Below are 114618 nucleotides of genomic sequence, written 5' to 3'. Positions count from 1 at the left end.
TCCACATGGCCGGCCAGCAGGCGGGTTTCCGGCTGGTCAAAGCTCGAGGTGTCGCAGAGGTCCGATTCTTCGAGCCTCGACCCATCGGCAGCCACATAGCTAAGCAAACCGGTTTCGCTATTCTCGATGATTGTTTCAACGGTCAATCCGGCGCCCTCGCGCGCTTTAATCGCATCGCCCACCGTGAAACGTACGCGTTTGAGTGGCGCATTTTTGATGGCATAGTGCCGCATTTCGTTGGCGGCTTGATAGAATATCTGCACGGTTCGGGTCGTCACATCAACGACCAATCCCAGCCCGAGCTCGGGTTCCGTTTCGCTGATCCAGCGCTGTCCAGTAAAGTAATTTTGCATATGTGGCGGAACCTACCGCATTCCCGCAAAAGTGGAAATGATAGAAAGGCGCGAATGCGGTGCAGCCGCTCTGGAGCAACTGAGCCGCCGTCTCAGTTTTTGCTGATGAAGAGCCTTTGAGGATGTTGTAGAGAACGCGTCACCCCGCTTCGCGGGGTGAAACGATACTACACCTTTCAATCATTGGGGCCATGTCCCTCTGTGAGGGGCGTTGCCCCAGCGGGGCGCGCGGCCCGTTAGGACGAGTGGTGCAGCGGTCGGTTTGATGAATTACATTGAAACGTCTGTTCGCCCTGTCGGTGGTCCTAAAACCGGGGTAAAGCGCAAAAAGCGTTCTGCCCGCCTTCCCGTTTATCCATTGGAGAGGGCCTATGCGCTCGGGAGAGATAGGTAGAACACGGAACCTTGTCCCGGTTCACTCGTAACCCATGCCTTGCCTGAAAGCTGTTCTACTATTCTTTTAACAATGGTCAGCCCGATGCCATTGCCTTTGATAATTCTTTTTCGGGCATCGTTGCCATCGTTAAAAACAAGCTCAAGGTCTTCCGCTGCAATGCCGGGGCCGTTGTCCTTAATCCAGAAAACAACCGTATCGTTCTCTTTCCTGCTCCCAATCTCAATAATTGGAGGAGTTCCCCCATACTTCAAGGCGTTGCTGAGGTAATTGAACCAGACTTCCTCGAGCCAGGGGCCGTAACCCATGACGGTATGGCCGGATTCATCTATGCTGATCGAGGCGGAGCGATCCGCGATCTCCCGCTTCAGTCGTTCCTGTACAGGGGCTATCAATGATGTCATTTTCAGCCGACTGAATACGCAGTCGCCTTTCTCCATTCGGGCAAAAAGGAGCAGTTCACGGATGATCTCGCTGAGTTTGCGCCCTCCGTTAGCGATTTCCTGAAGGTATTCCCGTGTTTCTTCAGCAGAGAAGTCATCCTCTGCGTCGATCAGCATTTCACTGAGCCCTACGATTGCGCTGACATCGCTATTGAGGTCGTGCGCAACAATCGAGGCAAACTCATCCAGCTGCTTGTTTTTTTTCTTCAGTTTGGTTTCGGCGGCTTTTCTGGCCGAGATATCGGTGATAAAAGCCAGCCCGATCCTTCCGGAATCCACTTCCAGATTGCTAAGGCTGACCTCAACAGGGATTTCTTTCCCGTCCTTTCTTTGTCCGGTCAGGTCCAGCCCGATGCCCATCGGCCGTATTCTGGGATGAGAAAAATAGGATGAAATATGTTTATCGTGGATCGCTCTCAGCCGTTCGGGGATAAATAGTGAGATGCTTTCTCCCTGCACCTCTATTTTGGAATATCCTAACAGCTCCTCCATCCGTTGGTTGATCAATATGATTCGCCCATCGATATTGATGACAACCACGCCTTCCGCAAGGGATTCCATGAAGGTTCTGATGGTGATGTCTCCCTGAAGAAGTCCTGCCGTGAAGGCAATCCTTTTCTGGGCTTCCTGTTCGGCCTGCAACTTATTAATTTCATGATCCATGCGCGCAGCATATATGTAACTAGGGTTCTCTTGAAATAGTATTGTGCTGTTATTATCCGGCGACTGTTCCGCAGAGTCGCCTAGAGGCCCTAATGCAGGATAATTCGTGAGGTAGGGGCTCGCTGTCCCAGCGCGCCGTCCGTCCGCAAACCCCGAACCATCTTCTTTACTTCAACCTGAATCCGGATAGGCTGTGCGGGTGTTTGCGGTGTGCTTGTGTCGCAGCATGAAGGGCCTTACCGAGGAGATGAGCGATGGCTAAAGGGTATGACGAAAATCAGCTGCGTAAAAATGAACTCAATTTTCTGGCAAAGGATCTCGTACGTCGATCCCGCTCCAAATGTGAATTGTGCGAAGCCGACGGGGTTAAACTGACGGTTTTTGAAGTGCCGCCGGAATCCGATCACGTGTCGGCCGACCAGTGTCTGTTCATCTGCGAAACCTGCCGTGAGCAGATCGAGAAGCCCAAGCGCATGGATGCCGATCACTGGCGCTGCCTCAACAATTCCATCTGGTCCGAAATTCCCGCCGTTCAAGTGATCTCGGCCCGGATGCTCAAGCGTTTGTCCAACGAACATTGGGCGGCGGAGCTGCTTGAACAGGCCTACTTCGACGAAGAGGTTGAAGCCAGAATTGCAACGGCAGAATAGGCATGAACAAGGAATGACCGGACTATGAGGCAAGCTGAAGACAGGGTGTGGGCCGCCATCACGGAGAGTGCCAAACGCAAGTTCGACTACGACGGGTTTAAGAACCGGTTGAGCGAGTCGGGCGATGAGCGGGTTGCGGATTTCATCCTGTTTCAAATCATCGAGGGACTTGCCGAGAACCTTTCCCATGAAGAGCTGTTGCTTAAGGTCCGCGGGGATTTGGAGCTGTTCGGGTATCCGGTTCCGGAGGATGAAGTGAATGGTTTTCTGGCGGATAAAAAAGAGATCCTGAGCGCCGAGGTTCATGCGGCGCGCGAGGTGCTGTCCGGATTTGCTCAGGGCAGGAGTGCATCGGAACTGTTGACTCAGGTTCGCAAACTTCTCTACTCTCGGCCGCATGAAATTTATACCCGCGATACTTCCGGATAATGCACCTGCCGCACCCGCCCTGACCTTTCTTTTCTGCGAGGGGAAAATTGTCCTCAATCAGGAGGAAGCCATTCCTTGCTTTGGCCAGGAGCGCGCTCTCGTAAATCAGGGCATTTATCTGGGCACCTACGAAGGGCAGCCTTGTTATGTCGCCCGAATAGACGCTGAGCCGGATGTGCCTGAGGACTGCATGCTGAGCGAAATACGCCCGCTTCACGCAACATTTGCGGACGAGTTGTATGCACTGATCGGTTATGCATCGCAGATTCTGACGTGGCGCGAGAATCATCAGTTCTGCTCCAAATGCGGCGCCGGGGCCGTCCCATCAACCACAGAGCGGGCCATGGTCTGCAACGCCTGCGGTTTTATGAGCTATCCGCGGATTTCTCCCAGCATCATTGTGGCCGTCACGAAAGGGCCGGAACTGTTGATGGCCAGAGGTCCGCATTTTCCCGCCGGCCTGTACAGCGTGGTTGCCGGCTTTCTGGAACCGGGGGAAACGCTGGAGCAATGTGTGGCCCGCGAAGTCCGGGAGGAGACCGGCATAGAGGTAAGCAATATTTGCTACTTTGCCAGTCAGCCTTGGGCGTTTCCCCATTCAGTCATGATTGGGTTCACTGCAGATTATGCCGGGGGTGAGCTTAAAATTGATCCGTCCGAGATTGAAGATGCCGGGTGGTTTATGCCGGATGCCCTCCCGGAGATTCCTTCCGAGTCAACCATCGCCCGATGGCTGATTGATGACTATCTGAAGCCCGTGAAATAGAAGGAAAGGGGCGATCGCCGAGCGCGCCGAACGGTGAATCGGGGTTCGCTGACCGCATTAGCGCTTTTGCGGATGCAGCGTCTTTGCGGACGAAAAACGGTATAATAAGAGCAGTAACTCTGTATACTGCGTTGCGGTTCATTGGGGCAGGGTTGAATCTATGCCTGCTTGCATGAAGCCGGTTGTTGAGAGAGGAATTTCTATGTCTAATGAAGAACTACAAAATAATCCGCTGCAGGGTGTAAGTGCAGAGACCATGGTGACCGAACTCGTGGAGTTTTACGGCTGGGAGATTTTATATGCCGCGATGGGACTTAAATGTTTTCTGATTAAACCGACGATTCCCAGCTGCCTGACGTTCTTGGAGAAGTCTGAATGGGCCAGAGAAAAGGTCGAGAATTTTTATCTGTACCGTTTTAAGCGCATGCCGAAAGACCGTGAGGATCTGTTCGATTTAAAACCCCGCGACCGCGGCTTCGCGGATGGTATTGTTTCTCGCGATCCGATGCCGTTGACCGTTGAGAAGATTAACCAGATGAAGGCTCAAGCCGAAGAGGGCCATAAAGCCCGGTCGAGCTCCCGGCGTTCGCGCTACTAAAACAGCCAATAGGATGGGTTTTGATCGCGAAGGCACGAAGACGCAAAGGGAAGGGCTTTAGACGGGATCACAGGATGAACAGGATTTTAATTGGGTAGGGCGTGTTCGCCGAATGCGCCGAACGCTCGCAAAGCCCTTTGCCGGAGCACGCCGTGCATCCGGTCGCCGAGGCCGCCGACCCTCCAGATATGCAGGACGCGTTCCCGACCGGCCGGGCAACGTTTCCTTCCCGCTGGTCAGGTAAACGTTCTCTACACCATTTGATGCACCGCCCGAAGGGTGGACAGCGGTGCCTCCGCCCTAGAGTGCTCGCCGTCTCTGCTTTCGCATAGGAACGGCCTTCGTGGACGGAAAGCCGCACTCCAAAGCGCTGCGCGCAGCTCCCAACCCCTAACTTCAAACCCCAAACCTCGCCAGCCCGACAGGGTGGCGGAATGCAGCAGGAACTACTCCGAAGAAGACGAGTCGTTGCCGGCTGCATCATGCTCGCGGGCGGCGGCGCGGGCCTTGTCTTTTTTGCTGGGCCGTTTCCCCTTTTTCGGCGGCGGCCCCTTTTTCTTTTCTGGGGCTTCGCCGGTGCGCTCGAACCCGGCAACCTGTTCTCGGTCAACACTGACCCGGGTCCGCTTTTCGATCACATTGAAATGCGCCTGATCGTTGTGATCCACAAAGCTGATGGCAACGCCTTTGGCGCCCGCGCGGCCGGTGCGGCCGATGCGGTGGATATAATCGACGGGCGAGCGCGGCAGGTCGTAGTTGACGACGGTGGAAAGCTCCTGAATATCGATCCCGCGCGCGGCGATATCGGTTGCAACAAGCACGTGCACGTTGTGGTTCTTGAACTCGCTGAGCACCCCGGTCCGCTCTTCCTGCGTCAGGTCGCCGTGGAAGGCGTCGGCCTGTATTCCGTTGCGGCGGAGTTTCGCGGCGAGGTTGTGGGCGGCGCGTTTGCTGCTGACAAAAATCAGCACGTGTTTCCACGCCTCTTCCTTAATGAGATGCTGCAGCAGCGGGCGGCGGTTGACGCGGTCGACCTCGATAACGCGCTGGGTGATGTTGCCAACGGTCGGCACGTCGCCGATCACATTGATGTAACTCGGATTCCGCATAACCTGCTCGGTGAGTTTTACGACCTTCTTTGGATAGGTTGCGGAAAAGAGCAGGCTCTGCCGCTCGGCGGGCAGCGCCTCAAAAACCTGTTCAAGCTCTTCGGCGAACCCCAGCGCGAGCAACCGGTCGGCTTCGTCGATCACCAGGCAGAGCAGCTCATAAAAAAAGAGGTCTTTTTCCCGAACGAGCTCCAGCAGGCGGCCGGGCGTGGCGACCACAATATCGACGCCCTCTTCCAGATCGCGCAGCTGTTCACTGATCTCCGCGCCGCCAATAACGGTGGCGACGCCGATGCGCCGCGGCATATGCTTCCCGAATTCGTTGAACGTTTCGGCCACCTGCTGGGCCAATTCGCGGGTCGGAGCCAGCACCAGCACGCGGGGCGCGCAAGGCGGCGGACTGGTTTCGATGGCATGCAGCCGTTGAAGAAGGGGCAGTGCGAACGCGGCGGTTTTCCCCGTGCCGGTCTGCGCCTGGGCAATCAGATCCATTCCTTCGAGAATAAGCGGAATCGTTTGTTGCTGGATCGGCGTGGGTTCGCGGTAATCCGCGGCCTCCACCACGCGCTGCATAACTTCAAGAAGCCCTAGTTTTGAGAATGGCATAGCTGTCCTTGGTTTGAATGCGTAAGAGAGTAGCTTTTCGCCTCAGGAAAACAATCTGGAACCGGACAAACACGAATTTGTTGGCCAAACAATTGAGCCGCAATTGCGCGCGCCACACGGTGGATTAGGATCGGCGGGATGGCTCGCCTGTTGCGCGCGGTCGCCGAGGCCGTCGACCCTCCAGATGTAGGCCATGTCCCCGATGGGGCGGGTGGTGCATTGGGTAGGGCGTGGTGTCCTCACTGCGCCGCTTAACCGGATCGGTATCTCTTGCCGCCCGGTTGACCGCGAACCAGGTTCGCTCCCCGCATTCGCGCGGTCTCTCCGCTTCGCTCGTCGCTGGAGGCACAGAGAGTCGAGGAGGTTTTTATTTCTCTGTGCCTCCGCGTCTCCGTGGTGAAAAACTGTGGCGTAGCCGGGTTAGGCTTTAATCGCGTCGCCAACCAATTTGAGCGTCGACTCGTGTGAGCCCGTTGCGCAGAGAAATAATCCCTGATGACAGAAGATGCCGTCGGGTACGCCCGCGGCTTCTGAAAACGCGTCATCGGTTAATCCAGCCCAGGCCTGGGGGAAATCCTTGCGGTTCGAAAACTCGCCCGGAGCGGAAGGAACCGCTTGCGCGAAACACTTTTTGCCCTTGGAAAAAATGGCGTACAGAATGGATTCATTCCCTTTGCTGTTAAACAGGTGCTCCGTCCATTTGCAATCTTCCGGGACGAGAATATACGCGCGTTCTTCAGCTAAAGCCTCGTTAAGGGCCGTCTCCAATCCGGCTCGACTGTGCATCCAATGCTTCGCCCGTGTAATGGCCGCTTGCAGCAACAAACGAGCCCGCGCCACTTCGCCCGCAAACGCTTCGTCGGCTTTAAAGGAATTCTGAGGATTCATCATGGAGATGGAAGTCGTTAAAGAGATTTCCCGCACATCGGGGAAATCTTCAAGCGGTGTTGATAGCTTCACCCCGTTGTCAATGGCGTCAAACTGACGGATCAAACGGTTGCACACCTGATCTGCAATCGTTGGGCTGCCGCAAATTTCGGCTCCATAGTGCGACCAGATCAAGCCTATGGATGACATCTTCAATCCATCCTCATACGTCGGGCCATCCTTGAAATGATGATCATAGACCTTTTCTGCATGGGTATAATGTCCTCCCACATCAACGAGGTAATCACACTGCGCCCAAACTTTCGGGTCGCGGGAGCGACGGATCTCATAGTCGGGGTGAAGCAGCGACAAGGCCGCAATGGCAAAAACGTCATCGGCATGAAAATTCCCGCTGTGTGTTCCAAATATTGTTTTCAAAATTAGTTTTCCATTTAGGGAGGCACCGGAGCGTGGTTGATTAGTTTGAGCATTGGTTCACTCAAAGCAGGGTTAAAAATGAAGTCCTACCACTTAAACACGAAAACAGGAAGGTTCGTTCTTCATAGAGTTGAATGGGGGGGGCGGGTTCGCCGCCGAGCGAAGCGCAGATAATTTTGTTTTGCTAAATAGTGCCGAAGGCACGCTTCAAGAGGCGCAGGAGGCATGAAGCCGTTTTGTATGTCCCGCCTGAAGACGGAATTACAAACCTCAATTGGGTAGGGCGTGGCGTCCTCACCGCGCCAAACGGCAGAACGGACGCACCAGACAGGGATAGGTGTCTCACACAAAGGCACAAAGATCTCAGAGAATAAACTGCTGCACCTTCGTGCTCTTTGTGGCTTTGTGTGAGTAATGTTTGGGTAAGGTTCGACCGCCGGGTGCGCCGCCCAAATCTAGATCGTCTCGAGTTTCTGTGTATTCAGTGTCTTCTGTGGTTAAACAATATGCCCTCTGTAACCCAGAGGAAATAATCCTGTTCATCCTGTAATCCCGTTTAAAACTCTCCGGAACGCTCCTTTTATGCACCGCTTTAGGTCGTGCAGCACCCTAAACCTCGCCAACCCGACCTTTTGGCAACCAGAAGAACCCTGCGTTACATCGCTTTAACCGGAACGCCGGTGAGCGTGTCTTTAGCGCAACCATATCTCGGGAAAAATACACAAGGTCAAATTGACCTTGATATAGCATCTGATGATCCCAGAATCTCAGCATTAAAAAATCTCCAACCAGCTCATTGACCCTACTTGGACAACGCCCGTTTTGAAGGCGAAGTTTATTTCCCAAGCGGGTCATGAGTAACGTTCGATATAGGAAAATATGAAAGCAGAACTCTACATAAAATATACAGGTTCTGATCCAAGAGATGATTCTAACATCCCTTTATCAGACCTCGGTAAATCCCTGATTTCATTTGAACGAATCATTACTGATTTGAGTGAAATATTTGGGATTGATGCAAAGGTAGAAGTTCTTGCGACAACCCACCGAGAAGGTTCGCACATTGTTGATCTGATACTTCAGATTTCAGATGCATTCGATTCACTTCCCTTCGATTCCCCAGAGCACTTTCTCGAATTTTTAAAATTTGCAAATGAAGAAGCGTGGAGACAGGCATCTGCATTCCTCACTGAACTAAAAGAAATTCATCGTACAGTTAATGATTATTGCGCAAAGAACCCAGCTGATTTAGCTCTCCTAGCTCTTTTGATCCCCGGATTGTTTGCGCTTGTTCGGAAACAAAGAAAAACACCTACAGCAGTCGACCCCAATATGTCTGATCGCATTGCAAAACAAGTTTACAAATTGATCGAGAAAAATAAATTTGGTCAATTTGTGAAGCCACCGCCACTGTTCCGACGAGCTCTGTTGTTGAGGCGCCGTTGAGTTTGAATAGGCGGCGTGTGGCGAGCGGGATCAGGACGGCACACGTTGCGCGCACGAAGGCCATGGACAGATCCAGGATCAGCAGCGGGCGGTGGGGCCGGTAGAATGCGCAGAAACGCTTGATCATTTAAGCAGCGTGGCGGGCGTGTCGACCTGCAGGAAGTTGGTGTGGGCCGAGTAGATGTGGCCGCCGCCGATGAAGACAATGAGGTCGTCTTCACCGAAATGATTAGCCTCGAGGAGACCCTTGACGCAGGTCTTCACCAGCTCGTCGGTTGTGTGCGGCACATCGATCTGCGAAGCATGCACGCCGTAGCTGAGCGAGAGTTCGCGCACCGTGCGCATGCTGGCGGAGAGGGCGAAGATGGGGGTCTTGCCGCGATAGGAGGCGCAGATCTGGGCGGTGTCGCCGGATTTGGTGCTGGTGATGATGGCCTTGGCCGGCAGCATGGCGGCCATGGCGACGGCCGACTTGGCCAGATGGTTGCGCGGCATCAGGTCTTCGGCCTGCTGGACTACGGGGATCTTATGGCTGAGCGTACCTTTCTGCGCTTCGACGTTGCGCGCGATTTCGGCCATGGTGAGGACGGCCTCGGCGGGATATTTTCCATAGGCGGTTTCGCCGGAAAGCATGACGGCGTCGGTGCCGTCGTAGATCGCGTTGGCGACGTCGGAAACTTCGGCGCGGGTGGGGCGCGGGTTGTCGATCATCGAGTGCAGCATCTGGGTGGCGGTGATGACGGGCTTGACGCGCTCGATGCAGGTTTTGATCATCTGCTTTTGGATGATCGGCACTTCTTCGGCGGGGATTTCGATGCCGAGGTCGCCGCGCGCCACCATGACGCTGTGGGCGACGTCGAGAATCGAGTCGAGATTGTCGACCCCTTCGCGGTTCTCGATTTTGGCGATGATTTTGATGGGGCTCTTTCGCATGTTGAGGATGCTTTGGATGGCCATCACGTCGTCGCGGCTGCGGACAAAGGAGTGGGCGATGAACTCAACGTCGGAGCGGGTGGCCCAGTCGATGAATTCGGCATCTTTTTCGGTGAGGGCCGGGAGGTCGAGTTCGACGTCGGGAACATTGATGCTTTTCTTGTTCTTAATGGCGCCGTCGTTTTCTGCGCGGCAGACGAGTTCCTTGCCGTCTTTTTCCTGGACGGTCAGGTGGATTTCTCCGTCGTCGATCAGGATGTCGCTGCCGACGGGAATTTCTTCCACAAAATTCTCATAGTTGACCTTGAAGCCGCCTTCGGGCGTCGTTTTGTCGCCGATGCGGACGGTGTCGCCGGTTTTGACTTCGATGGCCTCGGCCATTTCGCAGGTGCGGACTTCGGGGCCTTTGGTGTCGATCAACACGCCGATGCGGTCGGAGACCGCGCGGATGTTGGCGAGGATCATGTCGGCCTCTTCGATGGAGACATGCGCGGTATTCAGGCGGGCCACGTTCATGCCGGCGTCGTAGAGGCTTTGGATAAATTCAACTTCGCAGCGGTTGTGCGCAATGGTTGCAATGATTTTGGTTTGCTTGTTTCGCATGTCTCTTCCTTTTGTTCGACGGCGCGCGTTTTATCAGATTGGGCCAAAGGTGCTAGCCCATAATAAAGAAAAGATCAGTAGTGGGGTGGTTTTTCGTTCCCGCCGATTTCTTCTGTCTGACCGAGTTCGGTCAATTTATTTTCCAAGGTCTGGAGGCGCCGCCGAAGCTGGGCCATGTCCTGCTGCTGCCGGAAAATTTCCTGATTCAGGCTGGCGATGGTTTCGTCCTGCAGGGCGGCGAGTGTTTCGAGTTGGATAATTCGTTCTTCCATGCGCCCAATTTAGCAGATCGGCGGCGGAATAGGAGCCGTTTAATCGCCTTTTGCGTTGCGGCGTCTGCGGGCTTGGCCTAACAATACCGCGAACATGGGAGATAGATATGTCCGATAATCTGAATAGCACCGGCTTTCTGCTGAAGAACCTCATGGAAAACATGACGGACAACATCTATTTCAAGGATACCCAGTCCCGTTTTATCATGGTCAACAAAGCTTTTTGCGACTGGACCGGGCTGTCTCCGGACCACGTTATCGGCCAAACCGATTTCGATCTCTTTGCCTCCGCGCACGCTCAACAGGCCTTCGACGACGAGCAGCGCATCGTGGCGAGCGGCAAGCCGATGATCGGCATTGAGGAAAAGGAGACTTGGCCCGACGGTCGCGTCACTTGGGTGTCTACAACGAAGATGCCTCTAAAGAGTTCGGACGGTGAAACGATAGGCACGTTTGGCGTATCGCGCGATATTACCGACCACAAGGAAGCCGAGCTGCAGGCGGCGCGGTATGCCGAGCAGATCCGTTGCATCAAGGAGCGCATGGAAGAGGATGTGCGCATGGCCGCCGAACTGCAGAAAACTTTTTTTCCGCGGACCTATCCGGTTTTTCCCGAGGGGGCGCCGCCGGAAGAGAGCGTCGTGCACTTTCTCCACTACTACCATCCCAGCGGCATGGTCAGCGGCGACTTCTGCACTATCCGCCGCTTGTCGGCGACCGAGTCCGGCATCTTCCTCTGCGATGTGATGGGCCACGGCGTTCGCGCGGCGCTGGGCACGGCGCTGATCTGCGCAATGGTTGAAGAGGTTTCCTCGCAGGAAAAGGACCCCGGTGGTTTTCTGGGGCGGATGAACGAACTGCTGCTTCCGATTCTGCGCCAGGAGGATACGTTCCTTTATGCCACCGCCTGCTATATGGTTTTTGACGCAGCCACCGGACAATTGCGTCTCGCCAATGCCGGGCACCCCGTGCCGCTGCATTTCCAAGCCGCGGAAAAAACGGCCGACTGGCTGTTTGGCGACGACACGTTGCGCGGTCCGGCGCTGGCCATCGCTGAAGGGGCTGTTTTCGAAACGGCGGAGAAGACGCTGCTGCCCGGCGATGCGGTGGTGCTGTATACGGACGGGCTGTATGAAGCCGAGAACGATGCGGGCGAGGAGTTCGGCGAAGCGCGGCTGCTGGCCGCCGCGCAGCGCCTGGCCGGCGAGCGGCTGGAAGATGTTTTCCCCACCTTGGCCGATGAAACCGCACGGTTTGCCGCGCTCAACGACGATATTTGCCTAGTGGGCCTGCGCTACAAGCGCCCGATGGCGTAGCGGGAGGGGCGCGGGCTTCCGGCCCGCCCGGAATGGACGGGAAATAAGGGATGGCTATGGATAACGACAATTCAGACTATGGGTTCCTGCTCGAGAACCTGATGGACAACACTTCGGATGCGATCTATTTCAAAGATATAGAATCGCGCTTCATTATGGTCAACGAGGCTTGCGCTGAAAAGCATGGGTGGGAATCTCTGGATTCGAACATTGGCAAAACAGATTTCGACATTTTCGCCAAAGAACATGCGGAACAGGCCTATGCTGATGAGCAGCATATCATCAAAACGGGGACTCCATTGTTCGGGATAGAGGAGAAGGAGACTTGGCCCGACGGCCAAGTCACTTGGGTTTCCACCACAAAAATGCCGATGCGCAACGAAGCCGGCGAGGTCATCGGCACGTTCGGCATTTCGCGCGATATCACCCAAAAAAAGGCCGCCGAGGATCGGGCGCGCCGCTATGCCGACCAAATGCGCGCCATCAAAGAGGAGATGGAGGAGGAGGTTCGCATGGCGGGCGAGCTGCAGAAAAGTTTTTTCCGCGCCACCTATCCGGCGTTTCCGGCCGCCGCCGCGCCGGACGAGCGATGCGTCGACTTCCTGCACCGCTACAACCTGAACCAGCAGGTCAGCGGCGACTATTGCGCGATTATGCGCCTGTCCGGCACTGAGGCGGGCATCTTTCTCTGCGATGTGAGCGGGCTGGGCGTGCGCGCGGCGCTGGGCACCGCGCTGGTGCGGGGCATCATGCAGGAGATTGCGGCGCTCGGGCTCGATCCCGGCGCTTATCTGCAAAAAATGAACGAGCGGCTCTTTCCCTTGCTGAATCAAGAGGGCTCTCAGCTCAGCGCCAGCGCCTGCTATCTCGTGCTCGACGCAACCACGGGCAAGATCCGTCTTGCCAGTGCCGGGCACCCGCTGCCCATCCGGTTCTGCAAAAAAGGCGCCGCCCAATGGCTGTTCGAAGATCTTGCCCTGCGCGGGCCCGCTCTGGCCGTGCAGGCCGATGCCGCCTACGCCTCCATCGACTGCGAAATCGATCCCGGCGACGCGGTGCTGCTGTTTACCGATGGGCTGTTTTCCGTCTGCAATGCAACGGGAGACCGCTTTGGCAAAAAGCGCCTGCTGGATTCCGCCCACAGCTTTACCGGCGAGCCGCTTGAGGATATTTTCGACGGGTTGGAAAGCGATGCGCTCGCTTTTTCCTCGGAAGGCCGCTTTTCCGACGATGTTTGCATGGTCGGCTTCGAGCTGCGCCAATTGCTGCCGCAGTAGCCGCTTCGGGGTGTTATTCGATCGGTTCCGCCGGGCGGGTCAGAACCAGATGCAGGTTGTTGGTGAAGCGCGTTTGAAATCCGGCTTCGCAGTAGCATAGGTAGTAGATCCATTTCCGCTGGAAAAGGCCGTCGTAGCCCATGCTCACAAGCTGCTCGCGGCGGCTTTCGAAAGCCTTTCGCCAGCGGCGCAGCGTTTCCGCATAGTGGCTGCCGATGTTGTCGAGGCTTTCGATGGTAAAGGCGGAGTGGCTGGCCATGGCCTTCGAGAGTTCGGTGAGCGAGGGCAGCATGCCGCCGGGGAAAATATATTTTTGGATCCAGTCGGGGTTGCGCCGATAGGCGTCGTAGCGTTGGTCGGGGATGGCGATGACCTGCAGTGCAACGCGTCCGCCGGGCTTGAGCAACCGGTCGCACGCGGCAAAAAAGGTGCCGTAGTAGGCGTGGCCGACCGCTTCAAGCATCTCGATCGATACGATCCGGTCGAACGAGCCTTGTATGTTGCGGTAGTCGATGAGCTGAATGGTGATTTGTTCTTCGAGCCCTTCCTCGGCCACGCGCTGCCGGGCGAACTTGAACTGTTCTTCGGAGATCGTGATTCCGGTGATGCGGCACCCCGTCTGTTTAGCGGTCTCGATGGCGAAGCCGCCCCAGCCGCAGCCGATTTCGAGCACATGGTGCTCCGGCTTGATGTCGGCAAGCCCGATGAGGCGCTGGATTTTCCGGAGTTGGGCGAGGGGAAGCGACTCCTCCGGCGAGTCAAAAACCGCGGAGGAATACATCATGGTTTCGGGGTCGAGGAAGAGTTGGTAGAAATCGTTCCCGAGGTCGTAGTGCCCATGGATGTTTTTTTTGCTTCCGGCGAGGGTGTTGCGGTTGAGGGCATGCTGCAGAAAGTGCTGCACCCGTTTGGCAAGCCCGGCGGTAAGTCCATTGGTTTTCAACTCCGCCATATTGGCAATGAAGAGCTGCAGCACGCCGGTCAGGTTGTCGGAATCCCAGTCCTTATCCATCCATGCTTCGCCTAAACCCATGTTTCCGGCCGTGGCCAGCCTCGTGAAAAAGCGGTGCCGGTTGACTTTGATTCTCAACGGCTCCGAGGAGTCGCCGTAGTGTCTTTCGGCCCCGTTCGGCAGTTTAATCAACAGGTGGCCGTAGGTGATGTTTTGCAGCTTTTTGTCGATCAAGTTCAAGCACTGCTGTTCAATCCATGTTGGTTTCATGTTTATCCCTTGAACGTCATAGAGTTGGAGGGTTGGGGTTTCTTGAAAACCGGCAGTCTTTTTTTATAAAACAGTACGGTGGCTTGCAAGAAAATACGGGGCTTGGTTAGGCTTGCGGTGAAGGGATGGCGCAGAACGGTTTTCCAAAGGTTGGAAGTCGTCAACGCTGCACCCTTGCCCCACATAGCGGCATCCATGACCGTTTCGCCGTTGCGGATCAGTTTAATGTCGATGCTCATGTCGTCGCCCGGTTTGGAAAAGGTGAATTCATAGTGCCCGTCCATGTCGTTGAACGGCGAAACGTGGAACTGTTTGGCGTGCCGGCATTCGAGCGGGAAAGACTCGCCGCCGTCCATAACGTAGAGGTGGCGCTCGCCGAAGGTGTTGTTGACCTCGGCCACGATGCAGGCGGGGGAGCCGTCTTTGCGCAGGCCGTAGTAAAAGCTGACCGGCTTGAAGACCTTCGCCATAAAGCGTGCCACAGTTACCAGCACAATGCGGTCGATCTCGGAGGTGTCGATAAACTCGCCGAGCCGCTCCCGGAAGCTTCCGCTGCCGCGCAGGTAGTCTTCGTCGCGGATCGAGACGGGGCTCCAATGATTGTAGCCGAAACCGCGCACGGTCCGGTTAAGCTGTTCGAGTTCGTCGAGATCAATGGCATAAAAGTAAAACGGAAACACCCAATTGTGCTCCACTGGGCTTTGCCGCGCATGCATGACTTTTCCGCTGTAGATCCGGCTGTTCACAGTTCGATTCCAAAATCTTTCGCGACTTCGACGCCGGAGCGAACGGCGTCTTCGTGGAAGCCGTTGCCGAAATAGCTTCCGGCAAACCAGGTGTTCCGCTTCCCGTTCAGCTGTTTCAAATGCATACGTTGGACGAGGGCTTCGCGGGTGAACATTGGATGCTCGTAGTTGAATTCGCGGATTATGCCTTTAGGCTCCATGGGCAGGTTGAGCGACACAAAATATTGCTTCTCGGTTTCCAGCCCCTGCAACCGGTTCATGTGGTAGGTCAGGCTGGTGCGCGCGCCTTCCAATCGCTGGAAATTCCACGAGCTCCAAACCTTGCGCAACGGCGGCATAACGGATTCGTCGGTGTGCAGGATGGTCCGGCTTTTGGAATAGCTCCAGCAGCTGAGCGCTTTGGTTTCCTCGTCGGAAGAGTCGAGGAGGAGCCGCCTTGCCTGATCTGCATGGGTGGCGATAATGACGCGGTCAAAGCTGCGGAAGCTGCCGCCGGCGAAGTCGAGATGCACCTGGGTTGAGTCCCGCCGTATTCCGGCAAGCCGCGCTTCGGTGCAGATTTCGACGTTGTTCCAGTGCCGTTTCATTTTTTTAATGTAGGTTGAGCTTCCGCCAGCCACGGTGCGCCATTGGGGCCGGTCGTTCACCGAGAGCAGTCCGTGGTTCTGGAAAAACTGAATGAAGCTTTGCGCGGGAAAGAGCATCATCTCTTCGCAGGGCGTCGACCAGATGGCCGCTCCCATCGGGATAAGATGATGCTCGATAAACTCACGGCCAAACTGATGGCGGTCCAGATACTCGCCGAGCGTTTCATCGGCAAGGTTGTGTTCGGCCAAATCTTGCTGGGCGGTTTTGAAGAAGCGCATCACCTCTTTAACCATGCGGAGGAACGAGGGGCGGACCAGATTGGTGCGCTGTGCAAAAAGGCCGTCCAACCCGTTGCCGCAATATTGCAGACCGGACGGGAGATCGTGGTAGCCGAACGACATGTTGCTGTCGCGCAGTTCCACATCGAGCTGCTCGAAGAGTTTTGTGAGCAGGGGATAGTTGCGGTGGTTCATTACGATGAACCCGGTGTCGACTGCTGTGCCGGCATCGGGCCCGTCGGGAATAATAACTGTGTTGGTGTGGCCTCCGAGGCGGCCGTTCTTTTCAAACAGCGTTACCTGGTGTTTGCGTTGCAGCATATGGGCCGCCGTAAGCCCGGCAACGCCAGAACCGACTACAGCAATCTTTAATGGTTGTTCAGTCATTTCTTGTTTTTGGACTGATCAATGATCAGCAGCTTCTCTGTGTTGTAGCCGAGGTTCTGGGCCTTGGAAACCAGATCATCCAGCTTGGCCTGCGGAAGGACCGGCTCGCGCGAGAGAATCCAGAGATAGCCGCGGGTTGGTCCTCCAATAATGGCTTCCCGGTAATCGCTGCTCAGATAAAGGATTTTATACGAGGCATAGAAGGGTTTGAAAAAACTGACCTTCAGCCAGCCGATGTTTTTTTCGCCTTTGAATTTGGCCACGCCTTCGACCGATTTCCATTCGTCCTTTTTTTCGTGGAACCCCCGGTTGAGCACTTTGATGGTGCCGTTGTCGTTGAACGAATAATCAGCGGTCACCGAACTAAGGTCTTTCTCAAACCCATGCGGGTAGCGAGCCACTTCGTACCATCGTCCGAGATAGCGGTCGACCTCGAAGTTGTCCACCACTTTAAGGTTTGCCGTGGAGCGGCACCCGCTGAGGGCGACGAGAAGGAATAGGGCTAAGAGCGTTTTCATTTTGCGAGCTCAGTCTTGATGGCTTCAACCAGTTTTTTGTCGTTCGGCTTGGTGCGGCTGCCGAAGCGGCCGACCACTTTTCCCTCGCGGTTGATGAGGAACTTGTTGAAGTTCCAGCTGATCTTCCCGCCGAAGCCGGGGTTGGCTTCCTCCGAGGTCAGATAGCGGTAGAGCGGATGCTGGTCTTTGCCTTTAACCACGACCTTTTGAAACAAGGGAAAGGTTACGCCATAATTGAGTTTGCAGAACGACGCAATCTCTTCGTTGGAGCCGGGCTCCTGCTTCAGGAAGTCGTTCGAGGGAAAACCCAGCACCACGAAGCCTTTGCCTTCGTAGGCCTCGTAGAGTTTTTGCAGGCCGTCATACTGGCTGGTAAAGCCGCACTTGCTCGCTGTGTTGACGATCAGCAGCACCTTGTCTTTATACGCTTCGAGTTTGATGGTTTTTCCGCCGATGGTCTGCGCTTCAATGTTATAAATTCCAGTCATTGGAACCTCCTTTTTCTGTTCCGCCACGCAGCCCGATAAAAGGGCGAGGGTGGTTATTGCCATAGTTGCTTTCAGTTTCATTTTTCGAGTCCTTTTTCAATACGCCCTTTCACCAGCCGCGTCCAGAACCCTACCACGGGAATGCGGTCGAGCATCACGGAGGTATCCCAGTAGTCTTGCTGGAAAACAATTTTTCCTTCGGCATTATACCGCACATGCGACATCCCGATGGCGCGGATCGGTTCGCCTTTGACGGCTTTGGATTTGAGCACCATCGTCCAGCGCGAAAAATAGTCGCTGCCGCTGCGCTGCATGGAGTCGACGGTAAAGGTGCACTCTTCCACCGGCTCGGCCATAACCAAAAAATAATGCTCGATGTCGTCGATGCCTTCCACCACATGAAAGGGGTCGCCGAACCAGGCGTCTTCTGCATACACCTCGCGAACGCCGGCTTTGATGGCGGCCACGCTGTATTCGGCATAGAATTCGTTGAACCGTTTGAGCGCCGCCTGTTCGGTTTCGCCACCGGGTTCCATTGATGGAATTCCTTCGGCGCGTTTGAGCGCGGTCTTATGTTCTGAAGGATCGGGCGTCATAATTTTAGACTTTGATGTGCAGCCGGTCATGCCGATCATGAATGCAAAAGCGATCAGCGCTGTTTTAAGAGATAGTGTGCGACGTACCATTCCTCTCCCTCCCGGCATCCAAACAATTCTTCGCAGGCCATAAAGAAAATGCGCCATCGCCCGAACTGGAGCCGCGCCTCTTCTTTTCCGTGTTGCGGCTCCAGTATGGCGATGGCGGCTTTTTCATTCTGATCGATGCGGTTGAGCCAGGCGCGGAGGGTCTTGGCATAGTGCCTCCCGTTTACGTGCCAGTGGCGTTCCACCTCGAGATGGCCGTTGCACATCGGAAGCAGTTCCTCCGCCGGCATCATGCCTTCCTTGAAAAAGTTTTCGGCCATCCAGTTGTTCTGGCCGATCTCGTTGAAGAGGTAGGCGAGCTCGCGGTGCACGAAAATATGGATGAAGAGCCGTCCGTCGTCTTTCAGCCATCCTGAGATGCGGCGCAGCAGCTCTGGCCAGTTGCGCATGTGCTCGAACATTTCGACGGACACCACTCGATCGAACTTCCGGTCGGTGGCAAATTCGTTCATATCGGCGGTGATTACGTTGAGGTTTTTGAATCCGCGCGCATGGATGAATTTGCGCTGGGAGTTTGAGTTCGAGACGGCGGTGATCTTTGAGTTGGGATACTGCTGCGCCATCCAGAGCGAGAGCGAGCCCCAGCCGCAGCCAAGTTCAAGGATGTCCATGCCATCCTCCAGCCCGGCGCGTTTGCAGGTGAGCTCAAGCATCGCGGCTTCGGATGCTTCGAGCGTGGTTGCGTCCGACGGCCAGTAGCCGCTGCTGTATTTGAGGTGCGGCCCCATAAAGGTTTGGAACAGCTCGGAGGGGACTTCGTAGTGCTGTTCGTTGGCGGTGTCTGTGGCGACGGCAACGGGCCCCGATTTCATCATGTCGATAAAGCCGTACAGCGCTTCGAGCTGGCCGGAGTGGTTTTTCGCTTTTTCAAGCTTTAGGCGGTCGCGCAGCAGCTTCCGTATTCCGGCGCGGATGGCGATGTCGGGCATTTTTCTTTTTTCGGCAAGTTCCATGAGATCAATCATAATTCATTCTCCTATGCCTATTGTTCGGTCGCGGCCGCGATTGCTTACAAAACGTTTCGTTTTTTTGGCCAAGGGACGAGGATGGAGGTGGTTTGCTGGTATTCCCGGTAGGCGTCGCCGCGCTTGGCCAGAGACTCGCGCTCGACGTGCGGGATGCCGGTCAGTTTCATCAAGAAGAGATACATCGCCGCCGGCCCGATCAACGCAAGCCAGAAGCTGGATGCGCCGACGGCGAGCAGCACATAGGCGAACCAGTGCAGCCATTCGAAGAAATAGTTGGGGTGGCGCGACCAGTTCCATAGGCCGTTCTGGCACACCTTGCCTTTGTTTGCAGGGTTGTTGCGGAACTGCGCGAGCTGGAGATCGGCCAGCCATTCGCCGGCCATCGAAACCATCCATACCGCGGCGGCCAGCAGGTCGAACACCGAAAGGCCGCCAGTCTTGCTGGCGCCCGGAAGAAAGGGCAGGGCGAAGAGCACGACGAGCAACGACTGCGACGTGAAGAAAATGAAGAACCACGCGTTGGCTTTGCTTCCCCAACGGGCGCGCAGGCGCTGGTAGCGCGAATCTTCCTTTTCGCACAGGATGCGGTCCTTGAGGATGTAAAGCACGAGCCGCAGCGCCCAGATCCCGCCCATCGCTCCGAGCAGAACCCGGCGCGGCAACCAGCCTTCGCCGACGAAGGCGGCATAGATGGCCATCAGCCCGACGCCGGCCGTCCAGCCGATGTCCACCACGCCGGCATCCTTTCGAATCACCTGTATGATCCAAAGGAGGGTAAATAGGATGAAGGCGCCAATGAAGCCATGCAGCAGTATGATCATGACGCCCGTCCTTCGTTCAATACGGCTCGCGGCGGCTCGCGGATGTCCCAGACGATGTGCAGCCACTGGAGCACGCGCAGCAAGAGGTAGCTCAGGTCGATTTCCCACCAACGGAAACCCTGGCGCGCACATACGGCATAGCGGTGGTGGTTGTTGTGCCAGCCCTCGCCCATGGCCAGCAGGCCGAGCAGCCAGTTGTTGCGACTGTCGTCATCGACCTCGAAGCGTCGCTTGCCGTAAAGGTGGGCCACCGAGTTGATGCAAAAGGTGACGTGGTAGACGGCCACGGTGCTCAGAAAGAAGCCATAGAAGAGAAATTGCGGGCCGGTGACGCCCCAATCGGGGCGAAGAGCGTTGAGCAGTGCGCCGGAGGCCGCCAGCAGGCTGGCCGCGATGACAACCGGGACGAACGGGTGGCGGTTGAGCCAGAGCAACTCGGGGAACTTGGCAAAGTCGCGGACCTTGTCGAAGCGCGTTTCTGAAAGCCGGCGGTTCATGACCCAGCCCATGTGCGCCCACCAAAAGCCGTGCCGTTTGGGCGAATGGATGTCTTCTTCAGTGTCGGCATTCTGGTGGTGCATGCGGTGGTGGCTGGCCCACCAGAGCGGATCGCGCTGGGCGGCGGTGGTGCCGAGCAGGGCCAGCACAAACTGAAAGGCGCGGCTGGTCTTGAAGGACTTGTGCGAAAAGTAGCGGTGGTAGCCCGCAGTCAGCGCAAACACATGCAGCAGGTACATGGCTATGAAAATGCCGAAGGCCGGCCAGCCGCCTTTGGTGAAAAAAACGCCAGCGCAGCAGACATGCATGAACAGCAGGGGAGTGCTGAAGGATGAACCTTTGCCTGTTGAGCTGGTTGAAGCGGAATTCATTATTTCTGTTCCATGGCCTCGGCAATGCGCGCTTTGGCTTCGTCGGACAGATGTACATGCGTTTCGATGTCGCCGGCGTCTTCGTGTTCGAGATAGTCGTGTACGCCCCGCTGGACATCGACGATTTGCTGGTGGTACTTCCCGCACATGACGCAGAGGCGGATATGGATGAACATGGGGATCCGCCGGTACCACGGCAGTTCGTAATAGCGGTGGTTCGCCAGGGCTTTAGCAACTTGTCTGCATGCGATCATTTCAAATTCTCCGTCAGTTTCTCGTCCAGTTTTCTTCCAGGCACGATTTTAACTGTGTTCGGGCCCGATGAAGCACGACCCACACATTGTTCGGCTTCATGTTGAGTTCCTTACAAATATCTTTCGTGGAGATTCCCTCCAGCTCGCGAAGGGTGAAGGCCAGCCCGGTGGCTTTCGGCAGTTTGGACATGCAGCTGTAGAACACCTCCCAGAATTCCTTCTGCTCATAGGCGTGGCCGGGGTTGAACTTCCAGTCGGGCGGATGCTGCTCGGCTATCCCGAATGCCTTGAACTTAAAGCTGTCGAGAATCTCGCCGCTTTCGGTGTCGTCCACGGCAATCTCGCGGGACGCTTTGCGGATGTAGTCCACCACCTTGTGGCGCAGGATGCCGCGCAGCCAGTAGCGAATCGGGGTCTTGCCGTCGTAGCGGTCGAGCGCCTTGATGCCGGCCAGGAAGGTTTCCTGCACGGCGTCCTCCGCTGCGGCGCGGTTGTGCAGCCGCACGAAGGCGAACTGGAACAGATAGTCGCCGTGCTCCGACAACCATTCCTCGGGGTTGGGTAACTCTTTATCATTCATGCCATTATTTTAAGTGCGAAATGTCGAATGACAACTCTATCCCGCACAAAAGAGCGAGAGGCGACTCAATCTGCCAGCAACGATTGGAACCGCTCTTCCCGGTAGGCGAAGATGCGTTCGAGCGTTTTACTGATGAAAAGCGCATGGGCGATTTTTCCGAAAATCCAGAAGGGCACTTCGTAGGTGACGCGGTCGATGAACTTGACGCCGCCGTCCACTGCTTCAATGCCGTGGTAGTGGTACCACAGTTTGTAGGGGCCAATCTTTTGTTCGTCCACAAACGAGCGCCCCGGCATAATGTGTTTGAGTTCGCTGAGCCAGGCTTGGGTTCCCATGCCGGGAATCTTCACCCGGTACTGCACCAGCATGCCTTCGTACATGTTTTCCGGCATATCGGAAACGATCTCAAACGCCATGTCGTCCGGAGTGATCTTGTTGAGGTTGGCGGGGTTGCGGATGAAATCCCACGCCTTTTCGAGGGATGTGTCGACCAGCGTTTCTTTATAAATTGTATACATTCGGGGATCCTTTTCTATAGGGGTGACTAAATAGGCGGTTCATTTTCAGGCGGTGATCATAGCGGCGGCGGCGTCGTACTCCTGGCGGATGCCTTCGCGCAGGATGGCCTTGTGCATGCCGTGAAAAACCAGAGCGTGGATGGGGTAGGTAAGGTGCCAATAGACCAAGCCCATGAAGCCCTTGGGTTCGTAGATGACCGCATGGTGGAACATATTTCCTTCCGGCGAGTGCTCTACTTTGAATTCAAGCCACGCTTCACCTGGCAGCTTCATTTGGGTTTTCAGGCGAATGCGACGATCCTGCTCGACGATCTCGACCTGGAAAAAATCGAGTTTTTCGCCGACCGTCAACGGGAGTTCGCTGCCGCGCCGGCGGCGCAGATTCCGGCCGCCGAGGCAGCGGTCGGCCCATTCACGAACCCTCCACAGCCCATTGCATGAAAACATGCCGTTGTCTCCGCCGATGGAGGAAACCACGTGAAAAAGGGTTAATGGGGATGTAGATGCAGTGGAGCAGCGGTAGTCGATCAGCCGGTTCTTATCGTGGAAGACGCGGTGTCCGGTTCCCTGCATGCGTGCAGCGATTGAGTCGAGCCATGACGGTTCCTTGAATTCCAGGGCTTCCTCGGCCAGCGCCTGCGAAATGGCTTCTGTCATGCCGCATGGGGTTATGTTGAAGAAATCCGCGCTTTCGGGATGCTCCACCACGGTCGAATTGCGGATGCTGGCAATGAGTTTGCGGCCAACCGCGGCATAGAGCGGCGTAACGAGGCCAAGCCAGTGACTGCTCAACCACGGAGTCAATAGGGGGATGGGAATCATCATTCGCCGGAGGCCGCGCTGCCGGGCATATTCGACCATCAGATCGCGGTAGGAAACCTGGTCGGCTCCACCAATCTCGACCACCCGGCTTGCAGGAAGCTCCACCTCTAAGGCACGAACAAGATAGTCGAGCAGGTCGCGTATGCCGATGGGCTGGGCCTGCACGGAAACCCACTTGGGCGTGACCATGAAGGGCAGGTGTTCGGTCAGGGCCCGGATCATTTCAAACGAAAGGCTGCCGGCTCCAAGGACGATCGAGGCACGCAGTTCGAGGGTGGGAACGCCTGAATTGCGCAGTACACGCCCGACATCCTGGCGGCTTCGCAAATGGGGCGACAACCCATCGCTTTCATTGCCGAGCCCCCCGAGATAGATGATCCGCCGCACGCCGGCCCCGCGGGCCATGGATGCAAAGTTTGCCGCCGCCTCCATTTCATGGGCTTCAAAGTCATTCTTATCCCCCAGCGAATGGACGAGGTAGTAGGCGGTATCCACGCCCTGGAATGCCGCCCACATGGAGGAACGCTCGAGCACATCGCCTTGGAAAACGAACGTTTTCGACGCCTTCGATTGAATTTTGGAGGGATCTCGAGCCAGGCAGTTAATTTTTTGCCCCGTCTGTTCAAGCTTCCTGAGCAGTTTCCCGCCCACGTACCCGGTGGCTCCAGTCAATAAAATCCTTCGATCTTCGCGCATACCCTGTCTCCTTTGTCTTGGTTCGGACAAGGCTAGGAAACCTTACATAAAAATATATTTTCCAGCCCTTGGAAAGCGGGGCGGGGAGACCTATACTGTTTGCCATGAAAAACATTGGAGTCATTGTAAACACCAAGCGGCCGCGTGCGGGCAATGTGCTGGGCGAGCTGCGCAGTCTGGCGGAAGGCCATGGCTTCAAGCTCTATGCCGAGGATGCCGGCATGGCCAAAACGCTGGGCGCGGAGCATATTCCCGTTGAAGATTTCGGCAGGAAGGTCGATATGACACTGGCCATGGGCGGCGACGGCACTGTGCTCTACACCGCCCGCGCCCTCCACGGCTTCGATGTGCCGATCATGGGCATCAATCTCGGCAGCCTTGGTTTTCTTACCAGCGTGGGCGACACGGAAATGCGCCAGGCCTTGGAGGCCATCGCGACAAAAAACTATAAGGTTTCTACGCGCGAGGTGGCCGAGTGCCGCATTTTCCAGAACGGCGATCCCGTTGGCGAAGAGCGCGCACTCAACGACATTGTGCTGGGGTGGGGCGCGTCTTCGCGGATCGTTACGCTGAAGCTTTCCATCGACGGCGAGTTGGTGGGTTCGTTTATGTGCGACGGCATGATGGTTTCGACCCCCACTGGCAGCACCGGCCATTCGCTCTCTGCCGGTGGCCCGATCCTGCATCCGGGCGTCGGCGGTTTCGGCATCAACGTCATTTGCCCGCACACGCTCAGCTCGCGCCCCTTGGTGATCCCCAACTCCAGCCTGATCGAGATCGAAGTCGCCAACGCCGCCAAATCGCTGATCCTTTCGATTGATGGACAGGACGAATACAAGGTGAAGCAGGGCGGGCGGATCAAGATCCGCAAAAGTCCGCACGAGGTCAAGTTCTTGCAGCTGGCCGGCCACAGCTATTTTTCCGTCCTCGCTAAAAAGCTCCATTGGCGCGGCTCTTCGCTATAAATCGATAAATTGGTATTGAATTACCATTTTAACCGCGGTATCCCTTTTTGTTCAATTCATGACACTAGTGTGCATGTTTTAAAAGTTCACGACAAACGGAGTAGAAACCATGGATGCCGTCTTGCTTGCGCGAATTCAGTTTGCGCTGACTATCATGTTCCACTACATCTTCCCGCCTCTGACGATCGGTCTCGGCTGGATGATCTTCATGTACAACACGCGCTACCAGGAAAACGGCAACACCGTCTTCCGGCAGCTGGCGCAGTTTTGGACGAAGGTCTTTGCGATCACCTTTGTGATCGGCGTTGCAACCGGCATCACGATGGAGTTTCAGTTCGGCACCAACTGGGCGGGCTACTCGCGCTTCGTCGGCGATATTTTCGGCGCGCCATTGGCCGCCGAGGGCATATTCGCTTTTTTCCTGGAGTCGAGCTTCCTCGGCATTCTGCTCTACGGCCGGAAAAAGGTTTCGCAGAAAATGTATTGGTTTTCCAGCCTGATGGTGGCTGTGGGGGCGACGATGTCCGCCTTCTGGATCGTGGTGGCCAACTCCTGGCAGCAAACCCCGGCCGGCTTTGAAATCGTTACCGAGATGGTCAACGGCGTCGAGGTGTCCAAGGCGCAGCTGACCAACTTTTGGGAAGCTGTGTTCAATCCCTCCACGCTGCCGCGCTATTCCCACGTCATTACCGGCGCGTTGACCGTTGGCGTCTTCTTTGTTCTCGGCACATCGGCCTGGCAGCTGCTCAAGGGCCGCAGCACGGAGTTTTTCCGGATGTCGATGCGCACGGCCATCGTGCCCTGCTTCGGCGTAATCATGCTCACCATGATTGTCGGCCATCACCACGGCCACCAGGTGGCCGAAACGCAGCCGGCCAAGCTGGCCGCCTTCGAGGGCATTTGGGAAACGCAGACCCATGCGCCGCTCATGCTCTTCGGCCTGCCGGACCAAGAGGGCGAAAAGAATCATTTCGCCATCCAGGTTCCGGGCATGGTGAGCCTGATGGTCGGCGGTAAATTCGATACGGAAATTCAGGGGCTGAAGGATTTCGCTCCGGAAGACCGCCCGCCGGTGGCGATGTCGTTCTGGTCGTTCCACCTCATGTTCTACATGGGCTTGTGGATGGCCCTTGTTGCGTTTCTGGGTGTCGTGTTCTGGCTCTCCAAGAAACTGCTCGACCACCGCATCTATCTCTGGGCGGCGGCGATCACCGTGCCGATTCCGTTTTTGGCGAACGAGGTGGGCTGGATGGCCGCCGAAGTCGGACGACAGCCGTGGGTCGTCTACAATCTGCTCCGCACCGAAAAAGCCGTTTCGCTTTCTGTTCCGGCCGGACAGATTCTCGCTTCGATCATTATGTTCTCCTGTATCTATGCGCTGCTGTTCGGCATCTGGATTTATTTGCTTAAACGGCAGTTTAAAAAAGGTCCTGACTCGATTGAATCCCTTGAAGCGGAGGTGAAGTAACATGGAAGCGCTGCAAATCATCTGGTTCCTGCTCATCGGCGTTTTGCTCATCGGCTACGCGATTCTCGACGGCTTCGACCTCGGCGTCGGCTTCTGGCACTTCTTCGCCAAGAAGAAGAACGAACGCACCGCGTTCATCCACTCCATTGAACCATTCTGGGACGGCAACGAAGTTTGGCTGCTCACGGGCGGCGGCGCGCTGTTTGCCGCCTTTCCGCCGGTCTACGCCACGGTTTTCAGCGGCCTTTATCTGGCGATGATGCTGGTGTTGCTTGGCCTCATCTTCCGCGCAACGGCGATTGAGTTCCGCAACAAGGTCGATCATCCCGGCTGGGTCAAGGCATGGGACTTTGCCTTTGCCATTGGCAGCGTGCTGCCCTCCATCCTCTATGGCGTGGCGATCGGCAACGTGCTGCAAGGCTTGGAGCTCAACGCCATCGGCGACTACACCGCCGGCTTCGTCGCGCTGCTCAATCCGTTTGCGCTGCTTTGCGGTTTGGTTGGCCTCGCAATGTTTGCGCTGCACGGCGCGCTCTATCTTTCGATGAAGCTCGACGCCGAGATTGCAAACGATGCGCGCAAGTGGGCGGCCAAGGCGTGGTATGTCTTTCTTGCGCTGTTCATGATCGCGGTTATCTTAGGCCTCAAAAACTGCATCTACGGCATCAAGGCTGTTCCTGTGGCGCTGATCATTCTGGCGCTGGTTTCCAATGTGCTGGTGTTCATGTTCAACAAAAAAGCGCAAAGCAAGGCCGCCTTCCTATCATCGTGCTTCACCATTGCCTTTGTGATGCTCGCCGTGGCCGGCGCGCTGTTCCCGAACATGGTGCCATGCTCCAACGATCCGGAATGGAGCCTGACCGTCTTTAATTCCTCGTCCTCGCAGCTGACGCTGATCTCGATGCTGGTCATCGCGCTCATCGGCATGCCGCTGGTGCTGGGCTATACTTGGTTCATCCACCGCGTCTTCAAGGACAAGGTGAAAGTCCACGAAGACTAATGCGGCTGCGCAGCAGAAGAATTGGACAGGATGATTAAATGACAGGATGATTTCCGGTGCGGACGGTTTGTTGCAGGACGATTAAGGGCAGGACGATTAAATGGCAACATGATTCATTCCAGCAGGCACAAAAAATTATCCTGTCATTTAATCATCCTGTCCTCAAATCACGTACGCAAAGGATGGTTCGCTAAGGAACGCAGAATGGTAGGAAGTTAAAACGGAAGTAACTAACGCTATAATGGGTGGCCGCAAAAAGGCACAAAGACCCTTTTGTTTTGGTCTTCGTGCTTTCTGAGCCTCTTGGCGGCCATCAACTGGCTTGATCCAGAAAAGATTCGGCATTTGTGCGGCGGGTGCTATCTTACCCCTCGAATGAACGACTGGATGCAAAAACTTAAAATGCGGCTGCCGGTGATGGTACTGCTGGCGGCTACATTTCTTTTCTGGGGTTCCTACGATCCCTGCAAACCCGATGGTCCCGTCCTGCTTGACTCGCCTGCGCTGGCCGATGCGGCCGTTGCCGAGGGCGACTGCTCCGAGGTCAATTCGGTGTTTACGCTACGGAGGCCGGCATCCGGCATTAAACCGGTTGTGCGTTTCGTTCTATCCGGCATCGCAGGCTGCGAAACAATCCGGCTAAGCGGTCGGATCCGTGCGGAAAACGTGGTGCGGGGAAGGTATCATTCCAGTTGCGCGCGGCTGGTGCTCGTCCAACGTGACATTGAGGGGAAGTGGGTGGCTGGAACCGAAAGCAGAATGTATGGCGCCGGTTCCTTCGGCTGGACTGAGTTCCTCAACGACTATCTCATCCTTCCCTCCACGGTCAGCGCCGAGGTGGTGCTGCTGCAGTCTGGCGAATCCGGTACGGCGCAGTTCGATTCCATCGCGGCCTATCCGGTTAAAGCGCGCGCCGCCGGCCCGTGGAAGATGGCTTTTGCCGCGGCATGGGGGATTATGGGTGTGGTCTATTTCCGCCGATGCCGTCTGCACACGCGCCGGCTTGGGCATTTGATTCTGCTCAACGCTCTAGTGATTTTGGTGGGAGTCCTCATGCCCAACACCTGGTTGCAGCAAGCCCCCGGAAGGATTCATAGCATCATGGATCAGTTTTCATGCGCCCATGGTTCAGAAGCGCCAGAGTTGCAAAAGCATCTGGTCACGGCGGGGTTGGATATTGATCTGGTCGACCATGTTGTAGGCACCGTGAACCGATCGGTCGGGCACTTCCTGCTTTTCGGCTCGCTCAGTTTTCTGGTGCTACTTTCCGTTGCGCTTGAACGGCTGCATCCTTTTCACTACCTGGCCGTGGCGTTTGACATGCTCCTGTTTGGAGGTGTGACCGAAGCGCTCCAATACCTCACGCCGGACCGCACGGTCGATGTGGTTGATTTGCTCTGCAATGCCTATGGCATGCTGGCGGCGATGGTCCTGTTTTCCGTGGTGCGGGTATGCTGGCGATGGTGTGCCCGCAACCGGGTGGCTTAGAACGAGAAAAGATTCGGCATTCGTGTGCCGGGTGCTATCTTTCCCGTCGCATGAACGACTGGATGAAAAAACTCAAAACGCGACTGCCGGCGATGATCCTGCTGGCTGTCACATTGCTGTTCTGGGGCTTCTATGACCGCTACGAACCAGCCGGTTCCGTCTTGCTGGCAAGCCCGTCCTTGGCCGACGCCGACCGTCTGGTTGGAGACTGCACCGAAACCAATGGGCTTTTTACGCTCAATGTTCCAGCTTCTGGAAAACGGGCCAGCGTCTATTTCCGCATGCCGGGTGCCAACAGCTGTGAGCTCATTCGCGCTCGTGCGCGCATCAAGGTCGAGGACGTCGTTGAGGGAAAATATGGATGGAACTGCGCTCGCGTGATGGTGCTGCAGTACGACGAAAACAATAAATGGATTCCCGGCACCCACGGCGTAGTGGCTGAAAAAGACACCAAGGGTTGGGAAGCGCACGAAGACGTTTTCGAAATGCTGCCCGAGGCGGCGCATACCGATTTTGTCATCCAACAGAGCGGCAAGTCCGGCACGGCCTGGTTCGATTCCATCGAGGCGCAGCCGGTCAGGCTGCGGGATTCATTTGCTTGGTGGCGGGCGTTGTTTGCCGGGCTTTGGCTCTGGATGGGCGCGCTCTACTTTATCCGCTGCCGGTTGCATTGCCGGAAGCTGCATGTTTTGATTCTGCTCAACGCGCTGGCCATTCTCGCCGGCGCCATGATGCCGGGCAAGTGGATCGAGGCGTCGTCCGAATTCGCCAAGGAACAGGTGGCTCAAGCGGTTGAAAAAAAACCGCCGTCGCCGACGATTCTGCCGGCGGCCAAGCCGGCCAAGCCGTCGCCTGACTTAAAGCACATGGATCAGTTTAACGAGCTCGTTGGCGACGCCCACCGCTCCGGTCACTTCCTGCTGTTTGCCTCGCTCTGCTTTTTGGTCTATTGGTCGGCCGCGCTCGAGCGGCAGCACCGGAGCTATTATTTTAAGGTCGCGTTCGATATCTTTATTTTTGCTTCCATCACCGAAGCGCTGCAGAACCTAACGCTCGACCGCGCCGCCGGAATCAGCGACCTGCGAACCGACATCTACGGCATGCTTTTGGCGGTGGTGCTCTTTGTGGTTGCGAAGGCGGCTTGCAGGACGGTATTAAAGCTGAAGACTTCAAGCAGTGAATGAACGGGAGATAGATCCATGGAAATTGACCTGCACAAGCTGTTCAACGAAAATATGGCACTCATGATTTTTACGGTTGTGAGTCTGGGGCTGCTCCTCGGCCGGGTAAAGATTGGAAAGATTGAGCTGGGTTCGACGACGGGCGTGCTGCTCGTCGGCCTGTTGTTCGGGCATCTCGGTTTTGTTGCAAGCCCCACGCTGGGCACCTTCGGGTTCACCATCTTTATCTTTGCGGTGGGGCTGCAGGCGGGGCCGACTTTTTTCAGCGTGTTCAGGACGGACGGTCTGAAATATTTTATTCTGTCGATCGTGGTTGCGGTATCCGGGGTGGGCATTGTGGTGCTGCTCGGCCTCGTACTGGATCTTGAGTTCGGCATGAATGCGGGGATTCTGGCCGGCGCGCTGACGAGTACGCCCACGCTGGTCGGCGCTCAGGATGCGATCGGATCCATGGCGTCGCTTCCGGACGGCCTTGCGACCGAGAAAGCGCTGCAGAATCTCAGCGTCGGCTACGCCATCACCTATATTTTCGGTACGGTGGGGCTGATTGCTTTTATTCGCTACATTCCCGTTCTGCTTAAGCTGGATCTTCCGGCCGAAGCCCGGAAACTGGCGGAAGAGCAGGGTTTTACCAGAAAGACGGAACTGTCCGGCGAGGCCAAACATCTTCCGCTGATTCGCGCCTATAAGATTCCCGCGAAGTTTTGCGGAAGAAGCGTTGCGGAGCTTCGGGCCGCTGGCGAAAACCTCGTGCCGCTGCGGATACGGCGCAATGGAAAAATCATCGAGGCGGCCAACGATGTGGTATTTGAAGAAGCGGATGTGTTGTCGTTGGTGACTAGTTTGAAGGTGCATGAAGACCGCGAGGCGGATATTGGCGAGGAAGTCCTCGATCCGGAACTGTTGAGCTATGACATCACCACCAAGGAGATCGTCGTCATCAAGAGCGAGTTTTCCGGCAAGTCTCTCAAGGAACTGGGGATTGCCCAGAACTACGGATGTTTTGTCCGGGCCCTCACGCGGGCGAACATTAACCTTTCGATCGAAGACCATGTAGTGGTCAATAAGGGCGACCGGGTCAGCGTTACCGGCGAAGCCGGGCATCTGGACAAGCTGGCCGAGCGGATGGGGCGGATAGAATCAGAGGAAACCGAAACAGATCTGTTCGTGTTTTCCGTTGGAATTCTGGGCGGCATCATGCTGGGGCTGGTGATGCTTAAACTCGGGTCGGTTTCCATCGGGCTGGGCAGCGCGGGCGGCCTTTTGCTGGTCGGCATTCTGTTTGGCTACTTCCGCTCCATGTATCCCGCCTTCGGCGGCGTTCCCAAAGCGGCGCGCAACATTCTGATGGAGTTCGGCCTGGTGCTGTTCATGGCGGGGGTGGGCCTGAAGGCCGGCTCCGGCATTGTTGAAGGTTTCATGAACGCCGGTCCGCAGCTGCTGCTGGCGGGAATCGTCATTACATTGGTTCCGGTGAGCATCGGCTATTTTTTCGGCAGCAAGGTGCTGAAGATGAATCCGGCCATTCTGCTGGGTTCGATTACGGGTGCAATGACCAGCACGCCTTCCTTGAACGTGGTAACCAGTGCGGCTAAGAGCGAAGTTCCAGCGCTTGGATATGCAGGGACCTACACCTTTGCCAACGTCCTGCTAACCTTTGCCGGCGCGTTGCTTGTTCGACTGCTGTAGTAGCCGTGGCGCCGGATTGCCATTTCATTGCTTTCGTTCCTCAAGCCTCGCTTCGCGTCCGATCCGGCGTTTCTGCTAGAAGCAAAAAAAGGCACCGGATCGGAATCCGGTGCCACGATTGCCGGTTGTTATTGGACCTTTATTTCGGCGACTTGATGTTAAAGATGACGGTGTACAACACCGGCATCACGACCAAGGTCAGTGCGGTCGCAAAGGTTAGACCGAACATAATGGTTACGGCCATCGATACGAAAAACGCGTCGGGCACGAGTGGAATCATGCCAAGGACGGTGGTTGTGGCCGCCATGGAAACCGGTCGGCAACGCGACAGGCCGGAGTCAACAACCGCATGGTAGGGATCTTTTCCTTCTGAGGCCTGCAGGCCGATCTCGTCCACCAGTACGATCGCATTCTTGATGAGCATGCCTACCAGACTCATGAAGCCGAGCAGGGCCATGAAGCCGAAGGGCTGGTTCATGGAGAGCAGGCCGACGGTCACCCCGATCACCGCCAGCGGAACCATCAGGAAAATGACCAAGGGCTTGCGCAGCGAGTTGAAGAGCGAGATGACAATCAAGAGAATCAAAATTCCAATGACGGGAAGCTTGCTCGCCAATCCGGCCTGAGCCTTTGCGGAATCTTCATATTCACGGTTCTTCGTGGAATTTTGTGGTGGAGAAATCGGAGAAATCTTTTTGACGGGATAACAGGATGAACCGGATCAAATCCTGTATATCAGCAGGAGAATGGCTTTTAATGTGTTTCCTTACAATGACTTGCCCGTATCGCCAGGAGGGATTGAAGGGGGAATTGGAAGGTCGACAGGATAGAGCGGCCTTCATAGTAGAGTCATCCCGATGATCCTGTTATCCGGTCGAAAACCTACGTTCTCCATAAAAATTAACGGAGAGCCATATTCACCGCCTCATTCCAGAGAGTATCCCGGGGGAAGCTTAACCTCCTCGATAATTCTGGGCTGAAGTTTAGCCAGAACCTGACTGGCTTCGCCAACGCGCGGATCGCCTTTGACCCAGATGGTCGGCTTGCGGTTGCGGCATCGAATACTGCGTGTTGCTTCCCGTCCGCTTGTCGGGGAGCAGGGCCAACGTGCGGCGGAGTTCGTCGATAATCTGGTCAAAGCCTTCCATACGGGAGCAATAAACGCAGAAAAAAGCCGGCCAAGCAGCCCCTAAATGAAAAAAAATGCGGCCGACCCGCCTGTTGCTGTCGCTTCAATCCATAATTAGAATTGCTGAGGCTGGATCGCAAGTATTGGTTGAACTCAAATAACTCCCGCCCAAGATTCGTCCAGACGTGGATAACTCTGTGGTTTAGGCTTTGACTTGCCTGTCTGCCATTTCTACTATCCAATTACATTAAAGCTTAAGTTGAGTGCATTAGGGAGTTTCCATGAAGAATGTTTTTGTTCCGTTTATGTGCGTTGTTGTGGTTTCTGTTTCGTTGAGTGGATGCATCTCGGTGGGGCCCGACTATGAACAGCCCGAAACTCCCGTTCCGGATGCATGGAACGAAGCCGTCCAAAATGAATTTAAATCCGGCGATCCCGACCTGCAGACATGGTGGACCGTGCTTGGCGACGACACGCTCAACGGCCTGATCTCCCGCGCATCAACCAATAACCTGGATCTTAAAACCGCCGCCGCCCGTATTGAAGAGGCCGCCGCGTTGCGCGGTGTGAGTGCCAGCCAGTATTTCCCCGAGATCGCCGGCGTCGGCGGCGCGACCGCTTTCCGGACTACGAAAGACCAAACCGCTTCAGGCAGCAACCGGACGGACGAACTCTATCAGGCCGGTCTGACCATGGCGTGGGAGCTCGACCTCTGGGGCCGGGTTCGCCGCTCCGTCGAATCTGCCGATGCATCGCTTCAAGCGACTGTCGAAAACTACCGCGATATTATGGTGGTGCTCTATGCCGACATCGCTGCGAAATACATCAACGTCCGCACCTTGCAGGAGCGCATTGCGCTTGCCGAAAACAACCTTAAATTGCAGCGGGGAACCTTGAAGTACACCCGCGACCGTTTCGATGCCGGCCTCGTGCCCGCGCTGGATGTGGCCCAGGCCGAGCTTAACACCGCTCGTACCGAGTCAAGCATCCCGACGCTCAAGCAGCAGCTGATTGAAGCGATTAACCGTCTGAGTGTACTGGTTGGCGAAATGCCCTATGCGTTGATGCAGACACTGGAAGAGGTGAAGCCCGTTCCTCGTGCTTCTGGAGAATTTATGGTGGGGCTTCCCGCCGAGCTCTTGCGCCAGCGTCCGGACATACGCCGTTCCGAACGCGAACTGGCGGCGCAGAACGCACGCATCGGCGCAACCAAGGCCGAGCTTTATCCCACGCTGACCCTGCCGGGCTCCTTGACGCTTGAAAGCTATACCTCCGGCAATGTCTTTTCCAGCGGCAACACCGCCTATGCCTTTGGTCCGCAGGTGCGCTTGAACATTTTCAACGGCAAACGCATCCGCAGCCAGATCAATGCCGAAGAAGCCGCCACCAAGGCTGCGCTGCACGCCTACGAGCAGACCGTTCTCCTTGCGCTTGAGGAGGTCGAAGACACCATGTCCGCCTACGCCAATGAGCTGGACCGGATCAAGTCGCTTACCTCCGCCGCTGCATCGGCGCAGAAGTCAGTCGACTTGGTTGCCGAACTCTACAAGTCCGGACTGACCGACTTCCAAAACGTGCTCAACATGGAACAGGCGCAGTTGATTCAACAGGACGCACTCGCTACCAGCAAGGGCTTGGTCAGCGCCTATTTGGTCGGCGTCTACAAGGCGCTAGGGGGAGGCTGGAAACCCGAGTCCGGTGAATGAAGACCGAAACTTCGATTCTTATTCAAGGGTTTCTGAAGGGGCGCTTCAGCATTATGCTGCTGGTCTTTGCCGCGCTGTTTCTAGTGCTCCCCGTGCTGCCCCAAGGCTGGATAGCCAGAACCACCTCTGATGTGATCAACATTGCGGTGGTCATCAGTTGTCTGAGGGCGATAAGCGTATCCCGAATTTATTTTTCCGTCATGGTGCTGTTCACGGCGCTGATCGTATTAATTGAGAGCACCGCTATTGTTAAACACATCGAAGGTGGCGGGTTCGAGACCTTTATGCTGTCGTTCAAACTGGTTTACCTGCTTCTGATTTTCATCAGCATCATGCGTCATGTCTTGGACCGCTCTCCCGTTACGGTTGACAAGGTGTGCGGCGCGCTTTCGGCCTATTTCCTCATGGGCTTCACCTGGGCGGTGGGTTTTACGCTCTTTCACCACATCAATCCAGCCAGTTTCAACGTGCCGATCGAAGGGCCCGAAACGTGGGCCACTTATTTCAGTTTCACCACGCTCGCCACTTTGGGCTATGGCGACATTACGCCGCAGACGGTTCCAGCGCGCGCCTATGCCATTATGGAAGCCGTCACCGGGCAGATCTTTTTGGCGGTGATTGTTGCGCGCCTGATCGCGCTTCAGATTTTGCACAAGGTCGCCGGCGACGCTTGATTGTTCCGTGGCTACGGCGCGGTTTGCGGCAGCGCGGCCACGTCCACTGTTTCCATCCAGCGGCGCAGCGCATTCCAGCCTTGAAACCTCGCTATGCGGTTGATGTAGCGGTAGCCGTTGCCATAGTCGGGGTCGTCGCAGTTTTCAATGCCGTAAAGAATGTCGCCATAGCCGCGCCGGCTGCAGTATTCTGCGGCTGCTTGCTGGCAAATCCCCTCGTGCACCCACAGCGGTGCATCCTCCAAACGCGGGAAATGTTCGTGGATCAGGTCATGCATCAACTCATGCATCGCCGCCGTCCGGAACACCTCGTCTTGAAGGTGGTCGACAATATAGATCGTTTCCTTTTCATCCGTGGATGATTCCTTCCAGAGCCCGAACAATTTGTGCTTTGTCACCGTGACCTGCCGGCTGTACAGCCCGCGAATGGAAACCGGCTCGTCGGTTTTCCGAAGCGATCCGGAAAGCCGCCGCATTTCGGCGCGGTCCACCAGCGCCAGCCGGGGCACGGATTCGAGCGGGAGCGAGGTCCACGCTTCGAGCTGCCGCCTTGCGGTCTCGTAGTGCCGCTCAGCGGCTTCCTGCTGCGTGACCGACCAGCGCATGCAGTTGGCGCAGATTTCCCGGCCGTCCTTCAGCCGGGTCGGATAGGCGGCCGGCAGGCCGCACGAGAAGCACGTCGGGCATTTGTCCACGCACGATTTGCAATACTGGTGCCGCCCCAAGGTAAACCCTTGCTCAATCGGCCCCCTGCAGAGTTCGCACTTGGGCAGCGTGGTTTTGAAGCAGGCTTCGCTGCAATAGATGTTTTCCTTAGCTCCAACATATTGGCCGCGAATGACGGCACCGCAGACGGAGCACTTGGGGCGGAGGCGGTCGACGCACGCCTGCGAGCAGCATTTGCGACCTTCATACGTCCAATACTGTTTTCGAAAGCGCCCGCCGCAGACCTCGCATCGCGTCGGTTCCTTGCCCAATGCAAGGCCCGCACAGCTGATTCCGGCGGCAAATACGCGTCTTGAAAGTGGTCGGTTGAATGTCATCCGTATTTCCAGTAGCCGAGGCCGTTCATCACGATTTATCTGCGGGGAGCATAGCAGATGCTGCCCCGCGTTCAATGCTGAACGTTTTGGCTACCACTTGATGACGTACATGAATCCCTGGGAAGCGTTTCGGGCGGCTTTGACGGGCACCCAGCGTTCGGCGAAGCGCGGGCCCCAGGAGTCGGAGATGGCAATCTCCCCGCTTTGCAGATTGTAGCCGATGATCAGGCAGATATGGCCGCCAGAACTGTCGTCTTCGGATTGACCTGCTTTGACTTTTTTCTTCAATTTCCGCCCGTTGCGTTGGGCGGTGTTTTGGTTGGCCGTCCATTGGAAGTCCGGCGTGCTGATGAGGTACCACATGATCGGCAGGCCGTCGTCGATGTATTCGGCTATTGTTTCGGGGTCCAGCGAACTTCCGATGGCGTCGAGTTCGCGCCCGTTGGCAGAGATGAGGCTTCCGGTGGCCTCGTTTATGGCATTTGCAGAGGTTCCGCCCCCGACGCCGGTGTTGGCGGCGAGGGCAAGCAGGTACATGTCGGCCGGAATGTCCATGTAGCGCAGGCAGCGCTCCCACGTGGCGGGAACGCAATAGCCTTTGGGCCCTTGGTTGATCATGGGAATGTTGCGGATGACGACGTCGCCGTTTTCGCGCCGCTCGACGCAGGAGGCCATGCGTTTTTTAAGATCGCTTTCGGTGATCTTTGCGACGCGTCCCGCCCGGTCGGCGCGGTCGGCGGGCATGATGCGCATGGCGGCGTATTTGCCGTCCTGCATGGAAAGCATGATCGCGTGGCCGTTCCAGTCCCAGCGGTATACCTTTTCGCGCAGGTCGCCTTTGCCGAGCGTGTCGCGCTTGGGCTGTCCGAGGGCGGGAACCAAGGCGTCGTGCACGCGCATGCCGGCGGCTTCGATTTGCTCGGCCATCGCTTTGATTGTGCCGGGGCTGACATAGCCGCTGGGCACGGGCATATCGCCTTGGTTGAGGAAAACGAACGACAGGCTTTCAACATGGTTTTCCCCGCCGTAGAGGACGGTGGTGTAGACGGGTTCGCTGAGCACTTTTTCCTTGCCGAGCGGATAGGCGCGGTGGTTTTCCATGAAGTCGGTTTTCGATTCCTTCTTCAGCTTCATGCGCTCGGCGGTTGCTGCGGTGGGGTCGTCCCACAGCAGATCGTCCTGCCAGATTTCGAGGCCGAAGAGCTCGTTCAGTTCGTTCCACGGAACGGCATGCAGCTTGCCGCGCCCTTTGCGCGAAAGCAGATATTCCAGATGCTGGACGTCCTCGGCCACAAAGGTGCTGAACGGAACCGTAACCACCTTGCCCCGGGCCGTCTTAAGCACCACGGTGTTGTCGGGGTTGACCATTACCACTTCCGCTTCGACATTCTGGCCTTGGGTGTTCGTCCAGCTGCGCGCATGGGCGGTAGTCGCGCCGGCTAGGGCAATGAAGAAGTAGGCTATGATGTGTTTCATGGTTCAGGGTTCCATATGCTGCAAGGTTGCTTTTATCCACCATGCAAAATCTTCGTCGGCAGTTTCAAGCAGTTCTTCAAGATAGTCTCGGATCTCCTCGTCGCCGTGAGAGAGGGGCAACGGTATCTTGAGCATGGCTGATGGTCGTGACGAACAAGGCAAGAATGGCCGCCCTGCCGTGCATGTGAATCTCTTTGGTTGGTGGCAGTTCGGTGTTTATGCATCCGATGCCGAAGACGCGCCCGGCACGAGGGAGGGCAACGGGAGAGTTTATGCCGCATCGTGTGTCTGCATGTCCTTGGGATAGACTTCCATTTAGCCTCTCATGTTGGCTAGAGCATTTCACGAATGAGGTGCCGTAGAAGGTAATGCCGGAACTTAGGGCGTCTTGTCTGCCGTAGCCCGAAGGAGGAAGCCCGTAGATCCGGCAATCACGGCACGAAAGCCGGAGCCACGCTGCTTCGCAGCTGAGTTTCGGCTCTACGACAACTCATTTGTTATGTGCTCTACAGCAGCACGCCGTCGGGCATGGCGCCTTCGTCGTCATGGTCCCACCAGCGGCCGGGCTCATCACCGATGTATTTAATGCTTTTGGTCGTCATGCGGTTGCCGCGGCTCTTGACGCCTTTGATGGCGATGTCGGACGGGGTGAAGCGCTGTTGATGGATGCGCTGCCCTTTGGCCGGCCGGTATTTGACGTAGATGCCTTCCGGCGTGCCGTCGATGAGCAGCTGCAGCTTCGATTTTTCGCCGAGCGTCAGGAAATATTCGCGATTCATGATCGCGCCGCCCATCTTGAAGCGCTTCATGTAGGTGATGCGCGAGTCGGTGTAGACGGCGGTGAACGGCTTGTCGCGGTCGAAGATTTCGCACCGCTCCAGGCCGTCGTCGACAAACAGTTTTTCCGGCGGCGGCATGACCTTGTATTTGCCGTCCGACCAAATCACGAGCAGCTTGTCGAGCGAGGAGCATTCGAGGAGGGTCTCGCCTTTGACGTTGGTGCCGATGTAGCCGTTTTCGTCGCGCTTGATCTGCAGCTCGGTGGCGGTTAGTTCGCGCACTTCGATTTCCTTGAAGCAGGCGGATTCGGTGCGGCGCGGATACTGGCTCTTGTACTCTTTAATGAGCCGCTTGATGTAGCGGATGGCATAGCCGTTGAGTGCCTTGAGGTTTTTCTCCACCTCGGCCAGCTCGGCGAGAATGTCTTCGATGTCCTTGCGGTTTTTCTCGATGTCGAACAGTGAGATGCGCTTGATGCGAACACCCAGCAGCATTTCGATGTCTTCATCAACGATGGCCCGGCGGAGCTGCCCTTTGAACGGTTCAAGCCCTTTGTAGATGGCCTTGTAGACCGCTTCGTAGGTTTTGCACTGCTCGATCTTTTTGTAGATGCGGTTTTCGACGAAGATTTGTACGAGGGTCTTGCTGTGGAAATCGTCGAGCAGCTTGGCTTTTCGAAGCTCGAGCTCGCCTTCCAGGATGCGGAGCAGCTGCGCAGTGTTTTCGCGAAGCACTTCGTCGATCGTCATTTCAACCGGCCGGCTTTCACGCAGGCAGATCAGCCGGCTCGAAACGGAGGTCTCGCATTTGGTGAAGGCATACAGCGCTTGGATGACTTGCTCCTGCGAAGCGCCGGGGGAGAGCGTCAGTTCAATCTCCACCTTTTCGGCGGTAAAGTCGTCGATGGCGCGCACGGCCACCTTTTTCTTTTTCACGGCGTCTTCGATGGAGGAGGTCAGCGATTCGGTATTGGTGCCGTGCGGCACTTCGGTGATGACCAGCCGGTTGTTTTTGCGCATTTCGATCTTCGCGCGCAGCTTCACCTTGCCGTTGCCCTTGTTGTAGTCGGAGACATCCATCAGTCCGCCGGTCTGGAAGTCCGGCAGGAGGTTGAGCTCAACGGGGGTGCGTTTCTTTTCGCGCAAAATTTCAATCTGCGCTTCAAGCAACTCGATGAAGTTGTGGGGCAGAATGCAGGTTGAAAGGCCGACGGCGATGCCGTCTGCGCCGAGCATCAGCATCAGCGGCAGCTTGCAGGGCAGGCTGACCGGCTCTTTGTTGCGCCCGTCGTAGCTGGAGATCCATTCCGTCAGCTCTTTGTTGAAGAGCTCCTTGCGGGCCAGTTCGGTGAGGCGGCACTCGATGTAACGGGAGGCGGCCGCGCGGTCGCCAGTGAAGAGGTTGCCGTAGTTTCCCTGGCCTTCGATGAGGTAGCGCTTGTTCGCCAGCGTCACCAGCGCATCGGCGATCGATGCGTCGCCGTGCGGGTGGTACTGCATCGTGTGGCCGACAATGTTGGCGACCTTGACGAAGCGCCCGTCGTCCTTCTCTTTCAGCGCATGCATAATGCGTCGCTGCACCGGTTTGAGGCCGTCCTCGAGCGCGGGAATGGCGCGGTCGCAGATGACGTAGGTGGCATACTCCAGAAAGTTGGAGCGGATCATGTGGTTTAGCGGGCCATGTTCCGTATGGAGCGGGTCGAACTTGCGGGGGCCTTCCTCTACTGGCGGGAGCTCGTCGCCGCCGCAAGCCTCTTCTTCAACAGCCGAATCGGCCTCCGCCGCTTTGGGGGCGTCAGTTGCTTCATCCTCAAACAGGTGCAGTTCTTCGTCTTTTTTCTTATTGGTCATGTTCTAAATGTCTCTATGTCGGTTGCGGTGCCGGCTTTTCCGCAGCGTGGAAATCCGATTTTACACCATCCCTGTGCCTATTGTTTGCGTTCTTCCATGGTGCAAATAATAGTCCGAGAATCAAAAGCCCTATAAGCTATCCGACCTTCGCTGTCTGCTCAACTCATTTCTAGCGCTGTCGAATTAAACGGCTTGTTGTAGCATGATACCCGTGCTACCGTGTTTTCATGATCCGGTCGTTTAAAACCCAGGTTGCGGAAGATATCTTTGACGGGAAAAGCAGCAAGACGGCTAGAAAAGCGTGTCCGGTAAAACTCTGGAAGATAGCCGCACGAAAACTAGAACAACTTGATTCCGCATGCGCACTGGACGATTTGCGCATACCGCCCGGCAACCGGTTGGAAGTATTGCGGGGAAGCCGGGAAGGGCAATACAGCATACGGATAAACGATCAATACCGCATTTGCTTTGTTTGGACTCATGAAGGGCCAGATCAGGTGGAAATCGTGGATTACCACTGATACGGAACAGGAGGACGCTATGGTTAGAATACCCAAATATAGAAAACCGGCCCATCCCGGCGAAATGCTGCTGGAGGAATTCCTCGTGCCCATGTCGATTTCCCAGCGGGATCTCGCCTTGGCGGTGCATGTGCCCTATCAGCGGATCAACGAAATCGTAAACGGAAAAAGGGGAATCACCCCCCGCACGGCGCTGCGGCTGGCCAAGTTTTTCGGCACCACCGAAGGCTTTTGGATCAATCTGCAAACCCGTTGCGACCTGTACCACGCCCGGCTGGCCGAGGAAAACGAGTTGAAAACCATCAAGACACACGTCCACCACGCGGCTTAGCGCTTGTCAATCCCGTCATTAATCCACCGTATCCTGACTTTTGCTTAAAGTATGCAGCTTGCCTTGCAATATGAACTTAATCACAAACCTTTTGATGATCGTTTCCAGAGGTGACTTTGTCCTGGTTGCCGGGAGCTAAACAATGCAGTTTATTGAATACGGTCCAACCATACCCAATGAGCTAATCCATGCCTGTTCGGCAGGTGATGTAGTCTTCTTCTGCGGGGCCGGGGTTTCTCAAAAGGTAGGCGTGGATGGGTTCAAGACGCTGACCGAAAAATTGATCGCCGCGCTTGATCCCGCGCCCGGCGCCCGTATTCGGGAATGGACCTCTTTTTATCACGACGCGGATCGCTTCCCTGCCGATATGCCGGTGCCCTATGCCGACCTTTATCAGGAACTACAGGATGAATTCGGTACGGAACAGGTCGAATGCGAGATGGTTCGGATTATTCAAAAAACCACCGATCCGAAGCCGGACTGTCTCGATCCGCATACCACCTTGCTGGAGCTTTCTCGTAATGCTTCTGGCGAGCATCCTCAACTGATCACTACCAACATCGACATTTTATTTGAAAGGCAAGGAATTGTAACCGATATCCATGTGGCTCCTCGCCTCCCACGAGTTCACCGCCGGAACCCCTTTACCGGCATCGCCTATCTGCACGGTCGTTTGCAGAACACCGATGCCGGTCGATACATCTTCAGTTCGTCCGACTTCGGGCGAGCCTACCTCTCCGAAGGTTGGGCGACCCTTTTCCTTAAAGAATTGCTCGAAAGCGGGAAAAGTATTGTCTTCATTGGGTATTCGGCTGCCGACTCCACCGTCAAGTTCCTGTTACAGGCATTGCATGCCGCCGGAGAAGACTATCCGCTCTACGCTTTCGAAGAAAGAGGGGGGAAAGAAGTCGGGCGGAATTGGGACAACAAGGGCGTTACCGCTATTCCCGTTGCCAAATATGACGATCTATGGGAGACCCTCGGAGTGTGGCAGGAGCAAAAATGCCATCCTGAACAATGGCATCAGAAGATGGTCGATCTGGTTGCGCACAAGCCGAGTGAACTGCGCGCCTTCGAGCGCGAGCAGGTGCTGTTCTGGCTTGAAACCCCGGAAGGACGCCGCCATTTTAACGAGGAGACTCCCGTTCCTCCTGCCGAATGGATCTGCGTCTTCGATCCTGCCATTAGGCGAAGGAGCCCCAATTTGATGGGAGATTCCCGATTCGACTACTTGGCCAAGTTCGGACTTTCCGGCGAACGATATTTAGAAGAGGAATCCGAATCGACGTGGCAAGAGCGCGATAGCCGATTCAACGCACTCGCCCCTTGGTTTTGTGCGCATCTTGACTTGCCGATCACCGCCTGGTGGGCGGCCGGACAAAAAGTTCTACCCGAAGCGCTTCAAAGTGCCCTTGAGAGGAGAGTTGAACGCCAATCGCAATCATTCAAAGAAGATGCCGCTTGTGATTGCTGGCGATCACTGATGCAAGCGTTCACCGCTGATCGGGAAAATCGGATGGCCGAGTGGGATTCGGTTTGCCGGGAAATCCAAGATCCCGATTGCAACCCCTACTTCTTTGGTCAGATGCAGGTCTGCCTAACCCCACACATCGAGGCAAAGCGTTCCGAAGATATTTTCGCCAAATCCTTGTATCCTGAGCACTGGAATACCCCCGGCAGTGCAGTCGATTTCTGCGTGGTTCTACCATTCCATAAAAACTACATTGCTAAACTCAGAGCCAATCAAATGACTGCGGAACGTTTGCACACGGTGTTTCGCATGTTGCGGAATGCACTCGAACAAGCGGCTATTTTGCTGGCTCAATTCCCAGATCGTTCCAGAAGTTGGCGTTTGCCTGATTGGCCGAATGGCCGAGAGAAAAGGCACCATCCCGTAAGGGAAGTCGCTTGGGGCAAAACCTGTCAGGTTTTCGATCAACTCTGCGGAAAAGCACCGGAACAGGCCAAGGCCGAGGTGTTCGTTTGGCCGCGAAACGAACCCTTTTTTTTCGATAAATTTCGGGTTTATGCCTACAGTCGCGTCGATCTGTTTTCTTCCGCAGAAGCCTTCGACGGGCTAATGTCACTCTTCAATTCCGCTGTGAAAAATCCAAATGTGACCGGCCAGTGGATGCAGACATTGAAGGCGCGTTGGAATGATTTCGACGATGCTCAAAAAACGCTCCTTGAAGAAAGGATATGCAGACTGCACCCCCCTGCCGAGACCGTTACAGAAGACGATCACTATGAAGCATGGAATCGCGCTCAGCGGATATGGCGCAGCATTGTAGAAGAGGGAATTTCTGTTTCGAGTGCCACGCAAATGCACATCGAGCAAGACCCGCTCGAAGCAATCCGGTTAATTGAGCAACAAGATACAAAACTATTCATAGAAATGATGAGTAAAGATCTGGGTATTAAAACGGTGCCCAGATTAGGTGGGCAGACTGCCAGTGGCTTTGAGGTGCTCGTAGAGCGCAATCCAATCCAGGCAATGGAATTCCTCAAAGCCAAGGATCCAGAAGGCAACTACGCTGAGTTTTGGGGCAGACTGGCTTTACACGACCGGGCAGAGCATTCAGCAGAGGATCGACGAACCATTGCAAGATATTTTCTTGGTCTGCCAAATCAAAGCCAAGCGGCGATCTCCCGTTATTTGTCTCAGTGGTTTAATCGCCACCTTCCCCGGCATGCCCAAGAGAACTACACGGAAGCATTGGAGTGGTGGGTTCAATATTTCGATCTATTGATTAGTCAATCCATGTCTTCGCATGAAATTTCAGGAACAGCCAGCTGTGATCCTCTTGCTTCAAGCAGTTATCTTGATCTTTCGAGGAAACCGATTTTTTTGATGGTGCAAACAGCACTCGAGATCAGTCCGATGATAGATTTAGTACGATTTGAGCAATCGCTATTGTTGGGTGGTGAAACCGAACAACAAGTGACCTGCGCCTTAGCTACGAAGTTGACAGGGTTGTTTGCGGTAAATGCTGACTGGACACTGCAATGTCTTATACCTCGCTTTTCTGGTGACACGGCCAATGCTGCTTGGAGCGGATTCCTCGAGATGGATCTGTTGGAAAATATGCATAAGCAACTTTACATCTATTTGAAAAATCCCTTTTTAGAGGCAGCCTCTTTCTGCACGCAATGGGATTGGTATGAAAATGCACCCAAGTTGTTCGCACAATTCTATATCGACATGTACGACATCATTTCCTTCCCCGAAGCGAGTCAACTTTTGCGCAACCTCGGTGATGAAGGACGGTGCGAAGTGGTGCAACGGCTGACCCCGTTTTGGAGAGACTATCTCAAACCGCTTCTGGAAAATGGCTGGCCCAAGGATCGACGTTGCAAGACGGAAACTTTATCGGCAGCGCTAGCCGACGCTGTGTTGGAAACCGGCGAGGATTTTCCGAAAGCCGTTGACTTGGCGCTGCCGTTTTTGGTTCCTACCAAAATTTATTGTTTCGGCGACCTGAGTCTCTTCCAAGACGAAATCGATGCGCGAATTAGCAAGTATCCTGAGGCCTTTTTGAGGTTGCTCCACCGGCTTGTGCCCAACCAATACAAGCTGAATGAAGCATGGCAGGTGTTGCCAGCAATACTTGATCAAATCACCTTGGTAAAACCTGCGCTGAAACAAGCACCGGAATACCGTAGACTCTTCCGTCTCGCAAACCGTACCTCCTGAACGATGCGCGTCGAACTACGAATCATCTTCAAAGCATCTCTACGTCGGCGACGAGGTTGTCCATAATAAAGTCGTGCCGGTCGGGCGTGTTTTTACCCATGTATGCTCTGACTTTTTCTAGAAGCATGTAGCTTGGACTTAATCAGAAAACTTTTGATGATTGTTTCCAATCCTAGACTATATCTCGAATACGTTCGTCAGTTTCGAGAGATTGGGCTTGGGGCGGCGCCTTAACCCCGACAGGCTGCTAGAGCATTTAATGAACGGTAAGATGCATAGTCCGCTCAATGCGTCTGTTCATTGGCGTTTTGGGCGAGGCAGGCACGGGCGTGATGCCTCTTAACAGCACGTTTCAACAGGAATAAAAACTAATCAGATGAAAACAAACCGAACCAGTAATTATCCGGTCAAATAAGGCTCAGTTCACAAAAAAAGCGTGCGAAAAACCAAATTTAATTGGTTGACAAGTCAGGTCATACGACTAAATTAGGTCGACTGATTAAATGCGTAGAGGTTTTGCATGACTAAATATTCAGCAGCAGAAGGGACTAAAACAAAATTGATCAATGCCTCTGGTGAGTTGGCGGCAGAATTAGGCTTTGACAATATTTCGACCCGCGCTGTTGCGGAGCGGTCGGGAGAGAACATCGGAAGCATCCACTACCATTTCGGAGGGAAGGATGGGTTGTTCGAGGCGGTGGTCAAAACCGCGATTGCCGACTTTGTTGAATCTCCATCGTGGCAGGGGATGGCTCAATTGGAGGCGGAGGATGTTTCGCCCCAGCAACTTTCGGAGCTTGTTCGAGAAATGATCCAACGGCAGATCACCCTGCTGTTTCGCACCGATAAACCGAATTGGCATTCGCAGGTTATTTATCAACTTCTTCAGTATGAGGGACCGCTGTACGATATTTTCGAACGGGAGATTTTGAAGCCAGACTCGGTGGCTATGCTCAAGTTTTTCCGGGTGCTTGACCCGGAGATTAGCGAAGAGGAGGCTTTTCTCCGCAATTTGATCGTGAAGATGCCTATTTTTTCGCATGCCAACTATATGTCGACCATTCTGAAACGGTTAAAGATGTCTAAGTATTCGGAAAGATACCTCCAGATCATGGAGGATTTGGTGGTGCGACAAACCCAATTGCTGCTGGGGCTTCCGGTGGATTAGGCGCGCGATGGTTAGACGGGAAAAGAGAGAGAGCCGGGAACAACAAATGGTAGCAAGATTTTTGTAATAATTGTTAATGATGTGATTTGTATAAAAACAACAACAAGGATATTTTATTATGCTTAACCAGCAAAGAAACCAACCGGTAGCGGTTTTTGCCGCAGCGGTCGCTGCCGCTCTTCTGATGGGTGGATGTGGTCCGCATGGATCCCAAGGGACGCAACAGGCAGCACCGCCCGAGGTTTCCGTGGTGACGATCGAGACGGAACGCTTGGTGTTGACCATGGAATTGCCGGGGCGAACGGCGGCCTATCGGGTGGCGGAAATCCGTCCGCAGGTTAATGGACTTATCTTGAAGCGTGCGTTTACGGAGGGGTCGGATGTCAATGCAGGGGATTTGCTCTACCAGATTGACCCCGCTCCTTACCAAGCGATGTACGATCAGGCCAAGGCTGCGGTTGCTATGGCGGAGGCTAATCTCCCTGCGTTGCGATCACGGGAGGAACGGTTTAAGAAACTGGTGGAAAGCCATGCCGTTGGGCAGCAGGATTACGATGATGCGCTGGCGGCCTTGCATCAGCTGGAAGGCCAGCTAGGTGTTAGCATGGCGGCGATGGAGAGTGCGCAGATCAACCTGTCCTACACCCCGATCAAGGCCCCGATTCCAGGGCGCATTGGTCGATCCGGCGTAACGGAAGGCGCGCTGGTAACCGCATACCAGCCGGTGTCCCTGGCTACCGTTCAACAGCTTGATCCAATCTATGTGGATGTGCCCCAATCCACCACCGAAATGTTGCGGTTGAAACGCCGCCTAGCGGATGGACAACTCAACCCTGACGGCGCGAGCCAGAATAAGGTCGTGATCATTCAGGAAGACGGCACTCCCTACCCGGAGGAAGGATCGTTGGAGTTTCGTGACATCACGGTGGATCCGACGACCGGGTCGGTGATCCTGCGGATCGTGGTTCCGAATCCCGATGGCGCACTTTTGCCGGGCATGTTTGTTCGTGCGGTTCTGAAAGAAGGGGTCAATGAAACGGCGGTTTTTGTGCCCCAACAATGTGTATCTCGCACGCAAAAAGGGGAACCCTATATGCTGATTGTAGACGCGGAAGGAAAGGTTGCTCAGCGAATGCTTTCGTTGGATCGCGCCATTGGCGACCGATGGCTTGTTTCGTCGGGGCTGGATTCCGGTGATCGGGTTATCATCGAAGGGGTGCAACGGGTACGGCCCGGAGTGTCGGTAAAAGCGGTTCCGTTCGATGCCGCGAGTTCCGCTCCTGCAAAAACGAACTAACGGAGACGCGACATGCTATCAAAATTTTTCTTGGAACGTCCCGTCTTTGCCTGGGTGATTGCTGTTTTTATTATGTTGCTGGGTGCATTATCCATCTACAACCTTCCGATTGCCCAGTATCCGCCGATTGCGCCGCCCTCGATTTCCATTGATTCGTTCTATTCTGGAGCCTCGGCGGAGACGGTCGAGAACAGCGTCACCCAGATTATCGAACAAAAGATGACTGGCTTCGGCGACATGCTCTATCTTTCCGGCACGAGTGATGCGTCTGGAGCCTCGCGCATCGAATTGACCTTCAAGCCGGGCACCGATCCCGACCTGGCGTGGTCAAAGGTGCAGAACAAGCTTCAACTTGCGATGGCCAGCCTGCCGGAGGTGGTTCAGCGTTCCGGTGTTAAGGTGAGCAAATCTACGAAAAACTATTTGCTGATTGTGGGGCTGGTCTCTGAAGATGGCAGCATGGATGGAAACGACCTGCGCGACTATGCCCAATCCAACCTCGAAAAGGTTCTATCGCGTGTGCCCGGAGTGGGTGAGGTGGAAAACTTTGGTTCGCAGTATGCCATGCGGGTTTGGTTGAACCCCGATCAACTCACGGAATACAACCTGACTGTGGAAGATGTGACCGTGGGGTTGCAGGCCTACAATGTGGAGGTCTCTGCCGGGCAGTTCGGCGGGCTTCCGGCGGTGGAGGGCCAGCGCCTGAATGCCTCAATCATTGTCCAGAGTCTGCTCAAAACCCCGGAAGAATTTGCTGCCATTCCCCTGCGCACCAATTCCGACGGCTCTGTCGTACGGATCAAGGATGTAGGGCGAACCGAACTCGGAACCGAGTATTCCGACATTGAAGGGCACTATAACGGGAAGCCCTCCGCTGCCATGGCCATTCGGCAGGTGCCCGGTGCCAACGCACTGGATACGGCTAACGCCATTAAGGCGAAGCTCAAGGAAATGAGCGCCTATTTCCCGTCGGGAATGAAAGTGGTCTATCCCTATGACACCACCCCGTTCGTCAAGGTGGCCATTGGTGAAGCGGTCAAGTCTCTGTTTCAGGCGATTGCGCTGGTCTTCTTGGTTATGTGGCTGTTTATGGGAAACATTCGATCCACACTGATTCCCACCATCGCAGTGCCCGTGGTGCTGCTTGGCACCTGTGCTGCGTTGGGAGCGTTTGGATATTCCATCAACATGCTGACCATGTTTTCCATGGTAATTGCCATCGGGTTGTTGGTGGACGACACCATCGTGGTGGTAGAGAACGTTGAACGGCTTATGAGTGAGGAGGGGCTTACACCTAAGGAAGCCACCGCCAAATCCATGGAGCAGGTTACCAGTGCCCTGATCGGCTTCTTTCTGGTGTTGACGGCCTTGTTCGCCCCCATGGCGTTTTTCAGCGGATCCACCGGAATCATCTATCGCCAATTTTCTGTAACCATTGTTTCGGCCATGGCCTTGTCGGTGACCGTGGCCCTGATTCTGACGCCGGTGCTGTGCGCGAACATCCTCAAGCCCATCGAAAAGGGGCATGAGGCGGCAGAGGGTGCGGTCCGATTCATGCGTCCGGTATTTCTGTGGTTTGATCGCGGGTTTAATCGCTTTCGCGATGGGTTCGTGAATCTGGTCGGCTACGGGCTGGCCCGTAAATTACGTTTCATGGCTGTATACGTTTTGATTGTGGTTGGGCTGGGAGTCATTTTCATGCGCATGCCGTCTGGTTACCTGCCGGACGAAGATCAGGGAATCCTGTTGACCCAGATTATGATGCCCTCAGGCTCGACCTTGGAGCAGACCCAAGCGGTTGCAGACAAGTGCCAGCGCTATTTTCTCGAGCAGGAAAAGGAAGCGGTGGAGTCCTGTATGACGATTTCTGGCATATCTTTTTCGGGTCGCGGGCAGAACAACGGCATGATTTTTGTTAAACTGAAAGATTGGAAATTGCGCAAACGGCCTGACTTGCAGGTTAAAGCCATCGCCGGACGTGCCACAGCGGAGTTTTCAAAGATCAACGAGGCCATGGTGTTTGCGTTTCCGCCACCCGCGGTACTCGAATTGGGTAATGCGGCGGGATTTGACTTCCAGCTGGTGGATCGCGGGGGTATGGGGCACGAGGCGCTGACACAAGCCCGCAATCAACTTCTCGGCATGGCGGCGCAGGATCCGAGATTGGTGAAGGTTCGCCCCAATGGTATGGAAGACGTCCCTGAATACCGGGTTGACGTGGACTGGGAAAAAGCCGGGGCTCAAGGGGTCCCCATTTCTTCCATTCATAACACCGTCTCGGCGGCCTTCGGCAGTGCTTATGTGAACGACTTTATTCAAGCCGGGCGCGTTAAACGGGTATTCGTTCAGGCGGACGCTCCTTATCGAATGCTGCCTCAAGATCTGGAAAAACTCTATGTCCGCAACACGGTCGGGAAGATGGTTCCTTTTAGCTCTTTTTCCTCGGGCCATTGGACGAGCGGTTCTCCCAAATTGGAGCGCTTCAACGGGTTTCCCTCCATGAACATTTGGGGCGAGCCGACCCCGGGAAGAAGTTCTGGCGAGGCCATGAACGCCATGGAAGAAATAACATCCAAGTTGCCGGCGGGGGTCGGCTATGACTGGACCGGCCTTTCCTATCAGGAGCGGCAGTCGTCATCCCAGAAGGGGATGCTGTACACGTTTTCCATCCTGATCATGTTTCTTTTCCTGGCCGCTCTCTATGGGAAATGGGACATCCCTATCTCGGTTCTACTTATCCTCCCTCTTGGGGTCGTTGGCGGATTTGTCGCCTCGATGATGCGCGGCTTGCCGAACGATATTTATTTCCAGATCGGAATGATGAATACGTTAGGGCTGGCGACCAAGAACGCCATTTTGATCGTTCAGTTTTCCAAGGACGGCGTGGAGAAGGAAGGGTTGGGATTGGTTGAGGCTGCACTCCGAGCCGTGAGGTTGCGATTGCGACCCATCCTTATGACTTCCTTGACCACCGGCATTGCCGTGCTTCCCATGGCGTTTAGCTCGGGCGCGGGCGCGGGTGCCATGGTGGCCATCGGTACGGTGGTGCTGGGCGGAATGTTCACCGGTACCATTCTCGTGGTGTTGTTCGTTCCGCTCTTCTATGTCTTGATCGAAAAAACCTTCGGGAAAAAAAGGCTGCAAGAGCTTGACGAGGGTGCCGGCACCAACCAATCCCCAGAAGGATCGACGATATGAACAAACTCTTTTTTTCCGCAGTCATTGGAATGACACTGTTTTTGGGGGGTTGCATGCTGGCCCCGGAATACGACCGACCGGAGGCGCCGGTTCCTTCCGAATTGCCTTCGGGGGCGGCATACGACGGCAGCTCATCTTCGTCGGAGGTTCCCTTGGTCGCAGATCTCAAGTGGCGGGAATTTTTCCCCGACCCGAAGTTGCAGCAGGTCATCGCGACGGCTTTGGACAACAACCGCGATCTTCGGCTTGCCGTTTTGAATGTGGAAAGGGCACGGGCCCTCTACGGGATTCAGCGGGCCGAGCTGTTCCCGGCGGTTACGGCGACGGGCGGCGGAAGCAAGCAACGCTCTTCTGCTGATCTCACGGAATCCGGATATCCGAGAACCACGGAGCAATACAATGCGAATTTGGGCGTCGCCTCTTGGGAGATCGATTTCTTCGGTCGCATCCGCAGCCTGAAGGAACAGGCGTTGCAGGAATATCTAGCCACGGAAGAAGCCCGGCGCAGTGCACAAATTGCTCTGGTAGCCGAGGTGGCCAGAGTATACCTGACCTTGGCGGCGGACCGGGAAAACCTTCAGTTGGCTCAGTCGACTCTTGAGACGCAACTGGGATCACACGATTTAATCCGGCTGCAATATGACGAAGGGGTTGCCACGGAACTGGATTTGCGACGGTCGCAAACCCAAGTAGATACGGCTAGCAGAAATATTGCAATATATACCCAGCAGGTGGCCCAGGATCAAAACGCATTGAATCTTCTGGCCGGTTCGTTGGTTCCTGATGAGCTTCTGCCAGTAGATTTTGCAAGTGTTATTCCTCCCAAGGAGCTTTCGCCCGGGCTCTCTTCCGAGACGCTTTTGAACCGGCCGGATATCTTGGCCGCAGAAAACCGGCTAAAGGGTTCCTACGCCTATATTGGTGCCGCCCGAGCCGCCTTTTTCCCCCGCATTTCCCTGACCGCCGCAATAGGAACCGCCAGCGATGAGCTGTCGGGGCTCTTCAGCTCAGGGTCGGACACCTGGAGCTTTGCTCCGCAAATTGGCATGCCGATTTTCGACTCCCGCACCTGGGCGGCGTACCGGGTCAGCAAGGCCACGCGGGAAATTGCTTTGGCTCAGTATGAAAAAACCATCCAGACGGCATTCCGGGAAGTGGCCGACGCCCTTGCCGTACGCGGCACCGTGGATCAACAGATTGCCGCTCAACAATCCATCGTGGATTCCGCGCAAACCATTTATGATTTATCCAATGAACTCTTCACCCAGGGCGTTTCCGGCTATTTCGGCGTGTTGGATGCGCATCGCACTCTCTATGCGGCGCAACAAGGCCTCACCTACCTGCAACTCGCCCGCCGGGCCAATCAGGTGCGGCTGTACGCCGTGCTGGGCGGAGGCGGAAATTTGGAAGTGGCCGAAGCCGATTTTACAAATTGAGGACTGGAGCTATGAAGACTGAAGGGTTTTGGGCCTCTGTTTTTGGCGTTGCATAAAGTGGGGCGCAGATCAATTCCAATACGTTTTTCATGCGCAATGGAACGGATCTCTGTCCGTGTTGTTTCTCAAAGCATCTCAGCATCGGCGACGAGGTTGTCCATAATGAAGTCGCGGCGGTCGGGCGTGTTCTTGCCCATGTAGAAAGAGAGGATCTCGGAGATCGAATGGTCGCCCTGAATATCGACCTGTGAAAGGCGCATGTCGTCGTCGCTGATGAAATCCTTGAATTCCTTCGGCGAGATTTCCCCGAGCCCTTTGAAGCGGGTGATCTCCGCGCCGCGGCCGATCCTGTTGAGCGCTTTTTCGCGCTCCTCTTCGGAGTAGCAATAGATTGTTTCCTTCTTGTTGCGCACGCGAAACAGCGGCGTTTCGAGAATCTTCAGGTGGCCTTCGCGCACGAGCGATTCGAAGAAGCACAGGAAGAACGTGATCATCAGGTTGCGGATGTGCAAGCCGTCGACGTCGGCGTCGGTGGCGAGGATGACGTTGTTGTAGCGCAGGTTGTCGAGGTTTTCCTCAATGTTGAGGCCGCGCATCAGGTTGTAGATCTCCACGTTTTTGTAGAGCGCATCGCGTTTGAGGTCGCAGACGTTCAGCGGCTTGCCCTTGAGGGTGTAGATGGCTTGGTTGTTGGCGTTGCGGCAACTCACGATTGAGCCGGCAGCGGACTGGCCCTCGGTGATGAAGATCTGGGTTTCGAGGTGTTTCTGCTTCGTGCGGTCAAAGTGGTTTTTGCAATCCTTCAACTGTGGAATGCGGATGGAGACCGACTTCGACCGTTCGCGGGCGAGTTTTTTGACCGAGTTAAGTTCTTTGCGGAGTTTCTGCGTCTCCTCGATTTTGGTGATCAGCTTTTTCGCTTCGTCCGGGGCGCGGTGCAACAGGTCGGCGACGATTTGCGAAACCCTCGCCACGAGGTCGGAGCGGAGTTCCGTGTTGCCGAGCTTGTTCTTGGTCTGGCTCTCGAAGATCGGTTCCTTTAGGCGGATGGCTATGGCGCCAAGCACGCCTTCGCGGACGTCGTCGCCGGAAAACTTTTTGTTGGCATAGTCGTTGATGCCGCGCAGCAGCCCTTCGCGGAAGGCGGAGAGGTGGGTGCCGCCGTCGGAGGTGTACTGGCCGTTGACGAAGGAATAGTATTCCTCGGAAAAGCGGTTGGTGTGGGTGAGGGCGATTTCCAGCGTCTTGTCGGCATAGTGCAGCGGGGGATAAATTTTCTCGAACTGGCTTTCGTCGCGGATTAGGTCGAGCAGGCCGCCCTTGCAGTGGAAGAGTTCGCCGTTGAACCAGATTTTAAGGCTGGCGTTGAGATAGGCGTAGAAGCGCAGCCGCCGTGCGAGGTGGTCGGGATTGAACTGGAACTTTTTAAAGATCTCAGGATCGGGGGAAAAGGCGACGTAGGTGCCGTTGGGCTCGTCGGTCTTGCCCTTTTCCTCGCGGACGAGTTTGCCGAGCTCGAACTCGGCCTCCACATATTCGCCCTCGCGGTGGGAGCGGACGAGGAAATAGGTCGAAAGTGCATTCACGGCCTTGGTGCCGACGCCGTTAAGGCCGACGCTGAATTGGAATACGTCGTCGTTGTATTTTGCGCCGGTGTTCATTTCCGACACGCAGGCCACCACTTTGCCCAGCGGGATGCCGCGGCCAAAGTCGCGGATCGTCACCAGGTCTTCTTCGATGGACACGTTGATCCGGTCGCCGTGGCCCATGATGAATTCGTCGATTCCGTTGTCGATCACCTCTTTGACGAGGATGTAGATTCCGTCGTCATAGTGCGCGCCGCTTCCGGTGCGACCGATATACATGCCTGTACGCAGGCGGATGTGCTCGAGCGACGAGAGCGTCTTGATCTTGTCTTCAGTGTATTCGTGCTTCTTTTTTGGGGCCATTTGCCTAAATTCCTCTAAAACCACAAGATATGGATATGGTTTTCTTCTAAACCCACAAAATGTAGCAATTCAGCCGTCGGCCTTCAAGAGGTTCGCCGTCCTTTTTGTTGGGACGGCAAGCCATTGGCATCCAAGGGATGGAAACGGACGTAAGCTCTTTACAACAGATGAAAGATGCCTATTATTTCTTCCAATTGAGAAACCGGAGAGATGCAATGAGATACATATTTCGGGTAATGGCCCTTCTTTTGACTGTCACGATGCTGGCCTCCACCGGCTGCAAATCTAAATCAGCCAAGAGCGAGGGGGCGAAGCAGGGTGCTGCAAGCGGTTCGGTGGGTGGCGCTGTAGGTGGCTTTCTTTGGGGGTTGTTTACGGGAAATCCGCTGGGTGGCGCCGCCAAAGGCGCGGCCGTTGGTGCTGGAACGGGTGCGACCATGGGGGCCTTGGGCGGCGCAAAAAGCGACCGCGAAATGAAGGCCGAGTTTGGCGAAAGCAACTATGAGGCGCTGATCGCCTTGGTTCACCGCGACTACGGCAAGGCCAAGACCCTAGTGGCTCAGACCGCCAACGATCCCAATCCCAACTACCGCATTGCATCGGCCGGCATCTCTGCGCTGATCGCCAGAGAAACGCTCTCGAATGAGGAAATGGAGCCTTACTATGCCAAGATGATCGAGGTGTCCGGCGACGTAGAAACGCGCGAAGATGCGAAGGTCGAGATCCGCTTGGCCCAGCGTGATCTAAAGTCTATGCGCAAACAGTTCAGGGTTCGCTAAATCCCGCGAAACCTAATGGCTCAAAAACGCAAAGGCATGACTTCCAAGAAATGGCCGTATGTCGCGGTCGGTGTTTTTCTGGCGTGGGTGGTGGCGGAGGGCCGGTTCTACATTCCCAAATACATTCGCCCGCCCAAGGGGGTTGAACCGGTGGAGGTTGAGATGAAAACCACCTCCTACTGCCACTGCCGCCGCTGCTGCAACTACCGCTGGTTTCTTTTTCTGCCCTATCAGAAAACCGGGTTTTTTTCCTTCCGGCTCAAGCACGTCGGTAAAACCTCTTCGGGAGCGACGGCGCGCCCCGGGACCCTTGCCGCCGACACCTCGGTCTATCCCTACGGGACGGTCATGCGTATTCCTGGCTACGGCTATGGCCGCGTCGAAGATACCGGTGGAGCAATCAAAGAAAATCGAATCGACCTCTACCGCCCCAACCACTGGTTCGCCTGTCAGTGGGGCGTCCGCACGGAGAAAGTTCAGATATGGCTTTCGCCCAAAACTGATATCGAGGACGTTTCTGATTTGCCGAAAGAAGGAAAATAAGGTATTTAGATTGTTTGTTTGGCTTATGAAAACTAATAGCACAAATGGAGGTGCGAAGATGAAACGGGTGATGAGTAGTGTTTTAAGTTTGGCTGTTGTCGGGTGCGTTGTGGTGGCAGAGGCCCAGTCGAAATTTCCGCTGAAAGTGGATATCGACGTTTCCACGAAACGTGAAAACAAAAACATTGGCGCGGGCAAAGATGGCCAGGCGAGAGTGGAGCAGGTACAGGTGCGCGTAAAGATCCACAAATCAGGCGGGCAGCCATATACGAAACCGATTCATGGTGAATTGTATGTCATCGGAAAGCAGATTCAGACCGGATACTACGCAGTCATTGATGTGCAGAAAGGCTCGGGCGTTTTTTCGAAAGAAAACGACAACAGCTTCGAGTACAAGAGTCCGTTCTATTCCCTTCCGCGGACCAGCGGAAACATTAATGTCGGCGGCACATATGAAACCTATCTCGTCGTAGTAACCGATGAAGAGGGAAATATTATCGGCACCCGTTGCGGCCGTTCGATTAGTGACAAGGGCATTGCCTTCATCCGCGAGCTCGGCTCTGAAACCCTCTTCGATCGCGATGGCAATGTGATCGGAAAGCTGGAGAATCCTGGCAAGGCCTTCAAGAAGGCCGTTCCGGCGGCGGTAAACCCCGGCAACGACGACTAGGATTTATGTTCTAATCCATGGGAAAGCGGCTCCTTTGGCGGGCCGTTTTTTTTTATTTTCATTCGCTAAAAGCACAAAAGCTCAAATGCCCCTTGCCTTGGCGGGCACGATTCATGTATTTCTACCGTCCGCTTTTCAACCAAATCGGGCCTGTAGCTCAGTTGGTCAGAGCAGGAGACTCATAATCTCTTGGTCGGGGGTTCAAGTCCCTCCAGGCCCACCACTCTAAAACCCTGCAAACAAAGGATATCTCCAATGTTTGCAGGGTTTTTCTTTTCTATAAGCCTGAATAGGTGTTCTGCGCGGTTCCGACGTGTTCCGCTATATAATAAACACCGTAAGTCCACGTTAAGCCACGGTAAAGACACGGCAAAACCACAGTTAAGCCACAGTTAAGCCACGAACGACAAAAACAGGCCACGAGAAGCGCCTGCTATGGCCTGTGTCGTGGTCTGCCGCAACCCTCTGCGGTGATGCAAATGCAGGCAGTGGTAGGGGATGGGGGAGGAGGGGGGCGCGGCCCCTTCTACATACCTATATGGTCTCGAAAAAATATTTCAAATTTTTTGAGTTAACAGGAGAGGAGCGCCTTTTCGTCGTGGGCACGGGTGCAACCTTGAGCAACTACAGGACACAAAACCCTTTAAATTTCTTATGACATTGCCTATGTTTTCGTTAACCAAGCGAACGAAAGGCGGAACGGATGCACGCAAAACGATTGTGGGCCTGTGCCCTTTTTACATTCAGCGTGATTTATTGCGGTTATGGAACTTCATTTGTTCTCTTTAGTAATTAGCCCCCGGCTGGTTAGCACATCAACACTACGATCATAATACCCCGTATATGCAAAATGCAGATCTTTAAAATCATTAACACTTTTTGCGTTTCCTATTTTGTAGATCAGCATCTGACTGGCGATGTACCACTTGTCGGCTTCCGCATTGCAAGACTCGGCCTCCGCAGCTTTGCCCTGCAATTGAGCTACCTCCTCTTCAAGAATTGCAACATGACGGCAAAGAGCGTCTCCGCGGTCTGTCAAATCGTAATTGCAAGACTCGGCCTCCGCAGCTTTGCCCTGCAATTGAGCTACCTCCTCTTCAAGAATTGCAACATGACGGCAAAGAGCGTCTCTGCGGTCTGTCAAATCGTAGGTCTTGTACGAAAACCACAGCAATCCGAGGACGCTTAAAATGAACAAGGCAATAAATATTCTACGAGGCTTAAAGTGAATAACTTTAACTTCAATTGTTTTGATACGACCGCACCTATGGAATGCCAAGAGAGTAAGCAATATCCCAAAGATAATTAAGACCGCATAAACGCCATAGGGGTGCTTGTAGACGGTCGCCTTGGATAAGGCATTCCATGCTTCATGTTTCTGATAGGCAAAGTATACGCCAACAAAACAGGCAGTTGCGCCCACCATCATTAGAACCCGCTGAATAAGGTTTGGTTTCCAGTTCATGCCTGTCTCCATTTGTTACTCACACGCCCCATAAGTTGACCAATACAAAAAGAGATCAAACCAAATGTCAGCGACAACCGGTTCCGAAGCACTGTATTTTTGGGCTCCTCTCGGATGTGCGTTTTTTAGAGACGCTTTCTTGCCGATAGATTCGGCAGATCGTAAATCTTCAAGTGAAGATATTTCTCGTCTCGTTCATCGGCATTGTTCTGCTCCTTTTTCGGCTTGGTGTCAAAGGCGCAGCACTTGAACTCTCGACGTTCCTGCCTTCATGGACAATGACTTGTTTATCTCGGCAGGGGTTCGACGGTCTTCAATGCTTTGGCCGGCCTAATCGTTGTCCGCTTCAACTCCATCGATCGTGACGGGCACCCCAAGAATCTCCGCCAACCGTCCCGCGATGAACGACGCGCCTCCTAGCTCCTTGACGATCTCGGCACCGGAACGGCCGGCGAACCCGCAGACATACTCCAGAATGGCGGAAGGATCGGGCCGGTTATCTCTTCCCTCCCGTTGCTCGCGAAACACATCGAGAATCCCCGTCATGTCGTCGTATTGTGAAAGGGCTTTCGCGAAGTCCTGAGGGCTTGAGGTGTTGCACAGGATGGTCTCTAAGCGCTGAATGAGAAAGTCTGGGGTTATTTCTCCGTTGTTTCCCTTTAACTTTTGAAGCTGGAGAAACATGATGCGGTCTTTCACTTCGGGATTGGTATTACGGAGGCGCGACGCCCCTGAATGCGCAGACTTTTTGTCTTTGCTTTTAAAGCCGCTTTGCATGTATGCGTCGCCTTGGGGTACTCCATCGACAACTAAATTTGCGAACTTCTCCCATTGAGTATTCTTCAGCGGTTCCTCGGCACTTCGGTTCTCATTTTTTTTGCTCATGATGTTATTCCTTTTTTGTCTGTAACTATTATCGACCCTTATCACCCGCGGTTCTGATCGCTTCTGATTCGAAATTGGTCGATGGTCATTCCGGCCTTTCTTTGCAGTATTCAAAGTGTTTCCGTCCGTTGAAGGAGTCCGAGGGGCCAAAACTTATCAACGCCCTGTTACCAAAAACCCTCCTGTTTCTCTTTTTGCGCGCTGTGGCCACGGTGTCATTCCTTAATGGTTCGCTTCGTTTGAGAAAAACTCTGGCGCTTTTCCGGGATTAGTACGCTTGGGCGTGATGCGCAGGTTGTCTGCATGAAGTTCCGCCCATTCGGTCGGCAGGTCTCCATGCGTGTACTTGTCGCACTTAACTTGCAACACGTCCCTGTGCCCGCTTTTCATGCAGTAGCAAAAAGCGATTTGGCAGGACTGCTCCAGTGCGCTGGTGTGGATCGCGTCCTCCTTGTGCGGCATGGCGTAGTCGGGATTCGCGTTGTTGGAGTCCCTGCGGCATTGCGACGTGAATAATCCCACGCGCCCAGTTTCGGTGCAGTAGTTCTTGAACATGCTGGCGTGTGCCTCGATGGATTCCGTTGCGGTTCCCAGCCGGTTCATCTTCGCGATGTAGTCAATCCCGACAACATGGATGCGGCGGCCTGTGATGTTCTCCAGCCTTTGAATTTCGGCCTCCATCTTTTCCACGGTCAGTTTTGGTGTTTTGGGAAGATAAACATGATCCAGCTGGGGCAGGGTCATATCATAGCCGTTGCGCACCCTCTGGACGGCATCCCTGAAGCTTATGCGGTTTTCCATTGCGATATAGCGAAGGGCAAGCGTGTTGATGCTCAATTCCAAATCAAAGATACAGAAATTCAATTCCCGGAAGGTAAAGGGCAGGTTGTGCATGAGGCGGGTCTTCCCGATACCTGTCGGCGCAACCATCATGACTGCGTCGCCCTCCATGGCTTCAACGGCCATTCCGTCGCCATACACGCGCCGAAAATCCAAAAGAGGTTTCAGGCCGGAGGCCTTCCCCTCGCGAATTACGCGGGCGCAGATGTCGGTTGCAATGTTCAAGCTACTTTGGTCAACGCCGCGCGGTATTGGATTGCCGTCCATCAGTTCGTCAACAAGGAAGCCCGTTGCTGGCTCTTTGCCGTGAACTTCGAAATAGTCCGCGAAGTCGTGGCCCTTGTATTCCGGATGCGCCAAAACAAAGTCGTCGGGCATGTGGATTGTAAGGAGTGATTCGACGTGTCCGGCCAACGCATCGGCAACGAGCTTAAGCCACCCTTCGCCGCCCTCGTCGCTATCGGGCATCAGGATGACTTTCCGGTTCGTAAGCGGTTCTAGGTATTGCTCAAGCCACGATTTGCAACCAAACCCGAACGTCGTGCCCACATACCCGCATTCACAAACAGCGTCGGCTGTCTTTTCACCTTCCACCAGAAAAACCATGTCCTCTGGTTCCGCCGTGATCTTGTCGAGGTTGTACAATATGCGGGATTCCTTCGGGCAGGTGCGGGAGCCATCGGGCATTTGGGGCATGAATCGCTTTCCTCCGTCGTCTAGCTGAACGCGCTCCATGCGGTAGGCCACTTCGCCGCGCTCGTTGCGGTAGTCGTGCCAGATGGATTCAACCGGCTTGGGCTTTGGCTTGGCCGTCTCGCCCTTGACGGTTTTCGGTTTGGGGGTTGGTTGGTCATCAGTCAGGCCGAACCACTCCTTGAGTTTCAGAAAGGCGGCGTGGTGGTCGATCTGCTCATAGGCGGCCACAAAGTCGATGTTGCTGCTTGCCGTGCCACAGCCCCGCGTTCTGCACGTCCAGCGCTTGCCCTGGTCATGTATACCGAAGCCTTGGGTGTTGTCGGCGTTTGGATGGATCGGGCAGCAACGGTTTCCGCTCTTGTCCACCTCAAGGCCGTAGCGAGCCAACACGTCTTTCATGCTGATGTGCTCCCGGACATAATCGTAATCGTACCTCATGCCCGCGCCCTCTTGATTTTGCCGTCCTCAACGTCACCCATGATCCACTTGGTAACGGCTAGTTTCCAATCCTTCATCTTGCCGCCTTTCCCGCCACTCAATCGCCAGTCCGCATTTTCGTAGTGGCAGAATATTTGTTCGGCCATGGATTCAGTCTTGTCTTCGGCTATTTCGAGCTTCTTTGCCTTGGCAGTATTCCAGATATGTTCAGCCACCTGTTTTTTTGTCGGGGCGATGAATTTGGAATTAGGGGCGGGCGGGGGTGCTTCATCAGAAGCCCCACACTCTCCTATCTTCTCTAATCTCATCTTCTCTTCTCTTATCGGTTCCGTCTGGGTTTTGTTTGGAACACCCACAGATAACCCATGGGTTTTTTCTGGGTTCTTTTTTGGGCGTCTTCCGCCCTTCCCTCCGTTGTTCCAACTTGCAATAAGCGAAGCGTTCACAGCATCCCAATCGTGGATAACGATGTGATCGTCCTTAATCTCAATGAAGCCGACTTCCTGCATGGCCGCCTCAAATTTATCGGCATCGTGAGGGGTGGCTTTGCAGATTGCTTTTAAGAGGCCGTCGCATGTCCGGGCAAACCGGGATGTCTTCCTGTTTTGACAGTGCGCCCAAAGACGGATGACATAGGTGGGGGCGCAAGGATCGTCCAGCAGGTCGCAAAGCAAAACGGTCTTCCAGTGATCAAGGAAGTCGGGTTGTACGATCATAACCGCTCCCCCTTGTCGATTGTGCGTTTGGCAAGTGCCAGCGACTGTTTATTATCCAGTCCGGTCAGCAGTTCAAGGATATGGACGGCGTGCTCGATGTCGGCGGTCTTGATGCCGTGTGCCCAGCGGACGGAAAGGCGGTCGAGTGCAGTGTCGGCCCGGTCGCGCAGGTGGGTTACATGCTGGAAACATGATTCGCACAGTCCTTCCATCGGGTCGCCAAGGTGAATATCAACCCTGTCTGGATCGAAGCTTGCGGCGCATCGGGTGCAGGTAGGGTGATTACTCATCGCGAAGCCTCCTCGCCCTTGAGCCACTTAAGCATGTCGGCCACAAACTCACCGGCCCTGAGCGGTTCCTCATCCGCTAAAGCCTTCAGCAGGCCGGATACTTCGCGGATAGTCAGGCCGGGGCACCCATCCAGAAACCGTTGCGTGAAAGTTCTCGTTGTCGCCGCAACGATGGATTCATACTCGATCAAGTTCGGTGTGTGGCTTGAGTCAGGGCCGGCGCTTTGATCGCAGATTGCTTGTTCTTCTTTTGCATCTCGGAAGATGTCACGCAACATTGAAAGTCCCCAGCAGGCCGCCAGTTCAAGCAGTCGTTCAGGGGGCAGGCCGTGGCAAACGTCGGAGGTGTGTTGCATTTCGTCAACCAACCATTCGGGAAGGTCAACCGTCTTGGTGCTTTCTTTCGAGGGGGCAGTCGCGTTCATCGTTCACCCCCTGCAACGATTGCCCGGACTTCGGCGGCATCGTAACGCACGGTGCGAGCCGTAATTCTAATGGGTCTGAGCTTTCCGGATTTTTCCCAGCGCTTGAGGCTCCCGGGGTGGACTCCGAAAACCGCTGCCGCTTCCTTACGGCTCATGGTTTCGGGTCTGTGTTCGGTGGGTTGCTTTGTTGCGGCGAGAATCCGCTTCTTTTCTTCGGGTGTGGCCTCGCTGATTACGAGGGTGGTTCCTGCGTCTGTGATGTTCATGCTGTACCTCATCGTTCCGACTGGGACTCATTCCCGGTCTTGATGCAGGTACTTCAGCACAGGAGGGCTTTTTACGTACGGCTAGATGGGAGTAAGATTAGCCCCCAGATAGCCGTTTCTCTTTCAGAACTTCGAGAATCAGTTTCTGGGGGTCTTCGTATGGAATTCCTATGCAGTCCAGTCCGATGATGACTAGTTTGTAAAACGGATTTATGGTTGCTGACGAGGGGGCAGGGCTGCCGCAGTGTGTGGCCAGCTCATAAGTGATCAATAGACTTCCTACCAACTCCTTTGCCTGTTTACGCTTTGAGCTAGAGGGGTCTGCCCCATAGCCGGCCTCGCAGGTTCGTTCCAACCGTGAAAAAATAAACTCTGATATTTCAAAAATATGGGAGTCGTCACACATTCCGGCTTTCGTCATTTCTGTGACAAGACATGCATCTAAATACCTCCTCGTAAAGGGACTCATTTGTTTGAGTGCGGATCGTAATCGCTCCAAATCCTGTTCAATCTCTGAACGTTTGGGTTTGGCCGGATTCGTATAGCGAGCACCACTTACGTTCTCTATAAAGAAAGCTTCTGTCACCTTTCTGTAATAATCCGGCAATTTTGGATCAAAGTTATCATTTAACCAGCAGCGCAACGCTATTTCGTGTTCGTCGCTCAGTTCTTCATTGAAAGGGCCAAGCCATGATTTCATCGCGCTACCTCCAACAATTCACCCTTGATCTGCTTCCAGTTTTTCGCGGTCATGCCTTCCAGTTTTTCGGCTATCCAGTCCGGCACCGTCAAGGCAGCGGGCTTGGGATCATCCAGCACCAACACTTGGGCGGTGCGGACGGCGGCCTCCTCGCTTACGTGGGTATAATGCGCGGTCATGGCAGGACTAGAGTGTGCGACGTTGCCTTGAATCATGGCTTGCGGGGTTCCGCGTTCGGCGTGCAAGGAAACGTAAGTATGACGAAGACTGTGAAAGCCAACCTCCACCACGGCGCGTTTGCCGGTGTGTTTCCAGATATATTCATGCTTTCCTGTTGGGTCGGGGGCTTTGATATATCCGGTTCCGATTTTGTGAACTTGGATTCCGCATGCCTTGAAATGCTTTTGAATTTCGTTTGAAATATTGGGTTGCTTGGTGGGTCGCCCGTCCTTGTTTCTGTAGGTATAAAGCTCCGCGAAGCGGGGGAGAATGTAACCTTTGCGCTTGATGGGCGGGATCATGGCTAGAATGTCGAAAAGGGCGGGGGGGATGCCTAGACGAACAGATTTTCCCTTTTTTGCTGTTTTATTTGGAATGCGAGTAATCAGGCCACGGTCTAAATCGACTTCGCCCCAAGAAAGCGTGCAGCAATCACCCAGGCGCAACCCCGTAAACGTTCCAATAGTCAGCAGGGTTTGAAGATCGCCTTCCGCCTTCGTCAAAATCTCTTTGAGTTCGGCAATAGTCAGTTCCCGACGGCTTTTGGTGTTAAGCTCTTCCCGGCCTACCTCGCTGAACGGATTCTTTTTTATTCCGGCCTGTTTACCTAGCACAAAAAAAAGCAGTTCAAGAAAGCCGGTGTGCTTGTTGTAGGTGTTGGCGCTTAATCCGCTTGAAATTAGATAGTCGGCATAGGCTTCTGCCATTGTCTGGGTAACATCTTGCAGGCAATGGGTGTCAGGCTCGTTAACCTCAAGCCACTCCATAAATACGTTCCAGTAGCCGGAATAGTAGCGCAATGTGTCTTGGCCTGTTTTGGTTTTAGTTTTGGTTTTAGACCTCGTTTGCTTTTTTCGCTTTTGGCTGACTTTGTAGACTTCCCATGCTTCGGATAGAGGGATAGCGGGTATGGCTTCATCCTTGGCTTGCTCTTTTTTACCAGTGGCCCGTTCAAGGGCGGCGGTCATGGCCTCTAGCTGTTCTTCCCGCTTTCCGGCTCTCATGGGGGCTGTAAGCCTCTTGCGCTCGGCCTCGGCTTTGCGTAGGTCGGTTATCGGTTTTCCATCTTTGCCGGTCAGGGCGTGGCGCTCGCGCTTGCCGTTAATGGTGTACTGAATCCAGAATACGCCCGGTGTTTTATTGTCCGATGGGAACTCTTTGCCGTCTGGGGTTCGCTTGTACAGCCGTCCGGTTCCTCGTGCGCTCCGAGTTTTTTTCTTCGTGGCTTTGGCTTCGTTGCTCATGGCCTGTGCTCCTTTGCTTTGATCTGTGCCGAAGCGTGCCGAAGGAGGGGAGAATAAACAAGATAAATCCACCTTAAGCCACGAAGTATTTTGCAATAACCCTGCAAACATTGACAAAATTCCATATCAAGAATAGTCTCATAATCTCTTGGTCGGGGGTTCAAGTCCCTCCAGGCCCACCACTTCAAAACCTCGTTATCTTCAATGATAGCGGGGTTTTTGTTTGTTTGGGGGGTGTTGAGGTGTTCTTTGCTGTTCGGCATTGTGGTAACTGTTCTGGTTTGTCGAAATACCACAGAAGTACCACAGGGTTTGAGGTGGGTGTTTGTTCGCGCGTCTTCGGGCATAGCAAGCGAGGCTGATTGGTGTGGTGCATGGGGGGGGCAAAGAGCCATTGATGCTGGAAGGAGGTTGCGATGAAGATTGACCAACTAGATCGGGAGGTGCTGAAGCGGTATCGGGATGCCCGTAAAGCAATAGCTAAGCGGGCTTACCGGACTACAGCTCTAGTTCATCTGCTGAGTCTGTTGCGGCACTGCGGCGATGATTCGATTGAGGTCTGCCCGATGGCTTTGGCTATCGTGGCGGATCTTGTTGATGCTGCCGCTACGACCATCAATGAGCTGTTGGATCAATGGCTCTACGTTGGGGATGCTGAGGCGGTGCTGGAGGGGTGAACAATGAGGCTCCGAGAGGGGCCTTTGTTTTCTAGTAAAATGTACTAGTGATTTGTAGGGGTATTGACTGGATGGTTGTCTGGGAGACGTGTAACCTTATCATGCAAGTGAGGCATGCTGAGTTGGGAGAGTGTGATGAATGTATTGTTGTTGCCGGTGATGAAGAAGATTGTGGGGCTCGCTCTTTCTGTTAAACAAATCAATAGGCTATGGTGGATGTTGGCACTTTGCTTGATGGCAACCGTAGTGACCTCATCAGCATTGCAGTCGGGTGATTATACTTACGAGATCAACTCTGCTGATACGAATACGGTTACGATCACCGGCTATACTGGGGCGGGTGGTGCCGTTGTCGTACCATCCATTATAGCGGATAAAACCGTCACGGACATCGGAAGAAATGCCTTCAGACATATATTCAGCATAACCGATATTACAATTCCCGATAGTGTCATCGCCATTGGGAGCTATGCGTTCTTCTATTGTACTAACCTCACGACAATCACTGTGGATGTGTTCAATGCCTCATATAGCAGTGTGGATGGAGTCTTGTTCAACAATAATCAAACTACTCTCATTGCATACCCGACGGGTAAGTCCGGTGACTATACGATCCCCAGCAGCGTCACAAGTATCGAGGGATCTGCATTCTATGCCTGCATTAGCCTGAACAGTATCTCGATCCCTGACAGTGTCATGAGCATCGGGAGAAGTGCTTTCAGAATGTGTGACGGCCTGTCCAACGTCACAATCCCCGATAGCGTAAATATCATTGAGGTAGGTGCATTTGAGAGCTGTGACGGCCTGACGAACGTTGTGATTGGCTCGGCTGTCACCTCGATGTCTGGGGCGTTCGGCCATTGTGACAGCCTTATGGCGATAACGGTGGATGCAGCCAATACCGCCTACTGCGATATAGCTGGCGTCCTGTTTAGCGAGGACCAGACCTCGCTCATCCAATATCCGGGAGGGAAATCCGGGAGCTACATAACCCCTGGAAGCGTCACCACCATTGGGACCGGAGCATTCTCTTGCTGCGCCTATCTGACCAGCGTCACCGTTCCCAGCAGCGTCATAACTATCGGCGGATGGGCTTTCCATGCCTGTTACGACCTGACCGAGGTAACGATTACTGACGGCGTCGCAGTCATCGGAGACTGGGCATTCTATGGCTGTGTTAGCCTTACCAGTGTCATGATCCCCGAGAGCGTCACAAACATCGGGGATAGAGTGTTCTCTTACTGCACGAGTCTGACATCAATCACTGTGGATGCATCCAATCCGGCCTACAGCAGTATGGACGGGGTTATGTTCAACAAGGATCAGACGATGCTTGTTCAATATCCCGGAGGCAAGTTAGGGGGCTACTCGGTCCCCAATGGTGTCGTCAGTGTTGGGTCCGCTGCATTTCTCGCTTGCTCCAATGTGGAAAGTGTAACGATTCCGGACAGCGTAACCCACATAAATGAGTCTGCATTCGCTGACTGTATCAATCTGTTAGGGCTATATTTCCAAGGTAATGCACCCAGTATTGATTCTCCGCAGACATACCTATACCCGGCAAGGTATATCGCTTATTACCTAGCAGTCTCAACCGGCTGGAGCACGACGTTTGGCGTCCGCCCAACAGTCCTGTGGAACCCTGTGATTCAAACCGATGATGGAAGCTTTGGCCCACGGCCTAGTGGTTTTGGGTTCAATATTGCCGAGTCCGAGAGTGGACTGGTGGTGGTGGAAGCCTGTACGAATTTGACAGGCGGCACCTGGATGCCAGTGGAAACCAATACAATGGCCAGAAGCTCGGTCTACTTTAGCGATCCTGACTATACGAATCATGCCGGACGCTACTACCGACTCTCGATGCCATAGAGCCGAACAGGAAGGTTTCTGTGAAGTGGATGTGAGATTAACGCCCTGATTGAATAAACAGGAGTAATAGATGAAGACAAAACTACAACTGATAGTCATTGGGGTTGCGATGTTGGCGGGTACTACCAATGCACAACAGGTACAGATTGATTCGTTAGACTCCAATGGGGAACTAACTTGGACGGCTCCATCTGGCTCAGTATGCAGTGTTGAGTGGACTGATGATTTGGTGCCTTCCGCTGACTGGCGACAGGACTGGGGAGAGTTAAAGAACATCTCTTGCACCAACGATACGCAGACTGCGCAGGTGCCGATGTTCTTCCGGGTAACTTGCTGGACGAATGGACTCTTTTGGAATGTGGAAACGGGCAATAGGGCTACGTTGAGTGCCACCAATGCCTTCGGGCAATGCTGGACACAGAATGTTGAGGTTGTGGGGACACTTGAAGTGCCAGCACTTCCGTACAACAGCTATTTGCTATCAAAGACGGAAAATATATACGATGAACTCAATCCCCCTGTAGACATAAGTGGTAATAGCCTGGTCAGGTACCGTCGCTCAACAGATACTGCCGTGCTGGAGGTTGCTGATTTTGAACGGGAGTATATTATCTACACAAATGCTCCTATAGGCACGACGTGGGCGTACGAGGATTATAATGGCAATACCTGGTCTGCTACTATTGAGACGAACGAAACGATCAGTGTTCCTGCGGGTACGTTTTCATGTCAGCGATATCGAAAGACCTTAGTCGGATCAATGCACCCGAAGCCATGGATTGATATATGGTTTGAGCCCAAAGGTGGAGTTAGGAAGGTTCATTTTTATTTACTATCCAATCCCGCCGCCGCTCCATCCGTCTACGAGCTACTATCTACGGAGTGAAGCGACTGAAGCCGTAGGCTGCTAACCACATCATATGGAGAACATGATCATGACAAGATGGCTGTTGGGAATCTTATTGCTTCTTCTTTGCGGTTCATCCATAGCAGAATTCCGGATATGGGAGGGCTCGAACGGCACCGTGGTGGAGGCGGAGTTTATTTCATACAAGGGAGGGATGGTTGAACTAATACGGACGGATGGGGAAACGATAAAGGTACCTGCCTCAAAACTTTGCAAAAAGGATCGGGATTTTCTTGAGATGCTCGAACCGCCCAAGTTGGAGATCAAGATTGAGGAGGCGCTGGAAAAGGGTAAATCGCAAGCTTGTGTAACCTTGGGAGAAGGGCGTGGAATAGGATATGCGAATCCTCGCATGATGTCAGTTGCCTGCAAGGCAATCATCGTTAAAAAGAGTCTTGAGCCTCGGCCGAGGAAATACGAAGCCAAATTGTTGGTCATTGGGCGAGATATGGTATGGGACTTCCTTAAGGTTCTGGATCAAAACACCCTGTCCATTCCGCAACTTGAGGAGGGTCGGCAGACTTTTAATCTGTCGGGAAAACCAGTAGATGTGATTGAGAAGGGATTTGAAGGTCGCCCAATCCGGGGTCAGAAACCATGGACTGAATATTATGGAAGCCTTTTACTGGTGTATGATGCCGAAGGGCGCTTGATTGCCACAAAAGAGAGCAAGAAGGGTGTTCGGGAGCGGGTTGAAAAGGAATTTGGCTCGATTGAGCGCAACAGCGATCTCCCGGCTTCCCTCGGATCTATTAATGGCTGGGCAGGCCGTATGCGTTGGGGAGAATACCGGAGCAATAAATATGATGGGAAATATGGAACCGTAGCCGACCTGTCGGAGGAATCTTTGATGGTGTACTCGACGCACGGTTCTCTATGGATCTATACCTACCCAAAAACGTTGGATTCTGATTTTAGCATTTCCTGCTCTCTGGAGGTGTTGGCGGGCCGAATGAAGGTTGGTTTACTTCCCGCCGAGAAGAGCCAGAGCGCCTTAGGTATCAGACTAGATGCAGGAGAGCGCCACGAGATTCAGATTGTCCGCAAGGGGAATAATATCCTATTTACGCTTGATGGAGAGGAGGTGAGAATTGACGTTGAAGATGATGACTTCGATCCAGAGGGGAAACTGGTTCTGGGGTTCATTGGTTCTTCCTCTGTCGGCAAGCTCTATGAATTGGAAATCAAATAGTGGCCCAAAGTCAACGCCGTCAATTGGGTCTTCAAAGATGGGGGTCAGGTAAACCACCGCTTTTCCGATAATGGGGACTAGCTGCTAGGCTGAAGCCGTAGGCTGCTAACCACATCGCTAGGCTCTTCCTTGCGGAATGCTTGATGGTACTGTATCGATCCCCTCGCCATCGAAGAGGGGTAAGGGGATTATGCACACTCTGTCCACCGTGTTTTTTTTTCAGCACAGAACCGCTATGCGATATGGAATGTAGGCTCCGGGATAATCCCAAGGCGGTGCGGGGGATGGCGAATGAACGGCAGCATTCCCGTATTGCTGAGTGCATGTTGTTGGACGATGTTCTTGTCGTCTTTGACGGTTCCAATCTTCGATTGCGACGGCATCGGCATGATAGATCCATCAAGGCATCGCATTTCCTCCATCAAGATTCGTCTACAGTCGCCTTTTACCATCACTCATGTCGCAAGCCTGGGTCGATTCTGGGGCAGTTGCGTGGGTCCAAGGGTAGGTTAGTCCTTGTTGAATCAAGCAGTAGGAGTACGCTCTATTGCGTTGGGGGATTAGACCGGAGGTAGCGAAGTGTTTGCTAAGCGTGAGGAACGAACTACAACCAAATTTGCCGGGCTGACCGACCATCCAAGAAAAGCCAAGGCAGAACACGGCAATCCACCTGACTGGCAAATTAAAAAAGAATTTCGTACCCAAATCCAGGCTCGGATCTGGTTGCAGGAAATGAGCGAGGCGGGATGCCAGGTTAAGAAGCATGGTCCGGGTTGGGGTTGGGGATTCACGTATACGATTGCCAGGTCCACGAAGTAAAGGGATCGCCTCAATACCAACCCATCCCCGACGTCCTTGACCAGACTGCTGAGCTTCGTTGCAGTCGGTTAAGCGGGCTGACCGAACTACAGCTCTAGTTCATTTGCTAGGTTTGCTGAAGCATTGCCCAGACGATGTGATTGAAGTCAGTCCATCGGTGTTAGCCAAAGTGGCCGATATGATCGACTTCGATATCAACGTAATTTTGGAGTCACTGGATGAGTTCATATTCCAAGGCGATGCCGAAGCGGTACTGGATGAATGACCCTGCACACCTTGCACGGGTCTGAAACATGCTTCATAGGAAACCTAAATCCTATTACCTGTCATTGGTAAAAGTAGGTTTCCTATGGGGGTTATATGGAAGGTGTGCAACGTGTGCAGAACGGCTAAGCCACCTCGGCCACAGCAACGCCAAGCCACCCTTCGGCTTCTTCGAGGGTCTTGAACATCCGCATCTCGAAGGCCACCCGCTTTTGTGCCTCAGCCATCCAGAGTTCGATCACCGCCTGCGTCAAACCCTGATCACACACGACGGCAGTTTTTGTCCGGGTTGCATCTTTGGGACAGCGGCATTGGAATTCCTGCACCATCGATTCCAGTTCGCCTAACCGGATGTCGGCATGGTGGGTGCCGATCAGCCAGATGTCGTTCGTGGCGGGGTATTCCAGCATCGTCGTCTCGTGATGGATGATGGTCTGTATCATTGGGTAGTCGAAGTCCCTACGAAACTCTACGAGCAGATGATCAGGATTTTCATGAATATGGTACATGCCGGCTACTTTTCCTGAAGCTTGAGCTTCTTCTTGGAGTCAATCCATTGGCCCAGGATAATCTTGCAATACGCACCCGTGGAGATCTGCATGGACTTTGCACGTCGCTCCAATTCGTTTGCCATATCGAGCTTCATGTTGATGCCGATAGTCTTGGTTCCTTTTCCTGCTGGGTTTGTGGTCATAATTTCCTCCTGCTCTAATAGTTCAAGTTTCATGGACTTTAGTGGACACGGAGGGCTATGCAAATGTTTATGTAAAGATAATAGGCATAGGCGCTAGTAAAAAATACTAGAAGCGGTGTGCGAGCAGATTCATCATTATTAAGACCGCCCAATTACGGGTTATCTTTTTTGGCTCTTTCGCCGAATCAGTGGGCAATGCAGTTTCATTTCACCGCGGATGGACACGGATGAGCGCGGATATGGGGCGAATCCATAAAATGGCGGGCATTCTTGGCTCGGGATATCTTGATACGATAAATGCGGGCCTATTCAGACTGGGATGCATCCTTAATTTGCTTGTTTATCCGTGTCCATCCGCGGTTATGAATCTCGGTTGAAACCCATATATTCTGCGGTCGAGGCTCTTTTTTATACCTACACCTAACCAAAGGAATCCCTACGGCTCCAAATCAATTCGATATTGCCTGAACTGGTTGGCCACACTATTACTGGCGGGGCTTTCGATCAAACGGGCGAGTTCTGGGGGTTTACTGTAGAGGGGAAGAAGGGCAAGAAGACCGTCAAGAAGGTGGTCTTTGTGCTCTGTGATCCCGAAGGCAATGGGTCTGGATGGCTGGAGATTCATGAGGGGTAGGGGGGGGGGATGGACGGAGCCCCGAGTGCGGGGCTCCACCTTGTGCGAACATCTACTTTCCTCTATTGCTTGCATTGTGACCGGCTGGCATTAGAATTCATAACAATTAATGCGGAGAAGTCGGTAGTCAATATCGGCAAAGGAGGGCTGTTGTTGTTTAGGTCACAGGGAAGATATGCAGTGCTTGTCATGCTCTGTATTTCACGGCGGGAAGGGGAGTTACCCGTCTCGAAAAAAATGATTTCCGGGGAATTGGGAATTTCCACTGGCTACATCGAACAAATCCTTGTTCCTCTAAAACGGGCGGGATTGATCGGGGGCGTACGTGGCATCCATGGTGGATTCCGTCTGGCCAAGGATGCGTCTGAAATTACGGTCTACAATATTCTCGAAGCAGAGGATGAAAACCTTGCCAAGGCGGCCAACCTTAAGAAGGGGCGTAGTCTATCGGGTGAATTCGCTGCCCAGGCGGTATGGCATGGAGCCATCGAGCTGTTCCGGGAATATTTCTCCAATATCACACTGGAGGATCTGCGGGAAGGCTGCTCCGAGTGCTGCCATGTTGGAACAGGGCCTGAACAAAAAACAAAGCTCAATGAACTTTGGGAGATCGTCGGTGGCCCGGGGCAAGCAACTTGCTGGGATACGTAGACAGAGGTAGTCGCTGGGAATTAGGGTGTCAAACGATCCTGTGTGTAATTAAAGCCCCGCCTCCGCAAGTAACTCGGATGGCTTGCATTTGAAAGTAACAGCAAACCTCACTAGTGTTTCTATGGTGAGGTTCTGTTCTCCACGCTCCACTTTGCCCACATAGTTCCGGTGGACGCTCGCCATTTCAGCCAGCTTTTCCTGGCTGACTTCAAGCTCCAGCCGTCTTTCAAGGATGGCCGAGCCGAGCATCTTCTGCGGTGTTTGCTTTCTACGTGGTTTCACGTATAAATGCATACCATTGTACTGTATTAAGGAATATGGAGTGCCCCAAGAGGTTATCCGGTTCGCCAACGGTCTGGGCAAGGATGATGAAATCCAGAAAGACACCTTGGTGGTAATACCGGATCAGAAGTAGCTAGAATTTATCCGCATGCAATACGGGGGAGGTCATTGCGACCTCTTTTTTTAGCCCCCAGAGGGTTGCGGCTTCTAACGTAATTTAGTAAACGTTGCGTGTAATCAAAAGGAGACACAATATGTCCATAATGAAAGAACTGCAATCCGAGGTCACCCGTCTAGCCCGTAAGGAAATCAAGAAGGAGCTGGAGCCCATCAAGCGGGTCAACGCCGCACAGCGCAAATATATTGCCGACCTCAGGCGTGAAGTAACCGAGCTTGAGAAGGAAGTTGCGAGGCTCCGTAAAGCCGTTGGTGTGCCTGCTCCTGTCGTGGTTGAGGATGCTGAGAAGGGCTTCTGGATTTCAGGTAAAGGCGTAGTGTCGCTGCGTAAGAAACTTGCTTTGACTCAGGCTCAATTGGCCACTTTGGCCGGCGTCAGCACCCAGGCCGTTGTGAAGTGGGAAAAGCACGAGGGCAAGATTCCATTCCGTAAGCAGGAGACCGCCGTTCGTATGCAGCAAATCCGTGGCATGAGCAAGACTAAGGCTTGGGTGGAGTTGGGGAAGGGGAAGTGACTCCCTTTGCCTGAGACCGCTGCAAAGGAGGCCGTAGTGGTCTCCTTTTTTAGGTTTCAGAGGCTATCCAGAACCAGCTTTTGGCTGGACCATACACCTTTATCTCAACTGCCTTCTTATCCTATCTACGATCTCACTTATTCCATTGTTTCCCCGTAGATGGGACTTGAACCAATACAACAACCTTCCTGCGACGGCGGGGGGCTTAATGGGAGGGAGGTTAAGCACTTCAGGTTCTCCACGACGGTGTTTTTTGACCGCAAAGGCGCTAAGATACTAAGGATTCCAGGTTCTTCGCAGATTTTAGTGGCAACGAATGTAGGAAAAGCAACGAATGTTCCGGCATGTTGGCTCGTTGCGATGAGGTGCGCCGGCCAGTGCTCTTCCCATGATTAATCCCCGTTTTCAGATATGTGGCAACGTTTCCAGTCCATTTGATTCGTTGCTTTTCCTACATTCGTTGCAAACGCTCGCTGTAGACCCCTAATCTGCGAAAAGTCCTCATCCTCCATAAAAATATACGAGGAGCCGGATTCCAGCTCCTTTTTACTCTTTTTCGCTATGAATAAACGGGTGGACAAAAACTATCCATTTCCTTTTTTTGTGAGGCGACTTTGCCATCCGCAGAAACTTTATTGTGCCTCGGAGAGGGTATGAAAGGCCCTGTCCCATCTTTGCGGTCATCATTCTGAAGCGCCGAATCCAGCGAGCTGCCTCGATCCTTCTATGCGTTGAATATGAAGAGGTTGCGTAGCAAATCGACTGAAAGGCAATGCTTAACCTCCTATTCATTAGGGGAGGGCCTTCAGCCATTCCTTCCTTATAATTCCTTCCCTTCGTGCAGAGAGCGAAATACGACCTTTGCGGTCATGTATGCCCCTGGGGCACAAGGCTAAAGTGATTTCCATCCACGTTGAGGCATCGGTTTTGAAGGATAATATCCGCATAGTATTTTGCGGGAATGGCTGTGTTAACATTCCTGTTTGGGTGGTTTAGTACTCACTATCAAGCAGTAGGAATGAGGGCCCGGCTTGATGGGCGGCCAACTGGAGGCGGTTCGAGGGAGGCGCCGGTTGGGCGAGGAAAAATAAACCGTGTAAAAACGGAGGAGATAGACATGAAGATGAGAAAGCAATTAGCACTATATGCGTTGACGGTCGTCGGATTATTGGCGGCTGGGCAGGCGAATGCGGCAACGGAAGCATTCGTCGATTTCACGGGAAGCGAAGGTTATACAAACGGGCCGTTGCTGGATGATGTTATCTGGCAGGGAAACTATGATCCTACCAATAACACAGCTACTGTCACGACCAACGGAACGGGGTATTCCGGTAACGTAGGAACCGTGGCAATGGAGTCTCCGTCAGATTGGCATCTCGCTGTAAACAACAAAGAGGTAACTATGGCTAGTGCTGGCGCTCAAATGACGGTGTCCACCGTGTTCAAATTTCATTCCGTTGCTGCTGCAGGAGCTAATAACCGGGATATGATGGGGGTTCGGTTCTACGACGACGCCAGCGGCAACACGTTTGTTCGTGTAGCTTATCGGCGTCGCACAGATGGGGCGCTCCAACTGTTTGCCGGCCTGAACGGTACGGGAAAGATAAATCCGGCCACGTCCGCATCCTCCGGGAGCGAAGCGGATATAGGACTTACATCACTCATAGACGAAAGTGACTGGCTTCAGCTTTCGGCCACGTTGACAAAGGGAAGCACTGCTTCCGATTGGGGCTTGGAGGCTACGCTTTCAAATTTGACTACAGGTTCCAATTTGCTGAGCCACACATTTGTTGGGATGACTGTTGGTTCTGAATTGCTGGATGATAACAGCTTTTATGGTTCTTTCTCTACAGATTATTCCGATAGCAAAGCTGGCGTCACCAACCGCATGATCGACCGATTCGAAATTCAGTCCAACTCTATTGTTCCGAGCGAAACGATTGTTGAATGGGGTGGTGCCACCAACATTGTAACGGCCGCTGCCGCTCTTGAAATGGGCAGCAAGAACAGCTACGTGGATTTCTTCGAATCGCAGCCTCTGTCAGGCTACAACCTCGATAACGATGTTCTGTCGCCGAAGTTCAATGGCAATGCCACAGTCTATTGGGCCACTCGAAATGTTCGAGACGGCGGAAACGGCAACGATGCGATTCAGTTTGGTAATAATTCTGCATTATATGAGCACATGGTGGTCTGGAATGAATTCCTCGGCACCAATACAGCCCTAAGCGATCTTTCCATGACGATGTGGGAAACAGGCAATGCCAACACCAATGATCTCCGTGTTGTGATTCAGAAGGGAACGGGTGAGTGGTATGCCAGCCAAGAACTGAACCTTCCGGGTGCGACAACAACGACGTTTGCATTGGACGTGGAAGCAGATCTGCAATGGTATAAGTTCAGCCCGATCCATAACGGAAAGGCAGTGTTAGGTAGCACCCTCGTGACCCCGCAACCCGACATGGAAGATGTCGCCGCGGTAGGCTATTACAATAAGAAAACCGCTGGCGCGGGCACGTATGGCGAAACCAGATGTTTCTTCTTCCAGGCCAAAGCCAAGCCCGCTGCAGTTCGCTCCGACATCATCTTTTCCCGTAGTTTCGACAACTATAATAATGGAGAAAGATTCCAGTCCGGTGGTAATAATGGGGTGAACGGTTGGGATGAACTCAACAATGAATGGGGATTTGGAACCGCTCGCACGAATGCTTCTGGAATCTATCTGGTTCACCGCCCGGCAACTACGGCCTACACAGGCAACCGTGGATATAACTGGCGTGGTGTCATGTTCACCAACGGCCTGCCCCAGACGGTTGAGGTTGGCGATGCGCTTGAATTCAGCATGAGTGCAAAAGTGTTTGTAAGGAATGCTCTGGCTGGTCTTGCTATGTATGACTTCTACTTCAGTACAAACGGTGTAAGCCGAATGGGAGCAGCCTCCCCGCACGTACCCTCGCAGCAGTCGTTCGGAACCTATCCTGACGGCCAGTTGGGGTTCCGGGTTCTCCAGGGCAGCTGGATCAATGATGGTGCCTGGCCGGATGGAGGATTGCTGATCGCAATGGATCCAGCCGCACCGAGTGCATCTTCGGGCTCAGTGAGCTTGAATGATGTCGGGGTCACCAACCTTGGCGCAGCCGGCGTTGACTATGAAACCGATGAGCTCGTCTATACCTACAAGGCACTCAAAACCACGAATGCCGGTGTGTGGGATGTCAGCTTTGTGCTCGCCACCACCAGTGGCGGCATATTGAAAACCATCGACCAGAGCAACTGGACCAATGAAGCGCTCTACAATGCGACTGATATTTACTTCGGCATGTATGGACCCTCCGCTTTGGCGGCTGAAGAAGGCCTTGAGATCAATAATATGAACTGCCGCATGATCCTCGGGGACGAACCGGTCGTGCCGGATACGGGCTGGTCGCTGTTTCTGGAAGCTTATCCGGCATTAAGCGGCAACCCTGGAGACGACTTCGACAACGACGCTCTGACCGACTGGGAAGAATATGTGTTTGGCGGTATTCCCACCGATGGAACCAATCTCGGCGCGCAGCCGATGTTTGATGCGGACTCTGGTGACTATATGTTCTACACCATCAACAGCGAGCCTACGCTTGTTGCGAAAACCCTGTATCGGGACAACCTGGTGATTGGAAACTGGACAACCGGAATGCCGGTAAACGTCGATGGCGGCACTGATGACGGCACGTTCTTTGTGAATGCCGTTAACTTCGACACATCAAGCTCCACGAACCAGCTGTTCATGAAGCTGGAGGTTGTAGAACCGTAAATATCAAACAAAAGTTTGATTGAACGAGCGTCCCTTCTCTTCCGGGGGGCGCTTTTTAATTAGGAAGCAGGGCGGAGCGCCGGGAGTGTGGTCTCGAGGAATCCAGAACTTACCGGTTGCGTGAAGCCGTTCTGTGTGGTTAAAGAAACCGCCTCTGCTCCGTCTATTGAGCAGAGACAGTTCCTATGCAGCTTCCTCCTCTAAAATTTGGATCGGTTGAAATCGGTTTCCCCGTGGTGCTTGCGCCGATGGCGGGCTACACCGATGCGGCCATGCGCACGCTGTGCCTCGAGCACGGCGCCGGCGCGGTCTATACTGAGCTGACCAGCGCCGAGGGGATTAGGCGCGATTCCAAAAAAACCTTCCAAGTATTGGAAGCCGCCCAAGGCGAGCATCCGATTGCCGGGCACATTTTCGGGCGCGATCCGCAGGCCATGGCCGAGGCGGCAAAATATGTGGAGCAGGCCGGGATCTTCGATTGGATCGATCTCAACTGCGGCTGCCCCGTCAAAAAGGTGGTTTCGCGTGGCGCGGGCGCCGCGCTGCTCAAAGATCTCCCGCTCATGGGCGAGATCATCGAAAAGGTCAAAGCTGCCGTATCCCTGCCCGTATCGGTCAAAACCCGCATTGGATTCAACAGGGGAACGGCGGACCACCTTGAAATCGCCAAGGTGGTTGAGCAGAGCGGGGCGGATATGATTGCCGTGCACGCCCGGCTCGCCAAAAACTTTCACGGCGGCGACCCCGACTGGAATGCGCTCGGCGAAATGAAGCAGGCGCTCAACATTCCCATCATTGGCAACGGAGGCGTTTTCGAGCCCGCCGACGCGCGGCGCATGGTCGAAGCCTCCGGCGTCGACGGCGTAATGATCGGCCGTGGCGCCATCGGCAACCCGTGGATCTTCGAACAAATCAAGGCAGAGGGGTCAGCAGAGGGGTCAGTCCTATGTTTTAATGTTTTTGAAGAAAAACATCATTTCATAGGACTGACCCCTATGGTTGAGGATATAAAGGTACGGCTCGGTGCAAATGAACCGCCTAAAGGCGGGACTACGAACCTTTACGAGCGGCGCAACATGATGGCTGAGCACCTGCAACGCATGGTGGCACTCAACGAACTTAAGCAGCAAAACGCCAGCCGGCCCTGCAAATATCCGCCTGAAGAGGCGGCCTGCATCCAGTTCCGCACGCATATTCCCTATTATGTGAAGGGCCTATTTGATAAGAAGCAGTTGCTGATGAAGCTCGCGCACCTCCTAACGGTCGATGCGATCATGGAAGAAGTGGATATATTGGTGGAGAAGAATAAGCGTGATGAGTGACGATTGATACGTGATGTTGCGCCCGGCGAAGAGTCACGCCTCACGTTTCAATCGTCACCCACCACTCAACAAGGAAAAACTATGACTAACGAAATTGAAATGAACCTCGGCACCCAGCCATTGGATGCCATCATGACCGAGAAGAATATTAAGAACAACGATCTGGTTGCGGTGGCTCCGCCCGGATTCATTACGCACAAGCAGATCCAGAAAGGGCGCAAAGGGCGTCGCCTGACGATGCACATGCAGCAAAAGGTGCTCGATGCCCTCAACGCCTACAGCGCCCCCGAAAAATATGAATGGGAGCAGCTGTTCACCTATCGTGGGAAAAAGGATTTATAAAGGTTTGAGGAGAGGAGCGAGTTTGTAGTTCAGCCTTCAGGCTGCTCGGAGAATCGGAATAAGTTTGTAGTCCAGCCTTTAGTCCCCCCACCCGCTGCGCTGGATTTTTCATGAAAGGGACTGGAGGGCGAGGCTCTGTCCGAGCCAATCCGCCGAACGGCTCCGACAGAGCGTCGCCCTCCATCAAAAAACCATGAAGTCCTAAACAAGGCTGCTCGGAGGAAGAGGAACCAGTTTGTAGTTCAGCCTTTAGGCTGCTCGGAAGAAGAGGAGCAAGTTTGTAGTTCAGCCTTCAGGCTGCTCGGAGGAAGAAGGAATAGGTTTGTAGTTCAGCCTTCAGGTTGCTCGGAGGAAGAAGGAATAGGTTTGTAGTTCAGCCTTCAGGCTGCTCGGAGGAAGAGGAGCAAGTTTGTAGTCCCGCCTTTAGGCTGCTCGGAAGAAGAGGAGCAAGTTTGTAGTTCAGCCTTCAGGCTGCTCGGAGGAAGAAGGAATAGGTTTGTAGTTCAGCCTTCAGGCTGCCCGGAAGAAGAGGACCAGGTTTGTAGTTCAGCCTTCAGGCTGCTTGGAGAATCGGACGATGTATGATTGGCGAAAGCTGACCGAAGCGCAGCGGGAGGAGCTGCTGGCTCGGCGGAAGCAAGGCCAGCGTCCTTGGCATAGTCCTCCGCATTTTGAGTCCGACGGGTTTCAGCGGTTCCACCTTTCTTCAGCATGTTTTGAACATCGTCCACTCATCGGGGAAACAGCTGTCCGCATCGCGGAATTTGAAACAAGCCTGCTGGAATCGCTGACCTCCTCCTGTAGGCAACTTTATGCGTGGTGCGTGCTTCCAAATCATTGGCATGCACTTGTGGGCACAGATAGCCTCAAAGAAACAATTGCCGAAATTGGGCAACTGCACGGCCGCACGTCATTCCTGTGGAATCGCGAGGATGAAATGCGCGGGCGAAAGTGCTGGCATGGATGTGCCGACCGTCGGATCCGCTCGAGCCGGCATTATTATTCAGTAATAAACTATATTCATCATAACCCCGTTAAGCATGGCTATGCTAAACAGTGGGAGGACTGGCCGTTTTCCAGTGCTACGGAATACATTAAAGGCGTGGGCCGTGAAGCGGTATTGAAGCAATGGAATGATTACCCTGTACTAGACATGGGTGCCGGATGGGATGATTGAGGCCTGTTTGTAGTTTCGCCTTAATAGGAAAAGGTTTGTAGTTCCGCCTTTAGGCGGCCAGTCCGCAGAAGCCGCCTAAAGGCGGAACTACAAACTTTTTTAAAGGCGGAACTACGAACCTTTTTTTGATGGAGATGCATTATGGCTAAGCAATGGATCAAGGTGGCGGGAGCGCGCGAGCACAACCTGAAGGATGTGCACGTGAAGATTCCGCGGGATGAGCTGACGGTGGTGACGGGGCTGAGCGGTTCGGGCAAGTCGTCGTTGGCGTTTGACACGATTTATGCCGAGGGGCAGCGCAAGTATGTGGAGAGCCTTTCGGCCTATGCGCGTCAATTCCTCGGTCAGATGCAGAAGCCGGACGTCGACTATATTGAAGGGCTTTCGCCAGCGGTTTCCATCGAGCAGCGCACGGCCGGTGCGAACCCGCGGTCGATCGTGGCAACGACCACCGAGATCTACGACTATCTCCGTCTGCTCTTTGCCAGCATTGGCAAGGCGCATTGCTACAAGTGCGGCAAGCCGGTTTCCAGCCAGAGCGCAGAAGAAATTGTCGAGCAGTTGATGCGCCTGCCGGCTAAGACGAAGCTGATGGTGCTCGCGCCACTGGTGCGCGGACGCAAGGGCGAGCATGTGGAAATCTTTGAACAGATCCGTAAGCAGGGTTTTGTTCGCGCGCGGGTTGACGGCGAAATCTACGAAATCGAAAACGTGCCCAAGCTGGCTAAAACCAAGAAACACACCATCGAAGCGGTGGTGGACCGTTTGGCGGTCTCCGGTGACATCCGCAGCCGCATGACCGACTCGGTCGAGCTGGCGCTTGGTCAGAGCGAGGGGATGATCACTGCGCTCATCGCCGACGGCGACGGCTGGGAAGAGCGACTCTTTTCGGAGCACTATGCCTGCAACGACTGCGGCATCAGCTTCGATAAGCTCGAGGCGCGGCACTTTTCGTTCAACAGCCCCTACGGCGCGTGCCCGACCTGCCACGGCCTCGGCACGCAGATGATTTTTGATGAAGACCTCGTGGTGCCGGTTAAAACCATTGCTTGGGAAAAGGCGATCCACCCCTGGCGGTACGGCGGACGGCGCGCCATTATTTACTACAAGAAGTTGCTGGCCTCGCTGGGCGAAGCGTACGGCATGGATCCGGACCTTCCGTTCGAGGAGCTTCCCCGCAGTTTTGTGGATGTGCTGTTCCATGGGTCGGATGATGTGGAAATTCAGTACTACATGCGCCGTCGCCTGATCTCGAAGCCGTTCGAAGGCGTCTTTCCTGCACTAAACCGGCGGATGGAAGAAAATGAGAGCGAAGCGATGAGCCACTGGCTGCGCGGCTACATGACGCGGCGCGTCTGCCCCGAATGCAGCGGCGCGCGCCTGCGCCCAGCGGTGCTGGCCTGCACGATGAACGGTCGCAACATTCGCGAAATCATTACCGACTCCGTCGTCGACTCGGCGAATTTCTTTGAAAGCTTGAAGCTCACGAAGCAGGAAGCGCTGATCACCAAGGAAATCCTCAAGGAGATCCGGGCGCGCCTGAGCTTTATGGTGAACGTCGGACTCGACTACCTCACGCTCGACCGCGAAAGCGGCACGCTGTCCGGCGGGGAGGCGCAGCGCATCCGGCTGGCGACGCAGATCGGTGCCGGGCTCGTCGGCGTGGTCTATGTGTTGGACGAGCCGAGCATCGGCCTGCACCAGCGCGACAACGATCGGCTGATCCATACGTTGCGCGGGCTGCGCGATTTGGGCAACACGGTGATTGTGGTGGAGCACGACGAGCAGACGATCCGCACGGCCGACTACGTGATTGACATGGGTCCCGCTGCCGGACTCCATGGCGGCGAAGTGGTGTTTGCCGGCAGGACCGACCAGCTACTGAAGGCCGACACGCTGACCGCTCAATATTTGCGCGGCGAAAAGATGGTCGATATCCCTGAAAAGCGGCTGAAGCCCTATAAGGGGTGGATCGAACTCAAGGGCGCCGAGGCCAACAACCTCAAGAAGGTGAACGCCAAGTTTCCGCTCGGCCTATTCACCTGCGTAACGGGGGTTTCGGGCAGCGGCAAGAGCACGCTGGTGGACTTCACGCTCAAGCGCGCGCTGGCGCGCCACTTTAATGGAACGAAGGATGCACCGGGAAAGTTCAAGGATATCCAGGGGTTGGAATTCGTCGATAAGATGATCGTCATCGACCAGTCGCCGATCGGCCGGACGCCGCGGTCGAACCCAGCCACCTACACCGGCGCGTTCACCGACATCCGCAGCCTGTTCGCCACGCTGCCGGCTTCAAAAATGCGCGGCTACAAGCCGGGGCGCTACAGCTTCAACGTCAAGGGCGGCCGCTGCGAACGCTGCAAGGGCGACGGCATTCTAAAAATTGAAATGCACTTCCTGCCGGACGTCTATGTGCCGTGCGAGCAGTGCAATGAAAAGCGCTACAACCGCGAGACGCTCGAAGTGCACTACAAGGGCAAGAACATTGCCGACGTGCTGGACATGACGATCAACGAAGCGCTCGAATTTTTCGAGGCTGTGCCGAAGATCCAGCGCAAGATGAAGACGTTGTGCGATGTTGGCCTCGGCTACCTCAAGCTCGGCCAGCCCGCCACAACGCTTTCGGGCGGCGAGGCGCAACGCGTCAAGCTTTCGACCGAGCTGAGCAAGCGCTCCACTGGACAGACGCTCTATATTCTCGATGAGCCGACCACCGGCCTGCACTTTGCCGACGTACACAAGCTGCTGGAGGTTCTGGAGCGGCTGCGCGACGAGGGCAACACGGTGATCGTGATCGAGCACAATCTCGACATGATCAAACGCGCCGACCACATCATCGACCTCGGTCCCGGAGGCGGCATCAACGGTGGAAAGGTTGTCGTTTCGGGCCCGCCAGAAAAAGTGGTGAAGTGCAAGGCTTCCTACACGGGGCAGTATTTGAAAGAACTTTTGAACTAGGGGTTTGGGCATGCCGAACATGCATAAGTTGGAGGTGCGAAACAGCCGCATCGATGGACAGGGGGTTTTTGCCGTTGATCGGATCGCCGCGGGCGAGAAAATCGGAACCTACCATGGCAAGCGCACTCAAGAGGACAGCACCTACGTGCTGTGGGTGACGGATTTGGACGGGGTGGAGTATGGCGTTAACGGCCACTCCGACCTGAAGTTTCTCAACCATTCCGCCCGCCCCAACGCCGAGTTTGATGGCGAGGAGCTGCACGCACTGGTGAACATCAAACCCGGTGACGAGGTCACCTTCCATTACGGCAAGGATTTCGTGGCTTGGCTCCAGGAGCAGGCTTAACCGTGCCTACGCTTCGCGGACGATGAAACCCAGCGCCTTGGCTTTGTGGCGCAGGGCGGTGGCGGCGTTGTTGAGGGTTAGTTCGGTGTTCTTGAATTCGCGTCGGGTGCGGTAGCTTTTGCGGAGGGCGTCAAAGTTGCGCGCGCGGTCGACTTCGTTTTGCACGGAGGCATCGCGGATGAGGCGGTCGTCGGTTTCGATGTCGTAGATCTGGCCGATGATTTCGTAGAGCACCTCTTCGTCGCTGCGCCCATTGCAGTCGATTTCAATATGCGGCACGTCGGGCTGGGGCAGGGAGGCGGCGATGTCCCAGCTCTTGCGCAGCTCGAAAAAGTTGCAGAGCTCGTTGTAGCAGGCGATGGTGCCGTTGAGCTTGCCTTCGTAGGAGTGGCCGGCGATATGCGGCGAGGCCAGGTCGGCCAGTTTGAGCACGTCGGGGCGAAAGGCCGGTTCGGGGTTCCAGACATCGATGACGGTTTGAGCCACCGCACCGCCGGCTTTGGCGGCGAGCAGGGCGTCGTAGTCGCAGACGCTGCCGCGGGCGGCGTTAATGAATATGGCGCCGGGCTTGAGCTGTTCAAAGAAGAGGTAGTCGGCTAAACGCTCGGTGGGCCACGGCCCCGTCTTTACCAGCGGGATGTGGAGGGTGACGATGTCGGATTCGGCCAGCACATGCTCCAGCGGAAGAAAGTCGGGGTCGGCTGAGACGGCGGCGAGCGGGGGATCGTTGCGCAGCACGTTCATGCCCAGCGCATGGCATTTCTTGACGACGCGGCTGCCGACGTTGCCGCAGCCGATCACGCCGATGGTTTTGCCTTCGAGGTCGTAGCCGTGGCGCCGGCGGAGCACGAGCAGGGCGGCCACGAGGTATTCCGAAACGCTGTTGGCGTTGCATCCGGGCGCCGCGCACCAGTAGATGCCGCGCTTGCCCAGCGCGTCGGAGTCGATGTGGTCGGTGCCGGCGGTGGCGGTGCCGACAAATTTGACCGGGGTGCCGCTGATCAGATCCGCATTGATTTTGGTTTTGGAGCGGACAATGAGCGCGTCGGCGTCGAAGAGGTCGTCGCGTGTGATTTCACGGTCGGGGATGACTACGGTTTTACCGGCGAGGGAAAAGGCTTCTTGAGCCAAGAGAACGGTTTCTGCGCATACGATTTTCATGAAAGGATTGTCTGCTTAAGCCACAGGGGGCTCAAGTTTCAATGCGTATAAAAAAATCAGCGTTTTTCGCGGAATTCACGATTCTGCACGGCCGGGTGGTGTTTGGTGTGCTGCTTGTGGCGCGCATGGGTGGAGTTTTTCTTCCAAAGGTGTGTGAACCACAGCTTGGCGGTGGCGAGGATCGTGAGGCAAATGGATAGGATGGCGGTGACGATGAGGGTAAGGATACCGCGTTGTTTGAAGGTTCCGGTGCCGTCTTCCTGCGAGAAGAACGACATGGCCAGCAGCAGGCCCACAATGAGGATGATGATCAAGCACGCAGACACCACCGGGTGGGGGCGCATTGTAAAGGTCGGCACTTTTCCTCTGCTGCTGTGCATGGCTTCGTCCTCTAACTAAAGATGGTGGGCGAGGCGGGACTCGAACCCGCACGCTGTTAGGCACGAGAACCTAAATCTCGCGTGTATACCAATTTCACCACTCGCCCGTGAAAAATCGGCAGCCAATGTAGAGGGCGCGGGCGGGCGGCTCAAGTTCAAAAACAATGGGTTTTCCAGATTTGCTGGAGCTCTCGGATGGCGCCGGCGGGATCGGGGGAGGCGTTGACGGCGCTCACGACGCAAAAGTTGGACGCCCCGGCGTCGAGCAGTCCGGGCAGGTTTGCGGCCGTAATCCCGCCGATGGCGACGGCGGTGACGGGCGCCTGCTTCATGATCCGTGCGGTTTCCTGCGGGCCGACGGCGGGATCCGCATCAGCTTTGGTCCGGGTGGGGAAGACTGGGCCGACGCCGATATAGTCGGGTGCAAGCGCCACGGCCTGGAGCGCCTGCTCCATGCTGTGGGTGGAGAGGCCGAACAGTTTTCCGGGGGTGCTCCATGCTGCTCGGGCCTCGGTCAGCGACTGGTCGCTTTGGCCAAGGTGGATGCCGTCGGCATCGGCTTCGATGGCGATGGCGAGGTCGTCGTTGACGATGAAGCGGGTTTGGGAGCCTTGGGTGATGCGGCGAATGGCTTTCGCGGTGGCAACCACTTCCGCGCACGGGGCATTTTTCATCCGCAGCTGGAGGTAGCGCAGGCCGCAGTCGACGGCCGCTTGGGCGCAGGCTTCGTAGCCGGCGACGGGGTCGGTGAGAATGAGGTAGAGTCCAAAATTTTTCTTCATAGCCGTCTATTAAGACATAAGCGGCAGGAACAAGGCACTTCTAATGATTGGAGAAAGGGAGGTTTCTTTCTTTTAAATGTTTGGTCTAACTGTAAGTATATTAAGTCTGTTGTAGATGTTGGGGGGTATTATGTGCAGATTTGGTTTGTGGGTTGTTTTGGCGGTTTTATCTGCCGCCCCATGGAATGTTTGGGGAGAAGGCGACCTCCACATTTTTACCGATCTTCAGGATCGGGTTGTCAGTGCGCGCATCGTCCGGATGGACGAGATGCGCGGGATGCTGGAGTTGGAGCTGGAAAACAAGCGGCGCGTCAAGGTGAAGCCGTCTGTATTCACCGAGGAAGACCAGGCTTACATTCATGAATGGTGCGTGTGCCAAGCTTTTCTTATGTCCACCGGCCTCCGTTTTTCCGGCGAAAAGAAGGTGATCGAGGATTGGAGCGAAAGCGGCGGCGTTGGGATTAACCGGGAATTTGAGAAGGTGGTTTATACTTGCGAGCTGAAAAACGGTTCGCCGACCGTTTTTGAGAATGTCGAAGTCGAGTACTGCGTCTATTGGGTTCAGGAAATCCCGCAGGTCAATGGGGAGAAGCGGATAGAGGCGGACTATTCGGGGCGCTATGAGATTGCCCAGCTTGAACCGCGTGCGTGCGCCAATTTTCAGACCGATCCGGTGACGCTGGTGTACCAGTATTTGCAAGGGGGCTATTCCTACCGAGACGGGGCGCCGGGGAAACAAAGCTCCAAGATGAAAGGGGTATGGCTTAAAGTTTCGATGATGACGCCGAGCGGCAAGAAGGTGATCCGGGAGTTTTGCGAACCGTCCGATGTGATGAAGCGTCAGGTTTGGAAGGAACGGGTGCCGGATGTTGTGGCGTCCGTCGATGGGAAAAAGAAGAAAAGCAGGAAAAAGAAGCAAGGCAAGAAGAAGAAAAATCAGTAGAGCAAAGGAGCGCACATATGAAAACCATGGGAATGATTCTTTCAGTTTTGGCTATTCTGCTGGCCGGAATTCAAGCACGCGCCGAGTTGCATACGTTTACGTTGCAGGACGGGCGGGCGCTGGAGGCTGAAGTAACGGACTTTAACGGCCGAACGGGGTTGGTGGAGTTGAAGCGGACGGACGGAAAGCGCGTCAAAGTCAAACCCGACCTCTTTGTGGAGGCGGATCAGTTGTTTATCAAGCAATGGGCCAAAATGGAGGGCTTCAGAAGTCCGACGTTTTTCAAGGTGGAATGCAAAAAGAGCATGATTGAAAAGTGGAAGGATTCGGAAGAGGGGGAGATCAGCTATTCGGACGGAAGCGTAGAAAAAGAAACGATCAGTGAAACGAAATTCGAACGCTTCGCGTACGAGGTTTTTTTAGAAAACCGTAACGATGTGGCACTGGACAATCTGAAGTTTGAATACCGCATTTTCTACGAGCAGGGCACGGCGGCTGGCAGTGGCTCGCGGCGAAGCGAGTTGGTTGTGTCGCAGAAGGTCTTGCCCGGCGAACTTAAAATAAGCCGCCTCTCCCCCAAGGCTAAAACCGTTTTAAAGACGGAGTCGATAGTGATTCATGAAAAAGAGTACATCGGTGATTTTAACTACCGCGGGGGAGATCCCGTTAAGGAAAGCGGCGACTTGAAGGGTATCTGGTTGCGGATCCACGCCCAAAGCCTTGACGGAAAAAAGGTGACGCGCAACGTCTTCGAGCCTGCGAGCATTGAAGGTAAATATGCTTGGTAGCGTCTAGTTGGGGATGCTTATGAAATCGGTGTGGATGGGATTGGTTTTGGGGGTGTGTGCTTCGGCTTTTCCGGACGAGGACTACCGCACTTTCACCGGTACGGACGGGCGGGGGATCAAGGCGAAGATCGTTAAGTGCGACCTGCGCTCGGGCAAAGTTACGGTCGAACGCGAAAACCGCCGCAAAATTACGGTTCCCGTCGATGTCTTTTCATTTGCCGACCAAGCCTACATCAAGGATTGGCTGGCCTTGCAGAATTTTCTCTCGAACTCCAAGCTTCGGGTAAGCGTGGACAAGAGAAAGGGAAAGGCGGGAGAAACATCAGAAACCAAAAGAGCAAAGCCTCCCTGTTTCTATGAGATTCAGTTGGATAACAAGTCGGGGGCTGTTTTTGATGGGATTTGGGTAGAATACTGCATGTATATGAATACCGAAGGCTTCAAAGGGGCCCCGGACAAACTGACGGTGGAGGCAGAAAAATCAGATGTTTTTAAACTTCCTGTGCAGGGAAAGCATCTTGAAATGACCAAAGAGGTTAAGCTGTTCCGCTACTATACCGCGCAAACGGACCACAGCTTTGATTCTTCAGGCTATCCTGACTCCAGCACATCCTATAACAAAACGTTTGAGGATAATATGGAAGGCATCCGCGTGAGGATCTATCTCAAGACCCCGACTGGAAACACCTTCATGCGCGAAATATGCGATCCTGCTTCCGTTGAAGATAAATACGCATGGAAAGCCCCGTACGCGCGGTCGAGCGCATCCGGAAAGAAGAGGAACAACCGAAAATATTAATTTTCTGCCTAGGCAAGAACCTTTTTTACATCCGCAATGCAGCTGGTCTGCATAAGGTTGGCGCGGAGCTCGGCGGCGCCGGGGAAGCCTTTGGAATAGATCGAATAGTAGCGGCGCAGGATGTGGAAGTTTTTAGTGTCGCCCCAGACGCGGTCAAACAGCTCGGTATGCTTCCATAGCATATCGAGCTTTTCTTCTTTGGTGCGCTCGCGCTGCGCTGCCATAAACAGCCACGGGTTGTCGAAAATGCCGCGGCCGATCATGGCGCCGTCCAAGCCAAACTCGTCGCACTTGCTACGCGCTTCGTCCAGCGACAGGACATCGCCGTTTCCAATCACTGGAAGATCAAGGCCGAGTTGGTCGCGCAGGCGTGCGGCTTTGGCAATCTCGCTCCAGTCGGCCAGTCCGTGCGACATTTGCTTTTGCGTACGTCCATGAATCGTAAGCGCCGCCGGCTTCGTTTCGAGCACATGGCCAATCCATTCTTCGGTGGCGATCGACTTGAGGCCGATGCGGGTTTTAACGGAAACGGGCAGGTCGGTGGCTTCCTGCGCCGCTTGAATAATTTCTTTGGCCAGCGTTGAGTTTCCGATCAGCCCCGAGCAGCAACCGCGCGCCACCACCTTGGGGACGGGGCAGCCCATGTTGATGTCGATCCCGTCGAACTCCATTTCTTCGGTGATCTCTTTGACCACCTGCGCATAGTTTTCCGGCGTGTTGCCCCAGATCTGGGCCACAATCTTGACGTTCTTTTCGTTCAGGAGTCTACGCTCCTCGTCGGTCACCTGCAGGCGGTGAATCACGCGCTTCCGGGCTTTTGGATGAACCAGCCCATCCGTCGAAACAAACTCCGTCATCACCACATGCAATGCGCCCGGATCCGTTACATTGAGCAGCAGCTCACGCAGCACCGTATCCGTCACGTCCTCCATCGGAGCGAGCGCGATAATCGGGGGATTGAATTTTTTCCAAAAACTCATCTTGAAACCTGAAACGGGAAACTTGAAACCTGAAATTCGGGACCTGAAGTTGAGCGCATTCCTTCAAGTTTCACATTTCAGGTTTCATTTCACTTCAATTACGAACCCCGCGTCTTCGATCATGCGCTTGTCGGTTTCGTAGTCCTGCCCGCCGGTGGTGAGGTAACCGGCGGTGAACATGGAGTTGGCGGGGTAGAGCGCGAGTGGCTGAAGATCGCGCAGCGTGGTTTCGCGTCCGCCGGCGATGCGGACTTCCACTTCCGGCATCACAAAGCGGACCATCGCCAGGCCGCGCAGGCAGTCGTTCGGCGTCAGCGGATTGGCTTTGCCTTCAAACTCGGTTCCAGGGCGCGGGTCGAGAAAGTTGACTGGCACGGAGTCGACGTCGAGGTCGGACAATGCAAAGGCGAGGTCGACGCGGTCCTTCAGGCTTTCGCCCATGCCGAAGAGGCCGCCGGAACAAAGGTCGAGCCCGACCTTCTTGACAATCTTGGCGGTGTTGACGCGGTCCTCGAACTCGTGGGTGGTGACCACTTCGGAAAAATAGTTTTCAGAGGTTTCGAGATTGTGGTTGAAACGGTCGACGCCCGATTCTTTCAGGCGGATGGCCTTTTCCTCGGTCAGCAGACCGAGCGACGAGCAGATTTCGAGGTCGGGGTGCTTTTGCTTAATTTGGATGGCCGCCTCGCAAATGGTTTCCAGCTCCTTCGGGGCCGGGGCGCGGGTGCTCGACACGACGCAGTAGCGCTTGGCATTGCGGTCGACGGCGGCTTGGGCGCCTTCAACAATGCTTTCCACGGTTTGAAAATCGTAGCGCTCGACATCGTTGATGGCAGACGACGACTGCGAGCAGAACGAGCAGTCTTCCGGGCATTTGCCGCTTTTCACGTTGCGCAGCAGGTGCAGCGAGACCGTGTTGCCGAAATATTTTTTACGGATGCGGTACGCGCCCTGCAAAACCTCCAGCAGTTCATCGTCGGGCGACTCCAGAACGGCCAATGCTTCTGCTTCCGTAACCTTGCCGCCATCCAGCACGCGGTCGCTAATTGCTTTCCAGTCCATGTTTTCTCTCCAAATGGTTCAATCGGCGCGGATAGTAGCGGGGAGGCCTTTGCTGTTCAATACGTAAAAGATGATAAACATAATCATGAATGAGGTTGACTCAGTTCAACTGGGGAGTAGATTGATCCGCATTACCGCTAGGGGTGCCATCCTGCTTTAGGGCAGGTTGGGCTGAGAAAAACCCTTCGAACCTGTCCGGACAATGCCGGCGTAGGGAAGCGCGTCGCGCCCCCTCCCTGTATTTTCCGAGTATTGGAAACACAAACGTACTACGTATTGCGTACTCCGTATTTACCGAACAGCAATACGTAATACGCAGTAAGCAGTACGCACTGACTGAAAGGAAAAGACACATGATCCAGCAAAAGCACACCTACGACGACTACGGCACCGACTATCCCTATTCCCGCAAGGTCTACATCACCGGCAGCCGTCCCGATATCCGTGTTCCGATGCGCGAAATCCGCCTGACCGATACGAAGAAGGCCGACGGCTCCATTGAAGAAAACCCGGCGATCCTGGTGTACGACACCAGCGGCCCGATGACCGATCCAAGTTTTACACTCGACCTCGAGAAAGGGCTGCCTAGGCTCCGCGAAAACTGGATCGAGGAACGGAGCGATACCGAAGTTATCGATGCCCGCGGTTATCAGCCGGGCGACGACGGCCAAGGACAGGACGAAGCCCGCATTCCGTTTCGAGGAACCGGCCAAGCCCGCCGCGCAACGCCCGGCGCCAATGTTTCGCAGATGCACTATGCCCGCCAAGGCGTTATTACACTAGAGATGGAATACATCGCCATCCGCGAAAACATGGGCCGGCAGGAAGCCTTCAAAGCGGTCTACATGAAATCGGAGCACGACGTCGGCCTGCTCACACAGGCGCAGACCGCCGGCATGCGCCACCCAAACCACCAGCATCCGGGACAGTCATGGGGCGCAAACATTCCCGACCACATCACCCCTGAATTTGTGCGCAAGGAAGTTGCCGAAGGCCGCGCCATCATTCCGGCCAACATTAACCACCCCGAAGCCGAGCCGATGATTATTGGCCGCAACTTTCTCGTAAAGATCAACGGCAACATTGGCAACTCGGCCGTGAGTTCGAGCATCGGCGAAGAAGTCGAAAAGGTGCAGTGGGCCACGCTATGGGGCGCCGACACGATCATGGATTTGTCCACCGGCGAAAATATTCACGACACCCGCGAGTGGAATCTGCGCAACTGCCCGGTTCCCGTCGGCACCGTGCCGATCTACCAGGCGTTGCAGAAAGTGGGCGATAGTCCAGAAGACCTGACGTGGGAGCTGTTTCGCGACACGCTCATCGAGCAGGCCGAGCAGGGCGTTGACTATTTCACGATCCACGCCGGCGTCCGCCTGCGCTATGTGCCGATGACCGCCCAGCGCGTCTGTGGCATCGTCAGCCGCGGCGGATCGATCATGGCCAAGTGGTGCGTGTCGCATCACAAGGAAAGCTTCCTTTACGACCATTTCGAAGATATCTGCGAAATTTGCAAGCAGTACGATGTTTCCCTCTCGCTCGGTGACGGCATGCGCCCCGGTGCGATTGCCGATGCCAACGACGAAGCGCAGCTCGGCGAGCTCGAAACCCTCGGCGAATTGACCAAGATTGCCTGGAAGCACGATGTGCAGGTCATGATCGAAGGCCCCGGCCACGTGCCGATGCAGGGCATCAAGGACAACATGGACTGGGAGCTCGATTCCTGTTTTGAAGCGCCCTTCTACACCCTCGGCCCGCTGACCACCGACATTGCACCCGGCTACGACCACATTACCAGCGGCATCGGCGCCGCCAATATTGGCTGGTACGGCTGCGCGATGCTTTGCTACGTCACGCCGAAGGAACACCTCGGCCTGCCGGACAAAGAGGATGTAAAGGCCGGCGTCATCACCTACAAGATTGCCGCCCACGCCGCCGACCTCGCCAAAGGCTTCCCCGGCGCGCAGATGCGCGACAACGCTTTGAGCAAGTCGCGCTTTGAATTCCGCTGGGAAGACCAGTTCAACCTCGCGCTCGATCCCGTTACAGCCCGCGCCTACCACGACGCAACGCTGCCGACCGAAGATGCCAAGACGGCGCACTTCTGCAGCATGTGCGGCCCGAAGTTTTGCTCCATGCGCATCTCCGAAGACGTCCGCCAATACGCAGCCGCCCAAGGCCTCTCGGAAGAGGACGCCCTCGAAAAAGGCATGCAGGAAAAATCGCGCGAGTTCGCCGGACAGGAACTCTACACGTAAGAGATGCGACTCTCAAAGCGTAGCGCGGAATTCCGTTCCGCGTTTTGGGAGGAGCGGTGCGCGAGAAACTCGAAACAGAATTTCGAGCTACAACCAATTGCGCGGTCGTAATTGTATGGCACCGTTTTTTGAATCATTCCGCAAACTTCTGGAAAAGCTTGGGTTTGACAGGCGCATTCGTGGGGATCACCATGTTTTTCAGAGCAAGGTGCAGAGCGAATCCGGAACTTGGGAGAATGACATGAAAACTAAATATGAAATCATTCTATTCTGGAGCGAAGAGGATCAGGTCTATCTGGCTGAGGTGCCCGAACTTCCCGGGTGCATGGCGGATGGCGCTTCTTCTCAGGAAGCGCTGGCCAATGCCGAAACCGTTATCGCCGAATGGGTCGAAACCGCAGAGTCGCTTGGTCGCGAAATTCCCGAGTCGCGCGGACGCTTGGCTTATGCATGACGCGGAAGGGTTGAGTTTGTGCCGGTTCTTGCGCGTCTCCAAGGCCCTCGAAAAAGGCATGCAGGAAAAATCGCGCGAGTTCGCCGAGCAGGAAGCCGAGATTTACACCTAGGCTCCGCGGCAGAAGGGATATGGGCAGAATAATTGGGTGGCAGAATGATTTTTCCTGCTCTGAGAACTGAAATTATTCTGCCCATATGCGGAAGGAATGGAAATGGCCGCTATAGCGCCCACTTGATGCCGGCGTAGAAGAATCTTCCGGGCATGGGGATTTTTTCGCCGGCGACTAGGTCGCCTTGGGCAAAGAGGGTTTCGCGGGCGAGGTGGTCGGCATAGTCTTGGTCGAACAGGTTTTCGACACCGGCTTCGAGGCCGAATCCTTTGGGCAGTTCAAAACCTGCACGCAGATCGACGACTTGCCACGCCGAGGTTTCGGATTCGGGATATTGCGAATCGACATCGTGCTGGCTGGTGGCGGCGCGGAAAGCCGCTTCCGCCCATGGGCGCAGCTGCCAAGCGGAATCCCAACGCAGCGCAACGCGTCCGCTGAGCGGCGGAATGAGCGGGAGGTCGCGGTTGTCGCTGGCATTGCGTCCGCGGACGTAGGCCATGTTGAACGGGATGCTCCATTCGCTGGATATTTTCCAGCGGCCTTGCAGTTCGCCGCCGGCGAGCACGGCATCGGTGTTTTCGAAGCCGCGGACGATTGCGCCGGAGGGGAGGGTGTCGACGCGGGTTTCGAGAATGTAGTCGAAGACATAGGATGCAAACGCCTGTACGCCGATTTCCAGCCGGTCCCCGTAGTAGTCCACCCCGCCGTCGATTTCAGCCTTGGTTTCGGGATCGAGCGTTGGATTGCCCACTTGGAAGCCGCCGGGGGCCGGGGCGTAGGCATAGTAGAGCTCGGTGATGCTGGCGGCGCGCTGAACGCAGCCTGCGCCGATGAACCATTCGATGCTCTCGCCTTGCGGAATTTCCCAGAGGACGTTGCCGGAAAAAAGCGCCTCGTTGCGGTCGGTGTCGCGGGCGCTGTTGCCGTAGTATTTGGCATAGCCGTCGCGCACGGTCGCGTCGAACGGGGTGGCTTCTCCTCCTCGGTCGATGTCGCTGAAAATTCCGTCGGCGCGCAGGCCGAGGCGCAGGCGGCTGTCGTTGTCGAGTTCGGTGGAGCGTTCGGCAAACAAACCAACCTGCGTTTGGTGGGCGTCGGGCCAGATGGGATCGCGGTAGGTGCCGGGCGCCGGCGGCGCCGTTTTGATGGTCCGGGTGCGGGTGCCGTCGCGCGACAGGTGGTGGGCGTCAACGCCGATGGTCCATTTGGAGTCTTGGCTGAAGCGCCAGCCGGAAGCGATTCGCGCGCCGTAGGTTTTTGATTCGGTGTCGGCTTTGGCATCCATGTTTGCGCGGTTGGGTTTGTCGCGGTTGTCCATGGTGTGGTCGCTGTCGGAATAGCCGGCCTGCCACTCGATGTCTTCGAGCAGGGAGCCGAGGTTTTCGTGGCGGGAGCCAAAGGTGAAGGTGTTGGCTGTAACGTCGGTGGCATCCATCGGCAGGGCGGGATAGTCGAGGTGATCCACTTTGTGCATGTTCCAACTAAAGAAGTAGCCGTTGTTGGCGTCCGGCGTATACCGAATGTTGGCGGAGGCGCCGTGCGATCGGTTTTCGGCCGGCACGGTTTGGCCGCTTCCGGATTCATAGTCGTCGTAGTCGACGGCATTCGCCGAAGCGCCAATCTCCATTTTACCGTTGCCGACCTTTGCTCCGGCCCGGCTGGCGTAGCCGTCGCGCCCGCCGTCCCATGTGACGGAGGCATCGGCTGTGGCGCCGTTGAGAGCAGGCTGGGTGGGGTTGGCAACGGTTCTCGCCATGACGCGTCCGCCGGTGCCGCCGGCGCCGTAGGTTACCGAAGGCAGCCCTTTAACGACGGTCATGTTGGCAATCGATTCGGGAGAGAGGTAGGTGGCCGGCGGATCCATGCGCGCCGGGCAGGATCCATAAAGCGGAAGAAAGTCGAGTTGGGTCGGCACCCGCTCCCAGCCCAGTCCGCGAATCGCGATTTCGGGGGTGTCGATGGAGCGGCAGGACCCAGCAACGCCGGGAACCGCTTGGGCGGCCTGGGCGGCGTTTTGGCTGCCGAGGTCGTCGAGCAGTTCCTGCTGGTTCATTGATGCGGACAGCGGTTCGAGGCGTGAGGCTTGAACAACCACGGTTTCAAGCTGATAGGGCTGGGCTTCTTTTTTTACGGTGACGTCATTTTCACCGAAGATCCATGTGCATGATCCCGCGACGGTCAGGAAGAGTACTGTTCTGGCTTTCATTCCGGCTCCCCAAGTTTTCAATAATTCAACGCCATTAAAACACGTACAAGTTTAGCATGATATAATTCCGTGCGGTTTTTTTTGGATCGTCGGCTGGAAGCGGCGGCGGATTCCGGTGGCCGTTAAAAGGATCAATGATGGCTTCTTTTCCCAGCGGGAAAAACCTAATATTACCCGATTGCAATACGTGGGCGAAATGATAGGTTTGCGCCCGCTTTTAAAGAAAAGGAGTCCGTAGAATGATTGAAAAAGGCAGTACTTACGTCGTAATGGGTTTGCTCAACACCGACTCGATCGCCTATGCCGCGGGCAAGATGATTGACGAAATGGGCGGCAATGTAATCTATTCTGTCCAGAGCGAGCGGATGAAACGAATCTTCTTCGACCGCAGCCCTAACTTGTCGGACGAGCAAAAAGCGGCGATGCGCTTTGAATATTGCGATGTTACCGTTGAAAACGAAGTGCGCAATCTGTTCGACAAAACCGGCCCCATTGACGGTGTTTTGCATTCCATCGGATTTGCCAATCCGAAGACCTGCCTAGGCGACACCATGTACACCCCGGCCTACGAAGACATCAAGCAGGGCTTCCACATCAGTTGCGCCTCGCTGGCGACCGTTTCCCACTTTGCTCTCGAAAAAATGGAAAAGGGCGGCTCGATTGTCACGCTTTCGTTTGAGTCGCAGGTGGCATTTCCTTTCTACAACTGGATGGGCGTCAACAAGGCCGCGCTCGAAGCGTTGGTTCGTGCACTGGCCCGTGAATACGGCCGTGAGCATGTCCGCGTGAACGCCATTTCCGCCGGACCGCTGGCGACCAAGGCCGCCAAGTCGATCCCGCATTTTGCGCATTTGGCTAAAACCTGGCGCCAGATGAGTCCGTTGCCGTGGGACGTCGTTGGCGACAAGCAGGAAGTTGCGAATGCCGTGCTCTTCATGCTCGGAAAATATTCCAAAAAGATTACCGGCCAGACCATCTATGTGGATGGCGGCGCCAATAATGTGGGCGGCGTGCTGCTGCCGGTTGAAAAACCGCTGATGCGCACCCCGGCCAAAGTGGCCGCCAAGAAAAAGGCTGATGCTGACGCGAAAAAAGCCTAAGCACTAAATCCTAAACAACTCCAAAAGACCAAATTTGAAATTCAAAACAGCTGGTGCAGGGATCTGTTTTGACATTTTGTCTTGGGATTTGTTTAGGATTTATTTATTCGGATTTAGAGATTCAAGAGGTATGAAATGGGATTAAGTGTAGGTATTGTCGGACTTCCAAACGTTGGGAAATCAACCATCTTTAACGCGTTGACGCGCGAACAGAATGCGGAGGCGGCGAACTATCCGTTCTGCACCATCGAGCCGAACAAGGCCGTGGTTCCGGTTCCCGACAAGCGTCTCGAGAAGCTGGCTGAAATTGCCAGCTCTCAGAAAATCATCCATGCCACGGTCGACTTTGTCGACATCGCCGGCCTCGTGAAAGGCGCCAGCCAAGGCGAAGGCCTCGGAAACAAGTTTCTCACCAACATTCGCGAAACCGATGCCATTCTTCAAGTGGTGCGTTGTTTCGACGACGACAACGTGGTGCACGTTGACGGCGACATCAATCCGATCCGCGATATCGAGATCATTGAAGCCGAGCTGATCATTGCCGACTTCCAGATGATGGAAAACCGCTTGGGCCGGGTGCAAAAGGCTGCGCGGGCGGATAAGGCAATTGCCGCCACGCTTCCTGCTTTCGAGGCGTTGCTGAGCCACTTGGGCGAAGGCCGCATGGCCTACAAGTTTGAAGCCAAGGATTCCGAGCAGGGCAAGATTATCTTCAAGGAGTCGCAGTTTCTGACCGACAAAAAGGTGATCTACTGCTGCAACGTTGACGAAGACGGCCTGCTCGAAGACAACGACTACGTGAAGGCCGTTAAAGCCTATGCCGCCGAGCGCGACTCAGATGTGGTGAAAATCTGCGCCAAGATGGAAGAAGACCTCAACGGCATGACCGACGAAGAGCGCGAAGAATTCCTGAATGAATTCGGCGTGAAGGAAAGCGGCCTCGACCAGATTGTTCACACCGGCTACCACACGCTCGGCCTTATCAGCTATTTGACCCAGGGCCCTAAGGAAAGCCGCGCGTGGACCATCTACCGCGGTGACACCGCACCGAAGGCCGCCGGCGTTATTCATACCGACTTTGAACGCGGCTTTATCCGCGCGCAGGTGATGGCCTATGATGACTACGTTGAAAAGGGAGGCGAAGTCCGCTGCCGCGAGGCCGGGTTGCTCCGCACCGAAGGCAAGGAATACATCGTCAAAGACGGCGACATAATCGAATTCTTGTTCAACGTCTAACGGATTCGCTTTTCCTACAAGTTGATGCGCGCCGATGCTCCTAGGTTGTAGCTTTCGGACCAGTCGTCTCTTGAGCTTTTTTCGGTCATCTCCTGCATGATGAACGAGGAGAGCGACAGCCTCTTCAGTGGACTGAACTTTATGCCCAAGCTAAGCCGGTTGCGGTAGAGCCGTCCGTCATTCAGGTTGATCATGATTTCATCCTCGATGAACGGCTTCAACTTCCAGCTTTTCCAACCCTTGGAAGGGAGCACAGAGAGTTTGGGCCGGAGGTCGGTCCGGTCGTGGGCATGGTTGAGGTCGGAGTACATCAAACGCATCCGGCTGTTAAAGTCCAACCCTTTAACCGTGGCCTTGTTGTGCAGGTTTAGGTGCCAGATCGGTGTGGAGCTTGTGTCGCCGTCGCTTTTGGCGCTGGCATAGCGGAAGGCGGGAGTGAGCGTCCAGTTGGGTATGAATTTCCACGTGATGCTGGTGTCGGTGTGACGATAATAAAATTCAAACCCGTCCTGCTTGTAGCGGATTTTTTCCGACAGCTTAAGCGACAGTGTGTCGGAGAGCGTCCATTTCACAGCTCCCTCCAACCAGACTTTATTGTCGCTGTTGTCCCAAGCGTGGCTTGCGGTGTTTGCGAATAGGGCTGCGATCGCGATGGAACGCATGATGAGATGTTTCATTTTTCTGCTCTCCGACCGCATCACCTGTTGGCCAGGAAGCGAAAACCTGATTGCTTGTGTGGACGCCTTTCCGCCCGTGATGGTTCTAAACCTTTTCGATCACTGCCGCGCCGAAGGTGAAGCCACCACCGAAGGCCGTTAGGCCGACGAGTGCGTCGGGGTTGGTTTCGGGCATCAGTTCCGTCAATGCAATCGGGATGGTGTTCGATGACGTGTTGCCGTATTTGCGGATATGGTTGAACATTTTTTCAGGAGGGCACTTGATCGTTTTACGGATCGCTTCGATGATGCGCTCGTTGGCTTGGTGTGGAACAATCATGTCGAGATCCTCGACGATGATACCGCGCTCCTTGCAGGCGTTGTCGAGCATCTCGATCATTTTGCGCACGGCTAGCTTGAAAACCGTGAGACCTTCCATCTCGATTACTTCGCCGCTACCCATGTTCGGAACATAGAGCACCTTCGAATCGACGCCGGTGGCAGAAAGGAACGGGCGGTTGAGTTTTGCACAAATATTGCCCGGGCGCTGTTCGCAACTGATCAGTGAGGCGGTGGCGGCATCGCCGAAAAGTGCCATTGTTTTCTGGTCGTCGTGGTTAACCATTGGCGAAAGCGTTTCGGCGGTGATGACAATCACCTTTTTCTCAGGCGCATTGGTTAGGAAGTCGAAGGCCGATTGCAGGCCATACATGTAGCCCGAGCAGGCTGCATTCACGTCGTGTGCCTGCATGGCCACTTCTCCCTTGGTCGGGTTGAGTTTATGCAGAACGCTACATGCCAGTGACGGCGTCATCGCCAGAGGTGTGCCACTGGAGCAGATAATCGCACCGATGTCGGAAATCTGAAGGTTTTCTTTTTCAAGCAACTGCTTGGTGGCATCGACTGCGAGGGTCAGCACACTTTCATCGCCGGCTATCCAGTAGCGGTTTTCGATGCCGGTACGTTTGCGGATGGCGTCGGAATCCCATTCGCCATGGCCCTGTAGCAATTCGTCGTTGGTCAGGTGGCGCGAACCGAAAACGGTGGTGATGTTGGAGATATAGATCGGCTTGTGTTCACAGGGCCCGCTTGGCTGGACTACCTCGACCGCTTCCGTAATCCGGCGGCGTTTCATAATTGGTATACCGGGTTCTTCTTTGGTGAGCGGCTTGAGCTGGGCGGCCTCGTCGGATGCAATCTTAACCATCGGAGTGCCGACGGTCAGCACATCGCCTTCTTCGATGAGCAGTTCGGCAATGGTGCCGCTGACGGGCGAGGAGATGTCCATTGAGGCTTTGTCGGCCTCGACCGAGGCAATCAGATCGCCTTCGGCAATGGCGTCGCCTTTGCTGACGAGCAGGTTGGCGACGGTGATGGTTTCATCGGAGGGGCTGGAGCCGATTGCTTTGACGATGACGGTTCCGGCTTCTTCTTCGACGGGCTTGTTCCAGTGGATGCTCACTTCGAGCATCTCGCAACATTTTTCGAGCGTGCGCTTGTAGGAGGGCATCACTTCGATCTGGCAGGAAAAGTCGTAGGGAATGTAGGTGTCCGGACGGGTGACGCGGGCAAACTGCACGGCGTCGCCGGCTTTTTCGGCGATGGCGGCGACGATTTCTCCGCCCATGCCGGCGGTCTGGTTGTCTTCGTGGACAACGATGAGCTTGCCGGTTTTCTTTGCGGAAGCGAGTACGGCTTCTTCGTCCCACGGGAAGATGGTGCGCAGGTCGATGACTTCGGCATTGATGCCGACCTCGGCCAGCGCTTCGGCGGTACGTTCGCACACCGGCATGGCGCCGCCCCAGCTGACGAGGGTGATGTCCTGTCCGGCGCGCGCGATACGCGCCTTGCCGATGGGCACATACTGCTGTTCAACATCGGTGGAGGTGGTGTTTGAGCGGTCGTTGATCAGGCTCTTCGGGAACAGGAAGACGGAGGGCCGGCCGGATTCGGCGATGGCGTTAAGCAGGCCGGCGGCATCGGCGGCGGTCGACGGCATAAAGACGTCAACGCCGGGCACGTGGGCACAAATCGATTCCATGGTTTGGGCATGGTAGGGGCCGAGGCCGGGGCGGTAGGCGCCGGCGATCGACATGATCAGCACGGGCGATTCCCATTGGCCGTTGGTGCGCCAGTGCATCGCTCCGATTTCGGAAAGGATGTGGTTGTAGGCGACCGGCAGGAAATCGGAAAACTGCATGAAAGCGACGGGGCGTCCACCCGCGAGGGCCTGGCCGGTGGAGATGCCGAGAATGGTCGATTCCGCCAGAGCGGCGTTGCTGACCTGCTCCGGGAAGGCTTGGCTGAGCCCGCGCGTCAGGCCGAATACATCGCCTTTCGGATCTTCAATGTCCTGTCCGAGCAACGTGGTCTTGCTGTCTTTGGCCAGCCGTGCCTTGAGGGTTTCGCGCATGGCTTCGAGCATGCTGAGGCTGCGGTTGTCGGCGGTGCCGAGATATTCTTCGCGTTGTTCCGGCAAAGGCTTTTTGGCATCGAAGACGGGTTTGGGCGTGGTGCCTTTGCGGGCGGTGTGGAAGGCGGCGTCGACCTGTTCCTTCACTTCGTCTTCCACGGCCTTGACGGCCGCGGCATCGACGCCGTTGGCGAGCATGTAGTCGTGCAGTTTGGCGCAGGGGTCGGCGTTTTCGGTGGCGTTTTTGAGGTCGGCTTCGGTGCGGTAGGCGGATTGGTCGTCGGCGTTGGTGTGGCTTTCGAGCCGTTCGACGTTGAGGACGACGATTTGCGGGCCGCGGGTTTCCCGCAGCTTGGAAACGACGCCTTCAAAGGTGCTGTAGGTTGCCGCTGTGTCGGAGCCGTCGACGCGCTGGATCGGCAGGCCGTAGAAGGTTTCGGCCTCGCCTTCGGGGAGGGAATAGAAGGTGTTGCCCTTGGTGACGGTGGAGAGCGCGAAGCGGTTGTCTTCCACGAGGAACAGCACGGGCAGGTTGGAGCGCACGGCTTCGGCGACGGCTTCGTAGAAGTCGCCCTGCTGGGTGGCGCCGTCGCCGATGGAGACGAGCACGAAGGGCGCACCGTCATTGTTTTTGATTGTGGCGGCTGCGCCGACAGCCTGCAGGACGTTGTTGCCGACGAGGGTCGGGGTGCTCATGATGTTCAGCGCGGGGTCGCAGGGGAACGCGGGCATGCGCCGGCCGGCGGAGTTGGATTCGGCTTTGCTGAAAAGGCCGTAGAACACGGTTTTGTAGGAGACGCCGCGGGCGTAGGCGAGGGCGCGGTCGCGGTAGTGCAGGTGCAACCAGTCGGCCTCGATGAGATGCGGCGCGAGCGCGGCGCTGGCTTCGTGGCCTGATGAGGGGATGTAAAAAAAGACTTCGCCCCGTTGCGCGGCGGCCGATTGCAACTGGTCGGTGTAGCGCGAGGCAACCATGGGACGGTAGATTTCAAGCAGCGTTTTTGCGGAAGGTGCGTTCATAGATTTTCCAACTATTAATTTGAGGCAAAATAGTAGGGCAGCCCGTTTGCGAGGTCGATTCGGAAATTGGATTATCTCTAGCTTTTGACACCAGACAGAATGCTCTATATGGTGTTCCTGATTCTGTACAATTGGATGCCATGAAAAAGAGAAATGTAGATCTAGTTTGCGATATTGCCGAGTTGATATCGCTCGCCGAAGAGGGCGGGAACCGCAAAGAGCTGATGCAAAGCGTGGTGACGTCGGTGGCGAAGCATATGATGGCGGATGTCTGCTCGGTCTACATTTATGACGAGGAAGAAAAAAAGCTGATTTTGCGGGCCACTCAGGGGCTGGACCGCAGTGCCATTGGCCAAGTGAAGCTGAAGCTGGGCGAGGGGATCACCGGCCGGGCGATCCGCGAGTTGCGTCCGATTTGCGTGGGCACGGCTTCGAAGAGTTCGTCGTACAAGTTTTTCCCGGGCATCCACGAAGAAGAGTATGAGGCGTTCCTTGCGGTGCCGATCCTGCGCGGGCTGCGACGCATCGGCGTGCTGGTGGTTCAAGCAAAGGAAACCAACTATTTTACCCCGAACGACGTAAAGGCTTTGCGGGCGATCGCCGCGCAGCTGGCCACCATGATCGAGAACGTGCAACTGCTGAGCGAGGCGCGTTTAGAGGCTAGTGCGCCAGCTGTTGCTTCAGTGAAGAAACCGACAACGGAAAGCATTATCCGCGGCCGTTCTGCAAGCACCGGCACTGCACGCGGCCGGGCGTTTACGCTCGATTCAGGACAGAGCGAAAGCTGTTTGCTTCCCGATCCGGACGCACCCCCGCATACGGCGGCGGACTTTGAAGAGGCGATCAAGAAAACCGCCCGCCAGATTGACAAACTGCAGGTGCAGACCAGCGAAAAGCTGGCCGATGTGGCCGTGCTCATTTTCAGCGCGCATCTGCTGATTCTCGAGGACAAGCAGTTTGCCGGACGCATTGCAGACCTGATTCAGACCGACATTCCGGCACTGAAGGCGATTTCAATCGTGGTCAACGAATATGTGGAGATCTTCTCGAAGAGCAAGATGCCCCTTATTCGCGAAAAGGTGCTTGATGTTAAGGACTTGGGTAACCGCCTGATACGCAACCTGCTGAACGAGCAAGCGGATGAATGCGACTACCGCGGCCAGATCATCATCGCCCACGAGCTGCTGCCCTCCGACATTCTCAAGCTTTCTGCGGAAAACGTGGAGGGCTTCATCGTCAGCAGCGGGGTGACTTCGCACAACGCAATCATCTGCCGTTCGCTCGGCATTCCGATGGTGGCGGTCAGCCGTGAACTGGCCGACGGGATTCCCGACGGTGAAGAGCTGCTGATGGATGCCGAGCAGGGCATCATCTATTTGCGCCCGAGCTCCGAGGTTTATGCAAAGTACCGCGGGCTCGATGAAGCGTGGAAGGCGTTGCACAACGCCTCCGACATGGAAGAGCAAACCGTCACCAAATGCGGTGAACGCGTACACATCTTTGCCAACATCAATTTATTGAGCGACCTGCCTCCGGCTCGCCGGTTCAAGGCCGAGGGCGTCGGTCTCTACCGCTCCGAATTTCCATTTATTGTTCGCAACGACTTCCCTACGGAAGAAGAGCAGTTCGCCATTTATAAAAAGCTGGTCGACCAGATGGATGGACGGCGCGTGACGTTCCGGACTTTGGATATCGGCGGCGACAAGATGCTTTCTTACTACTCAAACGTGACCGAGGCCAATCCGTTTCTCGGCATGCGCGCCATCCGGTTTTCGCTGCAGAACAAAGACATCTTCTGCCACCAGCTGCGCGCCTTTCTGCGGGCCGGCGCTGGCGGCGGATCGCGGATCATGTTCCCGCTGATCTCGTCCGTAGACGATTTTGTAGCAGCGAGGGATATCGTTTATGAGTGCATGGACGAGCTGGAGCGCGAGGGCGTTCCGTTCAGCCGCGAAACCGAACTCGGCGTAATGATGGAGCTGCCTTCCGCGGTCGAGGTGGCGGATGAGTTGGCGCAGGAAGCAGACTTCCTTTCGATCGGGTCGAACGATCTGATCCAGTACATGCTGGCCGTAGACCGGACCAACGAGCAGGTTTCCAAGCTCTATCTGGCCCATCACCCAGCCATTCTCCGGGCGATCAACCGCATTGTTTCGGCGGGCATCACCCACGAGAAGGATGTATCGATTTGCGGCGACCTTTCGGCCGATCCGCGCATGCTTCCGTTCCTGCTAGGCGTCGGATTGAGAAATTTCAGCATCGACATGGTCAACGCGCCAACCGTGCAGCGTCTGGTTAGCGGGATCAAGATCGAAGACGCCGAGGAAATCGCCAACTCACTGCTCGATTTCGGGCGAATCAGTGAGATTGAAGCCTATCTAGTCGACCACAGTCTTGTGCCTGAAACAGAGGCCTAGGCCTAAAAATCCCACTCGCTTCAATTAAGGGTTTTTCGTAGATTTTTATGGCGTCGTATGACGCAATCCGGAGAATGGATTGTTTTTTTGACAGGATCAACGGGATGGCTTTTTAATGGGAACAATATCTGGTCGATTCAAAGTCCCTGCATGCTGAAATGCTTGTTTACCCATGATTCCACTGCAAATTCCTGTTGCTTCCGAGGCCAAGTCCCACGTGTTTTGATCGACTGGATAGAAATCATGTCCATCCTGTTAAAATTGGTCGCTGTCCGCTTTCAATCATGTCTGAAAAAATGCAGCTCAAGTGACTGTTGCCACAAAATTCTACGGCGAGCCTGATTAAGGGGAATTCCCTGGATAATCGAAGGTTCAAAAATGTATTAATCATCTAAAAAAGCACATAAATGTCTACCGATGGTTGTTTTCGGTTTAGTTAGAATAGTTGTTAGATGTTCATTAGCAATCTACTACCGATCTCTCATTCCGATGGCACACCTTCTGCATTTAGAGACCCGTTCCACCACTGCGGGTGGTTCGATAGATTGTGTAACTTGTAGGAGGATGCTAATGAATAAAATTATGAAAACAACGATGCTTGCGCTCGCTCTCTGCGCCGTCGCTTTGCCGATGGCCACGATGGCGCAAGATATCGTGGAAGAAATTACGGTCGTGGAAGCCGCTGTAGCCGAAGTCACGGCCGCGGACGCCATGTTCACCATTAACAACACTTGGATGATGGTTTCCATCTTTCTCGTATTCATCATGCACCTGGGCTTTGCCATGGTGGAAACCGGCCTGACCCGTGCGAAGAATACGGTCAACATTCTGTTTAAGAACACCGCCATCGTGGCGATCGGGCTGTTGACCTACACGCTGATCGGCTTCAACCTGATGTATCCCGCTGAATGGCTGACGACCGGCATTCTGCCGAAGATTGCGTTGTTTATTGGAACTGATCCCTCCGTTTTGACCACAGGCTACAACGAGGGATACACCTACTGGACCGACTTCCTGTTCCAGGGCATGTTCGCGGCCACCGCGGCCACCATCGTTTCCGGTGCTGTTGCCGAGCGCGTGAAACTCGGGCCGTTCCTGATCTTCTGCACCATCTACGTTGCACTGGTTTACCCGTTTGTCGGTTCCTGGGTCTGGGGCGGCGGCTGGTTGGCTGAAATGGACTTCCACGACTTCGCCGGTTCCACCCTCGTACACTCCGTAGGCGGATGGGGCGCACTCGCAGGCATCATTGTCATCGGCCCGCGTATCGGCAAATTCGTCAACGGAAAGGTTAAAGGCATCATGGGCCATAACATGCCCCTGCTGACGATCGGTGCATTCCTGCTGTGGCTCGGTTGGTTCGGCTTCAACGGCGGTTCGGTGCTGTCTGCTGATCCGATGGCTGTCTCTTATGTTCTCGTCACCACCTGTCTGGCCGCGGCCGCCGGTATCATCGGCTCCATGGCTGCTTCCTGGATCATCCAGAAACAGCCCGATCTGACCATGGTGCTCAACGGCTGTCTCGCCGGTCTGGTGGGCATCACGGCCGGAGCCGACGTGGTTTCCGTCAAGGCCTCCATCCTCATCGGCCTTATCTGCGGCGCGGTTGCAGTGGTTTCTGTAATGACCTTCGATCGTCTGAAGCTCGACGATCCGGTTGGTGCAACCACCGTCCACCTCGTCTGCGGTATTCTCGGCACACTGTTCGTGGGCATCTTTAGCTCGGAGTTCAGCGTTGTTACCCAGGCGATCGGCATTCTGGCCTATGGTGCAGTCTGCTTCCCGGCGGCCCTGCTGATCTTCTACGTTCTGAAGGTCACCGTCGGCATCCGCGTAAGCAAAGAAGAAGAGCTCAAGGGTCTCGACCTTGGCGAGCACGGTCAGGAAGCGTATCATGGCTTCCAGTTCTTCACTAACGTCTAACTTAGAAGGAGATATTAGACATGAAACTAATTATTGCATACATCCAGCCTGAGGCCCTCAACGAAGTGAAGCAGTCGCTCTACGACGCCGGGGTCTACAAAATGTCCGTCACCAATGCCATGGGCTGCGGACAGCAGAAGGGCTACCACGAAACCTACCGCGGCGCGGACATCGAAGTGAACCTGCTCAAGAAGGTGCGCATTGAGATCGCCGTGAACGACGAGTTTGTCGAATCCACTACCGATGCGATCATCAAGGGTGCGCGTTCGGGCAACATCGGGGACGGAAAAATCTTCATCCTCGATCTGCCGGAATGCATCCGGATCCGCACCGGAGAGAAGGGAACAGATGCCGTAGGCTAGACAACAGAATCTCTCCTCCTCGCGTCCCGCTCTCTCTCGGGGCGCATCGTGCCCGACCGTCGTGAGACGGGCGGGCGCTTTTTATTTTTTGGATGCAAGATTGCTGTTGCTTTGCAGGGAAGCGGGCCCATATTCTCAATATCTGGGGGGTAAAGGTGATGGTTCAGAGAGCGTGGATAGTGCTTTCCCTCTTTGTGTTAAGCGGGGGACGATGGCGCAGGTGGAGACCAATCTTCTGTTGAAAGCGGATGCGGTTGAGGAAGGGGCCGTATATTTCGTTTATGAAGACTACCTTTCATCTGCAAAAGACGTTGCGCGGCATCTTCGGGCCCATGTGAAGCGCGGGCCTTATGCCCGCCCGAAACTTGATCTTCCGGACATATTCTATGTGCTGGGAATGCCGGTTTTCCTTTCCGCTTTCTTATCCGTGATCGCGACCATGCTGAAAGAAATGCCGGACACGACGGACACGACATAGGTTTCCGTTACAATCCTTTTGCAAGTTCCCACATGGCTTTGACGGCGGGGCGCTTCAGGTTGCGTTTGCCGGAGCAGAGACCGACCACGTAGGGATCGAGCTGCGGGGTGTCCCGAACCATTTCCACTTTCTCGCGGAACGGGCTTCGCTCCAACGCCAGCCGGGGCACAACGCCGACGCCGGTGCCCAGCCGCACCATCGCAATAAGCGCCTCGTTGCCGGAGACTTCCGAGGCAATGTTTGGAACCGTTCCGTTGTTTCGCAGCCAAGCATCCAGCCGGTGGCGCGCCGTGCCGGATTGAGGAACCACCAGCGGAACCTGCGAGAGATCGAGCTGGCGGTTTTTTCCCGCCACAGGAAGTTCCATCCCGATGGGGGCAATGAACACCAGCGGGGTTTCCACCAGCGGCATGAATTCCAGCTGGGCCTGTTTCCGGTCGGGAAGGGCGGCGACAGCTAGATCGATTTCCCCGCTCATAATTTGTTCGATCGCCTGCTCAGCCGCCCCGGTGCGCAACTCAAGATGCACTTCGGGATAGGCCGTGCGGTAGGATTCCAGCAGTTTGGGCAGCAAACTGTAGACGGCCGTAATCGAGGCATAAATGGAAAGCGTGCCGCTAACCTGTTCCTCGCCCAAGGTCAGGGAATCTTGGAATGTGCGCCAGTCCTGTACCGAGGTGCGGGCATAGGTCAGCAACTTGCGCCCCGCGTCGGTGAGCGCCACGCTGCGGTTGTCGCGCAGAAACAGCGACTGGCCGAGCTCTTCTTCCAAACGCTGGATCGTCCGCGTCAGTGCTGAGGGGCTCAGGTTGCAAGCCCGGCTGGCCCTGCCAAAGTGGAGGAGTTCAGCGGTCTTGATAAAGGTGGTGAGTGCTTGAATGTCCATGGTTGCGTGATGAGTGGGTCGTGAGGCGTGTTTCCATTATCACGCCTCACGTTTCTGTCGTCACGAATTAGGCGAGAGCCTGATTCACGATTTCGCGGGCTTCGGCTTGGATCTGTTTCAGGTGATCCTCGCCCTTGAAGCTTTCGGCGTAGATTTTGTAGATGTCTTCGGTGCCGGAGGGGCGGGCGGCGAACCAGCCGTTTTCGGTGCAGACCTTGAGGCCGCCGATGGCCGCGCCGTTGGCGGGGGCGTGGGTGAGCTTGGCGGTGATAGCTTCACCGGCGAGTGTTTCGGCCTTTACCTGCTCGGGCGAAAGGGCGGCGAGTTTGGCCTTTTCTTCGCGGGTGGCAGGGGCGTCGACGCGGTCGTAGACGGGGCTGCCGAATTTGGCGACGAGCTCCTGGTAGTGCTCGCCCGGATCCTTGCCGGTGACGGCGAGGATTTCGCAGGCCAGCAGGCAGAGGATGATGCCGTCTTTGTCGGTGGTCCAAACGGTGCCGTCCTTGCGCAGGAACGAAGCGCCGGCGGATTCTTCGCCGCCGAAGCCGTAGGAGCCGTCGACGAGGCCGTCGACAAACCATTTAAAGCCGACCGGCACTTCCTGCAAGTCTCGTCCAAGTTCGCCGGCGACGCGGTCGATCATGGAGGAGCTGACAAGCGTCTTGCCGATGGCGGCGTCGGCGCGCCAGCCGGTGCGGTGGGTGAAGAGATAGTTGATGGCGACGGCGAGGTAGTGGTTCGGATTCATTAGACCGGAGGACTTGGTGACGATGCCGTGGCGGTCGTAGTCGGGGTCGTTGCCGAAGGCGATGTCGAAGTCGTCCTTGAGGGCGACGAGGCTGGCCATCGCATAGGGCGAGGAGCAGTCCATGCGCACCTTGCCGTCGCGGTCGACGGTCATGAAGCTGAAGGTGTAGTCGACGGCGTCGTTGCGGATGGTGAAGTTGATGCCGTATTTTTCGGCGATCGGTTTCCAGTAGCGCAGGCCCGCGCCGCCCATGGCGTCGGCGCAGATTTTGAGGCCGGATTTCGCGATGGCTTCCATGTCGATGACGTTGCAGAGGTCGTCGACGTAGGGGGTGATGAAGTCGTAGGCGACGGTGGTGTCGGCGGCGAGGGCTTCGGGATAGTAGAGGCTCGCAACTTCGTCGTTGTTCTCGGCGAGCAGCTCGTTGGCGCGGTCGGCGATCCAGCCGGTGGCGTCGGAGTCGGCCGGTCCGCCGTTGGGCGGGTTGTATTTGAAGCCGCCGTTGTCGGGCGGGTTGTGCGAGGGGGTGATGACGACGCCGTCGGCGAGGCCTTCGGTCTTTCCTTTGTTATAGGCCAGAATGGCGTGCGAGATGACGGGGGTGGGGGTGTAGCCGCCGTCTTTGTCGATCATGACGGTTACGCCGTTGGCCGCGAAAACTTCGAGCGCGGTCTTTTCGGCGGGGATGGACAGCGCGTGGGTATCTTTGCCCATGAAGAGCGGGCCGGTATATCCCTGCTGGGCGCGGTATTCGCAGATGGCCTGCGAGATGGCCATGATGTGGTCTTCGGTAAAGCTGGTCTTGAGCGAGGTGCCTCGGTGGCCGGAGGTGCCGAAGGCGACCTTCTGGTCGGGGTTCGTCACGTCGGGCTGCGTTTCATAGTAAAGGCTGACGAGCTCGGCGATATCCGCCAAATTTTCTTTGGCAACCGGTTTTCCTGCGTCTGGATGAATGGCCATGATTTTTCTCCTGTAAAAAGTTTTTCCCTGTAAAGGCGTATTGCTTAGCAAAGCCCCTGCTGTGGCACAACGGTTTCCGAGGAAAATATTGGAACTGCACCCGGATCCCATATAAAAGAATCCTTTCGATTACGGGGCGCAAATGAAGCAAGGGAGCACATGAAAACGATATCGAACGAGTTGGCGGCAGCAATAAAACCGCTGGAAATGAAGCTAAAGCTGATGTGGTTTGGAGTGTTTCCTGTTTCTGGAATCTACATTTTCATTGCGTGGAAACAGGCTTCGGAAGAACGGGGAACCGCAATTGTTTCGAACCAGATGCTTCCGATTGCCGTTGTTCTCGGGCTGATGGTTCTTTTGCAGTCGTTCGTCTGCCGCTGGTTCACGCTCTCGCCGCACGGCTTGGTCAAGGTGGTGAGCGGAAAGCAACCGGCTTGGCTGAAGAGGATCGCAAACCCCGAGTCGCCCCAGGCCAAGGCGGCGCTTAAGCAGGAACATATAGATGCTTTGGAAGGCGATGAGCTGAAGCTGTATCAATATAGCGGGTGTCTGATGAGCGCGGTTCTCATCCAGTGGGGCCTGGTGAACACCTGCGCTTTGTTCGGCATGATGCTGCCGCCGGTGCAGTGCCAGCCGGCGGGAGCCATTGTTGCCGGGGTGCTCAGCGCCACGTGCATGCTGTTCCACTTTCCAAATATTGGAAGTGCTTTTGCTTCGGGCTTGGAGCTGGCCGAATTTGAAAAGGGCATGAACCGGGAGCAAGACGGCTAGGGCAGGCCGTCCTGCCGGAAGGCCGCTCGTGCGTGCGGACGACTCCGTTTGTTATTTTTCTTCTTTCTTTTCCTGTTCGCTGGGGGGCGGGCCATCGACCAGTTCGATTTCCGGTATGACAATTCCGGTTTCCGCGGCTTGTGTTGGAACGGGTTGCTCGCGTTGTGCTTCGACATAGCGCTGCAACATTTTTTTCTGCTCTCCGCTCAGGCGCGGGAAATGGAAAATCCCTTCGTTATCCCATGATTTGGTTCCGGCAATGATGCCGAGCCGGCTGATGAAGGTTTGCAGGAGTTGGTCGTGTGGATACCGGTAGGTCACATCGCCTTCAGTAAAGGTGACCCAAACATCATAGCCGAGCCATTCTTTCTTGAAGGTCAGACGGGTGGCCGACTGTTCGGGATTGATGAGGTCGTCCTGATGGGTTTCTTCCCATTGGGCTTTAACATCCTTGAAAACCGCTTTTGACTTTCCGCAGTGCGGGCATGAGCGCACGCCTTTGTTGAGGAAGCCGGAGATTAGATAGGCTTTCCGGCAATTGGGGCAAATTACGGCGCAGTTGTTTCCGTGGCAGTCCGCCACTTCAACTTGTCGTTCTTTCATTGTCATGAACGTGTCGGTTGACTCGCCTCCGTCGGACGACTTGACGAAATCATCAACGGCGGATTGCAATTGCTTCCCTTTGGTGATGATGGTGGCCGAGGTCAACAGGTCGGGATGCAGTTCGGTCGGTTGGTGCCCGTCCGGCAACCCGGTTTTTTTGCTCACCACCCAAGAGGTGTATGGACGGTGCGGCCCCAGAATCTCTTCCCAGTTCACTTTTTCCAGAACTCCGAAGCCCAGATAGCTTTGGACTGCGCCATACGTTACCCGGACCTTGTTTTCGTTCAAATATTCCAATGCCTGTCGAATGTCACCTTTCATAAAACCTCCGTTGTCATCCTATAAAACACTAAGTCATGCTAGCATGACAACAAAAAGTTAGGGTGTTTTGACTTCCCTTGTGTAGTTAAAGGTTCTCTGGTTATAATTTTCGGGTAGAATAATAGTGGTTGGCCAGAAGGCGCGTGCTAACCTTGCTTTAAGCTTTAGAAACAGTACAGGAGGAGCATTATGAGTGAACAAATTCAATTCAAGCCGCCACAGGTGCGGTTAAACATTCCATTGCTGACATCGATTCCGGTGTTGGTGGTGGGTGCGCTGGTTGCAGGGGTTGTCTTTTTCTGGTTTTTCTGCCGGATCGAGCCGGGTGCTGGACAGATTGCGGTGCTGATCCGCAAGACGGGCGACAATCTGGCTCCGAGCCAAGTGATTGCGCTGGAGCAGGGGCAGAAGGGCATTCAGATCGATGTGCTTCCTGAGGGCCGCTATTTCCGGAACCCGTATACGTGGAGCTGGAAAATAGAACGTATTCTCGATGTGCCGGCCGGCCAGCTGGGCGTGATGACCCGTCTTTATGGAGACGAGCTGCTCCCCGGCGAAATCATTGCGGGCGACGGCCAGCGCGGCATTGTGCAGGAAATCCTGCGGCCCGGCAAATACCGCATCAATCCCTATGCCACGCACGTGGCGCTTTTCAACGCCATCAACATCACGCCCGGCAACGTTGGCGTGGTGACGGCGCTGACGGGCAAGGATGTGCTCAACAACGAACTGGCACTCGGCGAACGCAACACCTTCATGGTGGGCGAAGGCCTCAAGGGCGTGTCCGGGCGCCTGCTCGATCCGGGGACGCACTACCTCAACCCCTACATGTACAACGTCGTCGAGGTCAACATCCAGAGCCATCTCTTCGAGATGTCCGGCAAGGATGTCATCAACTTTCTGACGTTGGATGGATTTACAGTGACGGTCGAAGGCAAGATCGAATTCGGGATCGAACGCGATGAAGCCGCCTTCCTGTCCCACCGCGTCGGCGATATGGACGACGTCATCAAAAAGCTGATTTTGCCGCGAGCACGTGGCTTCAGCCGCATCGAAGGCAGCAAGCATCCGGCGGTCAACTTTATCGTGGGCGAGACGCGCCAGAAGTTCCAGAGCGACCTTGAAAGCCATCTGCGTGCCAAATCCAAGGGCTGGGGCATCGATATCAAGGCCGTGATGGTGAGCAAGATTATTGTGCCCGACGAGATTGCCAGCATTAACCGCGACCGCGAGCTTGCCGTGCAGGATGCCGCCAAATACGAGCAGCAGATTGTGCAGGCCAAATCGAAGGCCGAGCTGACCAAGCAGGAAATGCTTGCCGTTCAGAGCAAGGAAAAGGTCGAGGCCGATACCAAGCGCATCCGCGCCGTCATCGACGCCGAGCAGGACCAGTCCGTGCGCCTGATCGCCGCGCAGAAGGAACTTGATGTGGCGAAGGTCGAATACGAGGCCGCGCTCTTCCAGGCCGAAGCGATCATCCTGACCGCCGATGGCGAGAAAGACGCGATCAAGGCGCAGAACGAGGCCGAGGCCGCCGTGCTGCAAAACCGGGTTTCCGCATTGGGCGGCGGCGACAACTTTGCGCGCTACACGCTCTACGAAAAGATCGGCCCGCAGGTGATGTCGGTGCTTAGCTCCGACTCCAACGAAGGGGTGGGCGGCATCTTCAGCTCGTTTGCTCCCGCGAAAGGAGGTGCAGAATGAAAAAAATAATTTCAGCAGTCGTTACAATCGTTATCATACTCGGTGCATTGCAGTTCATGTGGCTTTGGGGATTCTGCCGTTTCTACGTCGGCCCGAACAAAATGGCCATCATCACGGCCAAGAACGGCAAGGCGCTCGAGCCCGGGCAGATCCTTGCCCGCGACGGGCAGAAGGGGATCCGGGAGGAGACCCTTGCCGAAGGGCGCCACTTCCTCAATCCCATCTTCTACGAGCGCGAGATTGTCGCCGCAATCCTCATCGATCCCGGCAAGGTCGGGGTCGTGACCTCCAAGGTTGGGGCGAAGCTTCCCGAGGGCGAGTTTATCGCCGAGCGCGGCCAGAAAGGGATCTGGCGCAGTGTGCTCGGTCCGGGCAAATATCGCATGAACCCCTACGGCTACAATGTCGAGATCGTCGATGCCATCAGCATCCCGATCGGCTATGACGGGGTCGTGACCTCGCTCGCCGGCGAGCGGGCTGCCAGCGGTGAATTTGCCAACGCAAAGCAACAGGGCGTTCGCAAGGATGTGCTGCAGCCGGGGCTCTACTATGTCAACCCGAAGGAGTACAAGGTGGATGTGCTTGAGATTGGCATCAACCAGGTTTCATTAATGGGGGAAAGCGGCGGCAAGGTCGTTACGAAGGCGCGGCAGCTCGGACAGAACGAAGCATTGAATGTGCTTCAAGCCAACATGCTGCAACGGCAGGAAGAGAAGCGGGCCGACTACTTCAGCCAGCGCAAGGGCCAGGAGCAGGTCGACTTCAAGGCGGGCAAGCGTGTGCGCGATGCCGACTACGCAGCGATGGAAGTTGGTGAAATGAACCTGATGGAACTCGTCAGTTTTCCATCGCGCGACGGCTTTCCGATCAGTCTCGATATGACGGTTGAGTTTGAGCTTTCGCCCGAACGCATCGCCGGCATCTTCCGGCGCTACGGCGACCTGCCGGCCGTGGTCGACAAGATCATTATGCCGCAGATCACCTCCATCTCGCGCAACAAGGGATCGGAATACCGCGCCAAGGATTTCATCGTTGGCGAAGGTCGCGAAAAATTCCAGAACGAACTGACCGTATCGCTGGAGCAGACGCTTGGCGGAAAGGACATCAAGGTCTACAACGCGCTCATCCGGCACGTGGAAGTGCCCGACGAAATCCGCGCTCCGATCCAGCAGGCCAGCGTGGCCGTCGAGCAGGACCTCACCAACAAGGAACGGCAAAACACCGCACGCAAAGAGGCCGAGTTGAACACCGAGCTATCGCTCATCAACCAGCGCGGCGAACAGGTGATGCAGGAGACCGAAAAGCTCAAGGCCGAGATTGCCGCCGACCTCGACAAACAGGTGGCGCAGATCCAGGCCGAGACGCTCAAAAAAGCAGCGGAAATCAAAAAGATGACGGCGGCGATTGAAGCGGACAAAGTCAGGGTGCTGGGGCAGGCGAAGGCGACGTCCATCGAAAAAGTCGAGGGCGAAAAAGCCAACGGCCTGCAGCTCAAGACCGCTGCCTTTGGCGATCCGCTGGCCTACGCGCAGTGGACCTTTGCTGATACGTTGAATCCAAAGATGAAGCTTAACATTATCCACGCTGGCGAAGGCACCCTCTGGACCGATCTCGAGAATACCGGCTTCGCCGAACTCGGCGGCGCCCAGCAACTGAAGAAGCGGAAATAAGAGCCGTTCGCCCGCGTTAGGGCATTCCGGCAAGCCGTCTATGGGCGTTGGCGATTTGAGCGGCCATCTTTTCCGGAACGCCCGCGCCTTCGGCGAGCTGCGGCCAGGCTTCTAGTGCGCGGTCGGTCTGTTCGAGGATTTCATCGACGGCCTTGGCGCTCGCGATGCGGAAGCGTTTGGCGACGGCGTGGAAGTCCGGCCGATCAAAGTCGTCGCGCTTGCCGTTGATGCGCATCTGGTGCCGGTGCGTCCATGCGCCGTCCGGGTTGTAGGAATAGGTGACGTCGTAGGCCGGGGCGAGCGACCACTGCCCGCGCTTGTCCATGAGGAAGGCAATGTTTTTGGTGTGGTCGTCCTGGTTGCGGGCGAACACATTGAAGACCATTCTGCGAAAGAGCTGTTCGAGCGCTTCCCTGCCGAGGCCGAGGCGCTGCGCAACATCCATCGCCTGTTCGTAGCCGTATGCCCCGGCCTGGTTGAAATCCATGTGGGCAATCCCGCAAAGCGTCTGCATGAAAATCTTCCGGCCTTCGGAGGTGCGGTCGAACCGGCGGGTCATGAAGTGGCTGCGCCCGTTTTCGTTGTAGAGCCGGCATTCGCTCATTTCGATTCCGGCCAGCAACGCCAGGCGGTGGTAGGCATATTCAACCTTGCCGAAGCCTTGGGGATCGTTCAGCTCCTTGTCGCGGTTGCCGGCCACGCCGTCGAACTTCATCAGCCAGTAGCCGAAGCCCGGCGGCGCCTTGACCTGCCCAGAGCGGACTTCGCCGTTTTTTTCGTTCCAGGCAATAATCGCCTTGGCGCGCGCGCCTCCGGCGGAAGTTCCGACGCGGAGAATGTCGCGCATGGCATCAAGATCCTCTGCGCTGTTGTTGCCAATAGCGGTGTCGAGCATTTCCTTTTGGGCGAGCGCAGTGTTGGCCAGATCGACAAGTTCCTTGATGTCGATCGGGATGGAGCCGCTT

Annotated in this window: 101 protein-coding genes, 2 tRNA genes, 1 pseudogene and 1 riboswitch (2 of these 105 running past the window's edge); of the genes and pseudogenes, 55 read left to right on the top strand and 49 right to left on the bottom strand. The window is 55.1% G+C overall.

The window, feature by feature from the left end; translation table 11 throughout:
* On the bottom strand, positions 1-353 hold the 5' end (the start) of the coding sequence (locus tag SCARR_RS15930; RefSeq protein ID WP_136062663.1) for an SNF2-related protein. It extends 2263 nt beyond the left edge of the window; the window shows 353 of its 2616 coding nt (coding positions 1-353); it begins with the start codon at positions 351-353; its stop codon lies off the left edge, out of view.
* 369 nt (positions 354-722) lie between these two features.
* The gene (locus SCARR_RS15925; RefSeq protein WP_168433361.1) at positions 723-1832 is read right to left on the bottom strand and encodes a sensor histidine kinase; all 1110 of its coding nucleotides are present in this window, start codon (positions 1830-1832) and stop codon (positions 723-725) included.
* Between the two features lie 275 nt (positions 1833-2107).
* Between SCARR_RS15925 and SCARR_RS15920 the strand changes: the two genes are divergently transcribed.
* The 4 genes from SCARR_RS15920 to SCARR_RS15905 all read left to right on the top strand — a co-directional run bounded on the left by SCARR_RS15920 (position 2108) and on the right by SCARR_RS15905 (position 4296).
* Positions 2108-2503 (top strand): phnA protein, encoded by a 396-nt coding sequence (locus SCARR_RS15920; RefSeq protein ID WP_136062661.1) that lies wholly within the window; start codon positions 2108-2110, stop codon positions 2501-2503.
* A 24-nt stretch (positions 2504-2527) separates the two neighbouring features.
* Entirely contained in the window at positions 2528-2932 is a 405-nt protein-coding gene (locus SCARR_RS15915; protein ID WP_136062660.1) for a hypothetical protein, read from the top strand.
* Positions 2901-3698 carry an NAD(+) diphosphatase gene (gene nudC / locus SCARR_RS15910; protein WP_136062659.1) on the top strand — a complete coding sequence of 266 codons (798 nt, stop codon included), beginning with the start codon at positions 2901-2903 and terminating at the stop codon, positions 3696-3698. The genes SCARR_RS15915 and nudC overlap by 32 nt, the downstream gene beginning before the upstream one ends.
* Positions 3699-3900: 202 nt before the next feature.
* Complete coding sequence (locus SCARR_RS15905; protein WP_187356378.1) at positions 3901-4296, top strand: VF530 family protein; 396 nt, start codon at positions 3901-3903, stop codon at positions 4294-4296.
* A gap of 446 nt (positions 4297-4742) precedes the next feature.
* Here the strand turns inward: SCARR_RS15905 and SCARR_RS15900 are convergent, their stop codons facing one another.
* Together SCARR_RS15900 and SCARR_RS15895 are read right to left on the bottom strand one after the other, a co-directional pair.
* The gene (locus SCARR_RS15900) at positions 4743-6011 is read right to left on the bottom strand and encodes a DEAD/DEAH box helicase (RefSeq protein ID WP_136062657.1); all 1269 of its coding nucleotides are present in this window, start codon (positions 6009-6011) and stop codon (positions 4743-4745) included.
* Between the two features lie 420 nt (positions 6012-6431).
* A complete protein-coding gene (locus SCARR_RS15895) occupies positions 6432-7316 on the bottom strand; it encodes an MYG1 family protein (protein WP_168433360.1) in 885 nt (294 codons plus the stop codon).
* Positions 7317-8195: 879 nt separating this feature from the next.
* Between SCARR_RS15895 and SCARR_RS15890 the strand changes: the two genes are divergently transcribed.
* Positions 8196-8762: a hypothetical protein gene (locus tag SCARR_RS15890; protein WP_136062655.1), complete on the top strand. Its 567-nt coding sequence runs from the start codon at positions 8196-8198 to the stop codon at positions 8760-8762.
* 123 nt (positions 8763-8885) lie between these two features.
* Here SCARR_RS15890 and pyk read toward each other — a convergent pair whose 3' ends face one another.
* Positions 8886-10298, bottom strand: a complete 1413-nt coding sequence (pyk, locus tag SCARR_RS15885) for a pyruvate kinase (RefSeq protein WP_136062654.1) — start codon at positions 10296-10298, stop codon at positions 8886-8888.
* Positions 10299-10372: 74 nt separating this feature from the next.
* Complete coding sequence (locus SCARR_RS15880) at positions 10373-10570, bottom strand: SlyX family protein (protein WP_136062653.1); 198 nt, start codon at positions 10568-10570, stop codon at positions 10373-10375.
* Between the two features lie 107 nt (positions 10571-10677).
* On the opposite strand from SCARR_RS15880, the gene SCARR_RS15875 reads away from it, so the two are divergent.
* Positions 10678-11886, top strand: coding sequence for a SpoIIE family protein phosphatase (locus tag SCARR_RS15875; RefSeq protein ID WP_136062652.1), 1209 nt, complete (start codon positions 10678-10680; stop codon positions 11884-11886).
* Between the two features lie 50 nt (positions 11887-11936).
* A complete protein-coding gene (locus SCARR_RS15870) occupies positions 11937-13163 on the top strand; it encodes a SpoIIE family protein phosphatase (RefSeq protein ID WP_136062651.1) in 1227 nt (408 codons plus the stop codon).
* A gap of 13 nt (positions 13164-13176) precedes the next feature.
* Here the strand turns inward: SCARR_RS15870 and SCARR_RS15865 are convergent, their stop codons facing one another.
* The 13 genes from SCARR_RS15865 to SCARR_RS15805 form a co-directional block, all read right to left on the bottom strand.
* Entirely contained in the window at positions 13177-14385 is a 1209-nt protein-coding gene (locus tag SCARR_RS15865; RefSeq protein WP_136062650.1) for an SAM-dependent methyltransferase, read from the bottom strand.
* 2 nt (positions 14386-14387) lie between these two features.
* Positions 14388-15131 (bottom strand): DUF1365 domain-containing protein, encoded by a 744-nt coding sequence (locus SCARR_RS15860; RefSeq protein ID WP_136062649.1) that lies wholly within the window; start codon positions 15129-15131, stop codon positions 14388-14390.
* Complete coding sequence (locus SCARR_RS15855) at positions 15128-16384, bottom strand: NAD(P)/FAD-dependent oxidoreductase (protein WP_136062648.1); 1257 nt, start codon at positions 16382-16384, stop codon at positions 15128-15130. Before SCARR_RS15855 ends, SCARR_RS15860 begins: the two co-directional genes overlap by 4 nt.
* Entirely contained in the window at positions 16381-16902 is a 522-nt protein-coding gene (locus tag SCARR_RS15850; RefSeq protein WP_136062647.1) for a lipocalin family protein, read from the bottom strand. The genes SCARR_RS15855 and SCARR_RS15850 overlap by 4 nt, the downstream gene beginning before the upstream one ends.
* Positions 16899-17471: a glutathione peroxidase gene (locus tag SCARR_RS15845; RefSeq protein ID WP_246044476.1), complete on the bottom strand. Its 573-nt coding sequence runs from the start codon at positions 17469-17471 to the stop codon at positions 16899-16901. The genes SCARR_RS15850 and SCARR_RS15845 overlap by 4 nt, the downstream gene beginning before the upstream one ends.
* Positions 17468-18076 (bottom strand): nuclear transport factor 2 family protein, encoded by a 609-nt coding sequence (locus SCARR_RS15840; RefSeq protein WP_168433359.1) that lies wholly within the window; start codon positions 18074-18076, stop codon positions 17468-17470. The genes SCARR_RS15845 and SCARR_RS15840 overlap by 4 nt, the downstream gene beginning before the upstream one ends.
* Positions 18040-19059, bottom strand: a complete 1020-nt coding sequence (locus SCARR_RS15835) for an SAM-dependent methyltransferase (protein ID WP_136062645.1) — start codon at positions 19057-19059, stop codon at positions 18040-18042. Before SCARR_RS15835 ends, SCARR_RS15840 begins: the two co-directional genes overlap by 37 nt.
* Before the next feature lie 44 nt (positions 19060-19103).
* The gene (locus tag SCARR_RS15830; protein ID WP_136062644.1) at positions 19104-19883 is read right to left on the bottom strand and encodes a DUF1295 domain-containing protein; all 780 of its coding nucleotides are present in this window, start codon (positions 19881-19883) and stop codon (positions 19104-19106) included.
* Complete coding sequence (locus SCARR_RS15825; protein WP_136062643.1) at positions 19880-20752, bottom strand: acyl-CoA desaturase; 873 nt, start codon at positions 20750-20752, stop codon at positions 19880-19882. The genes SCARR_RS15830 and SCARR_RS15825 overlap by 4 nt, the downstream gene beginning before the upstream one ends.
* Positions 20752-21006 carry a hypothetical protein gene (locus SCARR_RS15820; protein ID WP_136062642.1) on the bottom strand — a complete coding sequence of 85 codons (255 nt, stop codon included), beginning with the start codon at positions 21004-21006 and terminating at the stop codon, positions 20752-20754. Before SCARR_RS15820 ends, SCARR_RS15825 begins: the two co-directional genes overlap by 1 nt.
* 13 nt (positions 21007-21019) lie before the next feature.
* Positions 21020-21586 carry a sigma-70 family RNA polymerase sigma factor gene (locus SCARR_RS15815; RefSeq protein ID WP_136062641.1) on the bottom strand — a complete coding sequence of 189 codons (567 nt, stop codon included), beginning with the start codon at positions 21584-21586 and terminating at the stop codon, positions 21020-21022.
* A 65-nt stretch (positions 21587-21651) separates the two neighbouring features.
* A complete protein-coding gene (locus tag SCARR_RS15810; RefSeq protein ID WP_136062640.1) occupies positions 21652-22104 on the bottom strand; it encodes an SRPBCC family protein in 453 nt (150 codons plus the stop codon).
* A 45-nt stretch (positions 22105-22149) separates the two neighbouring features.
* Positions 22150-23622: a DUF2867 domain-containing protein gene (locus tag SCARR_RS15805; protein ID WP_136062639.1), complete on the bottom strand. Its 1473-nt coding sequence runs from the start codon at positions 23620-23622 to the stop codon at positions 22150-22152.
* A gap of 104 nt (positions 23623-23726) precedes the next feature.
* Here SCARR_RS15805 and SCARR_RS15800 point away from each other — a divergent pair, with 104 nt between their 5' ends.
* From SCARR_RS15800 to SCARR_RS15775, 6 genes are all read left to right on the top strand, one after another.
* Entirely contained in the window at positions 23727-24587 is an 861-nt protein-coding gene (locus SCARR_RS15800) for an NAD(+)/NADH kinase (RefSeq protein WP_136062638.1), read from the top strand.
* Between the two features lie 109 nt (positions 24588-24696).
* A complete protein-coding gene (locus tag SCARR_RS15795) occupies positions 24697-26055 on the top strand; it encodes a cytochrome ubiquinol oxidase subunit I (RefSeq protein ID WP_136062637.1) in 1359 nt (452 codons plus the stop codon).
* A 1-nt stretch (position 26056) separates the two neighbouring features.
* A complete protein-coding gene (gene cydB / locus SCARR_RS15790) occupies positions 26057-27055 on the top strand; it encodes a cytochrome d ubiquinol oxidase subunit II (protein ID WP_136062636.1) in 999 nt (332 codons plus the stop codon).
* 387 nt (positions 27056-27442) lie between these two features.
* On the top strand, positions 27443-28543 hold the full coding sequence (locus SCARR_RS15785; protein ID WP_168433358.1) for a VanZ family protein: 1101 nt from the start codon (positions 27443-27445) through the stop codon (positions 28541-28543).
* Between the two features lie 62 nt (positions 28544-28605).
* Positions 28606-29727 (top strand): VanZ family protein, encoded by a 1122-nt coding sequence (locus SCARR_RS15780; protein ID WP_136062634.1) that lies wholly within the window; start codon positions 28606-28608, stop codon positions 29725-29727.
* A 15-nt stretch (positions 29728-29742) separates the two neighbouring features.
* Positions 29743-31413, top strand: a complete 1671-nt coding sequence (locus SCARR_RS15775; protein WP_136062633.1) for an aspartate:alanine exchanger family transporter — start codon at positions 29743-29745, stop codon at positions 31411-31413.
* Positions 31414-31552: 139 nt separating this feature from the next.
* Here SCARR_RS15775 and SCARR_RS15770 read toward each other — a convergent pair.
* Positions 31553-32062 (bottom strand): annotated as a pseudogene (locus SCARR_RS15770) (efflux RND transporter permease subunit); the annotation flags it as partial.
* A 761-nt stretch (positions 32063-32823) separates the two neighbouring features.
* On the opposite strand from SCARR_RS15770, the gene SCARR_RS15760 reads away from it, so the two are divergent.
* On the top strand, positions 32824-34248 hold the full coding sequence (locus tag SCARR_RS15760; RefSeq protein ID WP_136062630.1) for an efflux transporter outer membrane subunit: 1425 nt from the start codon (positions 32824-32826) through the stop codon (positions 34246-34248).
* On the top strand, positions 34245-34922 hold the full coding sequence (locus SCARR_RS15755) for an ion channel (RefSeq protein WP_136062629.1): 678 nt from the start codon (positions 34245-34247) through the stop codon (positions 34920-34922). Before SCARR_RS15760 ends, SCARR_RS15755 begins: the two co-directional genes overlap by 4 nt.
* An 11-nt stretch (positions 34923-34933) precedes the next feature.
* On the opposite strand, the gene SCARR_RS15750 is transcribed toward SCARR_RS15755, so the two are convergent.
* Both SCARR_RS15750 and SCARR_RS15745 read right to left on the bottom strand, forming a co-directional pair.
* Entirely contained in the window at positions 34934-35965 is a 1032-nt protein-coding gene (locus SCARR_RS15750; protein ID WP_136062628.1) for a hypothetical protein, read from the bottom strand.
* 90 nt (positions 35966-36055) lie between these two features.
* On the bottom strand, positions 36056-37441 hold the full coding sequence (locus SCARR_RS15745) for a C39 family peptidase (protein WP_136062627.1): 1386 nt from the start codon (positions 37439-37441) through the stop codon (positions 36056-36058).
* A 133-nt stretch (positions 37442-37574) separates the two neighbouring features.
* Between SCARR_RS15745 and SCARR_RS28230 the strand changes: the two genes are divergently transcribed.
* Positions 37575-37748 carry a hypothetical protein gene (locus SCARR_RS28230; protein ID WP_168433357.1) on the top strand — a complete coding sequence of 58 codons (174 nt, stop codon included), beginning with the start codon at positions 37575-37577 and terminating at the stop codon, positions 37746-37748.
* Positions 37749-37947: 199 nt separating this feature from the next.
* Here the strand turns inward: SCARR_RS28230 and SCARR_RS15740 are convergent, their stop codons facing one another.
* Entirely contained in the window at positions 37948-40071 is a 2124-nt protein-coding gene (locus SCARR_RS15740) for a DNA topoisomerase IV subunit A (RefSeq protein ID WP_136062626.1), read from the bottom strand.
* Positions 40072-40298: 227 nt separating this feature from the next.
* Between SCARR_RS15740 and SCARR_RS15735 the strand changes: the two genes are divergently transcribed.
* The 7 genes from SCARR_RS15735 to SCARR_RS15705 all read left to right on the top strand — a co-directional run bounded on the left by SCARR_RS15735 (position 40299) and on the right by SCARR_RS15705 (position 51716).
* Positions 40299-40592: a type II toxin-antitoxin system RelE/ParE family toxin gene (locus SCARR_RS15735; RefSeq protein ID WP_136062625.1), complete on the top strand. Its 294-nt coding sequence runs from the start codon at positions 40299-40301 to the stop codon at positions 40590-40592.
* A 19-nt stretch (positions 40593-40611) separates the two neighbouring features.
* Complete coding sequence (locus SCARR_RS15730; protein ID WP_136062624.1) at positions 40612-40923, top strand: HigA family addiction module antitoxin; 312 nt, start codon at positions 40612-40614, stop codon at positions 40921-40923.
* Positions 40924-41065: 142 nt separating this feature from the next.
* Complete coding sequence (locus SCARR_RS15725) at positions 41066-44617, top strand: SIR2 family protein (RefSeq protein ID WP_136062623.1); 3552 nt, start codon at positions 41066-41068, stop codon at positions 44615-44617.
* A gap of 520 nt (positions 44618-45137) precedes the next feature.
* Complete coding sequence (locus SCARR_RS15720) at positions 45138-45785, top strand: TetR/AcrR family transcriptional regulator (protein WP_136062622.1); 648 nt, start codon at positions 45138-45140, stop codon at positions 45783-45785.
* Between the two features lie 118 nt (positions 45786-45903).
* The gene (locus SCARR_RS15715) at positions 45904-47082 is read left to right on the top strand and encodes an efflux RND transporter periplasmic adaptor subunit (RefSeq protein WP_136062621.1); all 1179 of its coding nucleotides are present in this window, start codon (positions 45904-45906) and stop codon (positions 47080-47082) included.
* Positions 47083-47094: 12 nt separating this feature from the next.
* Positions 47095-50280 (top strand): efflux RND transporter permease subunit, encoded by a 3186-nt coding sequence (locus SCARR_RS15710; RefSeq protein ID WP_136062620.1) that lies wholly within the window; start codon positions 47095-47097, stop codon positions 50278-50280.
* The gene (locus SCARR_RS15705; RefSeq protein WP_136062619.1) at positions 50277-51716 is read left to right on the top strand and encodes an efflux transporter outer membrane subunit; all 1440 of its coding nucleotides are present in this window, start codon (positions 50277-50279) and stop codon (positions 51714-51716) included. Before SCARR_RS15710 ends, SCARR_RS15705 begins: the two co-directional genes overlap by 4 nt.
* Before the next feature lie 125 nt (positions 51717-51841).
* On the opposite strand, the gene SCARR_RS15700 is transcribed toward SCARR_RS15705, so the two are convergent.
* Positions 51842-53665 (bottom strand): toprim domain-containing protein, encoded by a 1824-nt coding sequence (locus SCARR_RS15700; protein WP_136062618.1) that lies wholly within the window; start codon positions 53663-53665, stop codon positions 51842-51844.
* A gap of 215 nt (positions 53666-53880) precedes the next feature.
* On the opposite strand from SCARR_RS15700, the gene SCARR_RS15695 reads away from it, so the two are divergent.
* From SCARR_RS15695 to SCARR_RS15680, 4 genes are all read left to right on the top strand, one after another.
* Positions 53881-54444, top strand: a complete 564-nt coding sequence (locus SCARR_RS15695) for a hypothetical protein (RefSeq protein ID WP_136062617.1) — start codon at positions 53881-53883, stop codon at positions 54442-54444.
* A 15-nt stretch (positions 54445-54459) separates the two neighbouring features.
* Positions 54460-54987, top strand: coding sequence for a 3D domain-containing protein (locus SCARR_RS29115; protein WP_136062616.1), 528 nt, complete (start codon positions 54460-54462; stop codon positions 54985-54987).
* A gap of 70 nt (positions 54988-55057) precedes the next feature.
* Positions 55058-55657 (top strand): hypothetical protein, encoded by a 600-nt coding sequence (locus SCARR_RS15685; protein ID WP_168433356.1) that lies wholly within the window; start codon positions 55058-55060, stop codon positions 55655-55657.
* A 146-nt stretch (positions 55658-55803) separates the two neighbouring features.
* Positions 55804-55880, top strand: a tRNA-Ile gene (locus tag SCARR_RS15680).
* Between the two features lie 549 nt (positions 55881-56429).
* On the opposite strand, the gene SCARR_RS15675 is transcribed toward SCARR_RS15680, so the two are convergent.
* From SCARR_RS15675 to SCARR_RS15635, 9 genes are all read right to left on the bottom strand, one after another.
* Positions 56430-57122 (bottom strand): hypothetical protein, encoded by a 693-nt coding sequence (locus SCARR_RS15675; protein ID WP_136062614.1) that lies wholly within the window; start codon positions 57120-57122, stop codon positions 56430-56432.
* Between the two features lie 330 nt (positions 57123-57452).
* On the bottom strand, positions 57453-58007 hold the full coding sequence (locus SCARR_RS15670) for a hypothetical protein (RefSeq protein WP_136062613.1): 555 nt from the start codon (positions 58005-58007) through the stop codon (positions 57453-57455).
* Positions 58008-58229: 222 nt separating this feature from the next.
* Positions 58230-59981, bottom strand: a complete 1752-nt coding sequence (locus SCARR_RS15665) for a DnaB-like helicase C-terminal domain-containing protein (protein ID WP_136062612.1) — start codon at positions 59979-59981, stop codon at positions 58230-58232.
* Complete coding sequence (locus tag SCARR_RS15660; RefSeq protein WP_136062611.1) at positions 59978-60490, bottom strand: hypothetical protein; 513 nt, start codon at positions 60488-60490, stop codon at positions 59978-59980. Before SCARR_RS15660 ends, SCARR_RS15665 begins: the two co-directional genes overlap by 4 nt.
* A 203-nt stretch (positions 60491-60693) precedes the next feature.
* Complete coding sequence (locus tag SCARR_RS15655) at positions 60694-60987, bottom strand: hypothetical protein (protein ID WP_136062610.1); 294 nt, start codon at positions 60985-60987, stop codon at positions 60694-60696.
* Positions 60984-61412 (bottom strand): hypothetical protein, encoded by a 429-nt coding sequence (locus SCARR_RS15650; RefSeq protein ID WP_136062609.1) that lies wholly within the window; start codon positions 61410-61412, stop codon positions 60984-60986. Before SCARR_RS15650 ends, SCARR_RS15655 begins: the two co-directional genes overlap by 4 nt.
* Entirely contained in the window at positions 61409-61678 is a 270-nt protein-coding gene (locus tag SCARR_RS15645) for a MerR family transcriptional regulator (protein ID WP_168433355.1), read from the bottom strand. Before SCARR_RS15645 ends, SCARR_RS15650 begins: the two co-directional genes overlap by 4 nt.
* 97 nt (positions 61679-61775) lie before the next feature.
* Positions 61776-62378, bottom strand: coding sequence for a hypothetical protein (locus tag SCARR_RS15640; RefSeq protein WP_136062607.1), 603 nt, complete (start codon positions 62376-62378; stop codon positions 61776-61778).
* Positions 62375-63952, bottom strand: a complete 1578-nt coding sequence (locus SCARR_RS15635) for a tyrosine-type recombinase/integrase (RefSeq protein ID WP_136062606.1) — start codon at positions 63950-63952, stop codon at positions 62375-62377. The genes SCARR_RS15640 and SCARR_RS15635 overlap by 4 nt, the downstream gene beginning before the upstream one ends.
* A 305-nt stretch (positions 63953-64257) precedes the next feature.
* On the opposite strand from SCARR_RS15635, the gene SCARR_RS15630 reads away from it, so the two are divergent.
* The 5 genes from SCARR_RS15630 (at position 64258) to SCARR_RS28225 (ending at position 69570) form a co-directional block, all read left to right on the top strand.
* On the top strand, positions 64258-64518 hold the full coding sequence (locus SCARR_RS15630) for a hypothetical protein (protein WP_136062605.1): 261 nt from the start codon (positions 64258-64260) through the stop codon (positions 64516-64518).
* Positions 64519-64653: 135 nt separating this feature from the next.
* Positions 64654-66387, top strand: a complete 1734-nt coding sequence (locus SCARR_RS15625; RefSeq protein WP_168433353.1) for a leucine-rich repeat domain-containing protein — start codon at positions 64654-64656, stop codon at positions 66385-66387.
* Between the two features lie 70 nt (positions 66388-66457).
* Positions 66458-67273 carry a hypothetical protein gene (locus tag SCARR_RS15620; RefSeq protein WP_136062603.1) on the top strand — a complete coding sequence of 272 codons (816 nt, stop codon included), beginning with the start codon at positions 66458-66460 and terminating at the stop codon, positions 67271-67273.
* Between the two features lie 49 nt (positions 67274-67322).
* Positions 67323-68486, top strand: coding sequence for an SHD1 domain-containing protein (locus tag SCARR_RS15615; protein ID WP_168433352.1), 1164 nt, complete (start codon positions 67323-67325; stop codon positions 68484-68486).
* Positions 68487-69417: 931 nt separating this feature from the next.
* Positions 69418-69570: a hypothetical protein gene (locus SCARR_RS28225; protein WP_168433351.1), complete on the top strand. Its 153-nt coding sequence runs from the start codon at positions 69418-69420 to the stop codon at positions 69568-69570.
* A gap of 124 nt (positions 69571-69694) precedes the next feature.
* Here SCARR_RS28225 and SCARR_RS15605 read toward each other — a convergent pair whose 3' ends face one another.
* Complete coding sequence (locus SCARR_RS15605) at positions 69695-70078, bottom strand: hypothetical protein (RefSeq protein WP_136062600.1); 384 nt, start codon at positions 70076-70078, stop codon at positions 69695-69697.
* Positions 70079-70083: 5 nt separating this feature from the next.
* Positions 70084-70263 carry a hypothetical protein gene (locus SCARR_RS15600; RefSeq protein ID WP_136062599.1) on the bottom strand — a complete coding sequence of 60 codons (180 nt, stop codon included), beginning with the start codon at positions 70261-70263 and terminating at the stop codon, positions 70084-70086.
* 460 nt (positions 70264-70723) lie between these two features.
* Between SCARR_RS15600 and SCARR_RS28220 the strand changes: the two genes are divergently transcribed.
* Both SCARR_RS28220 and SCARR_RS15595 read left to right on the top strand, forming a co-directional pair.
* Positions 70724-70897, top strand: a complete 174-nt coding sequence (locus SCARR_RS28220) for a hypothetical protein (protein ID WP_168433350.1) — start codon at positions 70724-70726, stop codon at positions 70895-70897.
* A 9-nt stretch (positions 70898-70906) separates the two neighbouring features.
* Positions 70907-71548 carry an RrF2 family transcriptional regulator gene (locus SCARR_RS15595; RefSeq protein WP_136062598.1) on the top strand — a complete coding sequence of 214 codons (642 nt, stop codon included), beginning with the start codon at positions 70907-70909 and terminating at the stop codon, positions 71546-71548.
* 48 nt (positions 71549-71596) lie between these two features.
* On the opposite strand, the gene SCARR_RS15590 is transcribed toward SCARR_RS15595, so the two are convergent.
* Positions 71597-71830, bottom strand: a complete 234-nt coding sequence (locus SCARR_RS15590) for a helix-turn-helix domain-containing protein (RefSeq protein WP_222846339.1) — start codon at positions 71828-71830, stop codon at positions 71597-71599.
* 254 nt (positions 71831-72084) lie between these two features.
* Here SCARR_RS15590 and SCARR_RS15585 point away from each other — a divergent pair, with 254 nt between their 5' ends.
* The 7 genes from SCARR_RS15585 (at position 72085) to SCARR_RS15555 (ending at position 82460) form a co-directional block, all read left to right on the top strand.
* Complete coding sequence (locus SCARR_RS15585) at positions 72085-72522, top strand: helix-turn-helix domain-containing protein (RefSeq protein ID WP_136062596.1); 438 nt, start codon at positions 72085-72087, stop codon at positions 72520-72522.
* A gap of 1117 nt (positions 72523-73639) precedes the next feature.
* A complete protein-coding gene (locus SCARR_RS15580) occupies positions 73640-76315 on the top strand; it encodes a hypothetical protein (protein WP_136062595.1) in 2676 nt (891 codons plus the stop codon).
* 185 nt (positions 76316-76500) lie between these two features.
* Positions 76501-77637, top strand: a complete 1137-nt coding sequence (locus SCARR_RS15575; protein ID WP_136062594.1) for a tRNA dihydrouridine synthase — start codon at positions 76501-76503, stop codon at positions 77635-77637.
* An 81-nt stretch (positions 77638-77718) separates the two neighbouring features.
* Positions 77719-77979 (top strand): hypothetical protein, encoded by a 261-nt coding sequence (locus tag SCARR_RS15570; protein WP_136062593.1) that lies wholly within the window; start codon positions 77719-77721, stop codon positions 77977-77979.
* Positions 77980-78556: 577 nt separating this feature from the next.
* Positions 78557-79156 carry a hypothetical protein gene (locus SCARR_RS15565; RefSeq protein ID WP_136062592.1) on the top strand — a complete coding sequence of 200 codons (600 nt, stop codon included), beginning with the start codon at positions 78557-78559 and terminating at the stop codon, positions 79154-79156.
* Positions 79157-79297: 141 nt separating this feature from the next.
* The gene (gene uvrA / locus SCARR_RS15560; RefSeq protein WP_136062591.1) at positions 79298-82114 is read left to right on the top strand and encodes an excinuclease ABC subunit UvrA; all 2817 of its coding nucleotides are present in this window, start codon (positions 79298-79300) and stop codon (positions 82112-82114) included.
* A 10-nt stretch (positions 82115-82124) separates the two neighbouring features.
* On the top strand, positions 82125-82460 hold the full coding sequence (locus SCARR_RS15555; RefSeq protein WP_136062590.1) for an SET domain-containing protein: 336 nt from the start codon (positions 82125-82127) through the stop codon (positions 82458-82460).
* 6 nt (positions 82461-82466) lie between these two features.
* Here the strand turns inward: SCARR_RS15555 and SCARR_RS15550 are convergent, their stop codons facing one another.
* The 4 genes from SCARR_RS15550 to thiE all read right to left on the bottom strand — a co-directional run bounded on the left by SCARR_RS15550 (position 82467) and on the right by thiE (position 84783).
* Positions 82467-83621 carry a 4-phosphoerythronate dehydrogenase gene (locus SCARR_RS15550; protein WP_136062589.1) on the bottom strand — a complete coding sequence of 385 codons (1155 nt, stop codon included), beginning with the start codon at positions 83619-83621 and terminating at the stop codon, positions 82467-82469.
* A gap of 56 nt (positions 83622-83677) precedes the next feature.
* Complete coding sequence (locus tag SCARR_RS15545; RefSeq protein ID WP_136062588.1) at positions 83678-84001, bottom strand: hypothetical protein; 324 nt, start codon at positions 83999-84001, stop codon at positions 83678-83680.
* A 22-nt stretch (positions 84002-84023) separates the two neighbouring features.
* Positions 84024-84108: transfer RNA gene (locus tag SCARR_RS15540), tRNA-Leu, on the bottom strand.
* A gap of 48 nt (positions 84109-84156) precedes the next feature.
* Entirely contained in the window at positions 84157-84783 is a 627-nt protein-coding gene (gene thiE / locus SCARR_RS15535; RefSeq protein ID WP_136062587.1) for a thiamine phosphate synthase, read from the bottom strand.
* 130 nt (positions 84784-84913) lie between these two features.
* Here thiE and SCARR_RS15530 point away from each other — a divergent pair, with 130 nt between their 5' ends.
* Genes SCARR_RS15530 through SCARR_RS15520 form a run of 3 tightly spaced genes read left to right on the top strand, consistent with a single transcriptional unit; the run spans position 84914 to position 87313 of the window.
* Positions 84914-85726 (top strand): hypothetical protein, encoded by an 813-nt coding sequence (locus tag SCARR_RS15530; RefSeq protein WP_136062586.1) that lies wholly within the window; start codon positions 84914-84916, stop codon positions 85724-85726.
* Positions 85727-85743: 17 nt separating this feature from the next.
* Complete coding sequence (locus tag SCARR_RS15525; protein ID WP_136062585.1) at positions 85744-86514, top strand: hypothetical protein; 771 nt, start codon at positions 85744-85746, stop codon at positions 86512-86514.
* A 19-nt stretch (positions 86515-86533) separates the two neighbouring features.
* The gene (locus tag SCARR_RS15520) at positions 86534-87313 is read left to right on the top strand and encodes a hypothetical protein (RefSeq protein WP_136062584.1); all 780 of its coding nucleotides are present in this window, start codon (positions 86534-86536) and stop codon (positions 87311-87313) included.
* A gap of 8 nt (positions 87314-87321) precedes the next feature.
* On the opposite strand, the gene SCARR_RS15515 is transcribed toward SCARR_RS15520, so the two are convergent.
* Both SCARR_RS15515 and bioB read right to left on the bottom strand, forming a co-directional pair.
* A complete protein-coding gene (locus tag SCARR_RS15515; RefSeq protein WP_136062583.1) occupies positions 87322-88293 on the bottom strand; it encodes a tRNA dihydrouridine synthase in 972 nt (323 codons plus the stop codon).
* A gap of 84 nt (positions 88294-88377) precedes the next feature.
* Positions 88378-89355 (bottom strand): biotin synthase BioB, encoded by a 978-nt coding sequence (bioB, locus tag SCARR_RS15510; protein ID WP_136062582.1) that lies wholly within the window; start codon positions 89353-89355, stop codon positions 88378-88380.
* Positions 89356-89484: 129 nt separating this feature from the next.
* Positions 89485-89589, top strand: a riboswitch (TPP riboswitch).
* 119 nt (positions 89590-89708) lie between these two features.
* Here bioB and thiC point away from each other — a divergent pair.
* Positions 89709-91613 carry a phosphomethylpyrimidine synthase ThiC gene (gene thiC / locus SCARR_RS15505; RefSeq protein ID WP_136062581.1) on the top strand — a complete coding sequence of 635 codons (1905 nt, stop codon included), beginning with the start codon at positions 89709-89711 and terminating at the stop codon, positions 91611-91613.
* Between the two features lie 241 nt (positions 91614-91854).
* Positions 91855-92067 carry a type II toxin-antitoxin system HicB family antitoxin gene (locus tag SCARR_RS15500; protein ID WP_136062580.1) on the top strand — a complete coding sequence of 71 codons (213 nt, stop codon included), beginning with the start codon at positions 91855-91857 and terminating at the stop codon, positions 92065-92067.
* Positions 92068-92288: 221 nt separating this feature from the next.
* Here the strand turns inward: SCARR_RS15500 and SCARR_RS15495 are convergent, their stop codons facing one another.
* Positions 92289-94385, bottom strand: a complete 2097-nt coding sequence (locus tag SCARR_RS15495; RefSeq protein WP_136062579.1) for a TonB-dependent receptor — start codon at positions 94383-94385, stop codon at positions 92289-92291.
* 239 nt (positions 94386-94624) lie between these two features.
* Here SCARR_RS15495 and SCARR_RS15490 point away from each other — a divergent pair, with 239 nt between their 5' ends.
* Together SCARR_RS15490 and ychF are read left to right on the top strand one after the other, a co-directional pair.
* Positions 94625-95485 carry an enoyl-ACP reductase FabI gene (locus SCARR_RS15490; RefSeq protein WP_136062578.1) on the top strand — a complete coding sequence of 287 codons (861 nt, stop codon included), beginning with the start codon at positions 94625-94627 and terminating at the stop codon, positions 95483-95485.
* Positions 95486-95620: 135 nt separating this feature from the next.
* Positions 95621-96721 (top strand): redox-regulated ATPase YchF, encoded by a 1101-nt coding sequence (gene ychF / locus SCARR_RS15485; RefSeq protein WP_136062577.1) that lies wholly within the window; start codon positions 95621-95623, stop codon positions 96719-96721.
* Positions 96722-96735: 14 nt separating this feature from the next.
* Here ychF and SCARR_RS15480 read toward each other — a convergent pair whose 3' ends face one another.
* Both SCARR_RS15480 and SCARR_RS15475 read right to left on the bottom strand, forming a co-directional pair.
* Positions 96736-97398: a DUF2490 domain-containing protein gene (locus tag SCARR_RS15480; RefSeq protein ID WP_168433349.1), complete on the bottom strand. Its 663-nt coding sequence runs from the start codon at positions 97396-97398 to the stop codon at positions 96736-96738.
* Positions 97399-97483: 85 nt separating this feature from the next.
* A complete protein-coding gene (locus SCARR_RS15475; protein ID WP_136062575.1) occupies positions 97484-100810 on the bottom strand; it encodes a beta-ketoacyl-ACP synthase 3 in 3327 nt (1108 codons plus the stop codon).
* 140 nt (positions 100811-100950) lie between these two features.
* Here SCARR_RS15475 and ptsP point away from each other — a divergent pair, with 140 nt between their 5' ends.
* The 4 genes from ptsP (at position 100951) to SCARR_RS15455 (ending at position 105990) form a co-directional block, all read left to right on the top strand.
* Positions 100951-103227: a phosphoenolpyruvate--protein phosphotransferase gene (gene ptsP, locus SCARR_RS15470; protein ID WP_136062574.1), complete on the top strand. Its 2277-nt coding sequence runs from the start codon at positions 100951-100953 to the stop codon at positions 103225-103227.
* A gap of 570 nt (positions 103228-103797) precedes the next feature.
* A complete protein-coding gene (locus SCARR_RS15465) occupies positions 103798-105150 on the top strand; it encodes an ammonium transporter (RefSeq protein ID WP_222846338.1) in 1353 nt (450 codons plus the stop codon).
* A 20-nt stretch (positions 105151-105170) separates the two neighbouring features.
* Entirely contained in the window at positions 105171-105512 is a 342-nt protein-coding gene (locus SCARR_RS15460) for a P-II family nitrogen regulator (RefSeq protein ID WP_136062573.1), read from the top strand.
* An 88-nt stretch (positions 105513-105600) separates the two neighbouring features.
* The gene (locus tag SCARR_RS15455; RefSeq protein WP_136062572.1) at positions 105601-105990 is read left to right on the top strand and encodes a hypothetical protein; all 390 of its coding nucleotides are present in this window, start codon (positions 105601-105603) and stop codon (positions 105988-105990) included.
* 7 nt (positions 105991-105997) lie between these two features.
* On the opposite strand, the gene ilvY is transcribed toward SCARR_RS15455, so the two are convergent.
* Positions 105998-106876: an HTH-type transcriptional activator IlvY gene (ilvY, locus tag SCARR_RS15450; protein ID WP_136062571.1), complete on the bottom strand. Its 879-nt coding sequence runs from the start codon at positions 106874-106876 to the stop codon at positions 105998-106000.
* Positions 106877-106943: 67 nt separating this feature from the next.
* On the bottom strand, positions 106944-108584 hold the full coding sequence (pgm, locus tag SCARR_RS15445; protein WP_136062570.1) for a phosphoglucomutase (alpha-D-glucose-1,6-bisphosphate-dependent): 1641 nt from the start codon (positions 108582-108584) through the stop codon (positions 106944-106946).
* A gap of 159 nt (positions 108585-108743) precedes the next feature.
* Here pgm and SCARR_RS15440 point away from each other — a divergent pair, with 159 nt between their 5' ends.
* Positions 108744-109355, top strand: coding sequence for a hypothetical protein (locus tag SCARR_RS15440; RefSeq protein ID WP_136062569.1), 612 nt, complete (start codon positions 108744-108746; stop codon positions 109353-109355).
* A gap of 51 nt (positions 109356-109406) precedes the next feature.
* Here the strand turns inward: SCARR_RS15440 and SCARR_RS15435 are convergent, their stop codons facing one another.
* Positions 109407-110279, bottom strand: coding sequence for a hypothetical protein (locus SCARR_RS15435; protein WP_136062568.1), 873 nt, complete (start codon positions 110277-110279; stop codon positions 109407-109409).
* 189 nt (positions 110280-110468) lie between these two features.
* Between SCARR_RS15435 and SCARR_RS15430 the strand changes: the two genes are divergently transcribed.
* Together SCARR_RS15430 and SCARR_RS15425 are read left to right on the top strand one after the other, a co-directional pair.
* Positions 110469-111983 carry an SPFH domain-containing protein gene (locus SCARR_RS15430; protein WP_136062567.1) on the top strand — a complete coding sequence of 505 codons (1515 nt, stop codon included), beginning with the start codon at positions 110469-110471 and terminating at the stop codon, positions 111981-111983.
* A complete protein-coding gene (locus SCARR_RS15425; RefSeq protein ID WP_136062566.1) occupies positions 111980-113653 on the top strand; it encodes an SPFH domain-containing protein in 1674 nt (557 codons plus the stop codon). The genes SCARR_RS15430 and SCARR_RS15425 overlap by 4 nt, the downstream gene beginning before the upstream one ends.
* Before the next feature lie 16 nt (positions 113654-113669).
* Here SCARR_RS15425 and SCARR_RS15420 read toward each other — a convergent pair whose 3' ends face one another.
* Positions 113670-114618: the 3' portion of a type II toxin-antitoxin system HipA family toxin gene (locus SCARR_RS15420; protein WP_136062565.1), read on the bottom strand. It continues 374 nt past the right edge of the window; only the last 949 of its 1323 coding nucleotides appear in the window; its start codon lies beyond the right edge, outside the window; the stop codon is at positions 113670-113672.

This window comes from Pontiella sulfatireligans (assembly GCF_900890705.1).
GTDB classification, from domain to species: Bacteria; Verrucomicrobiota; Kiritimatiellia; order Kiritimatiellales; family Pontiellaceae; genus Pontiella; species Pontiella sulfatireligans.
The sequence above is the reverse complement of the archived record's forward strand: the minus strand, read 5'-3'. Positions and strand labels throughout refer to the sequence as shown.

What these genes read in the sequence shown, in the direction of transcription:
- SCARR_RS15825 (WP_136062643.1), bottom strand. Translation starts at nt 20,752, where the DNA reads ATGAATTCCGCTTCAACCAGCTCAACAGGCAAAGGTTCATCCTTCAGC.
- SCARR_RS15865 (WP_136062650.1), bottom strand. Translation starts at nt 14,385, where the DNA reads ATGAAACCAACATGGATTGAACAGCAGTGCTTGAACTTGATCGACAAA.
- SCARR_RS15715 (WP_136062621.1), top strand. Translation starts at nt 45,904, where the DNA reads ATGCTTAACCAGCAAAGAAACCAACCGGTAGCGGTTTTTGCCGCAGCG.
- SCARR_RS15655 (WP_136062610.1), bottom strand. Translation starts at nt 60,987, where the DNA reads ATGAGTAATCACCCTACCTGCACCCGATGCGCCGCAAGCTTCGATCCA.
- SCARR_RS15640 (WP_136062607.1), bottom strand. Translation starts at nt 62,378, where the DNA reads ATGAAATCATGGCTTGGCCCTTTCAATGAAGAACTGAGCGACGAACAC.
- cydB (WP_136062636.1), top strand. Translation starts at nt 26,057, where the DNA reads ATGGAAGCGCTGCAAATCATCTGGTTCCTGCTCATCGGCGTTTTGCTC.
- SCARR_RS15490 (WP_136062578.1), top strand. Translation starts at nt 94,625, where the DNA reads ATGATTGAAAAAGGCAGTACTTACGTCGTAATGGGTTTGCTCAACACC.
- SCARR_RS15780 (WP_136062634.1), top strand. Translation starts at nt 28,606, where the DNA reads ATGAAAAAACTCAAAACGCGACTGCCGGCGATGATCCTGCTGGCTGTC.
- SCARR_RS15695 (WP_136062617.1), top strand. Translation starts at nt 53,881, where the DNA reads ATGAGATACATATTTCGGGTAATGGCCCTTCTTTTGACTGTCACGATG.
- SCARR_RS15915 (WP_136062660.1), top strand. Translation starts at nt 2,528, where the DNA reads ATGAGGCAAGCTGAAGACAGGGTGTGGGCCGCCATCACGGAGAGTGCC.
- SCARR_RS15645 (WP_168433355.1), bottom strand. Translation starts at nt 61,678, where the DNA reads ATGAACATCACAGACGCAGGAACCACCCTCGTAATCAGCGAGGCCACA.
- SCARR_RS15575 (WP_136062594.1), top strand. Translation starts at nt 76,501, where the DNA reads ATGCAGCTTCCTCCTCTAAAATTTGGATCGGTTGAAATCGGTTTCCCC.
- SCARR_RS15870 (WP_136062651.1), top strand. Translation starts at nt 11,937, where the DNA reads ATGGCTATGGATAACGACAATTCAGACTATGGGTTCCTGCTCGAGAAC.
- SCARR_RS15550 (WP_136062589.1), bottom strand. Translation starts at nt 83,621, where the DNA reads ATGAAAATCGTATGCGCAGAAACCGTTCTCTTGGCTCAAGAAGCCTTT.
- SCARR_RS15735 (WP_136062625.1), top strand. Translation starts at nt 40,299, where the DNA reads ATGATCCGGTCGTTTAAAACCCAGGTTGCGGAAGATATCTTTGACGGG.
- SCARR_RS29115 (WP_136062616.1), top strand. Translation starts at nt 54,460, where the DNA reads ATGGCTCAAAAACGCAAAGGCATGACTTCCAAGAAATGGCCGTATGTC.
- SCARR_RS15620 (WP_136062603.1), top strand. Translation starts at nt 66,458, where the DNA reads ATGAAGACAAAACTACAACTGATAGTCATTGGGGTTGCGATGTTGGCG.
- SCARR_RS15700 (WP_136062618.1), bottom strand. Translation starts at nt 53,665, where the DNA reads ATGGCCCCAAAAAAGAAGCACGAATACACTGAAGACAAGATCAAGACG.
- SCARR_RS15800 (WP_136062638.1), top strand. Translation starts at nt 23,727, where the DNA reads ATGAAAAACATTGGAGTCATTGTAAACACCAAGCGGCCGCGTGCGGGC.
- uvrA (WP_136062591.1), top strand. Translation starts at nt 79,298, where the DNA reads ATGGCTAAGCAATGGATCAAGGTGGCGGGAGCGCGCGAGCACAACCTG.
- SCARR_RS15670 (WP_136062613.1), bottom strand. Translation starts at nt 58,007, where the DNA reads ATGAGCAAAAAAAATGAGAACCGAAGTGCCGAGGAACCGCTGAAGAAT.
- SCARR_RS15545 (WP_136062588.1), bottom strand. Translation starts at nt 84,001, where the DNA reads ATGCACAGCAGCAGAGGAAAAGTGCCGACCTTTACAATGCGCCCCCAC.
- SCARR_RS15435 (WP_136062568.1), bottom strand. Translation starts at nt 110,279, where the DNA reads ATGAAAGGTGACATTCGACAGGCATTGGAATATTTGAACGAAAACAAG.
- SCARR_RS15890 (WP_136062655.1), top strand. Translation starts at nt 8,196, where the DNA reads ATGAAAGCAGAACTCTACATAAAATATACAGGTTCTGATCCAAGAGAT.
- SCARR_RS15500 (WP_136062580.1), top strand. Translation starts at nt 91,855, where the DNA reads ATGAAAACTAAATATGAAATCATTCTATTCTGGAGCGAAGAGGATCAG.
- SCARR_RS15745 (WP_136062627.1), bottom strand. Translation starts at nt 37,441, where the DNA reads ATGAAACACATCATAGCCTACTTCTTCATTGCCCTAGCCGGCGCGACT.
- SCARR_RS28230 (WP_168433357.1), top strand. Translation starts at nt 37,575, where the DNA reads ATGGCTGATGGTCGTGACGAACAAGGCAAGAATGGCCGCCCTGCCGTG.
- ilvY (WP_136062571.1), bottom strand. Translation starts at nt 106,876, where the DNA reads ATGGACATTCAAGCACTCACCACCTTTATCAAGACCGCTGAACTCCTC.
- SCARR_RS15430 (WP_136062567.1), top strand. Translation starts at nt 110,469, where the DNA reads ATGAGTGAACAAATTCAATTCAAGCCGCCACAGGTGCGGTTAAACATT.
- SCARR_RS15650 (WP_136062609.1), bottom strand. Translation starts at nt 61,412, where the DNA reads ATGAACGCGACTGCCCCCTCGAAAGAAAGCACCAAGACGGTTGACCTT.
- pgm (WP_136062570.1), bottom strand. Translation starts at nt 108,584, where the DNA reads ATGGCCATTCATCCAGACGCAGGAAAACCGGTTGCCAAAGAAAATTTG.
- SCARR_RS15810 (WP_136062640.1), bottom strand. Translation starts at nt 22,104, where the DNA reads ATGTATACAATTTATAAAGAAACGCTGGTCGACACATCCCTCGAAAAG.
- SCARR_RS15855 (WP_136062648.1), bottom strand. Translation starts at nt 16,384, where the DNA reads ATGACTGAACAACCATTAAAGATTGCTGTAGTCGGTTCTGGCGTTGCC.
- SCARR_RS15920 (WP_136062661.1), top strand. Translation starts at nt 2,108, where the DNA reads ATGGCTAAAGGGTATGACGAAAATCAGCTGCGTAAAAATGAACTCAAT.
- SCARR_RS15570 (WP_136062593.1), top strand. Translation starts at nt 77,719, where the DNA reads ATGACTAACGAAATTGAAATGAACCTCGGCACCCAGCCATTGGATGCC.
- SCARR_RS15740 (WP_136062626.1), bottom strand. Translation starts at nt 40,071, where the DNA reads ATGACCAATAAGAAAAAAGACGAAGAACTGCACCTGTTTGAGGATGAA.
- nudC (WP_136062659.1), top strand. Translation starts at nt 2,901, where the DNA reads ATGAAATTTATACCCGCGATACTTCCGGATAATGCACCTGCCGCACCC.
- SCARR_RS15475 (WP_136062575.1), bottom strand. Translation starts at nt 100,810, where the DNA reads ATGAACGCACCTTCCGCAAAAACGCTGCTTGAAATCTACCGTCCCATG.
- SCARR_RS15675 (WP_136062614.1), bottom strand. Translation starts at nt 57,122, where the DNA reads ATGAACTGGAAACCAAACCTTATTCAGCGGGTTCTAATGATGGTGGGC.
- SCARR_RS15760 (WP_136062630.1), top strand. Translation starts at nt 32,824, where the DNA reads ATGAAGAATGTTTTTGTTCCGTTTATGTGCGTTGTTGTGGTTTCTGTT.
- SCARR_RS15850 (WP_136062647.1), bottom strand. Translation starts at nt 16,902, where the DNA reads ATGAAAACGCTCTTAGCCCTATTCCTTCTCGTCGCCCTCAGCGGGTGC.
- SCARR_RS15900 (WP_136062657.1), bottom strand. Translation starts at nt 6,011, where the DNA reads ATGCCATTCTCAAAACTAGGGCTTCTTGAAGTTATGCAGCGCGTGGTG.
- SCARR_RS15665 (WP_136062612.1), bottom strand. Translation starts at nt 59,981, where the DNA reads ATGAGGTACGATTACGATTATGTCCGGGAGCACATCAGCATGAAAGAC.
- SCARR_RS15905 (WP_187356378.1), top strand. Translation starts at nt 3,901, where the DNA reads ATGTCTAATGAAGAACTACAAAATAATCCGCTGCAGGGTGTAAGTGCA.
- SCARR_RS15595 (WP_136062598.1), top strand. Translation starts at nt 70,907, where the DNA reads ATGGACGGAGCCCCGAGTGCGGGGCTCCACCTTGTGCGAACATCTACT.
- SCARR_RS15815 (WP_136062641.1), bottom strand. Translation starts at nt 21,586, where the DNA reads ATGAATGATAAAGAGTTACCCAACCCCGAGGAATGGTTGTCGGAGCAC.
- thiC (WP_136062581.1), top strand. Translation starts at nt 89,709, where the DNA reads ATGATCCAGCAAAAGCACACCTACGACGACTACGGCACCGACTATCCC.
- SCARR_RS15440 (WP_136062569.1), top strand. Translation starts at nt 108,744, where the DNA reads ATGAAAACGATATCGAACGAGTTGGCGGCAGCAATAAAACCGCTGGAA.
- SCARR_RS15565 (WP_136062592.1), top strand. Translation starts at nt 78,557, where the DNA reads ATGTATGATTGGCGAAAGCTGACCGAAGCGCAGCGGGAGGAGCTGCTG.
- SCARR_RS15685 (WP_168433356.1), top strand. Translation starts at nt 55,058, where the DNA reads ATGAGTAGTGTTTTAAGTTTGGCTGTTGTCGGGTGCGTTGTGGTGGCA.
- SCARR_RS15525 (WP_136062585.1), top strand. Translation starts at nt 85,744, where the DNA reads ATGAAAACCATGGGAATGATTCTTTCAGTTTTGGCTATTCTGCTGGCC.
- SCARR_RS15630 (WP_136062605.1), top strand. Translation starts at nt 64,258, where the DNA reads ATGAAGATTGACCAACTAGATCGGGAGGTGCTGAAGCGGTATCGGGAT.
- SCARR_RS15845 (WP_246044476.1), bottom strand. Translation starts at nt 17,471, where the DNA reads ATGAAACTGAAAGCAACTATGGCAATAACCACCCTCGCCCTTTTATCG.
- ptsP (WP_136062574.1), top strand. Translation starts at nt 100,951, where the DNA reads ATGAAAAAGAGAAATGTAGATCTAGTTTGCGATATTGCCGAGTTGATA.
- SCARR_RS15625 (WP_168433353.1), top strand. Translation starts at nt 64,654, where the DNA reads ATGAATGTATTGTTGTTGCCGGTGATGAAGAAGATTGTGGGGCTCGCT.
- SCARR_RS15775 (WP_136062633.1), top strand. Translation starts at nt 29,743, where the DNA reads ATGGAAATTGACCTGCACAAGCTGTTCAACGAAAATATGGCACTCATG.
- SCARR_RS15805 (WP_136062639.1), bottom strand. Translation starts at nt 23,622, where the DNA reads ATGCGCGAAGATCGAAGGATTTTATTGACTGGAGCCACCGGGTACGTG.
- SCARR_RS15425 (WP_136062566.1), top strand. Translation starts at nt 111,980, where the DNA reads ATGAAAAAAATAATTTCAGCAGTCGTTACAATCGTTATCATACTCGGT.
- SCARR_RS15480 (WP_168433349.1), bottom strand. Translation starts at nt 97,398, where the DNA reads ATGAAACATCTCATCATGCGTTCCATCGCGATCGCAGCCCTATTCGCA.
- SCARR_RS15720 (WP_136062622.1), top strand. Translation starts at nt 45,138, where the DNA reads ATGACTAAATATTCAGCAGCAGAAGGGACTAAAACAAAATTGATCAAT.
- ychF (WP_136062577.1), top strand. Translation starts at nt 95,621, where the DNA reads ATGGGATTAAGTGTAGGTATTGTCGGACTTCCAAACGTTGGGAAATCA.
- SCARR_RS15755 (WP_136062629.1), top strand. Translation starts at nt 34,245, where the DNA reads ATGAAGACCGAAACTTCGATTCTTATTCAAGGGTTTCTGAAGGGGCGC.
- SCARR_RS15820 (WP_136062642.1), bottom strand. Translation starts at nt 21,006, where the DNA reads ATGATCGCATGCAGACAAGTTGCTAAAGCCCTGGCGAACCACCGCTAT.
- SCARR_RS15615 (WP_168433352.1), top strand. Translation starts at nt 67,323, where the DNA reads ATGACAAGATGGCTGTTGGGAATCTTATTGCTTCTTCTTTGCGGTTCA.
- SCARR_RS15555 (WP_136062590.1), top strand. Translation starts at nt 82,125, where the DNA reads ATGCCGAACATGCATAAGTTGGAGGTGCGAAACAGCCGCATCGATGGA.
- SCARR_RS15795 (WP_136062637.1), top strand. Translation starts at nt 24,697, where the DNA reads ATGGATGCCGTCTTGCTTGCGCGAATTCAGTTTGCGCTGACTATCATG.
- SCARR_RS15465 (WP_222846338.1), top strand. Translation starts at nt 103,798, where the DNA reads ATGAATAAAATTATGAAAACAACGATGCTTGCGCTCGCTCTCTGCGCC.
- SCARR_RS15585 (WP_136062596.1), top strand. Translation starts at nt 72,085, where the DNA reads ATGTCCATAATGAAAGAACTGCAATCCGAGGTCACCCGTCTAGCCCGT.
- pyk (WP_136062654.1), bottom strand. Translation starts at nt 10,298, where the DNA reads ATGCGAAACAAGCAAACCAAAATCATTGCAACCATTGCGCACAACCGC.
- SCARR_RS15705 (WP_136062619.1), top strand. Translation starts at nt 50,277, where the DNA reads ATGAACAAACTCTTTTTTTCCGCAGTCATTGGAATGACACTGTTTTTG.
- SCARR_RS15530 (WP_136062586.1), top strand. Translation starts at nt 84,914, where the DNA reads ATGTGCAGATTTGGTTTGTGGGTTGTTTTGGCGGTTTTATCTGCCGCC.
- SCARR_RS15635 (WP_136062606.1), bottom strand. Translation starts at nt 63,952, where the DNA reads ATGTTTGCAGGGTTATTGCAAAATACTTCGTGGCTTAAGGTGGATTTA.
- SCARR_RS15710 (WP_136062620.1), top strand. Translation starts at nt 47,095, where the DNA reads ATGCTATCAAAATTTTTCTTGGAACGTCCCGTCTTTGCCTGGGTGATT.
- SCARR_RS15840 (WP_168433359.1), bottom strand. Translation starts at nt 18,076, where the DNA reads ATGGTACGTCGCACACTATCTCTTAAAACAGCGCTGATCGCTTTTGCA.
- SCARR_RS15495 (WP_136062579.1), bottom strand. Translation starts at nt 94,385, where the DNA reads ATGAAAGCCAGAACAGTACTCTTCCTGACCGTCGCGGGATCATGCACA.
- SCARR_RS15580 (WP_136062595.1), top strand. Translation starts at nt 73,640, where the DNA reads ATGAAGATGAGAAAGCAATTAGCACTATATGCGTTGACGGTCGTCGGA.
- SCARR_RS15880 (WP_136062653.1), bottom strand. Translation starts at nt 10,570, where the DNA reads ATGGAAGAACGAATTATCCAACTCGAAACACTCGCCGCCCTGCAGGAC.
- SCARR_RS15830 (WP_136062644.1), bottom strand. Translation starts at nt 19,883, where the DNA reads ATGATCATACTGCTGCATGGCTTCATTGGCGCCTTCATCCTATTTACC.
- SCARR_RS15750 (WP_136062628.1), bottom strand. Translation starts at nt 35,965, where the DNA reads ATGACATTCAACCGACCACTTTCAAGACGCGTATTTGCCGCCGGAATC.
- SCARR_RS15875 (WP_136062652.1), top strand. Translation starts at nt 10,678, where the DNA reads ATGTCCGATAATCTGAATAGCACCGGCTTTCTGCTGAAGAACCTCATG.
- SCARR_RS15600 (WP_136062599.1), bottom strand. Translation starts at nt 70,263, where the DNA reads ATGACCACAAACCCAGCAGGAAAAGGAACCAAGACTATCGGCATCAAC.
- SCARR_RS15515 (WP_136062583.1), bottom strand. Translation starts at nt 88,293, where the DNA reads ATGAGTTTTTGGAAAAAATTCAATCCCCCGATTATCGCGCTCGCTCCG.
- SCARR_RS15605 (WP_136062600.1), bottom strand. Translation starts at nt 70,078, where the DNA reads ATGTACCATATTCATGAAAATCCTGATCATCTGCTCGTAGAGTTTCGT.
- SCARR_RS15785 (WP_168433358.1), top strand. Translation starts at nt 27,443, where the DNA reads ATGCAAAAACTTAAAATGCGGCTGCCGGTGATGGTACTGCTGGCGGCT.
- SCARR_RS15835 (WP_136062645.1), bottom strand. Translation starts at nt 19,059, where the DNA reads ATGATTGATCTCATGGAACTTGCCGAAAAAAGAAAAATGCCCGACATC.
- SCARR_RS15460 (WP_136062573.1), top strand. Translation starts at nt 105,171, where the DNA reads ATGAAACTAATTATTGCATACATCCAGCCTGAGGCCCTCAACGAAGTG.
- SCARR_RS15725 (WP_136062623.1), top strand. Translation starts at nt 41,066, where the DNA reads ATGCAGTTTATTGAATACGGTCCAACCATACCCAATGAGCTAATCCAT.
- SCARR_RS15730 (WP_136062624.1), top strand. Translation starts at nt 40,612, where the DNA reads ATGGTTAGAATACCCAAATATAGAAAACCGGCCCATCCCGGCGAAATG.
- thiE (WP_136062587.1), bottom strand. Translation starts at nt 84,783, where the DNA reads ATGAAGAAAAATTTTGGACTCTACCTCATTCTCACCGACCCCGTCGCC.
- SCARR_RS15660 (WP_136062611.1), bottom strand. Translation starts at nt 60,490, where the DNA reads ATGCAGGAAGTCGGCTTCATTGAGATTAAGGACGATCACATCGTTATC.
- bioB (WP_136062582.1), bottom strand. Translation starts at nt 89,355, where the DNA reads ATGGACTGGAAAGCAATTAGCGACCGCGTGCTGGATGGCGGCAAGGTT.
- SCARR_RS15520 (WP_136062584.1), top strand. Translation starts at nt 86,534, where the DNA reads ATGAAATCGGTGTGGATGGGATTGGTTTTGGGGGTGTGTGCTTCGGCT.